This is a genomic window from Thermithiobacillus tepidarius DSM 3134 (assembly GCF_000423825.1).
GTDB classification, from domain to species: Bacteria; Pseudomonadota; Gammaproteobacteria; order Acidithiobacillales; family Thermithiobacillaceae; genus Thermithiobacillus; species Thermithiobacillus tepidarius.
In genome coordinates this window covers 224,581-314,279 of sequence record NZ_KE384096.1, presented here as the reverse complement: position 1 = coordinate 314,279, position 89,699 = coordinate 224,581, and the positions used below count along the sequence as shown (strand labels likewise).

83 protein-coding genes, 1 tRNA gene and 1 other RNA gene (1 of these 85 running past the window's edge) are annotated in these 89,699 nt (G+C 66.2%); 6 read left to right on the top strand and 79 right to left on the bottom strand.

Annotation, left to right across the window (positions count from 1 at the left end; all coding sequences use genetic code 11):
- The 50 genes from G579_RS17920 to flgB form a co-directional block, all read right to left on the bottom strand.
- On the bottom strand, nucleotides 1–1,000 hold a 1,000-nt coding region (locus G579_RS17920), incomplete at its 3' end, for an Hpt domain-containing protein (RefSeq protein ID WP_211218764.1).
- An 11-nt stretch (nucleotides 1,001–1,011) separates the two neighbouring features.
- Entirely contained in the window at nucleotides 1,012–1,740 is a 729-nt protein-coding gene (locus G579_RS0114685) for a protein phosphatase CheZ (protein ID WP_028990779.1), read from the bottom strand.
- 18 nt (nucleotides 1,741–1,758) lie between these two features.
- Nucleotides 1,759–2,151, bottom strand: coding sequence for a chemotaxis response regulator CheY (cheY, locus tag G579_RS0114680; protein ID WP_211218763.1), 393 nt, complete (start codon nucleotides 2,149–2,151; stop codon nucleotides 1,759–1,761).
- Nucleotides 2,152–2,181: 30 nt separating this feature from the next.
- Nucleotides 2,182–3,036: a CheR family methyltransferase gene (locus G579_RS0114675; RefSeq protein WP_028990777.1), complete on the bottom strand. Its 855-nt coding sequence runs from the start codon at nucleotides 3,034–3,036 to the stop codon at nucleotides 2,182–2,184.
- 54 nt (nucleotides 3,037–3,090) lie between these two features.
- Nucleotides 3,091–3,873, bottom strand: coding sequence for an RNA polymerase sigma factor FliA (locus G579_RS17915; protein WP_038020181.1), 783 nt, complete (start codon nucleotides 3,871–3,873; stop codon nucleotides 3,091–3,093).
- On the bottom strand, nucleotides 3,870–4,694 hold the full coding sequence (locus G579_RS17910) for a MinD/ParA family protein (protein WP_330700684.1): 825 nt from the start codon (nucleotides 4,692–4,694) through the stop codon (nucleotides 3,870–3,872). The genes G579_RS17915 and G579_RS17910 overlap by 4 nt, the downstream gene beginning before the upstream one ends.
- An 81-nt stretch (nucleotides 4,695–4,775) precedes the next feature.
- Nucleotides 4,776–6,155 (bottom strand): flagellar biosynthesis protein FlhF, encoded by a 1,380-nt coding sequence (gene flhF, locus G579_RS0114660; protein ID WP_028990776.1) that lies wholly within the window; start codon nucleotides 6,153–6,155, stop codon nucleotides 4,776–4,778.
- Entirely contained in the window at nucleotides 6,152–8,230 is a 2,079-nt protein-coding gene (flhA, locus tag G579_RS0114655) for a flagellar biosynthesis protein FlhA (protein WP_051181753.1), read from the bottom strand. Before flhA ends, flhF begins: the two co-directional genes overlap by 4 nt.
- Complete coding sequence (gene flhB, locus G579_RS0114650; protein WP_028990774.1) at nucleotides 8,227–9,366, bottom strand: flagellar biosynthesis protein FlhB; 1,140 nt, start codon at nucleotides 9,364–9,366, stop codon at nucleotides 8,227–8,229. Before flhB ends, flhA begins: the two co-directional genes overlap by 4 nt.
- A gap of 10 nt (nucleotides 9,367–9,376) precedes the next feature.
- Nucleotides 9,377–10,177 carry a flagellar biosynthetic protein FliR gene (gene fliR, locus G579_RS0114645; protein ID WP_028990773.1) on the bottom strand — a complete coding sequence of 267 codons (801 nt, stop codon included), beginning with the start codon at nucleotides 10,175–10,177 and terminating at the stop codon, nucleotides 9,377–9,379.
- Complete coding sequence (gene fliQ, locus G579_RS0114640) at nucleotides 10,178–10,450, bottom strand: flagellar biosynthesis protein FliQ (protein WP_408033226.1); 273 nt, start codon at nucleotides 10,448–10,450, stop codon at nucleotides 10,178–10,180. It lies immediately after the preceding gene.
- The gene (fliP, locus tag G579_RS0114635) at nucleotides 10,447–11,205 is read right to left on the bottom strand and encodes a flagellar type III secretion system pore protein FliP (RefSeq protein ID WP_028990771.1); all 759 of its coding nucleotides are present in this window, start codon (nucleotides 11,203–11,205) and stop codon (nucleotides 10,447–10,449) included. Before fliP ends, fliQ begins: the two co-directional genes overlap by 4 nt.
- Nucleotides 11,198–11,644, bottom strand: coding sequence for a flagellar biosynthetic protein FliO (fliO, locus tag G579_RS0114630; RefSeq protein WP_211218762.1), 447 nt, complete (start codon nucleotides 11,642–11,644; stop codon nucleotides 11,198–11,200). Before fliO ends, fliP begins: the two co-directional genes overlap by 8 nt.
- A 66-nt stretch (nucleotides 11,645–11,710) precedes the next feature.
- Nucleotides 11,711–12,232, bottom strand: a complete 522-nt coding sequence (gene fliN / locus G579_RS0114625; RefSeq protein WP_408033225.1) for a flagellar motor switch protein FliN — start codon at nucleotides 12,230–12,232, stop codon at nucleotides 11,711–11,713.
- Between the two features lie 2 nt (nucleotides 12,233–12,234).
- Nucleotides 12,235–13,254, bottom strand: coding sequence for a flagellar motor switch protein FliM (fliM, locus tag G579_RS0114620; protein WP_028990768.1), 1,020 nt, complete (start codon nucleotides 13,252–13,254; stop codon nucleotides 12,235–12,237).
- A gap of 8 nt (nucleotides 13,255–13,262) precedes the next feature.
- Nucleotides 13,263–13,775 (bottom strand): flagellar basal body-associated FliL family protein, encoded by a 513-nt coding sequence (locus G579_RS0114615; RefSeq protein WP_028990767.1) that lies wholly within the window; start codon nucleotides 13,773–13,775, stop codon nucleotides 13,263–13,265.
- 238 nt (nucleotides 13,776–14,013) lie between these two features.
- Nucleotides 14,014–15,045 carry a flagellar hook-length control protein FliK gene (locus G579_RS18430; protein ID WP_028990766.1) on the bottom strand — a complete coding sequence of 344 codons (1,032 nt, stop codon included), beginning with the start codon at nucleotides 15,043–15,045 and terminating at the stop codon, nucleotides 14,014–14,016.
- 61 nt (nucleotides 15,046–15,106) lie between these two features.
- A complete protein-coding gene (gene fliJ / locus G579_RS0114605; RefSeq protein WP_028990765.1) occupies nucleotides 15,107–15,556 on the bottom strand; it encodes a flagellar export protein FliJ in 450 nt (149 codons plus the stop codon).
- 10 nt (nucleotides 15,557–15,566) lie between these two features.
- Complete coding sequence (gene fliI, locus G579_RS0114600; RefSeq protein WP_028990764.1) at nucleotides 15,567–16,928, bottom strand: flagellar protein export ATPase FliI; 1,362 nt, start codon at nucleotides 16,926–16,928, stop codon at nucleotides 15,567–15,569.
- Nucleotides 16,925–17,656, bottom strand: coding sequence for a flagellar assembly protein FliH (locus tag G579_RS0114595; RefSeq protein ID WP_028990763.1), 732 nt, complete (start codon nucleotides 17,654–17,656; stop codon nucleotides 16,925–16,927). Before G579_RS0114595 ends, fliI begins: the two co-directional genes overlap by 4 nt.
- A 2-nt stretch (nucleotides 17,657–17,658) precedes the next feature.
- Nucleotides 17,659–18,669, bottom strand: coding sequence for a flagellar motor switch protein FliG (fliG, locus tag G579_RS0114590; protein ID WP_038020176.1), 1,011 nt, complete (start codon nucleotides 18,667–18,669; stop codon nucleotides 17,659–17,661).
- The gene (gene fliF, locus G579_RS0114585) at nucleotides 18,653–20,311 is read right to left on the bottom strand and encodes a flagellar basal-body MS-ring/collar protein FliF (protein ID WP_028990761.1); all 1,659 of its coding nucleotides are present in this window, start codon (nucleotides 20,309–20,311) and stop codon (nucleotides 18,653–18,655) included. Before fliF ends, fliG begins: the two co-directional genes overlap by 17 nt.
- Before the next feature lie 13 nt (nucleotides 20,312–20,324).
- Nucleotides 20,325–20,651, bottom strand: coding sequence for a flagellar hook-basal body complex protein FliE (fliE, locus tag G579_RS0114580; RefSeq protein ID WP_028990760.1), 327 nt, complete (start codon nucleotides 20,649–20,651; stop codon nucleotides 20,325–20,327).
- 138 nt (nucleotides 20,652–20,789) lie between these two features.
- The gene (locus tag G579_RS0114575; RefSeq protein ID WP_028990759.1) at nucleotides 20,790–22,163 is read right to left on the bottom strand and encodes a sigma-54-dependent transcriptional regulator; all 1,374 of its coding nucleotides are present in this window, start codon (nucleotides 22,161–22,163) and stop codon (nucleotides 20,790–20,792) included.
- A complete protein-coding gene (locus tag G579_RS17900) occupies nucleotides 22,156–23,370 on the bottom strand; it encodes a sensor histidine kinase (protein ID WP_051181747.1) in 1,215 nt (404 codons plus the stop codon). The genes G579_RS0114575 and G579_RS17900 overlap by 8 nt, the downstream gene beginning before the upstream one ends.
- A gap of 42 nt (nucleotides 23,371–23,412) precedes the next feature.
- Nucleotides 23,413–24,852, bottom strand: a complete 1,440-nt coding sequence (locus G579_RS17895) for a sigma-54-dependent transcriptional regulator (RefSeq protein WP_028990758.1) — start codon at nucleotides 24,850–24,852, stop codon at nucleotides 23,413–23,415.
- Between the two features lie 177 nt (nucleotides 24,853–25,029).
- On the bottom strand, nucleotides 25,030–25,611 hold the full coding sequence (locus G579_RS0114560) for a PilZ domain-containing protein (RefSeq protein WP_028990757.1): 582 nt from the start codon (nucleotides 25,609–25,611) through the stop codon (nucleotides 25,030–25,032).
- Between the two features lie 37 nt (nucleotides 25,612–25,648).
- Nucleotides 25,649–26,035, bottom strand: a complete 387-nt coding sequence (gene fliS, locus G579_RS0114555) for a flagellar export chaperone FliS (protein ID WP_038020174.1) — start codon at nucleotides 26,033–26,035, stop codon at nucleotides 25,649–25,651.
- 59 nt (nucleotides 26,036–26,094) lie between these two features.
- The gene (fliD, locus tag G579_RS0114550) at nucleotides 26,095–28,035 is read right to left on the bottom strand and encodes a flagellar filament capping protein FliD (RefSeq protein WP_028990755.1); all 1,941 of its coding nucleotides are present in this window, start codon (nucleotides 28,033–28,035) and stop codon (nucleotides 26,095–26,097) included.
- Between the two features lie 27 nt (nucleotides 28,036–28,062).
- Nucleotides 28,063–28,452 (bottom strand): hypothetical protein, encoded by a 390-nt coding sequence (locus tag G579_RS0114545; RefSeq protein ID WP_028990754.1) that lies wholly within the window; start codon nucleotides 28,450–28,452, stop codon nucleotides 28,063–28,065.
- Nucleotides 28,453–28,520: 68 nt separating this feature from the next.
- On the bottom strand, nucleotides 28,521–29,981 hold the full coding sequence (locus G579_RS0114540) for a flagellin N-terminal helical domain-containing protein (RefSeq protein WP_028990753.1): 1,461 nt from the start codon (nucleotides 29,979–29,981) through the stop codon (nucleotides 28,521–28,523).
- Nucleotides 29,982–30,153: 172 nt separating this feature from the next.
- The gene (locus tag G579_RS18815) at nucleotides 30,154–34,941 is read right to left on the bottom strand and encodes a glycosyltransferase (RefSeq protein ID WP_211218761.1); all 4,788 of its coding nucleotides are present in this window, start codon (nucleotides 34,939–34,941) and stop codon (nucleotides 30,154–30,156) included.
- A 1-nt stretch (nucleotide 34,942) separates the two neighbouring features.
- Entirely contained in the window at nucleotides 34,943–36,205 is a 1,263-nt protein-coding gene (locus tag G579_RS0114530; RefSeq protein ID WP_051181745.1) for a class I SAM-dependent methyltransferase, read from the bottom strand.
- A gap of 114 nt (nucleotides 36,206–36,319) precedes the next feature.
- Complete coding sequence (pseI, locus tag G579_RS0114525; protein WP_028990750.1) at nucleotides 36,320–37,375, bottom strand: pseudaminic acid synthase; 1,056 nt, start codon at nucleotides 37,373–37,375, stop codon at nucleotides 36,320–36,322.
- On the bottom strand, nucleotides 37,372–38,892 hold the full coding sequence (gene pseG / locus G579_RS0114520; protein WP_028990749.1) for a UDP-2,4-diacetamido-2,4,6-trideoxy-beta-L-altropyranose hydrolase: 1,521 nt from the start codon (nucleotides 38,890–38,892) through the stop codon (nucleotides 37,372–37,374). Before pseG ends, pseI begins: the two co-directional genes overlap by 4 nt.
- On the bottom strand, nucleotides 38,889–39,593 hold the full coding sequence (gene pseF, locus G579_RS0114515; protein WP_028990748.1) for a pseudaminic acid cytidylyltransferase: 705 nt from the start codon (nucleotides 39,591–39,593) through the stop codon (nucleotides 38,889–38,891). The genes pseG and pseF overlap by 4 nt, the downstream gene beginning before the upstream one ends.
- Entirely contained in the window at nucleotides 39,590–40,753 is a 1,164-nt protein-coding gene (pseC, locus tag G579_RS0114510; protein WP_028990747.1) for a UDP-4-amino-4,6-dideoxy-N-acetyl-beta-L-altrosamine transaminase, read from the bottom strand. Before pseC ends, pseF begins: the two co-directional genes overlap by 4 nt.
- Nucleotides 40,750–41,787, bottom strand: coding sequence for a UDP-N-acetylglucosamine 4,6-dehydratase (inverting) (gene pseB / locus G579_RS17890; RefSeq protein WP_051181742.1), 1,038 nt, complete (start codon nucleotides 41,785–41,787; stop codon nucleotides 40,750–40,752). Before pseB ends, pseC begins: the two co-directional genes overlap by 4 nt.
- A gap of 40 nt (nucleotides 41,788–41,827) precedes the next feature.
- Entirely contained in the window at nucleotides 41,828–43,072 is a 1,245-nt protein-coding gene (gene flgL / locus G579_RS0114500) for a flagellar hook-associated protein FlgL (protein WP_028990746.1), read from the bottom strand.
- A 2-nt stretch (nucleotides 43,073–43,074) separates the two neighbouring features.
- Nucleotides 43,075–45,018: a flagellar hook-associated protein FlgK gene (gene flgK / locus G579_RS0114495; RefSeq protein ID WP_028990745.1), complete on the bottom strand. Its 1,944-nt coding sequence runs from the start codon at nucleotides 45,016–45,018 to the stop codon at nucleotides 43,075–43,077.
- 1 nt (nucleotide 45,019) lies between these two features.
- The gene (flgN, locus tag G579_RS0114490) at nucleotides 45,020–45,418 is read right to left on the bottom strand and encodes a flagellar export chaperone FlgN (protein ID WP_081662830.1); all 399 of its coding nucleotides are present in this window, start codon (nucleotides 45,416–45,418) and stop codon (nucleotides 45,020–45,022) included.
- Between the two features lie 47 nt (nucleotides 45,419–45,465).
- Nucleotides 45,466–46,383 (bottom strand): flagellar assembly peptidoglycan hydrolase FlgJ, encoded by a 918-nt coding sequence (gene flgJ, locus G579_RS0114485; protein WP_028990743.1) that lies wholly within the window; start codon nucleotides 46,381–46,383, stop codon nucleotides 45,466–45,468.
- Nucleotides 46,383–47,483, bottom strand: coding sequence for a flagellar basal body P-ring protein FlgI (locus tag G579_RS0114480; RefSeq protein ID WP_028990742.1), 1,101 nt, complete (start codon nucleotides 47,481–47,483; stop codon nucleotides 46,383–46,385). Before G579_RS0114480 ends, flgJ begins: the two co-directional genes overlap by 1 nt.
- 8 nt (nucleotides 47,484–47,491) lie before the next feature.
- Nucleotides 47,492–48,187: a flagellar basal body L-ring protein FlgH gene (locus G579_RS0114475; protein ID WP_211218760.1), complete on the bottom strand. Its 696-nt coding sequence runs from the start codon at nucleotides 48,185–48,187 to the stop codon at nucleotides 47,492–47,494.
- Nucleotides 48,188–48,195: 8 nt separating this feature from the next.
- On the bottom strand, nucleotides 48,196–48,981 hold the full coding sequence (gene flgG, locus G579_RS0114470) for a flagellar basal-body rod protein FlgG (protein WP_028990740.1): 786 nt from the start codon (nucleotides 48,979–48,981) through the stop codon (nucleotides 48,196–48,198).
- Nucleotides 48,982–48,994: 13 nt separating this feature from the next.
- On the bottom strand, nucleotides 48,995–49,735 hold the full coding sequence (gene flgF, locus G579_RS0114465) for a flagellar basal-body rod protein FlgF (protein ID WP_028990739.1): 741 nt from the start codon (nucleotides 49,733–49,735) through the stop codon (nucleotides 48,995–48,997).
- Between the two features lie 31 nt (nucleotides 49,736–49,766).
- Nucleotides 49,767–51,008, bottom strand: a complete 1,242-nt coding sequence (gene flgE / locus G579_RS0114460; RefSeq protein WP_028990738.1) for a flagellar hook protein FlgE — start codon at nucleotides 51,006–51,008, stop codon at nucleotides 49,767–49,769.
- A 13-nt stretch (nucleotides 51,009–51,021) separates the two neighbouring features.
- Entirely contained in the window at nucleotides 51,022–51,699 is a 678-nt protein-coding gene (locus tag G579_RS0114455) for a flagellar hook assembly protein FlgD (RefSeq protein ID WP_028990737.1), read from the bottom strand.
- Nucleotides 51,700–51,710: 11 nt separating this feature from the next.
- Entirely contained in the window at nucleotides 51,711–52,124 is a 414-nt protein-coding gene (gene flgC / locus G579_RS0114450; RefSeq protein WP_028990736.1) for a flagellar basal body rod protein FlgC, read from the bottom strand.
- A 2-nt stretch (nucleotides 52,125–52,126) separates the two neighbouring features.
- Nucleotides 52,127–52,531, bottom strand: coding sequence for a flagellar basal body rod protein FlgB (gene flgB, locus G579_RS0114445; protein WP_028990735.1), 405 nt, complete (start codon nucleotides 52,529–52,531; stop codon nucleotides 52,127–52,129).
- Nucleotides 52,532–52,940: 409 nt separating this feature from the next.
- Between flgB and flgA the strand changes: the two genes are divergently transcribed.
- The 5 genes from flgA to fliW are packed head-to-tail and all read left to right on the top strand — an operon-like array spanning nucleotide 52,941 to nucleotide 55,263.
- Entirely contained in the window at nucleotides 52,941–53,639 is a 699-nt protein-coding gene (gene flgA / locus G579_RS17885; protein ID WP_051181739.1) for a flagellar basal body P-ring formation chaperone FlgA, read from the top strand.
- A 60-nt stretch (nucleotides 53,640–53,699) separates the two neighbouring features.
- Entirely contained in the window at nucleotides 53,700–53,993 is a 294-nt protein-coding gene (gene flgM, locus G579_RS17880; protein ID WP_051181737.1) for a flagellar biosynthesis anti-sigma factor FlgM, read from the top strand.
- 7 nt (nucleotides 53,994–54,000) lie between these two features.
- The gene (locus G579_RS18425) at nucleotides 54,001–54,531 is read left to right on the top strand and encodes a flagella synthesis protein FlgN (RefSeq protein WP_028990734.1); all 531 of its coding nucleotides are present in this window, start codon (nucleotides 54,001–54,003) and stop codon (nucleotides 54,529–54,531) included.
- 2 nt (nucleotides 54,532–54,533) lie between these two features.
- Entirely contained in the window at nucleotides 54,534–54,773 is a 240-nt protein-coding gene (gene csrA, locus G579_RS0114425) for a carbon storage regulator CsrA (protein ID WP_028990733.1), read from the top strand.
- Nucleotides 54,766–55,263 carry a flagellar assembly protein FliW gene (fliW, locus tag G579_RS17870; protein ID WP_051181736.1) on the top strand — a complete coding sequence of 166 codons (498 nt, stop codon included), beginning with the start codon at nucleotides 54,766–54,768 and terminating at the stop codon, nucleotides 55,261–55,263. Before csrA ends, fliW begins: the two co-directional genes overlap by 8 nt.
- On the opposite strand, the gene G579_RS0114415 is transcribed toward fliW, so the two are convergent.
- From G579_RS0114415 to G579_RS0114295, 26 genes are all read right to left on the bottom strand, one after another.
- Nucleotides 55,258–56,013 (bottom strand): flagellar brake protein, encoded by a 756-nt coding sequence (locus tag G579_RS0114415; RefSeq protein WP_028990732.1) that lies wholly within the window; start codon nucleotides 56,011–56,013, stop codon nucleotides 55,258–55,260. The two genes, fliW and G579_RS0114415, sit on opposite strands and share 6 nt — an antisense overlap.
- Nucleotides 56,014–56,101: 88 nt before the next feature.
- Entirely contained in the window at nucleotides 56,102–57,391 is a 1,290-nt protein-coding gene (locus G579_RS0114410; RefSeq protein ID WP_028990731.1) for an adenylosuccinate synthase, read from the bottom strand.
- A gap of 66 nt (nucleotides 57,392–57,457) precedes the next feature.
- The gene (locus G579_RS0114405; RefSeq protein WP_028990730.1) at nucleotides 57,458–58,651 is read right to left on the bottom strand and encodes an ATP phosphoribosyltransferase regulatory subunit; all 1,194 of its coding nucleotides are present in this window, start codon (nucleotides 58,649–58,651) and stop codon (nucleotides 57,458–57,460) included.
- A gap of 72 nt (nucleotides 58,652–58,723) precedes the next feature.
- On the bottom strand, nucleotides 58,724–58,909 hold the full coding sequence (locus G579_RS0114400; protein ID WP_028990729.1) for a DUF2065 domain-containing protein: 186 nt from the start codon (nucleotides 58,907–58,909) through the stop codon (nucleotides 58,724–58,726).
- Between the two features lie 6 nt (nucleotides 58,910–58,915).
- Nucleotides 58,916–59,779, bottom strand: coding sequence for a protease modulator HflC (hflC, locus tag G579_RS0114395; RefSeq protein ID WP_028990728.1), 864 nt, complete (start codon nucleotides 59,777–59,779; stop codon nucleotides 58,916–58,918).
- 2 nt (nucleotides 59,780–59,781) lie between these two features.
- The gene (gene hflK / locus G579_RS17865) at nucleotides 59,782–61,023 is read right to left on the bottom strand and encodes an FtsH protease activity modulator HflK (protein WP_081662826.1); all 1,242 of its coding nucleotides are present in this window, start codon (nucleotides 61,021–61,023) and stop codon (nucleotides 59,782–59,784) included.
- Between the two features lie 265 nt (nucleotides 61,024–61,288).
- Nucleotides 61,289–62,596 carry a ribosome rescue GTPase HflX gene (gene hflX, locus G579_RS17860; RefSeq protein ID WP_038020169.1) on the bottom strand — a complete coding sequence of 436 codons (1,308 nt, stop codon included), beginning with the start codon at nucleotides 62,594–62,596 and terminating at the stop codon, nucleotides 61,289–61,291.
- Between the two features lie 3 nt (nucleotides 62,597–62,599).
- A complete protein-coding gene (hfq, locus tag G579_RS0114380) occupies nucleotides 62,600–62,857 on the bottom strand; it encodes an RNA chaperone Hfq (RefSeq protein ID WP_028990727.1) in 258 nt (85 codons plus the stop codon).
- 171 nt (nucleotides 62,858–63,028) lie between these two features.
- Complete coding sequence (gene miaA, locus G579_RS0114375) at nucleotides 63,029–63,976, bottom strand: tRNA (adenosine(37)-N6)-dimethylallyltransferase MiaA (protein WP_028990726.1); 948 nt, start codon at nucleotides 63,974–63,976, stop codon at nucleotides 63,029–63,031.
- A gap of 10 nt (nucleotides 63,977–63,986) precedes the next feature.
- The gene (mutL, locus tag G579_RS0114370; RefSeq protein ID WP_028990725.1) at nucleotides 63,987–65,789 is read right to left on the bottom strand and encodes a DNA mismatch repair endonuclease MutL; all 1,803 of its coding nucleotides are present in this window, start codon (nucleotides 65,787–65,789) and stop codon (nucleotides 63,987–63,989) included.
- Between the two features lie 31 nt (nucleotides 65,790–65,820).
- Nucleotides 65,821–67,302 (bottom strand): N-acetylmuramoyl-L-alanine amidase, encoded by a 1,482-nt coding sequence (locus G579_RS0114365; protein ID WP_028990724.1) that lies wholly within the window; start codon nucleotides 67,300–67,302, stop codon nucleotides 65,821–65,823.
- Nucleotides 67,303–67,314: 12 nt separating this feature from the next.
- Nucleotides 67,315–67,755: a tRNA (adenosine(37)-N6)-threonylcarbamoyltransferase complex ATPase subunit type 1 TsaE gene (tsaE, locus tag G579_RS0114360; protein WP_028990723.1), complete on the bottom strand. Its 441-nt coding sequence runs from the start codon at nucleotides 67,753–67,755 to the stop codon at nucleotides 67,315–67,317.
- Nucleotides 67,752–68,216: a CBS domain-containing protein gene (locus G579_RS0114355; RefSeq protein ID WP_028990722.1), complete on the bottom strand. Its 465-nt coding sequence runs from the start codon at nucleotides 68,214–68,216 to the stop codon at nucleotides 67,752–67,754. Before G579_RS0114355 ends, tsaE begins: the two co-directional genes overlap by 4 nt.
- 11 nt (nucleotides 68,217–68,227) lie before the next feature.
- Nucleotides 68,228–69,649, bottom strand: coding sequence for an adenosylmethionine--8-amino-7-oxononanoate transaminase (gene bioA / locus G579_RS0114350; protein ID WP_230973858.1), 1,422 nt, complete (start codon nucleotides 69,647–69,649; stop codon nucleotides 68,228–68,230).
- Nucleotides 69,650–69,651: 2 nt separating this feature from the next.
- Nucleotides 69,652–70,497: an NAD(P)H-hydrate dehydratase gene (locus G579_RS0114345; RefSeq protein ID WP_028990720.1), complete on the bottom strand. Its 846-nt coding sequence runs from the start codon at nucleotides 70,495–70,497 to the stop codon at nucleotides 69,652–69,654.
- Between the two features lie 112 nt (nucleotides 70,498–70,609).
- Nucleotides 70,610–71,830, bottom strand: coding sequence for an ammonium transporter (locus G579_RS0114340; RefSeq protein WP_028990719.1), 1,221 nt, complete (start codon nucleotides 71,828–71,830; stop codon nucleotides 70,610–70,612).
- 58 nt (nucleotides 71,831–71,888) lie between these two features.
- Nucleotides 71,889–72,494 carry a recombination mediator RecR gene (recR, locus tag G579_RS0114335; RefSeq protein WP_028990718.1) on the bottom strand — a complete coding sequence of 202 codons (606 nt, stop codon included), beginning with the start codon at nucleotides 72,492–72,494 and terminating at the stop codon, nucleotides 71,889–71,891.
- Nucleotides 72,495–72,507: 13 nt separating this feature from the next.
- Nucleotides 72,508–72,834, bottom strand: coding sequence for a YbaB/EbfC family nucleoid-associated protein (locus G579_RS0114330; RefSeq protein ID WP_028990717.1), 327 nt, complete (start codon nucleotides 72,832–72,834; stop codon nucleotides 72,508–72,510).
- A 39-nt stretch (nucleotides 72,835–72,873) separates the two neighbouring features.
- Nucleotides 72,874–74,583: a DNA polymerase III subunit gamma/tau gene (gene dnaX, locus G579_RS0114325; RefSeq protein WP_028990716.1), complete on the bottom strand. Its 1,710-nt coding sequence runs from the start codon at nucleotides 74,581–74,583 to the stop codon at nucleotides 72,874–72,876.
- Between the two features lie 29 nt (nucleotides 74,584–74,612).
- An RNA gene (gene ffs / locus G579_RS18810) (signal recognition particle sRNA small type) lies at nucleotides 74,613–74,709 on the bottom strand.
- Between the two features lie 47 nt (nucleotides 74,710–74,756).
- Nucleotides 74,757–74,847 (bottom strand) — tRNA-Ser (locus tag G579_RS0114320).
- A 64-nt stretch (nucleotides 74,848–74,911) separates the two neighbouring features.
- Complete coding sequence (locus G579_RS17855; protein WP_051181734.1) at nucleotides 74,912–77,890, bottom strand: bifunctional diguanylate cyclase/phosphodiesterase; 2,979 nt, start codon at nucleotides 77,888–77,890, stop codon at nucleotides 74,912–74,914.
- Between the two features lie 210 nt (nucleotides 77,891–78,100).
- Nucleotides 78,101–78,379, bottom strand: coding sequence for a cell division protein FtsB (gene ftsB, locus G579_RS0114310; RefSeq protein ID WP_028990715.1), 279 nt, complete (start codon nucleotides 78,377–78,379; stop codon nucleotides 78,101–78,103).
- Between the two features lie 62 nt (nucleotides 78,380–78,441).
- Nucleotides 78,442–79,722, bottom strand: coding sequence for a phosphopyruvate hydratase (gene eno, locus G579_RS0114305; RefSeq protein ID WP_028990714.1), 1,281 nt, complete (start codon nucleotides 79,720–79,722; stop codon nucleotides 78,442–78,444).
- Between the two features lie 64 nt (nucleotides 79,723–79,786).
- The gene (gene kdsA, locus G579_RS0114300; protein ID WP_028990713.1) at nucleotides 79,787–80,629 is read right to left on the bottom strand and encodes a 3-deoxy-8-phosphooctulonate synthase; all 843 of its coding nucleotides are present in this window, start codon (nucleotides 80,627–80,629) and stop codon (nucleotides 79,787–79,789) included.
- Complete coding sequence (locus G579_RS0114295) at nucleotides 80,626–82,266, bottom strand: CTP synthase (protein ID WP_028990712.1); 1,641 nt, start codon at nucleotides 82,264–82,266, stop codon at nucleotides 80,626–80,628. Before G579_RS0114295 ends, kdsA begins: the two co-directional genes overlap by 4 nt.
- A 197-nt stretch (nucleotides 82,267–82,463) precedes the next feature.
- On the opposite strand from G579_RS0114295, the gene G579_RS0114290 reads away from it, so the two are divergent.
- On the top strand, nucleotides 82,464–83,990 hold the full coding sequence (locus G579_RS0114290; RefSeq protein WP_028990711.1) for a glycosyltransferase family 39 protein: 1,527 nt from the start codon (nucleotides 82,464–82,466) through the stop codon (nucleotides 83,988–83,990).
- 152 nt (nucleotides 83,991–84,142) lie between these two features.
- Here G579_RS0114290 and tilS read toward each other — a convergent pair whose 3' ends face one another.
- The 3 genes from tilS to dnaE form a co-directional block, all read right to left on the bottom strand.
- Nucleotides 84,143–85,411 carry a tRNA lysidine(34) synthetase TilS gene (gene tilS, locus G579_RS17850; RefSeq protein WP_051181732.1) on the bottom strand — a complete coding sequence of 423 codons (1,269 nt, stop codon included), beginning with the start codon at nucleotides 85,409–85,411 and terminating at the stop codon, nucleotides 84,143–84,145.
- Nucleotides 85,412–85,492: 81 nt separating this feature from the next.
- Entirely contained in the window at nucleotides 85,493–86,452 is a 960-nt protein-coding gene (locus G579_RS0114275; RefSeq protein WP_028990710.1) for an acetyl-CoA carboxylase carboxyltransferase subunit alpha, read from the bottom strand.
- 36 nt (nucleotides 86,453–86,488) lie between these two features.
- Nucleotides 86,489–89,699, bottom strand: the 3' portion of a protein-coding gene (gene dnaE, locus G579_RS17845) for a DNA polymerase III subunit alpha (protein ID WP_081662825.1). It continues 302 nt past the right edge of the window; the window shows 3,211 of its 3,513 coding nt (coding positions 303–3,513); the start codon falls outside the window, past its right edge — the gene reads right to left on this strand; its stop codon occupies nucleotides 86,489–86,491.

Sequence of the window (89,699 nt, the reverse complement as noted above, 5' to 3'; positions counted from 1 at the left end):
CTTCTTTGTTGCCGAGCGTCGGCTCCGGCGCCTTCATTGCGTCCTTTGCGGGCGATGCCTCGGCGATCGGCGCCGCCGCCGGGCGCGTGCTGGCAGGGCTGGCCACGGCCTGCGGCTCCGCTTGGATGGGTGCAGGCGCCGGCTTGCCTGTCACCGCGCGCGGCGCGCTGTCTGCGGCGAGAGCCTGTCTCGGTGTGTTCACCGGCACTGCAGCAGCCGGAGCGGCCGCCTGTGCGGGCTTGCCGTGCAGGCGATCCAGCAGCGCCTCGAATTCGTCCTCGGTGATCTCGTCGGAGGCAGCACTGCCCGCAGCAGCCGCTGGCACGGACTGACCCGCGACCGCGGCCGAGGCGGAGACGGCTGCCTCGTTCTGCTTGCTCGCATGCAGGGCATCCAGGAGCGCTTCGAATTCCTCGTCGGTGATTTCGTCACCGGACGCAGCGGCGGACGGCTCCGTCTCGGCCGCCTGGGCGTCGGCGATGGCGGCCACTTCGGCAAAGGCCTCCTCGATGGTTTCCAGGGCCTCCTCGATGCTTTCGAGCACTTCTTCTTCCGCGTCCAGGACCAAGTCATCCGCAGTGCTGGACTCCGTTGCCGCCGCTTCGGCCTCCGGTTCGGAAAAGGCATCGAGCTGCGCCAAAAGCTCCGGGGAGGCCTGACCCAGCGCCTGCCCGGCGGCAATGGCGTCGAGCATGCCTTTGACCGTGTCGTAGGAAAACAGGATGACGTCCATCATGGCCGAGGACAAAAGCCGCTGTCCCTGGCGCAGCACGTTGAACACGTTTTCCGCGCGGTGGCAGACCTCGACCAGAGGCTCGAGATTCAGAAAACCGGCGCCGCCCTTGATGGTGTGAAAGCCCCTGAAGATGGCGTTGAGCAGATCGCGGTCCTGAGGCCTGCTTTCCAGGAGCACGAGCTGCTCGTCCAGCTGAATCAGTATTTCGCCGGCTTCGACCAGAAAATCCTGGAGTATGTCCTCCATCCCTTCCATTTCGTACATGGCCTTTCCCCTCAGAAGCCAAGGCTGGAAAGCAGATCGTCCACCTCATCCTGACTGGTAACGACATCCGTCCGACCTTGCGGATTGACTTGCGGGCCCTCCAACTTCCTGTCCGTGGCGACCCTGGCCGCCCCTGCCGGCCCGTGGCCGGCAAAGGCCTGCACCAGTCCCACCATCTGCTCCTCCACCTGCTGCACCAGATCAATGACGCGGCGGATAATCTGGCTGGACAGATCCTGGTATTCCTGCGCCATGAGGATGTCGGTCAGTCGGCCGCGCGTGGCCTCGCCGGCGCCTTTCACCGCTTCCAGAAAATCTTTCATTTCCCGCGCGAAGCCGGCGAACTCCTTGGGCGCCATCTCGCGCCGGTACATGCGCTCCCAGTGCCCCAGCAGCGCCGTTGCCTGCTGCTCGATGGGCTCCTGCAGCGGAATCAGCTCCTCCACTGCTTCCATGGTGCGGTGGGCAGCCTGCTCGGTCATCTCGATCACGTGCTGCAAGCGGGCCTTGGCATCGGGGATCTCGTTCTCAGCCAAATCCCTCAGCGCCGGATCGAAGCTCAGGCTCTGAATGGCCTGATGCAGCTCGCGGGTCAGCCGGCCCAGCTCCTGGAACATTTCGTGATCATGCACCTGCACCAGGTTTTTCAATTCCAGCTCGATCCCGGCGTGATCATCGACTTCCAGAGCGGACAGCAGGGCCTGGGCATGCGCCCGTATTTCACTTTTTCTTTTTTCCATGGCTCTCTTCCCCAGGCGCTAGGCCTGGCCCTGCAAGCGCTCGAAGATCTTGTCCAGCTTGGCCTTGAGCGTGGCGGCGTTGAACGGCTTGACAATGTAGCCGTTCACCCCGGCTTCGGCCGCTTCGACGATGTTTTCCCGCTTGGCCTCGGCCGTCACCATCAGCACGGGGATGCTCTGCAACTCGGGATCCCGGCGGATGGCACGCAGCAGCTCGATCCCGGGCATGTTGGGCATGTTCCAGTCGGTCACCACGAAATCGTAGCTGTGGCTCTTCAGCTTGCTGAGCGCCACGTCGCCGTCCTCGGCCTCGTCCGTGTTGTTGAAGCCGAGCTCCCGGAGCAGGTTCTTGATGATCCGGCGCATCGTGGAAAAGTCGTCCACAATGAGAATTCTTATGTTTTGGTCCAAAACGGGCCCCCTTGCCTCATCTAGCTTGCTTTAACCTACTTTCTGATATACCGCGCTGCTCCCGAAGCGTTTGATCTCCAGCCCGGCGATGCCGTGCTTGGGCGTTTCGGAGAACCCGGTCACGATGAAGCCGCCGGGATTGAGGCTCTGCGCGAGATTCGCCAATATCTTTTCACGGGCCGCCGCATCGAAGTAGATCAGGACGTTGCGGCAAAAAATCAGATCGGCCATGCCCAGGTTGCGCACTTGGCTTGCCTCCATCAGATTTCCCCGCCGGAAGCGCACCCGCTGGCGCAGTGCGGCAATCGGCCGCATGCCCTGGCCCGGGACCTCCTCGAAGTACTTGCCGAGCAGCTCGGCGGGGACGTGCCGCAACGCATAGGGCCCGTAAATCCCCTCTTCCGCCAGTTCGATGGCCTTGGGCGAGATGTCGATGCCGCCCACTTCCCAGCGCATGCCCATGGGCCACATGCCGTACTCCTGCAGCAGAATGGCCAGCGTGAACACTTCATCGCCCGAGGAACAGGCGGCACTCAGGACGCGCAGCACACCCTCGCCACGGCGCTTCTTGTCCTGGATCACCTGGGGCAGCAACTCCTTGCCAAAGAGCGTCAACTGGGCGGGATCGCGGAAGAAATAAGTTTCGCGCGTCGTCACCAGATTCAGCAGGACATCCCACTCGGGATCCGTCCCGCCGCGGGTCTCCAGATGCGAAACGTAGGCTTCGAAGCTCGGCAGCTGGAGTTCCTTGAGGCGCTGGCCCAGGCGGTTTTCCAGGATGTATTTTTTCTCCGCCGGGAAGTGCAGGCCGCTGCGGCGTTCGATCTGCTCGCGCAGCTGGGCAAAGGCCACATCGTTGAGGGCATGGTGTCTCTTGGTCTGCATCATCCTGGCATCGCGCTGTCTGGTGAAGGGATTAACGGCACAAAAGCCGCAAACTTAAGTGGGCAACGCCTTTTTTCTGGGACCACGCCGCCCCCGGGGGGCGACGCTGCCCTCCAGCCAGCCCTGCATGCGGGCGCGCAGGCGCAGCGTGGCCTGGCTCAGCAACTGGCTGGCGCGGGATTCGCTCACTTCCAGCACCTCGCCGATTTCGCGCAGGTTGAGTTCTTCCTGATAGTAGAGGCTGATCACCAGCTGCTCGCGCGCGGGCAGGTTCTCGATGGCCGCCTTGAGGTCCGCCTGGAACTTGACCGCTTCCAGGGTCTCATGGGGATTGGGGCTGTCATCGGTGAGATGACGTCCGAGAAAATCCTCGTCCTCGCTGTCGCTCAGGTCTTCCAGATGCAGCACCTGGGCACCGCGCGCCTCCATCAGCACGTCGTGGTAATCACTCAGGCTCATGCCCAGGGCGCCGGCGATTTCCTCCGACGAGGGCGCCCGCCCCAGGCGCTGCTCCAGCTGCAGCATGGCTTGCTGGACCTGGCGGGCCTTATGGCGGGTGCGCCGCGGCAGCCAGTCGTGCTGACGCAGTTCGTCGAGCATGGCGCCGCGCACCCGCAGCACGGCGTAAGTCTCGAACTGCGCGCCCTGGCCGGACTGGAAGTGCTGCACGGCATCCAGCAAGCCCAGCATGCCCGCCTGGATCAGATCGTCCACCGCGATGCTGGCCGGCAACTTGGCCATCATGTGGTAGGCCAGGCGGCGCACCATGGGCGCGTGCTGGGCGACCAGCGCCTCGGTGTCGCCCCGATGCGGGGCGCTGAAAAGCGGGATGCTCATGTGGGGACCGGATCCAGCAGGGCCTGGCTGCCGGCGATCAGCCGCTCCATGAAGAACTCCAGGCGCCCGCCGCTGCCCACCGGCCTGGGCCAGCGCTCGACGGTGGCGCTGAGCCGGCTGAAGGCCAGACTGGCCGGCGCATTGGGAAAGGCGTCCACCACCGCGCGCTGGAACTGGACCGCGCGCCGCAGCTTGGGATCGAAGGGAATGATGCCCATGAAGTCCAGCGACACGTCCAGATAGCGGTCCGCCACCTGGGCGATCTTGCTGTAGAGGGCGCGGCCTTCCTGGGCGTCGTGGACCATGTTGGCCAGGAGCCGGAAGCGTCGGTGGCCGTAGTCGCGGCTCAGCACCTTGATCAAGGCATAGGCATCGGTGATGGAGGTCGGCTCGTTGGAGATGACGACGATGATCTCCTGGGCCGCCAGGCTGAAGGTCATGACACTGCTCGAAATGCCGGCCGCCGTGTCGATCAGCAGCACATCCAGGGGCATGGTCAGCTCGCTGAAGGACTGGATGAGCGCCGCCTGCGCCCGCAGATCCAGCTCGGCCATGGCCTGAATGCCGCTGGCGGCCGGCACTACCGCAATGCCGTGCGGACCCTCGACCATCACTTCCTGCAGGGTCTTCTCGGCACGCACCACATGCCCCAGATTGAAGCGCGGCGCCAGATCGAGCAGGACATCCAGATTCCCGAGCCCCAGATCCGCGTCGAGCACCATCACCTTCTTGCCGGATTTGGCGAAGGCGATGGCCAGGTTGGCCACCACGTTGGTCTTCCCCACGCCGCCCTTGCCGCTGGCCACGGCAATCACGCGCACGGGATTTCTGCTATGCATCCGCCTCAACCCTTCTGCCTGATCCATAGTTTTTCTTTACCCTGCAGGAGTTAGTGTTACTTCTTAAAATGCGTTGCCGGCCAACCGCAGGCGGTCGCCGTAGCTCAGGGCCTGTTCCCGGACTTCGGCACCGCCTTCCGGCCGCCCCTTGGGCATCGGCTGGAAGAGCAGATCCATGAGGGCGGGCACTTCGGCACGGTGCAGATCCTCTGGCACCCGCTGCCCGTCCGTGTAGAAACTGACCGGAAGGCGCAGCTGCAAAAGCAGATCCAGCACCTCGCCCAGCTTGGGAGTTTCGTCCACCTTGCTGATGATGCAGGCATCCAACCCTTGGCTGCCGTAAGTGTCCAGCACGAACTGCTGATGCGCACGGCCGGCGGCGGCATTGATGACCAGCACCCGCTGCACGCGCTGGCGCATGGCGCTCAAAATGGCCAGCTGCTTTTGGATGCGCTCATCCCGCGGCGAAAAGCCCACCGTATCGATGAGCACCAGCTTCTTGTGCGCCAGCGCGTCGAGGCGCTCTTGCAGGGCCACGCCGTCCGGCACCACCTCCACCGGAATTCCCAGGATGCGGCCATAGACCCGCAAGTGTTCGGTGCCGGCGATCCGGTAGGTGTCGGTCGTCAGCAACGCCACCTGGTCCGCGCCGTACTTGAGGGAGAAGCGCGCCGCCAGTTTGGCGATGGTGGTGGTCTTGCCGACGCCGGTGGGGCCCATGAGAGCGAGCACGCCGCCGCGTTCGACCTTCTCCCCGGGCAGGGGCAGGTGCTCGCCGATGAAGCGGCGCAGGACCTCCTGCAACGCCGCCTCGCGGCTCAGCTCGGTCGGGCTGCTCAGGGTGGCCAGGATCTGCCGCGCGACGCGCGTGGTGAAGCCGAGCTGGATCAGCGGCATCAGGGCATAGCTGCCGCCGCTGCTGCGCGGGGTGGCCGGCGCCGCCTCCTGAGGCGCCGGCTCCGCTTTCGCCAAGCGGCTCTCCACCAAGCGGCGCATCTGCTCCAGCTCCCCTTTCAGGGCCGCCACCGTGGCCCGGGTATCGTCCTCGGCATCGTCACGCAGCGGCGCGGCCCGCTGTGGCGCTTCGGGCGCCTGCGGGGCGGCGGCAGGCGGCTCGCAGGCGCCCGGTTCGGCGCGTCCCTGGGCGAGCGCAGCCTGGAGATGCCGAGCGAAGCCGGCCTCCGGCTGCGCGGGTGCCTCCGCTTGCGGCGTTGCGGGCACGGCGTCGCGCTTGGCCAACGCGGCGTAGGTCGGATCCGGCGCCTCCCAGGTAGCCTCTTCCTGCGCCAGCAGCGCATCTTCATCGAAGTCGATGGCCGTGATGATCTCGACCCCGCCTTCCACCTGCCGGTTGGAAAGGATGATCGCGTCCGGCCCCAGGGCTTCGCGCACCTGGCGCAAGGCCTCCCGGCTGTTTTCCGCGTAAAAGCGCTTGATCTTCATGCCCGCCCTCCCAAGGTCGTCACGACTTTAACCGTCTTGCTCTCCGGTACTTCCGCATAGGAAAGCACGCGCAGCTGGGATGCGGCACGCCGCAGGAAACGCGACAGGATCGTGCGAATCGGGGCCGGAACCACAAGAACAGGCGTCATTCCCATCTTTTCGAAGTACTCCACTGCTTGCGTCGTCTGCGTCAGCATCCGCTCCGCCAAGCCAGGCTCCAGCGCGGAGCCTTCACCGTTGGCCTGCAGACTGTTAAGCAATATGTGTTCCAGATCCGGATCCAAGGCCATGACCTGAAGTTCGGCCATCCCCGAAAAGAGCTGCTGCACGATGGAGCGCCCCAGCGCCACCCGCACGGCGGCGGTCAGCGTGTCGGGATCTTGGCTGCGCGGCGCGTGATCCGCCAAAGTCTCGACAATGCTGCGCAGATCGCGGATGTGGATGCCCTCCTCCAGCAGGTTCTGCAGCACCTTCTGCACCGTGCCGAGGGGCAACAGCTTGGGCACCAGGTCCTCCACCAACTTGGGCGAGCTCTTGGCCAGATGGTCGAGAAGCTGCTGCACCTCTTCGCGGCCGAGCAGCTCATGGGCGTGCTCCTGGATGAGCTGGCTGAGGTGGGTGGCCACCACGGTGGCCGGATCGACCACCGTGTAGCCCAGGGCTTGACCGTTGTTTTTGTTCTCCTGGTTGATCCACAGGGCGGGCAGACCGAAGGCGGGATCGCGGGTGGCGGTGCCCGGCAGCTCGCCGATCACCTGGCCGGGATTGATGGCCAGCAGCAGATCCGGGAACACCTCGCCCTCGGCGATGCCCACGCCCTTCAGGGTGAGCCGATAGCCGCCCGGGCGCAGTTCCAGGTTGTCGCGGATGTGCACCGGCGGCACCAGGAAGCCGAGTTCCTGGGCGAACTTCTTGCGCACTGCCTTGATGCGGTGCAGCAGTTCGCCGTTCTGGCCGCGGTCGACCATGGGAATGAGGCGGTACCCCACCTCCAGGCCAAGGGGATCCACGGGCACGATGTCGTCCCAGCCCACTTCCACGGGTTCCGCCGCGGATGCCGTTTCGGGCGGCGCCTCCGCCACCGCGGCCACCGCCTGCCGCTGACGTTGCGCCATGTACCATGCCGCCGTGCCGCCGGCCAACGCCAGCGTGAGAAAGGCGAAATGCGGCATGCCGGGCACCAAGCCGAGCAGGCCGATGATTCCGGCGGTCAGGGCGATCACCTCGGGCTTGGCGAAGAGTTGCCCGACGATCTGCTGGCTCAGATGCTGCTCGGTGGCGACGCGGCTGACCACGATGCCGGCGGCCGTGGAGATGATGATGGCCGGGATCTGCGCCACCAAGCCGTCGCCGATGGTCAGCAGGGTATAGTTCTGCGCCGCCTCGGCCACCGGCAGGCCGTGCTGCAGCACGCCGATGATGAAGCCGCCGATGACGTTGATGAGCATGATCAGGATGCCGGCGATGGCATCGCCGCGCACGAATTTGCTGGCGCCATCCATGGCGCCGTAGAAGTCGGCTTCCTGGGCCACTTCCGCCCGGCGGCGGCGGGCCTCGTCCTCGCCGATGAGGCCGGCATTGAGATCGGCATCGATGGCCATCTGCTTGCCGGGCATGGCGTCGAGGGTGAAGCGCGCCCCCACTTCGGCAATGCGGCCCGCGCCCTTGGTGATCACCACGAAGTTGATGATGACCAGAATGATGAAGACCACCAGCCCCACGGCGTAATTGCCGCCCACCACGAAACTGCCGAAGGCCTCGATCACGTGGCCGGCAGCATCCGGTCCCGTGTGGCCGTGCAGCAGCACCACCCGGGTGGAAGCCACGTTGAGGGACAGGCGCAGCAGCGTGGCCATGAGCAGGATGGTGGGGAAAGCGGCGAACTCCAGCGCCTTGACCGTATACAGGCTCACCAGCAGGATGACCAGCGACAGGGCGATGCTGAAAGTGAAGAGCAGATCCAGCAGGAATGGCGGCAGCGGCAGGATCATCATGGACAGGATCAGGATGATCAGAACCGGTCCGGCGAACTCCTTGAGATCGACGCGTTTGAGGATGGCGAGCAGATCGTTCACGGTTGTCCACCCTGGGGATCAAGTTCGGCCGGCACGGCCAGGTCGACCGGGACGCGCGGCGCTTCGCCGCCTTCCGTCCGGTAAGTCCGCAGCTGGTAGACGTAGGCGAGCACTTCCGCCACCGCCGTATACAGGGCCGCCGGGATCTCCTGGCCGATCTCGACGTTGTGATAGATGGCGCGCGCCAGCGGCGGCGCCTGCAGCAGGGGCACGCGGTGCTTCATGCCCAGCTCGCGGATGCGCGCCGCCACCAGATCCTTGCCCTTGGCCACCACCTGCGGGGCGCGCATGCCATTCTGGTATTTCAGGGCCACGGCGAAATGCGTCGGATTGGTCACGATCACGTCCGCCTTGGGCACTTCGCTCATCATGCGCTTGCGCGCAGCCTCACGCTGCAGGGCGCGGATGCGGCCCTTGACGTGCGGATCGCCCTCCGACTCCTTGGCCTCCTGGCGCGCCTCCTCCTTGGTCATCTTCAGGTTCTGATTGTGCGACCAGATCTGGAACGGCACATCGATGGCCACCACCACCAGCACGGCCGCCGCCAGCACCAGGAAGGTCCAGGAGATCATGCCGCCGGTGTGCGCCACCGCCGCTTCCAAGGATTGCGCGCTGAGCGACAGCAACGCCAGGCGCTCGTCCCACAGGACCCACAGTGCCACGGCACCAATCGCCAATAGTTTGACGATCGCCTTGGCCAGCTCCACCAAACCGTGCTTGGAAAAGATGCGCCCCAAGCCCTTGGCGGGGCTCAGGCGGCCGAAATCCGGCAGCAGCGCCTGGGTGCTGAAATTCCAGCCGCCCACCAGAAAGGTCGAGAACACGGCCGCCGCCAGCAGCAGCAGCGCCAAGGGTGCCAAGGTGGCCGCCAGGTGCTGCAGCGGCTCGGCGGCAGTGCTCAGCATCACGTGCGGGTCGAAGGCCGCCTCGCGCTCGATCTGCAGCCCATCGCGCAGCAGCGTGGCCATGTCCCGGTAAAGCTGCGGCCCCAAGGCCATCAGCCCGCCGGCGGCGGCGAGCAGCACCGCCCCGCCCGACAGCTCCCACGAGCGAACCACCTGCCCCTTCTCCCGCGCCTCCTGCTGTCGTCGCGGGGAAGGGCTTTCGGTTTTTTCCTGGAAACTTTCCTCGGCCACGGCCTACCTCCTAGGGGCGCCCCGGCAGCGGCAGCGCCCGCAGCACTTGCAGAATCATGCGCAAGCTGTCGTCCATGGCCCGGTCGAGGAGCGGCGCCACGTAGGGCAGCACCAGGACCAATCCCCAGAAGCCCAGCCCCAGCAGCAGGGGAAAGCCAATGACGAAGATGTTCAGCTGCGGCGCGGCCTTGCTGAGCACGGCCAGGGCCACGTTGGCCACCAGCAGCACGCCGATGATGGGCAGAGCAAGGATGATGCCAGTTTTGAAAATGGTGCCGCCCCAGTTCACGAGCAGGCGCCAGGCGTGGACATCGAGTCCCTGCCCGGCGGCGACAGGAAAGTAATGGAAACTCTCCGCCAGGGCGGCGATGAGCATGAGATGCGCGTTGCTCGCCAGAAACACCAAGGTCGCCAGCAGCACCAGGAAATGGCTCAGCACCGGTACCTGGGCGCCGTTTTGCGGATCCATCAGGGTGGCGAAGCCCAGGCCCATCTGCAGGCCGATGACGTGTCCCGCGAACTCCACTGCCGTGAACACCAGGCGCATGGCAAAGCCCATGGCCAAGCCGATGAGGATCTGCTGGCCGATCAGCAGGGCGCCGGCGACCGACAGCGGCTCCACGGCGGGCATGGGCGGCAGGGTCGGCGCGATCACCAGGGCAATGAGAAGCGCCAAGCCGATGCGCAGGCGCAGGGACACCTGCGGCGCGCTGAAGACCGGGGCGCTGGACAGGAGAGCGAGCACGCGGAAGAAGGGCAGGAGCAAGGCGCCCACCCAGGCGCTGAGCTGCGCGCTGGTGATGCTCAGCATCTAGCCGACCAGACTGGGAATGTTCTCGATCAGGCGCCGCGTGTAATCCATCAGCAGGCGCAGCATCCAGGGCCCGGTGATCAGGAGCACCACGGCCATGAAAACGATCTTGGGGATGAAACTTAAAGTCATTTCGTTGATCTGCGTGGCCGCCTGGAAGAGACTGACGATCAGGCCGGCGGCCAGGGCAGTCAGCAGCAGGGGGGCCGAGATCAGCAGGGTCAGCTGCAAAGCCTGCTGGCCGATGGTCATGATGGTTTCGGGCGTCATCATGTGTAGAAACTCTGCGCAAGGGAGCCGATCACCAGGTTCCAGCCGTCCACCAGCACGAAGAGCATCAGCTTGAACGGCAGGGAGATGGTGACCGGCGACAGCATCATCATGCCCATGGACATGAGCACCGCCGCCACCACCATGTCGATGATGAGAAAAGGGATGAAGAGCAGAAAGCCGATCTGGAAAGCGGTCTTCAGCTCCGAGGTCACGTAGGCCGGCACCAGGATCTTCAAGGGCGTGGCCTCCGGCGCGGCAATGGGGCCGCTGCGGGACAGGCGCACGAAGAGCGCCAGATCGTCCTCGCGGGTCTGCCGCAGCATGAAAGTCTTCAGCGGACCCACGCCCTTCTGCATGGCTTCCTGCAGTTGGATCTGCTCCTGCATGAAGGGCTGCAGGGCCACCCGGTTCACTTGATCGAAGACCGGCCCCATGACGAAGAGGGTCAGGAACAGGGCCAGGCCGACCAGCACTTGATTCGGCGGCGTCTGCATGGTGCCCAGGGCTTGGCGCAACAGGGCCAGCACGATGATGATGCGGGTGAAGGAAGTCATCATGAGCAGGACCGCCGGCAGAAAGGTCAAGGCGGTCATGAACATGAGCGTCTGGATGCTCAAAGTGTAGGTTTGCCCGCCGCCGGGCGCCGGCGTGGAAGTGAAGGCGGGCAAGCCCGCGGCGGCCTGCGCCAGCGCAGGGGCCAGCAGAAAGCCGAGTGCCGCGAGCAGCGGCAGGCACCTGCGCAGCATGCTAAACATCTTTACCTCCGCGCCTTTGCAGGGCGTTCTTGAGCCAATCCGGGAAGTTCGGCAGCCCGTCCGCCGGCCGCGCCTCCGTTGCGGCCACCGGCTGCGCCAGCACGTGCAGGCGGCTGATCCGGGTACTCGTCACGCCGAGCAGCACCTGTTCCTCCCCGACCTGCACCAGCAGCACGCGCTCGCGGGCGCCCAAGGGCATGGCGGCGATGATGCGCAGGGGGCCGGCGCCGTTCCAGGCGGCCGGCTGCAGGCGGCGCAGCGCCCAGGCGGCAAAGACCACGGCGGCCAGCACGATGGCCAGCCCCGCCATCACCTGCAACAGGTTCCAGAAGGACACCGGCGAGGCCGGCGCGGGCGCGGCGTTGGCGGCCTGGGCCGGGCCGGCCAGGGCGAGTCCCGCGATGAGGATGGCTTTATGCAACAATGAGGCGTGGGACACCCGAAACTCCAGAATAAGTCAGAGGAAGGCTAATCAGTGAGCCGCTGACTTGCTGCAAGCGACCCGTCAGCGCAGTTTCTTGACCCGTTCCACCGGACTCACGATGTCCGTGAGCCGAATGCCGAACTTGTCGTTGACCACCACCACTTCGCCTTGGGCGACCAGGCAGCCGTTCACCAGCACATCCATCGGCTCGCCGGCCAAGCGGTCCAGTTCCACCACCGAGCCTTGGGCCAGCTGCAGCAGATTGCGGATCTGGATCTTGGTCCGGCCGAGCTCCACGGCCAGGGTGACGGGAATGTCCAGGATCAGATCCAGGTTGGCGGGCCCCGCCGCGCCCGCGCCGTCCGGTTGCAGCGACTGGAAGGCCGCCGGGCTGATCCGCTCCCCGCCGGCCGCCGACGCCGCACCGGACGCCTGTTGTTGCGCTGCGCTGTCGGCTTCCATCTGCTCGGCCAGGGCCTGCTCCCACAGATCCATATCCGATGCGTCGCCGCTGTCGGCGGCTGCAGCCGCCGCTCCGGCCGTGCCGCCGGCGGATTCCAGCTCGGCCATCAATTCTTCCATGGATTTATCTTCTTCTTGCATCGTCAGCCCCCCTCCGCGGCTTGCAGCGCTGCCAGCGCCTTCTCATAGCGTTTAGGCGGCGTCAGCGCCGCCACCTTCAGCGCATATTTTTCGTTGGCAATTCCGTAAGAGCCCCGCAGGACCGGCACACTGTCGACCGTGGCGGTCACCAGCTCCGGCATCTCGATGGGGATCACGTCGCCGGCCTGCAATTCGAGCACCTGCCGCAGGGTGAGATTGACGCTGGCGAAATGGGCGGTCAGCTCGACTTCCGCTTCCTGCATCTCTTCGCGCAGGGCTTCGATCCAGCGCTGATCCACCTCGATGCGGTCGCTGGCCATGCCAGCCACCAGCAGGTCGCGCACCGGCTCGATCATGGAATACGGCATGCAGATGTGAAAATCCCCGCCGCCGCCGTCGAGATCGAGGCTGAAGGTGGTCACCACCACCACTTCGCTGGGCGTGGCGATGCTGGCGAACTGCGGGTTCACTTCCGAGCGGGTGAATTCGAATTCCACCGGCAGCACCGGATGCCAGGAGTCCTTCAAATCCTTCATCACCATGTCCAGCAGGCGCCGGATGATGCGCTGCTCGACGGGGGTAAAGTCGCGCCCCTCGATGCGGGCGTGAAAGCGGCCGTCGCCGCCGAAGAAGTTGTCGACCACCGAAAAGATCAGCTTGGGATCGAAGATGAACAGGGCGGTGCCGCGCAGGGGTTTCATGTGCACCAGGTTCAGATTGCTGGGCACCACCAGGTTGCGCACGAATTCGCCGTATTTCAGCAACTTGACTTGGCTGACGGAGATCTCGGCGGCCCGACGCAGAAAATTGAAGAAGCTGACCCGGATCAGGCGGGCGAAGCGTTCGTTGATCACCTCCAGCGTCGGCATGCGACCACGAACGATGCGATCCTGGCTGGTCAGGTCGTAGGCCCGCACCGGACCTTCGCTGCGCTCTTCCTCTTCCGTGAAGTCCAGGCTGCCGGCGGTCATGCCCTTCAGCAGGGCATCCACCTCGTCCTGGGACAGGATATCGTTGGCCATGAGACACCCTACTGCATGACGAAAGCCGTGAAATACACCCCAACCACGGGCGCGTCGCCCGCCTTTTCATGTCCTTCCTTGTTGCGCTTGAGGATCTTGTTGACCAGCGTCATCACGCTCTGGCGCAGCTTTTCCCGGTCTTCGGGCGCGGTGACGGTGTCGGGATCCTGGCTGGCCAGCAGCGTCAAAATGCCATCACGGATTTCCGGCATGTTCAGCATGATCTGCTCGGCCACCTTGGGATCGAAGGTTTTCAGCTCCATGCTGACCTGCAGATAGTGAGCCTCCAGATCCGAATCGAGGTTGACCACCATGGGCTCGAGCTTCACATAGACCGGCGGCCCCTGCTCGACCTTGGCTTTCGCCTTGCCCTGCGGCGCGGTGGATTGCAGGTAGTAATAGATGCCGCCGCCGGCACCGGCCGAAACCACCAGCAGACCCAGGGCCATGAAGAGCCACAGCTTTTTCTTCTTGGGCTTGCCCCCTTCCTCACTCACGTCGCGCTGTTCTTCTTTTGCCATGTCCGTTCTCTTGCAAACTCAACCGCTTTTGTAAAGCAAATAGCGGGCCATGCCTTCAGTGCCGTTCCTGGCGCTCGGGCGGCGCGGAATCGCGCCCGTCGCCCACACTCGCGAGCCGTGCTCGTCGAATTTTTGACAGGATGCGTCAAGACGGCGCCCCGCAACCGACCCGATGGCGTCCAGAAAAAAGGCCAAGGGAGGTAAGCCCTTGGCCCGTCAAGTTCACGCACCGCCTGAATTATACGAAGAGATTCACCATCCCGTGCCGGGCACCAACCGGACCTTGCAGCGGCTGCTCGGCAGCGGGCAGCAGCGGCGTCACGCCGGCCGGCGCCGGACGACCGGCGCCGTTGGACCATTCACCCGGCATGCGCTGCTGCGAGGCCGATTGGCCATCGGCATTGGCGGCCAGCCAGGAGCCCGCCAGCACCAGGCCCTGCTCCTGGAAGCTGTCGCGCAGGCGCGGCATGGCCGCCTCGATCGCCTCCCGTACGGCCGCATGGGGTGATACGAAGAGCGCCAGGGCTTGGTTGTCCTTCATCTGCAGGTGCACCTCCAAGGGCCCCAGGTGCGGCGGGTTCAGCTGCAGGCTGGCTTGCTGCTCCTGCCGGTTGACCATCCAGGTCACCTTCTGTTCCAGCGCCTGATCCCAGCCCGGCGCTCCGACCCGCACCGGAATGGCAGTCTCTGCGGCCTGTCCAGGGAGCGTCGCACCCGCCGGCGCAGTGTAGGAGGCGCTCACCGTACCAGCGGCCATGGCGGGCTCGGGCTGCGATGCCGAGCTGGCGGCCGGATCGACCACGCCGGCCCCCAGCAGACGCTGCACGTCGAACTTGTCCTCCGGGTCCGCCGCGCCGGCCGGCATGATGGTGGGCTCGGCGGACGGCAGTGCCGCCGGCGCGGGTCGCTGCGCGGCATCCGCATTCCCCAGGCCCGCGACCCGTCTCCCCTCTTCCGTCCCGGCGCGGCCAACCGGCTGCTCGGGCAACAGCGACTGGAGCACTGCGGCCAGGCCAGGCAGCTCCCCCCCGGCGGGCGGCAAGGCGTTGCCGTCCGTTTCCGCGCCAGCCGGCAAGGACCGTCCATCTGGCTTGTCGGCATGCTCGTCGGCGGCGCCCGCCTCGGTGGGCAGGCCGCCGGACTGCAGAGCCAGCAACAGGCTGAATGCGCCAGCCGCGCCTGCATCCTCGCCGCGGCTTTCCGCCTTGCCCTTCCCCGCGGCGTCGCGGAGCGGGCTAGCCTGGGCCGAATGATGGGAAATGCTCGTCATTGCTTCTTTCATGTGGAATACGCCAATATGCAATAGGACTGTCAGGACCGTGCAGCAAATATCAGGCCAAGCCGGACAGCAGGCTGCGCGCACGAGCGGCGAACTCGTCCATTTCCTTCTGCGCGCGCCGCAGTTCGCCCAGATGCGCCGCCGCCTCGCTACGCGCCGCCAGCATTTCGAAGCCCCGCATCTGCCGCCGCACGGCCAGCCAGGCTTGCAGCGCCTCGGCGTGAAAGCGCCGGTGGCGTTCCACTTCCCGGGCCTGCATCTGGACCACCGTTTCCAGCTGCTTGAGGAAGCCTTGATACTCCAGCAGGGTGGCCACCGCCACTCCCGCGGCGCGGCGCTGGTGCAAGCGGGCGCGATACTCCTCGGTGTACTGGCGCAGGAGCGCCAGCTTGTCCTCGGCGCTCCTGCATTGCTGCTGCAACTGCGCCAGTTCGCCGGCAAGCGCGTCCATTTTTTGGCGGGAGAGTTCGGCCAGTTTCAGCAAGGTGCTGGGCTGCGACATGCGGGTCTGCTCAGGTGGCGTTGATGAGTTGCAGCAGGGCCTGGCGGCTGGCCTCGAAGGAGACCGGCGTGTACATGTCCTGCTGCAGGAAATCGCGCATGGCCCCCTGCAGGCTGATGGCCTTGTCGAGCAGCGGGTCGGCGCCGGCCGCGTAGGCGCCGACGTTGATCAGATCCTGGTTGCGCTGATAGCGGCTGTAGAGCTGCTTGAACTGGTGCAGGGCCTGCAGCTGCTCCTTGGGCACGATGTCGGGCATGACCCGGCTGATGGAGGCTTCGATGTCGATGGCCGGATAATGGCCCTGCTCCGCCAGGCTCCGGGACAGCACGATGTGGCCGTCCAGGATGGCGCGGGCGCTGTCGGCAATGGGATCCTGCTGATCGTCCCCCTCGGTCAGCACCGTGTAGAAGGCGGTAATGCCGCCCTGCCCCACGCTGCCGTTGCCGGTCCGCTCCACCAAGGTGGGCAGGCGGGCAAAGACCGAGGGCGGATAGCCCTTGGTCGCCGGCGGCTCGCCCACCGCCAGGGCAATTTCACGCTGGGCCATGGCGTAGCGGGTCAGCGAGTCCATGAGCAGCAGCACCTGCCTGCCTTGGTCGCGGAAGTATTCGGCAATGGCTGTCGCCAAGGCGGCGCCGCGCAGGCGCAACAGGGCGGGCGCATCCGCCGGGGCCGCCACCACCACCGCCCGCGCCCGTCCCTCGGGGCCCAGGATCTGGTCGATGAACTCCTTGACTTCGCGCCCGCGCTCGCCGATGAGGCCGACCACGATCACGTCGGCCGAGGTGTAGCGGGCCATCATGCCCAGGAGCACGCTCTTGCCGACGCCGCTGCCGGCGAAAAGCCCCATGCGCTGCCCCTGGCCCACGCTGAACAGGGCGTTGATGCAGCGCACGCCCACGTCCAGGGGCGTGCGGATCGGCGCCCGCTCCATGGGATTGATCGGCCGGCCGGCCAAAGGCACGTGCTGGGTCTCGGCGCGAATCGGACCGAGCCCGTCCAGGGGGCGGCCGGTGGCATCGATCACGCGGCCCAGGAGCGCCGGTCCGACGGCGGCCTCGGTGGCGCGGCCGGTGGGCGTCACCCGGGCACCCGGCGCCAGGCCTTGGATGTCGCTGGCGGCCATCAAAAGCAGCCGGTTGCTGCTGAAGCCCACCACCTCGGCGTCATAGAGTCGCCCCTCCGGCCCCTCGATGGCGCAACGCTGGCCGATGCTGGCCTGAAAGCCCACGGCTTCCAGCACCAGCCCCACCATGCGCACCACGCTGCCGCTGGCCTTGAGGGGAGCCGGGGCCATGCCGAGGCGCTGACGATGCTCCAGCAGGCTTTGCGCCCAGCGCTCGCCGTGCTGCGGCCAGGGCGCCGGCGTCATGTGATCAGTTCCTCGCCCAGCAGTGCTACTACCACGTCGCGCCAGCGGCTTTCGACGCGGGCATCCACCTCCGATTCGCCGCGGCTGGCGTGGCGGGCCTGCCAGCGCCGCTCGGGCATGGCCGCTTCCGGGCCATCGGCCAGCACCCGGCAGCCGCCGGGAGCCTGGCCGGCGTCCTCCACGAGCTGCACGCCCTGCGACTCCAGCTCCGGCATCAGTTCCCGCAGGGTGGCCGCATCCCGCGGATGCAGCACGATGCGCGGCTGACTGGCGTTCACGGGCAACGCGCCCATGGCCTCGCGCACCACCGGCACGAGGCGCGCCGGATCCCGGTCCAGCTCATGGCGGATCACTTGCCGCGCAATCTCCAGCGCCAAGGCCAGCAATTCCTGCTCGACGCGGGCGTCCACCCGGGCTAGCGGCTCGCGCAGGCCCGCCAGCAGGTTGTCCAGGAGCTGCATGCGGTTGGCGGCCTCGCTCGTCCCGGCCGCCAATCCCTGCTGGAAGCCAGCCGCATAGCCTTCGGCATGGCCGGCCTGGCGCCCGGTCTCCAGGCCCTCGGCGTGGGCCCGCTGAAACAGCGCCTCGATTTCCTGGGCGGTGGGCAGCACCTTGTCGGCGGCCACCTCCTCCACCGGTCCCGACCAGGCGCCCTGTTCGAGCATGGCCGGCAGCTCCCAACGCTGGTAGGCGGTGAGCTGTTCCTTGGGAATGACCTTCTTGCTCATGCCTAAATGTACGCCTCGCCGCTGCTACCGCCCAGAGAGAGTTGCCCGGCGGACTCCAGGCGCATGGCGATGGCCAGGATCTCCTTCTGGGCGCTCTCCACCTCGCTGACCCGCACCGGACCGCGGGCTTCCAGATCGTCGCGCATCATTTCCGCCGCGCGCTTGGACATGTTCTTGAAGAATTTTTCGCGCAAATCGGGACTGGCCCCCTTGAGGGCGAAGATGAGGGTTTCCGAAGGCACGTCGCGCAGCAGCGCCTGGATGCCGCGGTCGTCGACGCCCACCAGATCGTCGAAGACGAACATCTGGTCCTGGATCTTCTGGGCCAGATCGTCGTCCTGCTCCTTGATCTTGGCCATGATGTTGGTGGCCAGGCTGCCTTCCAGGTTGTTCATGATTTCGGCGGCCGACTTGACGCCGCCCAGGGTCGCCACGTTCACCCGGTTGGCGCTGCCGGACAGTTGCTGCTCGAAGACCTCGTTCAGCTCGCGCAGGGCGTTGGGTTGCACGCTTTCCAGGGTGGCCACGCGCAGCAGCGCCTCGTAGCGCAGGCGTTCGGGCAGATAATGCACGATCTCGGCGGCCTGGTCCGGCTCCATGTAGGCCAGCACCATGGCCACCACCTGCGGGTGCTCGAGCTTGATGAGCTCGGCCACGGCGCGGGCGTCCATCCACTTCAGGTTTTCGAGACCGGTGGCTTCGCCGCCCTGGAGAATGCGCTCGATGATGCTGTTGGCCTTGTCCGGGCCCAGCGCCTTGACCAGCATGTTGCGGATGTACTGGTCGGTGCCCACGCCCAACGCCGTCTGCCGTTCCAGGCGCTGGCGGAAATCGCGCAGCACCGCCTCCGCCTCGTCCCGCGACACGCGCTGCAGGGAGGCCATGCTGACGCCGAGCTTCTGCACTTCCTTGGGCGTCAGGTAGCGCATCACCTCCGCCGCCTCGTCCTCGCCGAGGCTGAGCAGGAGAATGGCGCTCCGCTCGACGCCCTCCAACTTAGCCTTTTCCGTCATCACTCAACCACTCCTTGATCACCTGCGCGGCTTTCTTGGGGTCGTGGGCCACCAGCTGCTTCACCGTCTGCATGTCCGCCTCGTAGCCGGACAGCGGCGGCACGATCTCCGCCTGCAGCACCGCCTGCCCCGGCTCCGCTGCGGGGACGGCCTGCACAGGTGCCGGCTCGGTCTCGGGCAGGGCGAGCGGCCGTTCCGCTGCCGGTTCACGGGCGGGTTTGCCGAGATTCTTGATGATGGGACGGAGCACGCCGAAGAAGAAGAGCAGGCCCAGGATCAGGAATACGCCGTACTTGGCCAGTTCCACGACCCACGGCTGTTGCCACCAGGGGAGCGCCGGCGCGGCATCCAGCGCATCCACGCCGTTGAAGGCCATATTCACCACGTTGACGCTGTCGTTGCGATTCGGATTGAAGCCGATGGCATCGCGCACCAGATTGTTGATCTGGGTCAGCTCGGCGGGCTGCAGGGGACGGTACTCGATGCGGCCCTCCTTGGTGGTCACCGGACGGTTGTTGACCACCACCGCCACCGACAGGCGCTTGATCACGCCCACCTGCTGCTTGGTGTGGCTGATCGTCTTATCCAGTTCGTAGTTTACCGTGGATTCGCTGTGGCTGGTGAGCGGCGCCACCGCCGGCGAGGCCGCCGAGGCGGCGGTGGCGGTAAAGGGCGCATTGGCTGCGCCCGGCGGCTGGTTGGACAGCGCGCCCGGAATGCCGATCGGACCGGTAGTGCCCACGGTCTGGTCCGTCACCCGCTGCTCGCTGCGGATCATGGAAACGTTGGGATTGTAGCTCTCGGAGGTCTGCTCGGTTTGCGAGAAATCGATGTCGGCTGACACTTCGGCGCGCACGCCGTTGGCCCCGAGAATGGGCGCCAGGATGTCCTCGATGCGCTTGGCGTACTGCTTTTCCACCTTCTGCACGTATTCGAGCTGGCTGGGATTCAGGCCGACCTGGCCCTGGCCGCCATCGGGCCGGGTCAGCAGCTTGCCGCTCTGATCCACGATCTTGACCTGGTCCGGGGAGAGATTGGGCACGCTGCTCGCCACCAGGTGCACGATGCCCGCCACTTGGCTGTCCTCCAGGAAGCGGCCCGGATAGAGGGTCAGCACCACCGAGGCGCTGGGCTTTTCCTGGTCGCGCACGAACACCGACTGGCGCGGCAGGGCCAAGTGCACGCGCGCCGCCGACACCGCCGCCAGCGAAGCGATGGACTGCGCCAGCTCTCCTTCCAGACCCCGCTGATAGTTCACCTGCTCCACGAACTGGCTGGTGCCCAGCTTTTCGTTGTCGAGCAGCTCGAAGCCGACGCCGCTGCCCTTGGGCAGGCCCTGCGCCCCGAGCTTCAGCCGGGTCTCGTGCACGCGATCGGCCGGCACCATGATCGCGCCGCCGCCGTCCGCCATCTTGTACGGCACGTTCATCTTCTGCAGCGCTTCGATCACCAGGCCGCCGTCGCGGTCGCTCAGATTGCTGAACAGCACCTTGTACTCGGGCGAGCCCGACCACAGGAAGCTGCCGACGAGCACCGCCACCAGTGCCGCCACGCCGACCATGGCCATCACCTTCTGCATGGGATTCAGCCGGCCGAGCAGGTTGCCGGGAGCCGAGAGCAGGTCGCGCGCCGCCATTGCCATGTGCCGGCTTTACTTAGAGCTGGGTGTTCATGATGTCCTGGTAGGCGCTGACCAGCTTGTTGCGCACCTGCACCATGGACTGAAAGGAGATGTTGGCCTTCTGCAGGGCGCTCATCACTTCATGCAAATTCACATTGGAATCGCCGGCGGCGAAGGCTTGCGCCATCTTTTCGGCGTTCACCTGCTGTGTGCTGACCTGCCCCATCAGGGATTGCAGCGCCTGGGCGAAGTCGCCGTTGCCGGCCTCGGGTGCCGCAGCCTTGCCGGCACCGCTTCCTTTCGCCAATTCCGCGGTGGCACGCAGCTGTGCCAGGAGTTGATCCACACCTTTGCTATCCATGCAATTCCCCGATTTATTATTGGCGTGAGACAATTAGCAATTTCCATGCCCAGCCGCTTTTCAAGCAGCGTGCCATCTATCGCCGGCAAGTACTTATGCGCAGGGTGTTTGTGCTCCGCGGCGTCCTGTTCGGCGCCGTCAGTCGCTCAGCAAAGGGTCACCGGCTTCCCGGTAGCGCTGCAGCTTGTGGCGCAAGGTGCGCGGACTGATGCCCAGACGCTCCGCGGCCTCCTTGCGCGAGCCGTTGCTCTCGCGCAGCGCCGCCAAAATCATGGCGCGCTCCTGCTGGCGCATGGCGTCGTCCAGGGCATCCGCGCCCGGCTCCGGCACGTCCCCGCCGCCCGGCACGCCTTCGGTTGCCGCCGCCATTGCCATGGCCTGGGGCTGCGGCACGGGCAGCAGCAGCGCATCCGCCTCCACCAGCACGCCCGCGCTCAGGATGAGTGCGCGCTGGACGACGTTTTCCAGCTCGCGCACGTTGCCGGGCCAGGCGTACTGCCGCAGGCGCACCTGGGCCTCGGGCGAGAAGCCGCTGGGGCCTGCGCCGCGGGCCGCAGCCCACTTGTGCAGACAGCGTTGCGCCAGCGGCAGGATGTCCGCGGGGCGCGCCCGCAGGGGCGGAATCTGCAGGGGAAAAACGTTCAGCCGGTAGTACAGGTCCTCGCGAAAGGCCCCCGCCTGCACGGCGGCGGCCAAATCGCGGTTGGAGGTTGCCAAAATTCTGACGTCCAGGCTGATGGGCTTGCGCCCGCCCAGTCGCTCCACCTCCCGCTCCTGCAGGACGCGCAGCAGCTTGGCCTGCAGCGCCAGCGGCATCTCGGTGACCTCGTCGAGCAGCAGGGTGCCGCCCTGGGCCTGCTCGAATTTGCCGGGCATGGCGGCATTGGCGCCGGTAAAGGCACCCTTCTCGTAGCCAAAGAGGGTAGCCTCCAGCAGGTTGTCCGGAATGGCGGCGCAGTTGATGGCGACGAAAGGCCGTTCCCGGCGCGGAGAGTTCTGATGGATGAAGCGGGCCAGGACCTCCTTGCCCGTGCCGGACTCGCCGCTGATCATGACTGACGCCTCGGTGGCGGCCACCCGGGCAGCCAGGGCCAGCAGGGCCTTGCTCTGCGCATCCACGGCCACCGTGTCCTCGCCCGCATTCCAGCGCAGCGCGAAGCGCGCCACCTTGTCCAGCAGCAGGGGCGCGTCGAAGGGCTTGACGAGATAATCGGCGGCCCCGTGCTGCAAGGCGTCCACCGCTTCCTGAATGGTGCCGTAGGCGGTCATCAGCAGCACCGGCAGGTTGGGATGGCGCAGCTTGACCTCGCGCAGAAAGGCGTAGCCGTTCATGGGCTGCATCTTCACGTCCGACAGCACGAGCTGGACATCCGCCTGCGTCAGCAGATCGAGCGCCGCCCGGCCGTCGCTGCTTTCCAGCACCCGGTAGCCGCCCAGGCGCAGAGTATCGTGCAGGGCTTCGCGCAGATCCGCGTCATCCTCCACCACCAAAACGGTCATTGCCTCATGCATCGTTCACCTCTCCCGCTTTGCCGGCGCTCGCCAGGGCCGCCAAACGCCCGGCCCGCGGCAGGCGCACGCCGAATACCGCGCCGGCGCCCGGCCGTGACTTCACCCAGACCTCTCCGCCCAGTTGGGTGACCGCTTCACGCACGATGGCCAACCCCAGGCCATTGCCCTCGGCGCGCGTGGTGAAAAAAGGCTCGAAGAGCCGCTCCTGCACCGCCGCGGCGATGCCGGGGCCCTGATCGGCGACGCGGAACTCCACCATGGCGCCCGTCGGCTGCGCGGACAGGGTGACCGTCCCGCCCGTCGGCGAAAAGTGCAGCGCATTGTGGAGCACGTTGCCGAGCACGCCGGCCAGCGCCTCCTGAGCGCCCACGACGCGCTCCTCCCCTGCTCCATTCTCGATCCGCAGCATCACCTGCTTTTCCGCAAACCAGTGTTCCATCAACTGCCGCAAATCCTGCAGCAAGGCACTCACGGCAACGCTTTGTCCCGTGTCCGTCTCGCCTTTGACGAAGCGGAGCATATCGTTGATGAGAGCCTCCAAGTGCCGCAGGCGGGTCAGTACCCGACCGGCAAAGCGTTGCCGCAGGGCGGCGTCCAGGTCGCCGGCCTGCAGCTGGGAGGTGTACAGGAGGGCGGCGGCCAGCGGCGTGCGCAACTGGTGGGCCAGGTTGGCCAGCATTTCACCCATGGCGGACAGGCGCTGCTGCCGCTGCATGGCTTCTCTCAGCGCTTGGGCTTCGGTGACGTCCTGCACCAGCAGGATCTGTCCGCCCTGTTCGGGCAGCCGGTTATGAGAAATGACAAGGCGCCGCTCCGGCTCGTCCGGCGCCGCTTGCAAAACCCACTCACCCTGCCCGCGCGACCGCAGCTGCTGGCCCAGGATGCCGCGCCAGGAGGTTCCCTTGCCGATACTGTCGCCAAAAATGCGGCGCGCCTCCTGGTTCAAATCCTGCACCACCTCCGCGCCGTCCAGAACCAGCACGGCGCCGGGCAGCAGGTTCAGGAGCAGATCCAGGCGCCGGCTGAGCTTTTCCTTCTCCTCCAGCTGCTCGCGCAGGCGCAGGTTGGCCTCGGTCAGCTCGTCGTTCAAGCGCGCAACCTGGGCCTGCAGATGCTGGTACGCTTGAGTGAGCTGATCCGACACTTCGGTGAAGAGCTGAAAGGCCTCCACCAGCGCCTGCGAATCCGATCCGTGTGCCATGGCCATGCATTTATCCCTGCAAGTTAAAGTAAAACTTTAATGCAAGCCTCAAGCCACGCTCTGTTCACTCACCCGCAGGCCGAATTTCTTGATCTTCTCCACCAGCGTGGTCCGGCGCAGATTCAGGCGCGCGGCCGCCCGCGCCACCACTCCGTCGCAGGCGGCCAGTGCCTGCTGGATCAACTCCCGTTCCATGTCGTCCAGGTACTGCTTCAGATCGAAAGGACCCTCCGGCAGGCAGGGACCGTGATCCAGCCGGAAATCCGCCGCCGAAGGCTCCGCCGCCGTCCGCAGGATGTGCTCGATCTCGTCATCGTCCTGCTGCAGCAGCTTGGGCGGCAGATCCGCCACGTCCACCCGTTCGCCCGGATAAAGGATGACCAGCCGCTCGATGATGTTCTGCAGCTCACGCACGTTGCCAGGCCAGGCGTACTGCATCATCACCTCCATGGCGGCATCGGTGAGCTCGATCCGCTCCCGGCCCTCGGCATCCAGGCGTTCCAAGGCATGCTGCACCAGCAGCGGCACGTCATCGAGGCGTTCACGCAGCGGCGGCAGCACTACCGGGAATACATTCAACCGATAATAGAGGTCTTCGCGGAAGCGCCCATCACGGATGGCGGCCTCCAGATTCCGGTGGGTGGCGGCGATGATGCGCGCGTCCGCCGGCAAGGACTTGATGCCGCCGACCCGTTCGAAGGTCCGCTCCTGCAGTACGCGCAGCAGCTTGACCTGCATTTGCGGACTCATTTCGCCGATCTCGTCCAGCAAGAGGGAGCCGCGGGCCGCGAGCTCGAAACGCCCCTTGCGGCTGGTGATGGCGCCGGTGAAAGCGCCCTTTTCGTGGCCGAAGAGCTCGGATTCCAAGAGCTCCGCCGGCACCGCGCCACAATTCAGGGCCACGAAGGGATAGCTGGAGCGCCGGGAATGGTGATGAATGACCCGCGCCACCATTTCCTTGCCCGTACCCGATTCACCGAGCACCAGCACCGTGGCATCGGTCTCGGCCACCCGGCGGATCAGGTCGTGGACGCGCCGCATGGCGCGGCTGTCGCCCACCAGGCCGGCCAAGCTGTGGCGCTCGGGCCCGACGGCGCCCCCCGGCCCGACGTAGGGCGAGGCACCGGGCAGCAGGGCGTTTTTCATAGCCGTGCGCAGGACTTCGGGGTCGAGGGGTTTGCGCAGGAACTCGCTGGCCCCCGCCTTCATGGCGGCTACCGCCTGCACCCAGTCGTCGCGATCCGACAAAACGATGACGGGCGACTTGGGATAGCGGCGGCGCAGCACGCCGATGCGCTCCAGCCCCTCCCGGTCGTCCTCCAGATCACAGAGGATCAGGTCGGGAACGAGTTCGCCGGGCAGGCGGGCCAGACCGCCGCTTTCGGCGTCGGCGCGGTGCAACTGACAGCCGACCTCGGCCAGCAGGGAAAAATAAGCGCTTTGGATTTGTTGGTTTTTTGCAACAAGCAAGACGGACGAACCGTTCATTTCCTACCCTTTGTGTTTACAGCTTGGTATTGTTTGTAGATGCTTTATACTTATTAGATAGTCGGTTTTATGGCGGTGTCAATTACTTGACCGCATTTTCACCGTCGCTGGCGAGGAAGTCAAAGGGGCTGAGGCAGGAAATCGCAGGGTCCGGATTTTGTTGCATTTTTGCAATAGTCAGGTCTTTGGCGGGGTGCCGCCGCCCTCCTCCGGCTGGCGGCGTTGCCGGCGGATCTCGCGGCGGTGATGGCGGAAGATCAGCCGGTCCAGCTCGCTTTGCACGGCTTCGCCCAAACTGTCGAAGCGCACTTCCAGGTGCACGCCTTCCGCCGTGCGCTGGTGTTCGGCGACGAAGCCGAAGAACACCAGCGGGGAAGGGATTTGCGGGTTCAGGTACAATTCGATCTGGACGTAGGCGCCCAGCCCTGGGCCATCCGTCGCCGTCCAGCCGAGCCGGTCGCCGTGCAGGACGGCATGAACGCTGCCGGGCAGCGGGCGATAGTGGGTCAGGAGCTGGGACACGTAGGCCAGCATCAAGTTGAGCTTGGCTTCCATGCGCCCCAGGGCGTCCACGGCCTGATGATCGAGCTCTTCACCGTAGGTCCTGCGGCTTTCGTCGAGAGTGCTGAGCACCCTGAGCAGGCTCTCGTTGGCCGCCATGGTCTGTTCCCGGGTGCGCAGGTCGCCGCGTTCGGCCAGCGTCCAGCTGAGCGGCAACCAGCCTTTGATCGTCAACACCTCATCGTTTTGCGTATCCATAAGTGCCCCGACCCCACTGGAGCCTTGCGGCCCCGCTTCATCCGCCCTGGTTGGCAAGGACCGCCCAGGCATCCCGCAGGTTCTGCACCACCGGCTTGCACGCCTTCAGCGCCTCGGGATCATCGAAGATATTGGCCTTGCCCAAAAAGATGAGCAGAAAGTTGTACAGCGATTCGAGATTGGCGGCAATCTCGCCGCCGCGTTCACGGTCAAGGCTGCCCAGCAGATGCTCGACCAATTGGCTGGCCCCCAGGATGGCCTGGGCCTTGGCGGCCAAGTCCCCGGCGGCGAAGGCCCGTTCCGCCCGCGCCATGTATTCAAGAATACCGTCAAAAGCCATGAGCACCAACCGGTTGGGAGATGCGGATTGCGCACCTACCTGCTTGTAGGCGTTCAGGGCCGAACGTGCCGCAGCGCTTTGCATAAGACTCTCCTTGTTTCCATCGCGGACCGGGCCCCGCCCGGACCCGTCATTCCGCACGCTTACTTCTTGCCGCTCGCAGCCGAGTTGTACGAGCTGAAAAATGCCGTGATGTAATTGCTTGTCTGGTTCAGTTGCGCCAGGGTGGCCTGCATGGCCTGAAACTGCTGCTGTAACAGGACCGTCTGGCTGTCCGCCGACTCCTGCAGGACCTTGATGCGCTGGTCGATGTCGTCCAGGGTGGCATTCAGGCTGTCGGTCGCCGCCGTGATGGTGCCGGTGTCGCCGTCCAGCGCGTCATTCAGGATCGCATTCATGTTCTTGAACAATCCTTCGCTGACGCTGACCGTGCCCAGGGGGCCGGTGGCCACGCCGACGATCTGCAGCTTCAGGTCCCGGGCCGGACCGCTGCCGGTCACCGTCAGAGTCTGGCCGCTGCCGGTAGCGGTCTGGCCGTTCACCGTGCCGGCCACATCCACGCCGGTGCTCGACTGCAAGACCGTGCCGATGCCCGTCTGCGTGCCATCGACGGCGGCCTGGTCCGATACCACGGAGAAGGTCTCGGCGCTGCCGTAATTGCCGGTGTTCAGGCGCAGCCTGCCGTTGTCGTTCAGCGCGCTCAAGCCGGTGATGCCCTGCGCCTGCAAGGCGCCATTGATGCTGGTGACCACCATATCGATGGTGCTGCCCGCCGCCAGGGCCACGTTGACGGATTTGCCCTGGTAATTGATGGTGAGATTCTCGGCTAGCGCGATCCCGCCGGCCTGGATGGCAGCGGCGCCGGCAACACTGGCCTGCGCGGCCGCGGTGGTGATCTCGACCGCATAGGTGCCGGCTGCGGTATTGTTGCTGGCGCTGAGATACTTCACATTGGCATTGGTGGGATTGCCCACTTGCGCAAACAGGCCCGCCACCGTGGCGAAATCCGACTTCAAGGCGTTGGACAGCTTGGCGGAATCCAAGGCGATGGTCCCATCCTCCTGCAAGTCGAGCCCCACGGCGGCCAGCGAGTCGTAGGGACTGTCGGCGGCCACGCCTTGCGCCTGCGCGGTGATGAGATTCAGCAGCTGGGTGCGGATGCTGGTGACTGCCGGATCGCCCAGCAGCGGCCCGGCCTCGCGCGTGATGGCATCGTATTTGGTCAGGTCGTTCAGCGTCTTGATGGCATCGTTGAAACCCTTGACAAAGGTATCCACGGACTTGAGCACGGCCGAGCTGTCCTGCCCCACTGTCACGGTCGTGGCGGCCCCGCCCTCTTTCAACAGCGTCAGGTTGACGCCGGGTACGGTGGAGCTCAGCGTGTTGCTGCTGCTGCTGATGTTGAGTCCATTGACCGTCAGGCTCGCATCCGCGGCGGCGCGATTCTGGGTCATGTTGTTGGTCACGCCGTCATAGTTGAGGTCCATCAGGCTGCCGGTGGCGCCACTGACGGTAATCTTGAAGGCGTTCTTCACGCCGGTGTCGTTGCCGGTCAGGGTCAGCCGGTAGCCGGTGCCGTCATAGATGACCGCCGCACTGATGCCGGCCTTGGCGTTGTTGATGGCGCTGGCGATGCCGTTCAGGGTGTTGTTGGTGTTGTCGATGGTTAGCGTGGTCGGAGTACCGCCGCCGGCCTGGATGACCAAGGTACCGGTGCCGATCTGCACGTTGTCGGCGCTGCTGTAGCTGCCCGCGGTGGAGAGGATCTGGGACTTGGCCAGCGCGTTCACCGTCACATTGTAAGTCCCCTGCGGCGCGTCTTTGCCGGCGCTCGCCGTCAGCACGCTGCTGTCGCCCACACTGGCGCTGCGGTTGTTCGCCACCGGAATGGCACCCAGGTCGGTCAGCGAACCTTGCAGCGAACTCAGCGCCCCTTTCAGGTTGCCCCAAGCGGTCAAGGTCGTGCCGTAGGATGCCGCCTCGGATTGCAGCAGATTGATGGGCCGCTGATAGGTCTGGCTGATCGTGTCCACCAGTTTCTGGGTGTCGATGCCGTTGACGAGTCCGGTGAGTGAGACAGACATGGCGCCTCCTTGCTGCGGGCCGGCAAGCTAAGTCCGGGTGGCGATGAGCGTTCCTGATTTCAGCGGAGCGCCCGGCTCGGAGGCGTCCAATAGTCGTGCCAGATTCTCCGGCGGCACCCGGTAGTACACCTGCTTCGTCTTGGTATCCACCAGCTCGACCACCATGCCTTCCTTGCCGCTCGGGTCCAGCCCCGCATTGAGCTTGACGCCCAGCTCGGCCGGGATCTTCTGCTGCAGCCTGCTGGCCAGCGCGGCGGCGTCGCCGGGCTTAGGCAGCGGCTGGGCAGGTGCCGCCCCTTCGGGTTGGCCGGCCTTATCGCCTTTGTCCGACTGGGTTGCCGCCGTGGGAGCCTGACGCTCCAGGCCCGCTTCCGGCACCATCCGGGATTGGGGAGAAAGATCATTCACATTCAGCATTGTGACCTCCTCAACGGGCTAAGGGGGGGCGGACACAGTCCGCACCCCCGCCCAGCTCATGGTCCTGGTTAGGGCAGCAGCTTGAGGAAGGCCTGCTGCAGTTGGTTGGCCTGCGCCAAGGTCGAGATGCCCGCCTGCTGCAGGATCTGGTTCTTGGTCAGTTCCGAGGTCTCCTCGGCCAGGTTCGCGTCCTGCACCGCCGAGCGTCCCGCCGTCAGGTTGAGGCTGGCGGTCTGCAAGGTGGCCAGGGTGGCCTTGATCCGCTCCTGCTGAGCACCCAGACGTCCGCCTTCGGCATTGAGGAACTTGAGGGCGAAGTCGGCGATCTGCAGGGCCTTGTTCGCGCCGTCGACCGTGCTCACGTCGATGTCGGACACGGAGGACAGTGCGGAGGAGAAGACACCGCTGGCAAAGCTGGTGCCGGCAGTGGTGGCCATGACCTGGGCATCGCCGCTGGTGCTGAAGCCGGCATCCGACTGCAGGGACACCTGACCCTGGATAATGCCCGCGCTATTGCCCGTGCCGCTGAACACGACCGCGTTGTCCGCGGACATCACGGCTGCGCCAGCCACGCCGCTGAACACGATGTTCTCGCCGTCGGCCTGGGTCAGGGTGATCTTGTTGGCGTTGGAAGTCGCGGTGATGCCGGTCTTCGCGGTCTGCGCGTTGATGGCGGTCACCAGCGCGGTCAGGTCATTGGTGTCGGAGATGTTGGCGGAGATGTTGACGCTGTTGCTCAGCCCGCCGAAATCGCCGTTGGCCAGCGTGAAGCTGATGGCGCCACCGGATGCGACCGTGAACTCCTGGCTCGTGCGCGCCGCGGCGCTCACGTTGGTGTTCTGGGTCTTCAGGTTGATGGCGGCCGCCACTTCCTTGGCGCTGTCGGAATTGGTCACCGAAATGCGCGCGGCGCCAGCGCTGCCCGAGATGTCCAGGTTGCCGGTCGTGAAGGCGTAGTTACCGCCGGTGACGAAGACGGAGTCACTGGCCTTAAACTTATTCACTTCCTGGACGCCGATCTTGTTGCCGCTGGCGTTGCCGACGCTGACGTTGATGATCTGGAAGGCGTTGGCGCCGACCTGGAACTGCTCGCCGGAGAAGGTGCCGTCCAGCAGGCTCTTGCCGTTGAACTGGGTCTGCTTGGCGATGGTGGAGATCTGATCCTTCAGCTGCGCCACCACGTTCTGCAGCGCCGCGCGATCGCTGTCACTGTTGGAGCCGTTGGCCGCCTGCACCGCGATCTTGCGGATCTGCTGCAGCAGGTCGGTCGACTTCTGGATGCCGCCGGTGGCCGACTGCACCAGGGCGGTCGCCTGCTGGGCGTTGGAGATCGCCTGATTGGTGCCGTTGATCTGGGTGGTGAAGCGCTGGGCCACCGCATAGCCGGCCGGGTCATCGCCGGGGCTGTTGATCTTGAGGCCGGTGGAGAGCCGCTGCAGCGCCTGGTTGAGCGCGCTGGAGGTGCCGTTCAGGGCGTTTTGGGTGAAAAGGGAGTTGGCGTTGGTATTGATGATGCCGGACATTGCCATGGTTTTGCTCCTGTTCTTAAGCGGTAGCCAGCTTCCATGCTGAGGTTCATCGGGGAGCATTCCCCGATGAACCCATTAACGGCACGTTCCGGAAAAAACTTTAGGGTACTGCCCGGCGTTTTGCATTCGCCGCCGCCCCTTGCCCGCCGGCGCCGGGCCGTTCCGCTGAATCTCAGGGCAGCCAGCCACGCAGCCAGGCATCAAGGTTGTCCTCCAGCACCCAGTGCCGGTTGACGTGCTCGCGCAGGGCACTGCCCGCCACCGCGCTGGCTTCGGGATCATTCAAGTGATCGCGAATGGCGTCGAGCCAATCCTTGTAGCGGTTGCGCACGCGCGTCACCGGAAAACCATTTCGGTAAGGGAAGATGTCCGTGCACACCACCGGATAGCCCAGCATGCCATATTCCAGGAGGCGCAGGTGGCTCTTGGCCTCGTTGAAGGGGATCTCCTCCAGCGGCGCCAGCGCTAGATCCAGATTCAGGCTCGCCAGCTTGGCCGGGTAGTCGTCGATGGGCACCGGCTCGTGGATCTCGCGCACGTAGGGCCGCAGGGCTTCCGGACACAGGCCGAAGAACACCCAATCCACCTCCCGGCTCAAGGTTCTGACCACGTCGGCGATGAGCTCCAGGTCGCCGGTGTGACCGGAGCCGCCCGCCCAGCCGACCCGCGGCTTGCTCCCCTGGCCCCGTTGCGGCCGCAAGTGCCCCCATTTGGCCCTTTCGATGTAGTTGTGCACCACCCGCACGTCGGGGCTGAAGGTCTTGAAGGCTTCAGCCAGGGGCTCCGTGGCCACCACCAGGCGATCGCACAGGCCCACGCCCTTGCGGAACCGCTTGGCAATGTCCTTGTAGATGGCGGCCTTGTGCACGCTCTTGACCGGCAGATTGGTGATGAGGTCGTCGATCTCGTAGACGCGGAAGGCACGGCTGAAGCGCTTGTGCTGGGCGATGGCATCGATCTGCCCCCATTCCAGCTGACGCTGCATGACGATGCAGTCGGGATCCATGCGCGCCATTTCCGGCGGGGTGAAGATCCGTTGCGTTTCCCAGCCCTGCACCCGGCCGGCCTCGTTCAGGGCGCGCATGGGCGCGATGATGCGGTACTCGCCGCAGCCGAAGCGGTCGGCCGGATGCACCAGGATGCGCGGTCGCGGACGCCAATCCGGGCTCCAGGTCACGGCAGCCTCGGCTTCGATCTCGAAGCTGCGGCTCAGCAGATTCAGGTTGCGGTTGTAAGCCGGATCGAAGGCCAGTTGCGGCAGCCACTTGTCATACATGCGCTCCTGCTCCGCCGCGAAGCGTGCCTGCTTGGCCGCATCAGGCGCCTGCTCCACCTGCCCTTTCTGGCTCACGGAGCCTTCGTGCAGCAGGGTGGCAAAGGGCGTCCAGGTGACGAGATAGCCGCGCTCGCGTACCTTCAGGCACAGGTCGATGTCGTTGTAGGACACCTGAAAGCGTGCCTCGTCCAGGCCGCCCACCTCCTCATACACGCTTTTGCGGATGAGCAGGCAGGCGCCGGTCACCGCCGAGTAGTTCTGCTCAAGCCGCAGGCGGCCGAAGTAACCCCGCTCGTCGGGCGGATAGCCGATGAAGGGATGCTCGGCAGGCGAGCCGCCCAGGCCGAGGATGACGCCGGCATGCTGGACCTTGCCGTTCGGATAGAGCAGGCGCGGGCCGACGATGCCCACCTCGGGGCGCTGGGCATGGCTCATGAGCACATCCAGCCAATCCGCCTGCACCACGGCGGTGTCGTTGTTCAAGAGCAGGAGATACTCGCCCTTCGCCACGCCGGCAGCCAGGTTGTTCATGGCCGAAAAATTGAAGGCGTGCGGATAGCTGAGCACGCGCAGGCGCTCCTCGTCCACGCCGCGCAGCCCTTCCAGGTACGCGCGGGCTTCGGGCGTCCGGCTGTCGTTGTCCACCACGAGAATCTCGTAGTGCGGATAACGGGTGTGCTCGATGATGGACTCGATGCAGCGCTGCAGATAGGGGAGCTGGTCCCGGGTGGGGATGATGATGGAGACGATGGGCTGACGCTCGTGGGCATAGCGCACCCGGTAGCTCGGCGGAAAAGCGCCGTGCTCCACCTGGGCGAGGATGGCCAGGCGCTCCAAGTGCGCCGCCACCGCCTGCCTTCCCTGCTCCAGCACCTGCTGCACGGGACACTGGCTGTGCCCACCCCCGCTGTAGCGATGGTAAAGCACATCGGCGACATGGCCGATGTGCCGGCTTTCCAGGCGCTCGACCGCGCGCAGCACCAGGTCGTAGTCCTCGGCGCCGTCCATGCCGGGATCAAAGCCGCCGATGGCCGCGAACAGCTCCCGCCGCAGGAGCAGCAAGCCGCCCATGTAGGGCATGGAACGCAGCAGGTCGAGGTTGAACTCGGGCTTGAAGTGCGGATTGGAGCGCTGGCCGTTCGCGTCCAGACTATCCTCGTCGCTGTAGACGAGCTGCCAGTCGGGATGCGCGTTGACGGCGTCGGCGAAAGCAAAGAAGGCATGGGGCGCGATCTGATCGCCCGCCTCGAACACGCCGACCCAGTCGGCCTCGGTTTCGGCCAACACCCGGTTGAGCGCCGCCAGCGGGCTGTCCTGGACCTGGACCCAGTTCAGCACTGCCAAGTCCTGCACGCCCTCGGGCGCGGGGCTGAAGGCCACGATGGTGAGGCGCCAGTCGGGATAGAACTGGGCGGCCAAGGCGTCGATGTTGCGCGCCAGCCATTCCTCCCGCTCCGGCAGCACGATCACCGCCAAGTGAAAGCGCGGGTGCTGCGTCCAGCTGGCCATGCGCTCCGCCATCCACTGGGCGTCGCGCTCCCGATAGGCATGGGCGGCCTGCCAACGGCCGTAGGGATCGCTGGCAGGCGCGGGTGGCGCTGCCGGCAGCGACACGGCGGGAGCGGCCTGCGCGACCTGCCGCTGCGGCCGGGGGCGGGCCAACACCAGGAACTGCAGCGTCTTCAGCTCCTGCAGCTCCGCTTCGTCGACGTTGCGCAGGGTCAGCTTGTCGGTGTTGAGGTTGAAGCGCTGCTGGCCTTGGGCGGACATGCCGGCCAAGCGGCCGTCCAGGGTGTGCCCGACCGCCTGGATGTCGTAGCCCGTTTCCTGGAACAGCTTTTCGATTTCCTGACGGGTAAAGAAGCGCAGGTGGGTCACGTCCAACAACCCTTCCTGAGCATAGCTCCAACGGCCGTTGATCAGCTCGTTGATGAGCCAGAGATTGCGGGCGTTGGGAATGCTGGCCAGGACCTGGGCATCGTCGCTCAGGTAAGGGCGCAACTGCAGCAGGGTGCCCCAGGGATCGTAGAGGTGCTCCAGGACGTCGGCGACGATCACGGTATCGATGCTGCCGCGGGCGATCCCATAGCGCTCCAGCTCCAGGTTCTCCAGCTTGTCGTTCAGCACCACGTCGATGCGCTGGGCGGCAATGCGGGCGGCCGCTCGGTTCAGCTCGATGCCGGTCACGTGCGCCTGCGGCCAGCGCGACTTGATCACTTGGCCGGTGGCGCCCGTGGCGCAACCGATGTCCAGCACCCGCCGCGGCGCATGGGCGAACATTTCCACCAGCTCGGTGCGCGGATGGTCGTGGTACTCCCCTTTCAGATCCGCCTCGCGCGGGCTGGACAGTTCCTCCCACACGTAGCCCGCGCCCGGCCGCTCCATCGGCTGGGTGCCAGCCAAAGGCAAAGCGAGCCCGGCCATCAGCTCGGCCACGCGCTGCGCGGCTTTGCCGTCGTGGCCGGCGTTGAAATCCGCCACGCGGGATTGCAGGCTGCTCAACAGCGCCTCGCGCAGGGCGGGGGCATCCAGCAGTTGCGCCAAGATATCCGCCAGGCGATCCGGGTGGACCTGCAGCACGCCGTCCTCGGCGGCAAAGAAGGGTCCCAGCAGCCAGCCCGTGGCGTCCCAGAGATTGAGGGCCGGCGTGCCGGCCAGCATCGCCTCGATGGACAGGTTGGAGTCCACCGAGATCAGGAGATCGGCCGCGAGCGTCAGCGCCTCCATGTCCTCCACGGTGTAAAGGTAATCATCGGGCTCCAGCCCTTCGCTCCGAGCGATGGCGCCGACCCGTTCCCGCCCAAAGCCCAGGTTGCTGGCGCGATCCTTGATGACGCAGTGGACACGTCGGCCGGATTGCCGCAATTGCCGGCAGCTGCGCAGAAAAGCGCGCACGGTGCGGTCATAGATGTCCGGATCGGCAAAGGCGGTCAGCTTGGCCGCCCAGGTGGTGCCGAAAACCAGCAGCGGCGCGTCCGCCTGCAGCTGATATTTGTCGAAGACCCAGTGGCGGACCTCCGCGCGGCGTGGCGCCAGATCCGCGTAGGCATCCCAGGCGGGATTGCCGGTCGCCGGCATCCGGTCCGGGGCAATGCCCATGTCCAGGTATCCGGCCTGTCCGCGGCTGCCGAACACGGCCATGCAGTCGGCATTGAACTGGTGGTGGACGGTGTAGGGCTGCCCCAGGATGGCGCTGTGGGACAGGTGCAGGCTGGGAATTTGGGCGTTGCGGGCCCACAACACGGCCGTCTTGGCGGCCTGCATCAGGTCCTCGTTCACCACCAGCAACTCGACCGCATGGCGCTCGCGTGCCGCGTCCAGCGCCTCGATGAGCAGCATGGATTCGAAGAGGCGCGCCGGCAGATCCTGCGTAAGGACCGAGCGCAAACGCTTGGCGGAGCAGCCTCCGGCGACACAGAAAGTGGACCAGTCGGCATCTTCGACCACGCGTGCGGTGCTCTGCGCCTTCTCCGCCGCTTCGGCACGCAGCGCGTTGATGCGGGCCTCGGGCAGGAGCTGCTCCAGAATGCCGACGCGGCTGCCGCTCTGGGCCACCATTTCCTGCAGCGCGGGGTTGGCATAGGCGGCCAGCGTATAGACCGTCCGCGGCCGCTGGGCCAGATACGGGCGCAGCAGATGCTGGTTCTTGGGCCACAGCAGGGAAATCAGGGCGGCTTCGTTCATGTCAGCGTACCGAAAAGAGATTGAAGGCTTGTTCCAGCACATCGCGCATCAACTGGTATTCCAGCCCGGGGCCGAGGGGCACGCCGCGATGCATGAGCGTGGAGGCGCACTGGGGTTCCTGATGCCAGGAGGATACGAGCGCGTAGGCGGCGCGGTCGATGCGGGCGCTGGTCGCCCACCGCTCGATTTCGTCGCACTGCGCGGGCGTCAGCAAATCGCGCAGCGCCAGCCAATGCGGAGCATCCATGCAGGCGGAGTAGAGATGGAAAAGCAGGACCAGATTGGGCCGGTAATCCAGCATGGCCTGGAGGCGCTGGCGCCAGCGTTCCAGATCGTCGGGCAGAAAGGCGGCCAGGGCTTGCGCCGTCAGCTCGCCGCCGAGCATGCGATTGATGGCTTCGTTCCGGGCCAGCCACGCGGCGTTGTGTTCCGGCTGCGGAGTCTTCTCCAGCACCACCATGAAGCGGCCGGTGACGATGCTGCTGAGGTGGGCGAAGAGCGACTCCTCCAAAAAGAGTGCGAAATCGAACAGCTGCTCGTCCACCGCCGTCCAGGACAACAAACGCTCCCAGGCGCGGCCGTCCGCCCTGCTCCCCTTCAGCCAGAAATTGACATTGCCCGCGCCAAACACGCCGGCGTAAGGGACGATGGCCCGCACCGACAGGCCGAGGCGCCCGGCCTCGGCCACGAGTTCATTCACGCGCAGGCGCTGCAGGAATTGGGAGGGACCGCCGGAGAGCTCGCCCTCCAGCAGCCGGTCCACGGGTACGCCGCGCACCCGGGATACCTGCTCGACGTGATCCAGCGAATGGACATCGAAGATGATACGCCCGCCCGGCCTTAGCACCCGGCTCCACTCGGCCAGGATCTGCTGCCAATGGGGGAAGTGCACCATGACGTTCAGGGACAACAGGGTGTCGAAGCGGGCATCATCGAAAGGTAATTTGGCGAGATCCCCCTGCCGGAGGTCGATCGCATGCGGAGCCGCCAGCTGGCGGCACATGTCGAGCATGGCCTGGGAACTGTCGATGCCAGTGACCCGATAGCCTTCCCGCAGCAGCGGCAGGCTGCCGCGGCCGGTGCCGATGCCGACGTCGAGCAGTTCGCTGCCTACGGCATAGCGCTGGCACAGATTGGTTTCCACCGTGTTCTTCAGGCGGTTGGTGCCTTTGTCGTCGATCATGCGCTGGTGATACCAGGACACCATGTTCGGGTTTTTCCAGGCATCGGTTTTCCAGGAAATGAGATCGGTTTCAACAGCCATGAACGGCTCCCTTGGCGTAGCGGTTTTCAGATCGGCACTGCGAGCCTGATGCATGCCGCGCTCGCGATGCTGCTTCTTCTGAGAAATCAGTTAGGTGATCGAGCACGATTTGCCTCAGGCCAGCAGCTCCCAGGCCATGGGCGTGCCGGCCCTGACGTCGGTCTTCACCGACTTGCCCAGCAACACGTCATAGTATTTGGGCGGCAGGCCAAAGCCGGGACGCAGTGCCTTGAGATTGTCCACGGTCAGCGCCTCGCCCGCACGCATGTCCCTGGCCACGTACAGCGAGCGCCGGAAACGCAATGATGACTGCTCCGGCAAGGTAGGACCGTAGCGGACCTCGCCCAGGGCCTGCCAGGCGCGCTCGGTTTCCACTACCAGCGCGCGCATCTCCTCGGGTTCCAGGGAAAAGGCCGCGTCCACGCCGCCATCCGCCCGCGCCAACGTGAAGTGCTTCTCGATGACCGTCGCCCCCAGGGCCACGCTCGCCACCGCCACCCCCACGCCCAAAGTGTGATCGGACAGGCCCACCTGGCACCGGAACAGCTCGCGCATGTGCGGAATGGTGAGAATGTTGGTGTGCTCCGGGGTCGCCGGATAGGTGCTGGTGCACTTGAGCAGGATCAGGTCCCTGCAACCGGCCTCGCGGGCGGCCCGCACGGTTTCATCCAGTTCGGCCACGGTCGCCATGCCGGTGGAGATGATCATCGGCTTGCCGGTTGCCGCGACTTTGCGGATCAGGGGAATGTCCGTGTTCTCGAAAGAGGCGATTTTGTAGGCCGGAACATCGAGTTGTTCCAAAAAATCTAGCGCTGTTGCATCGAAAGGCGTGCTGAAGGCGATCAACCCCAGTTCCCGACAACGTTCGAAAATGGGCTGATGCCACTCCCATGGCGTATAGGCTTCTTGGTAAAGCCTATGCAGGAATTTGCCTTGCCAGAGGCTGTTGGGCTCCGAAATGTAGAATTCACCCTCGGCAAGGTTCAGAGTCATGGTATCAGCTGTGTAAGTCTGGATTTTGAGCGCGTGGGCACCAGCCTGGGCCGCGGCCTCGACGATTGCGAACGCTCGCTCCAAGGATTGATTATGGTTACCGGACATTTCGGCAATGATGAAAGGGCGATGTCCCGGTCCGACGCGATGTTGCCCAATCTGTACTGCAGTGTTCATTTATCCAACCTTTTGCGATAGACGGTCTGTACCGGATCATAGCCTGCGCGCGTGAACAAACGCGTAGAAGCGTGATTGTCTGGCATGATGGCGGCGCTCAGCACTTTCACTTCCGGATGCCAAAGCCGTAACCATGCCTCCCCCTGCGAGAGGACGGCCGTTCCCAAGCCACGCCCGGCCAAACCCGGCACCAGGTAAATGGAAAGCTCGGCTTGCTTGTGCTGGAGATCAAAACGCAAGACTCCGACCGGCTCTCCAGCCGAGGTTTCTGCAATGAGCAGGATCGAGTTCGGGGCAACCAGCACGCTTTCGCACCAGCGCTGATGCGTATCCGCTGCGATAGGCTCAGGATCGAGGGCATGGCGTCGCGTATCAGGATGATTGCGCCACGCCAGTAAGCGCGCACAATCCTGTGCCATAGCTCGACGCATGAACAATCGGGGTGGGCACAACGCCATGGCAACACGATTGACGCCTGAGCCATCCACCAAATGCGCAGCATTGCGCGAAAGCACGCGACAAAGCGCAGAGTTGCCCAATAGTGCAAATAAGTGCTGGGCAAGCCCTTGAGAGGTAGCCACGGAAGCGCGCTCAGGCAGGTAACAAGCGCCCTCCGCCGCCAAAGCCTCCAGCACCGGGCTTTGGTTGTGCGCGACGGGGTACGCCAATGCCGGCAGGCCGAGCGCGCAACGCTCCCAGCTGGTGCCCCCCCCTGCGCCGATGGCCAGATCGGCTTTGGCCATCAATGCGGCCATGCCATCCACTTGCCGGTGAAAGGCCACGCCCGGCATAGCTTCGCATCGTGCCCGGATGCTCGCCTGCTTGGGGTTGCTGGCCCCCACCACCACATCTACGGTCAAGTCCGGACGCTGCAGCATCGCGATGGCATCCAGCGCCTTCATCGTCTCATTGGTGGGATCCGTCCCCCCAAAGGACACCAGGATGCGCCGCACCGTGCCATCGCGGGAGCGCAGATGCCGTCGTGCTTCGGCAAACTCGGGGCGCAGCAGCGCATAATGCGGTCCCAGCAGCTTGCGGCAGTGCGCTGGCACCAGCTGGTCGTAGCGCCGCTCAGGATTTGCGTGCAGATTCTGATCCAGGAGCAGGTCGCAGTCGTGCCGCCGGTCGGCAAGATCATCGATGACCATGATGCGCTGCACATAGGGCCGCAGGCTTTGCTCCCAGCGCGCATCGAGCGCGTAATGGTCGACGACCAGCCAATCGGTGTGCGCCAGCAGAACCCGCGTTTCAGCGGCGTCCCGTTGCCAAGGCACGCCAAGCCAGTGGGCATGTTCGACCCCGTCCTCCTCCCAGCCTTCTGTCGCGTCGGGCGCGGGCAAAATTTCCAGACCAAAGCCCTGGCTGCGGACCAACGTAAAGAGATTGCCCGGCAGATCCCGGCAGACAAAACTGACGTCCGCCCCATGCCCGCGCAATTCGTCCGCCAGCGTGAGGCAGCGCATGACGTGGCCGCTGCCGATCTGGACAGAGGCATCCGTCCGGAATACCACTCTCACGCCCCGGCACCCCCGCTCATCTGCCATGCCTGGAACAGCAGTTCGGCACGGCGCCAGTCTTCTGGTGTGTCGATGTCTTGCACGAGATGTCTCGGCAAGATGACCGGCACCGAGGCCGGCGAAAAGGTCAGCTCGTCGTTCAAGAAGGCCGCAGCCCGCCCCCAGTAGAACTGCCCGGCATCGTGATAGGTCTCTTCGAGATCCTGCGAGCGGGTGAAGATATGCTCGGGGAAAATGGCGCCGACGCCGCCGTCAGGGGTGACGCGCAGGGCCCGCTGGATCGGGAAAGAAAAGCTCGTGACGGAAAAGGCGAAAGACCGGCCCGAGCTCAGCAGTTTGTCGTAGCCTTCCCGCAGATGTTCCGCTTGCAGCAGGGGCGCCGTGGCATAGATGCAGCAGGCGTAATTCACTGCCTGCCCGTGCTGCGCCAACCATTGGATGGCATGTTTCACGACAGCGTTGGTGCCGGTGAAGTCATCGGCGAGCGCCGGCGGGCGCAGGAACGGTATCTCGGCACCGAATGCCTGAGCCACCTGTGCGATTTCCTGGTCGTCGGTCGAGACGATGATCCGGTCGAACAACGCCGAGCGCAGGGCGGCATCGATGGAATGAGCGATGATCGGCTTGCCGGCAAAAGGCTTGATGTTCTTGCGCGGAATGCGCTTGCTGCCGCCGCGCGCCGGGATGATCGCCACCTTCATGCCACGGCCTCGCACAAGGCGGAACACACCCTGTCCTGCTCTTCCGCCCTGAGTTGCGGATAGAGGGGCAGCGTGATCGCGGCGGCGTAATATTTCTCAGCCTGCGGAAAGGCGCCGGGCATGAATCCCAGCTGCCGGTAGTACGGCTGGGTATGAATGGGGATGTAATGGACGTTGACGCCGATGCCGGCCTCCCGCAGGGCCGCGAATACTTCGCGCCGGGTGCGACTGATGGTGTCGAGCCGCAGGCGGATGACGTAGAGATGAAAGGCGGAGTGGGCATCCGGATGCCGCCACGGCGCGATGACCGGCAATCCCGCCAGCAGCACATCGTAGCGCCGGGCAAGCTCATGCCGCCTTTCGACGAAGCCGTCCAGGCGCTGGAGCTGGCTCAACCCCAGTGCGGCCTGGATGTCGGTCAGGCGGTAGTTGAAGCCAAGCTCGATCTGCTCGTAGTACCAGAGCCCCTCCGGCGCTTGGCGCATGGCCTCGGGTTCCCGGCTGATCCCATGGGAACGCAAGCGATGGAGCCGGCGCGCCAGCCCGGAGTCGTTGGTCAGCGCCATGCCGCCTTCACCGGTGGTGATGAGCTTGACTGGATGAAAACTGAAGACCGTGATATCCGCATAGCGGCCGCTGCCGACCCGCTCACCGCGGTAACTGCCGCCAATCGCATGCGAAGCATCTTCGATGATGCGAAAGCCGTAGCGCTCGGCCAGCGCGCGAATGGCGCGCATATCGCAGGCCTGGCCGGCAAAATGCACGGGCACGACGATCTTGGGCAGCCGCCCCTGCTTCTCCGCCAGCGCCAGCTTGTCTTCCAGCGCCTCGACGCTCATGTTGTAGGTGCGCGGATCGATGTCCACGAAGTCCACCGCCGCGCCGCAGTACAGGGCGCAGTTGGCGGAAGCGACAAAGCTGTTCGGCGAGGTCCACAGCATGTCCCCTGGGCCGAGCTCCAGAGCCCGGCAGGCCAAGTGCAGCGCGGCGGTGGCATTGCAGGTGGCCACCGCGAAACCGGCACCGCAGTAGTCCGCCACCGCCTGCTCAAAGCGCTCCACGGCCGGCCCTTGGGTGAGCCAGTCGGAACGCAGCACCTCGATGACGGCCTGGATATCCGTTTCGTTGACGTCCTGGCGGCCGTAGGGAATGGATTTCATGCGGGGCTCAGCTCCCGGGCCGCGCCTGCCCTCGCGGCGGATGCCTTTTCCCGGTCCAGCTCCCGCAACTGCTCCACCGTGAGGAAATGCGGGTTCGTCCCGGAGTTGTATTCGAAGCCCTCGGCCACGGGCACGCCCCGCTCACCCAAGGCATTGAGTTCATAATCTACCTTGTAGGTGAAGGTGATGGTGGGCCGGATGACGTAGTGGTCGTGAAATTCCAGGGTGAGATGGGAGTCGTCCCGCGGGCACATGATTTCATGCAGCTTTTCCCCGGGCCGGATGCCGACGATGCGGGTCGGCAGGCCGGGCGCCAGGGATTCGGCCAAGTCAGTGATGCGCGCGGAAGGAATCTTGGGCACGAAAAGCTCGCCGCCCCACATGCGCTCGAAGTTCTTCAGCACGAAATCGACGCCCTGCTGCAGCGTGATCCAGAAGCGCGTCATGCGCGGATCGGTGATAGGCAGCTCGGCGGCGCCTTCGGCCAGCAGCTTCTTGAAAAACGGCACCACCGAGCCGCGCGATCCCACCACGTTGCCATAGCGGACCACCGCAAAGCGCGTCTTGGACCCGCCGGTGATGTTGTTGGCCGCCACGAAGAGCTTGTCGGAGGCGAGCTTGGTGGCGCCATACAGGTTGACCGGATTGGCCGCCTTGTCCGTGGACAGGGCGATCACCTTCTCGACCTCGCATTCCAGCGCGGCATTGATGACGTTTTCCGCCCCGTGCACATTGGTCTTGATGCATTCCATGGGGTTGTATTCGGCCGCCGGCACCTGCTTGAGCGCGGCGGCATGGATCACGTAGTCGATGCCTTTCATGGCCTGCTTCAGCCGCGGCCCGTCCCGCACATCGCCGATGAAGTAGCGCATTACCGGCGAGTTGAACTCCTGCTGCATTTCGAACTGCTTCAGCTCGTCGCGGGAATACACCACCACGCGCCGGGGACGGTAACGCTCCAGAAGAGTCTGCACGTACAGCCTGCCGAAGGAGCCGGTACCGCCCGTAATCAAAATCGCCTTGTCGTTGAACACCCCTGCCTCCCGAAACCTGCCCGGCCTGTTTCGGCCGCTGTCATTTGATGTAGTTGAACAGGGTCAATCCCTGGATCTGCACGAAGGTTTTCTGCGCCGCCTCCAGCGCCACCTTGCTCTGGTTGAACTGGGTGATGACCTCTGCGTAGTTGACGTCCTGCACGCCTGACAGGGTGGTCTGATACTGGACTTTCAAGGTGTTGTTCGCGCTTTGCGCCGCCCGGGCTTCGGTGAGGCGGACGCCGATGGCGGACTGGGCACTGAGAATGTTGGTCTGCGCCTGATCCAGGTTGCCGATCACCTGGTTCAGCTGCTGGGTGAATCGGGCCTTTTGGGCCGGATCGCTGGTGGGCTGGGACAGGATGTCCCGCAGCTGCGCCAGGGTGGTGAAGACATCCTGGTTCTTCGCCGGAGAGATGGTGAAGCTGTCGCCGTTGGCCGGCTCGCCCTGCAGCTCCACGGCGATGCCCGCCTCCTGGATCTCTACGGACATGCCCGGCGTGTAGGTGCCGCTGGCGACCACGCCCGAGGTGGCGCCGCTGCCGCTGGTGACCATGAAGGTGGTATCCGGGATGCCGCTGGCGAAGGTGATGGTGTAGCTCGTCAGCCCGCTGGTGAGCCTGCTGGTCGCCTTGGCCGGATCGAGGACGCTGCCCATGCCGATGAGGCCCGTGCCGGTATTGCCGCTGGCGGCCACGCTGCTGAAGGTGCCGTTGCCATCCCGGATGCCCATGAACAAAGCCTGGCCGGAATCGGAAACGGGGATGCTGCGGGAGCCGTGGATCTGCACCTCCCGCTGGCCGCTGTCGCCGCTGTAGCTGACCGCCGGCGTGCCGCCGGTCAGGGCAAAGGGCTGGGTGTTGCTCTTGCTGCCGGCGAACAGGTAGTTGCCGTTGCCGTCGCGGGCGTTGGCCAGCTGCAGCAGTTGCGAGAGCTGATTGGTGACCGCGGCGGCGGCATTGCGCCGGGTGTCGTCGTTCTGGGTGCCGTTGCCCATTTGCAGGGCCAGGTTGCGCACCTGCCGCAGGAGATCGCTGACATTCTGCAGCGTGGTGCTTTCCTGGGTGAGCGTGTCGACGGCGCTGGCGGCGTTGCCGGCGTACTTGTCGGCCACGGCGATGCTCTGGGACAGGGCCACCACCCGGGCGCTGCCGGAGGGATCGTCGGCGGGATTCACGATGCGGCGCCCGGTGGCCATCTGCTGGCTCAGCCTATTGAGCTGCTCCTGCTGATTCAGGATGCCGTCCAGGCTGTTGGCGTAAAACTGCGAGGTGCTGATGCGCATGGCTACGCTCCCTTGATGGCCAGGATGCTCTGGAACAGCGTGTCGGCCACCTGAATGACCTTGGCGGAGGCCTGGTAAGCCTGCTGGAAGCGGACCAGGTTGGCGGCCTCCTCATCCAGATTGACGCCGGCCACCGCCTGCTGCGCCTGCTTGACCTGCTGCAACTGGTTGGCCAAGGCCTTGTCGCCGACCTGGGCCTGCTGCCCGTCGGTGCCGATCTGGGTGACCAGTTGCCCGTAGGCGCCGCCGAAGGTGGTGCTGCCGCCCAACAGCGTATTGCGGGTCTGCAGGTTGGCCAGCGCCAGGGCGTTGTGATTCTCGTCGACGCCGGCGCGGGTCAGGGAGAAACTGTCGCCCGAAACCGCCGGCGCGCCGCTGAGCTGCACTTGCCAGTAGGCGTTGCCCGCACCGGCGGGATAAGCCACGCTGATGCTCGTGCCGCCGGGCACGTAAGCACCGGAGGCGATCACGGCGGCCGGGCTGCCGGAGCTGATCTGGAAAGTCGAGCTGCTGGTAAAGGTGACGGTCAGATCCTGGCCGAAGGCGCTGGCCGGCACATTGACATCGCCGCTGGCGGCGACCACGGCCCCGGTGGAGATGCTCACCAGGCCGGTATTGTTGCCCGGATTGGACACATAAGGCGCTGCGGCGGCGATCTTGGCCGGGTCCGTGCTCAGGACGCTGATGGCGCTGGCGGCCCCATGCGTGGGCTGGATCAGGAACTTGTCGCCGTTGTTGGCCGTGCCGGACACGGTGACGGTCAAGCCGTCGAAGCTGAGCGGCCCGCCGCCGCTGGTGAGCACCGTTTGTCCGTCGCTGCTGCGGGTGACCTGCCAGACGCCGCCGCTGTACTCCACCTGGTAATCGGAGGCGCTCAGCTGGCTGACGTCGCTCACCAGTGCGCTCAGGCTGGCGCCGGGATTGCCGTTGTTGCGGTTGGCGTGCACCAGCGGCGTGGGCTCGCTGAACAGGGGGCCACCCAAGGCGCCGTTCAGGTCCAGGCCCAGCCGCTGCTGCGCATTGGTATGGACGGCCACGCCCTCGGCAATGCGTCCCAGGGCGTTGCGCGCGACGTCCAGGCTCTCACTGCGAAAGCGCAGCAGTCCGCCCAGGGCGCCGCCGCTGATGCCGTTGGAGATGACGGCGCCGGTCGATCGGTAGCCGATTTCCAGGCGGGTCGGATCATAGGCATTCGGCACGGCGGCCAGCTCGTAGGCCTTGCTGCCGGCCACCAGCACCTGCCCATTGCCGGTGAACAGGTTCAGGCGTCCATCCGTCTGGCGCACGACGGATATCCCGATCTCTTCGTTGAGCCTGGCGATCAACTGGTCGCGCTGATCCAGGAGATCGTTCGGCACCTGCCCGCTGGCATCGCCCTGCAGCTCGAAAATGCGCTGATTGACCGTGGCGATCTGCTGGCTCAGCGTATTGACGCTCGCCAAGCGCTCCTGGAGCTGGGTATTGACCTCCTGCTCCATCTGGTTCATGCGCCCGTCCAGGGTTTGGAAGCGCGCGGCCAGCACCTGGGCATTGCTGATCAGGGCCTGGCGCTCGGGAATGCCGCTCGGATTGTTGGCCACCGACTGGGCGGCGGTGAAAAAATCGTTCAGCGCCGGGCTCAGGCCCGCCTTGGGATCGGACAGCAGGTTGTTGAGCTGGCTCAATTGGCCGTTCAGGGTGCTGAGGGCGCTGCTGTTGGCCGTGCCCTGCCAGATCTGGTTTTGCAGATAGCTGTCGTAGCTGCGCACGATGCCGTCCGCCTGCACCCCGGTGCCGATGAAGCCGGCCCCGGTGTACTGGGGCAAGCGGGCGCTTTGTTGGACGCTTTGGCGGCTGTAGCCCGGCGTATTGACGTTGCCGATGTTGTGCCCGGTGGTTTGCAGCGCCGTGGTGGCCACGTTCAGGCCGCCCAGGGCGCTGTTGATCATCGCGCCGATGCCCGCCATGTCAGCCGGCTCCGAAGGACTGGCCCGGGCGGCGGCCCGGCGTGCCGTAAGTCGGCTGCTGCGGCTGCTGCTGGGCCAGCGCGCCTTCCAACCCGCGCAGGTGCAGGAGCACCATGTGCTGGTTGCGCTGGTTCATTTCCTGGATGCGCAGGATCAGGTCGGCAAGCCGGGCCATCGCTTGGTTGGCTGCGGCATCCATGGGCGCCGTGGCGATCAGGGCAATCCGCTGACGGCCCAACTGATTGAGCTGTTGCAGGAGTTCCGCGCGGCAAGCCAGGAAGGGCGAGGCAGCGCCCGCCTCACTGCGGGGCAGCCAATGATTTTCCTCCTCCAGCACCTTCAAGAGGGTCGCCGCCGTGGCGGTTTCCGCACTGATGACTTCCATTAATTGTGCTTGCATGCCTTGCCTCCGCACCGCGTCTCGTTCTTCGTAGGCCGCACCGTCGTTCAGAGCGACAGCCCCAGGCTCGCCAGGGTGTCCCGCATCTTCCTGCCGGCGGCGGTGGCCGCCAGCTTGCCCGCGTAGTCGGGGTCGGTCGCGTAGCCGGCCCGCTGAAGCGCCCGGGCGAAGCCGGCGATGTCGTCGCCATGCCCCATGACGCCCTGGTAGCGCTTGTTGCCAAGCAAAAAGCGTGCATAGTCCTGCACGCTCTCTGTCACGCTGCGATAAGCGCGGAAAGCGGCCTGCTCCGCGCGCGCCAAGCCGTTCACGAATTCGGTGGTGCGCGCCTGCACCCGCTCTCCATCCCAGCCCGCGGCCTTGATGCCGAAGAGGTTGAAGCTCGGCCGGCCGTTGCCGTCCAGCGGCATGTTCTTGCCCCAGCCGGTTTCCAGGGCGGCATGGGCCAACACCGCCACCGGGTTGACGCCCAGGGCCCGCGCCGCCTCCTTGGCGGCGGGCAGGATGGCGCGAATGAAGGCTTCGGACCGCGCTTCGCCGGCCGCCGGCGCGACGCTGGAACTGCCAGCAGCGGCCGGCGCCCGGCGCAGCTCGTCCGGCCGCGCTTCGGCAACCGGCTGGGCGGCGGCTCCCGCCGATTGCCGGCTCAGATGGCGCACCAGCATGTCTGCCAGCCCGAAGCCGCGGCCCTGGGCCAGGTTCTGGGCCAGTTGCTGGTCGAGCATGTCGCGATAGAGCTGTCCCTCCTCGCTGCCGGTCAAGCTGTCGCCGGGCGTGGTCTGGCGCATGCTCTTCAGCATCTGCTGGGTAAAGAGCGCCTCGAACTGTTGCGCGGCCTTGCGCAGGGCTTGCGGATCATTGCGCTGGGCGCTGGCCTGAAGCTGCTTGAGCCCTTGGAAGTCCAACGCCGAACGGGCCTCCTGGGCTTTCAGCCCGGCGCTGCCCGTCAGCAGGCGGTCCGCCATCACACCACCTCCAGTTCGGCCTGCAGTGCGCCGGCCAGCTTCATGGCCTGCAGGATGGCGACGAGATCGGTGGGCGTGGCGCCGACCGCGTTGAGGGCGCGTACCACCGTTTCCAGGGTCACGCCCGCCGGGAACAGCATGAGCCGGCCCTTTTCCTCCTTGGTGGCGATGGAGGTGCCCGGCGTCACCACCGTCTGGCCGCGGCCGAAGGGGTTGGGCTGGCTCACCTGCGGCCGCTCGCTGATGGTGACCGACAGATTGCCGTGGGCCACGGCGGCGGGGCGCAGGCGCACGTTTTGGCCGAGCACGACGGTGCCGCTGCGCGCGTCGATGATGACCTTGGCCACCGGCTCGCCGGTCGTGAGGGTGAGGTTTTCCAGGGCGGCGATGAAGTTGACGCGCTCGCCGGGCGCCAGCGGCGCCCGCACCTGGATCTGGCCGGCATTGAGCGCCTGGGCCGTGTCCGGCCCGAAATGCGCGTTGATGGCCTGGGACACGCGATTGGCGGTGGTGAAATCCGGGCTGTTCAGGTCAAGGTTGAGCATGTCGCCCTGGCCCAGTTGGGTGGGCACGGCCTGCTCCACGGTCGCGCCGTTGGGAATGCGCGCCACGCGCGTGCTGTTGACCTGCACGCTGGCGCCGGCGCCAGCGGCGCCATAGCCGCCCACGATCAGGGAGCCCTGGGCCATGGCGTAGACCTGGCCGTTGGCGCCCTTGAGCGGGGTCAGCAGCAGCGTGCCGCCGCGCAGGCTGTTGGCGTTGCCCATGGACGACACGGTGACGTCGATGGTCTGGCCGGGCCGCGCGAAGGGCGGCAGGTTGGCGGTCACGGTGACCGCCGCCACGTTCTTGAGCTGCAGGGTGGTGCCCGCCGGCAGATTGACGCCGAGCTGGGTCAGCATGTTCTTCAGGCTCTGCACGGTGAAGGGCGTCTGCGTGGTCTGGTCGCCGGTGCCGTCCAGGCCGACCACCAGGCCGTAGCCGATGAGCTGGTTGCTGCGCACGCCCTGCAGGGTGGCGATGTCCTTGATGCGCTCCGCCTGCGCGGGCAGCGGCAGCATGCCCAGGAGGACGGCGGCAAAGATCCAGGCCTTTCGCATGTTTACTCCTAGAAGGGCCAGACGTTCATGAAGAAGCGCTGCAGCCAGCCCATGCGCTGGGCCTCGTCGATGCTGCCGCTGCCCCGGTATTCGATGCGTGCATTGGCCACCTGGGTGGACAGCACCGAGTTGTCCGCCGCGATGCTCTCCGGTCGCACCACGCCCGCCAGGCGGATGTACTCCTCGCCCTGGTTGATGCGCACCCGCTTCTCGCCGCTGACCACCAGATTGCCGTTGGCCTGCACCTGCACCACCGTGGCCGTGATCGTGCCGATGAAGCTGTTGCTCTGCGCGCTGCTGCCCTTGCCCTCGAACTTGTTGCTGCTGGAGGCGGACAGGTCGGCGTTGAGGCTGCGGCCGGCCAGCGGCAGCACGGGGGTGGTCAGCGGCAAGCCGAATAGCGCCGAGATCTTGTCGTCCACGCTGCTGCCGCGGCCGACGCTGGTGGAGGCCTGCTTGTTGGCGGCGGCCTTTTCCACGATGTTGATGGTGATCACGTCGCCCACCCGCCGCGCGCGCCGGTCCTCGAAGAGCGCCAGGCTGTTGTCGGCCTGGTAGATGGCGCCGTTGGCGGGCGCCGCTGCCGGCGCCGCCGGCAGCGCCGGAAAGGCGAGCGGCTCCACTGCGCCCTTGGGTGCGCTGGCGCAGGCCCCGAGACCGGCCAGGCAGGTCAGCGCCAGGCCGCGGACAAGGAGGGGGCGCATGGCGGTCATCACAGGTTGTTGTTCACGTACTGCAGCATCTGGTCCGCCGTGTGCACCGCCTTGGAGTTGATCTCGTAGGCGCGCTGGGTGGTGATCATGTTGACCATTTCCTCCACCACGTTCACGTTGCTGGTTTCCAGATAGCCCTGGTTGATGACGCCGGTGCCGTTGGTGCCCGGCTGGTTGGTGGCGGGCGCCCCGGAGGCGCCGGTCTCCTGATACAGGTTGTCGCCGATGCTCTGCAGGCCCGCCGGATTGACGAAGGTTGCCAGTTGCAGGCTGCCCACCTGCACCGGCGCGGCGGTGCCGGGCTGGGTCACCGATACCGTGCCGTCCGTGCCCACCGACACGCTCAGCACATTGGCCGGCAGGGTGATGGCCGGCTGCACCGGATAGCCGCTGGCGGTCACCAGCTGGCCCTGGCTGTCGATCTGGAAGCTGCCGTCGCGGGAATAGGCCAAGGTGCCGTCGGGCATGAGCACCTGGAAGAAACCGTTGCCGTTGATGGCGAGATCCAGGCTGTTGCCGGTCTGGGTCAGATTGCCCTGGGTGTGGATCTTCTCCGTGGCCACCGTGCGCACGCCGGTGCCCATCTGCAGGCCTGACGGCAACATCGTCTGCTGGCTGCTCTGGGAGCCGGCCTGGCGCACGTTCTGGTAGAGCAGATCCTCGAACACCGCGCGCGCCCGCTTGAAGCCGGTGGTGTTCACGTTGGCCAGGTTGTTGGAAATGACGTCCATCTGATGCTGCTGGGCGTCGAGGCCGGTCTTGGCAATCCACAGGGAACGAATCATGCTGCCCTCTCCTTTACGCCGACAGGTTCAGGATCTGCGCCGCCTGGCGGGAATCCTGCTGCGCCGTCTGAATGATCTTGATCTGCGTTTCGAACTGGCGCGCCATGCTGATCATATCCACCATGGCCTGCACCGGATTGACGTTGCTGGCCTCCAGCGAGCCGATCGCCAGGCTGACCCTGGCATCCGCCGGCGCAGGCCCGTTGTTGCCGCGGAACAGGCCGTCACCGCCTTTTTGCAAGGATTGTTCCGGCGGATTCACGAGCTTGATGCGGTCGAAGACCACCCGCGCCGTGGCCGGCTGGCCCTGGGGCACGCCCGAGACCGTGCCGTCGGCGCCGATGCTGACCGACTGCAGGGGCGGCAGATTGATGAGCCCGTTGTTGCCCAGCACGGGATGGCCGTCCGCCGTCTGCAGCACGCCGGTCGGACTGATGAACAGATTGCCGTTGCGGGTGTAGGCCTCCTGGCCGTCCTGCGCCTGCACCGCGAGCCAGCCCGGGCCCTTGACCGCCACGTCCAGCTCCCGCCCGGTGCTCTGCAGCGGTCCCTGCGAGAAGTCGGCGGTGACGCCCTCGGTCACCGCGTAGGCCCGGGTGGGCTGGTTGAGATTGAAGACCGGCAAGGCCCGGGTGACCGCCTGATCGGCGCGAAAGCCGGTGGTGTTGACGTTCGCCAGGTTGTTGGCGCCAATCGCCTGACGCTGCATCAATTCCTTGGCGCCGGTCATGGCTACGTATATGAGTCGATCCATGCTGCCTCCCTAACCGCTTCCAGCCGGACCGTCAGCGCAGCGTCAGCAGCGTCTGCAGCAGCTGGTCTTCGGTCTTGATGGTCTGGGCGTTGGCCTGATAAGTGCGCTGGGCGGTGATCATGTTGACCAGTTCCTCGGTGAGGTCCACGTTGGAAGCCTCCACGGCGCCCGATTGCAGGAGGCCCAGGCTGGAACTGCCCGGCGCGCCGGTCAGGGGATCACCCGACTGGTAGGTCGCCGCCCACAGATTGTGGCCGATGGCCTGCAGGCCGTTGGGATTGCTGAAGTTGGTCAGCGCCACCTGTCCCATCACCCGCGACTGGCCGTTGCTGTAGCGCCCGAAGATGCTGCCGTCGGCACCGATATTCAGGCCCGTCAGGCGGCCGCTGGCATTGCCGTCGGCCGTCAGGGTATTGACGCTGAAAGGCGCGTCATACAGAGAGCTGCTACTGAAGTCGAAGGACAGGGTGCCGGGCGTTGCCCCGCTGTTCCAGGCGGTGATGTTCAGCGTGCCGGAAGCGGCCCCGCTGATGGTGCCGGCGCTGGTGAAGTTCAGCGTGGTCAAGGCGCCGGAGCTGGGCGTGGTCGCGCTGTTGCCGTCATCCATCTGATACATCACCTGCCAGGCCGGCGGCGTGGTCGCGCTGGTGCTGTCCTTGATGAAATACATGGTCACCAGATGGGATACGCCCAGACTGTCGTAGGCGGTGACCGAGGTGGCATGATTGTAGGTGCTCGGATCATTGGCATTGAATGCCGCCGGGTTGAGCGCGGGCGCCGCGGCCGGCAGATTCAGGCCGGCCACCAGATTGGCGGTGCTGGTGGGCGCAATGTCCGCGGTGTCGATGCGCAGATCGCCCAAGGCGCCGGTCACGGCTCCGTTCGCCACCTGATAGCCGGTCAGCCTGGCGTTGCCGTCGTTGACGATGTAGCCGTCCTTGTCCACGCTGAACTGGCCGTTGCGGCTGTAGACCACGGTGCCGTTGTCGTTCATGCGGAAGAAGCCGCCGCCGTTGATGGCCACGTCCAGCGGGTTGTTGGTGACGTCGATGTTGCCCTGGGTGAACTCCGCCGCGATGCGGGACACTTGGGTGCCGATGCCGACCTGGCCCTTGGTGGGCGCCGTGTTGGCGATCGCCGCCGCATAGGCGTCGGCGAAGTGGGCGTTGGACTTCTTGAAACCGACCGTGTTGGCATTGGAAACGTTGTTGCCGATCACGTTCAGATCCGTTGCTGCCGCGTTCAGGCCGCTCAAGCCGGTGCGCAAAGACATATGCTGTTCCCCCCTACATGATTCGTTGGATTTGGCCCAGGGCCACGTTGCCGAGATTGCCTCCCAGCTCCAGTTGCACGCCCTGCTGGGTCATCAACACGCTCTGCACCTTGCCCACGCTGAGCGCCTCCGCGTCGACCGGCTTGCCGCCGCGCAGGGCCTGCACGGCAAAGGTGTAGTCGCCCGGCGGCACCGTGCCGCCCCGGTCGGCGCTGCCGTCCCAGTCGAAGCTGTGCGTGCCCGCCGCCTGCGCGTTCAGGTTCAGGGTCTTGACCACCTGCCCGCTCTGATCCTTGACGGACACCACGACCACCTCCGCCGGCTCCGCCAGGATGAAGCCCGCGCTCGCCGCGCCGGTCCCGTCCAGATTGATCTGATTGCCCGGAATCACCACCCGGTGTCCCATCAACCCGGCCGCCTGCAGATTCTGGCCCGCGCTCAAGGCCTCGCCCAGGCGAGCCATCTCGGCCTGCATCTGCTGCACGCCGGTGGCGGTGCTGAACTGCGCCATCTGGGCGATGAATTCGCCGTTGTCCATGGGATTCAGCGGATTCTGATTGCTCAGCTGGGTGGTCAGCAGCTTGAAGAACTCGTCCTGGCCGAGCGTCTGGGCCTTGGGACTGCCCGCGCCGGCGCCATTGGCCAAGCCCGAGAAAGCATTTGCATTGTTGTTGACGCCGGCGGTGCTCATGGCGGCCTCCCTCACTGTCCGATGGTCAAAGTCTTCAGCAGCATCAGCTTGGCCGCGTTCATCACGTCCGCGTTGGCCTGGTAGGAGCGCGAAGCGGAAATCATGTTGACCATCTCCTCGACCGGATTCACGTTCGGATAGGTCACGTAGCCCTGCGCGTCGGCCACCGGATTGCCGGGATCGTAGACCCGGCGCAGCGGTGCCTGATCCTCCACCACGCCGGCCACGCTCACGCCGGCCACGCCGGCCGGTGCGCCGCCCTGCAGCGGCTGCGCGGCAAAGACCACCTCGCGGGCACGATAAGTCTGGCCGGTGGAGCTGGTCGCGCTGTCGGCATTGGCCAGGTTGCTGGATACCACGTTCAGACGATGGGTCTGGGCCGTCATGCCGGTGCCCGCCACATCGAAGACCTTGAACAGGGACATGCTTATTCTCCTCGAATGGCCGTGAGCAGGGACTTGATCTTCCCGCTCAGGAAGGTGATGCCCGCCTGATACTGGATGGCGTTTTCGGCAAACTTGCTCTGCTCCTCATCCAGATTGACGCTGTTGCCGTCGATGCCCACCTGACTGTCGCGCCGGAACATGGCCTGCGTCCCCAGCGGGTTGAAATGGGCGGCCTGCAGGTGTCGCGGGTGATCCACCGTCAAATTTACGTTGCCGCCCTGCCCTGCCTGGGCCGCGCGCAGGGCCCGGGCGAAGTCCAGGTCCACCGCCTTGTAATTGGGCGTGTCCGCATTGGTGATATTGGCGGCCAGCAGTTGCTGCCGGTAAGTGCGCAGACTGAGAGCCGTATCGTAAAAGCGCAACGCGTCATCCAAACCGTTCTTCATGAGCCGAACCTCGAAGCTGTCTACCCGCCATCCCCAATGCAGGGATCGTGCCACTCGCGCGCCAACAGCAAGTAGCTGAATCTGAAAACACATTCAAAACACCGACAGGACGGCGGCAGCACACGGCGGCAACGCCTTGCCGCTGCGGCAGGGTTGCCGCGGATTCCGGCGGCGGCTGCGGCACGCGCCGTGACAGCCCGCGAACGCCAGCCTGGCGAGTGCCCGGATGCGGCTGCCATGCTCGCCTGCAAACTGCGTCGCCATGGCGACGTTGTCATTTTTTTGACTCCGCGACGACAAGCTCCCAGGGGAAGCGCCGCACCGCACGCGATGCTTGAGCAACCTGCGCGCCAGCAGGCAAAGGGCATGTGTTTTGCATCCGCAAATGGATCGAGAGGAGGGATACAGTATGCATACCCGGAGTCTGGCGCTGCTGATCGGGATGCTATGGGCGGCGAGCCCGGCGGCCGGCGCGGCGACCTGGCACAGCCACGCGGATTTGCTGCAGCGCGTCGAGGATTACGTGCGCAGCCAGAGCACGGCCGCGCCCGGGCGGCTGCGCATCCAGGCCGCGCCGCTCGACTCCCGGCTGCGCCTGCCCCAATGCCGGGACCTGCACCTCGCCACCCTGGGCAGCGGCACTGCCCGCACGGCCCAAACCGTCACCGTCCAATGCCGCGCCCCAAGCCAGTGGACCGTATACGTTCCCGTCAGGCTGCAGCTGCTGGCCCCGGTGCTGGTGGCGAGCCGGCCCTTGGCGGCGGGACAGCGCCTCACGCCGGGGGATCTCGTCGTCGCGGAAAGGGATGTGAGCGCCGCGCCCGCCGGCACCCTGGCCAGCGAGGAGCAGGCAATCGGACAGGAATTGAATACCAGCGTGGCGGCGGGCGTCGCGCTGCGCCGGGACATGCTCAAGCTGCAGGATGCGATCCACCAGGGCCAGGCCGTGGCCCTGGTGGCGGAGAGCAAGGGGCTGCGCCTGACCGCGGAGGGCGTCGCGCTGCAAAACGGCAAGGCCGGACAGTACATCGCCGCCCGCAACAGCAGATCCGGCGTCGTCGTGCGCGGTCTGGTGCAGGAGAACGGCGAGTTGCGGATTCCCTTTTAAAAAGAATATTCTAAAGTTTCAGCGAAACGTGCCGTAAACCATACGAAAAGGAGCGGGCACATGAAAGTCGACAACAACAATCTCCATCCGCTGCAAAGCGGCACCCAAGCCCTCGGCGAGAACCGAAACAGCGCTGCCGGCCAAGCGGCGGCCAAGCTTGCCGCCAGCCAGCGGGAAGACCAGGTGCAACTGTCCGCCGCCGCGCGCGCCTTGCAGGCGCAGACCCAGGCGCCGGTCGATCAGCAACGGGTAAGCGAGATCAAGGCCGCCCTCGCCAGCGGCCAGTACCAAGTGGATGCCGGCGCCGTTGCCCAGAAGATCCTGGCCTACACCCGCATCGCCCAGGCAGACTGACCCGCTCATGTCCGCTCCGACCGCCCACGACACTGCCGCGGCGCACGGTACCGAAAACCACGCCCAGGCCACCGTGCTGGTGCAGGCGCTCGAGCGCGAGACGGAACTGCTGGGCGCCCTGGCCGCCCTCCTGCAACAGGAGCGCGAAGTCCTGCAGGCCGGCAACAGCGATGCCCTGCCCTCCCTGTCCACACAGAAAGCCGAGCTGCTGCGAGCCGTGGCGCACGCGGAAGACGAGCGCCGGCAGCTGATCCGCAGGCTGACCGGCACAAGCTCCACCGAGGATGTGCAGGCCGTCCTCGATCATTTTCCCGCCGAGCAGCAGCTGCTGCGTTCGCGCTGGGAAGCGTTGCTCGACCATGCCCGCCGGGTCCGCGCCCTCAACCAGGAAAACGGCTACATGGTCGAACTCGCGCTCCAGCACGTCCGCGGCGCCCTGGACGTGCTGTGCGGCGATGGCATGAGCAAGACCCGCCTCTACGATCCCCATGGGCAAAGCGCGCCCGTCAGCGCCCACCGGTCCCTGGGCAAAGTCTGACCGTGCTGATCCTGACGCGCAAACGGGGTGAAGCAATCCGCATCGGCGACCAGATTCGCATCGTCATCACCCGGATCGACAGCAACCAGGTCCGCATCGGCATCGAGAGCCCCACCGAACTGCCCATCCTGCGTGAAGAAATCTACGATGCGGTCCGGCGCGACAACCGCGCTGCCCAGAGCGTCGACCTGGGCCAATTGGCCGCCATGCTGAAACGGGATGCCAAGACGCCGCATGAATAACAGCACCACGATCACTACCCGCTTCGGTCCGCTCCACCCGGATGCCTCGAAACAGCTGCAGTGCCTGTCCCCCATTCTGGGCTTCGAGGATCTGCGTCAGTTCATCCTGCTGGACGTGCCGGACTATCGTCCTTTTCTCTGGCTGCAATCGCTGGAAGAACCGGGTTTGGCTTTCGTGCTGACCGAACCGCGTTACTTCGGCCTGCACTATGATTTGGCCGAGTGCGCCCGCCAGCAGAAACTGGCGGTGGAGCAACTGCGCCTGCTGGTGATGGTCATTCTGCCGGAAAATGCGAGCGAATCCATCCGCGCCCACAAGCTCGGTCCGCTCTGGTTCGATGCGGCCCAGCGCAGTTTCGGCCAGTGGGTGATCGATGCCGGCCAGGTCAGGGATGGCGTGCTGGCGGCCGCTGGGGAGCTGGATCAGGAGAGTGGCGGCACGGCGGAACTGCCGTGCATGGTGCTGGCGCCGGCTGGCGGCGCGTCATAGCTTGTCCAGGCGGGACTGGCGCAGGATCTCGCGGTCGCGTTGGATGACGTAGCGCTGGATGGCTGCGCGTGCGGCCGGGGCAGGTTTGAGAAAGCGGCAGCCGATGCGCAGCAGGCTGGCGTCGTTGCGCGTGCGCACGTTGAGCAGCGAGCAGATTTCCACCTCCACCTCGATAGGCGGCTCCTCGGGCAGGGTGAACTGGCAGCGCAAGTTGTCGCCGCGCGCCAGCACTCCCGTTGCCTCCCCTTTCAGCAGCAGGCCCAGACCACCGAGACTGATGTCGAAGAGCTCACCCGCCAGCAGCCGGCCGGAAACCGGCAGCAAGCGCACGGGCACCGGCTCGTGCGCGCTGGGCGGCACCCGAAAGTGCTCGCGGCGCTGCATCTGGTAGAGCTTGCCCGGAAACGGGATCTTGTACACCTCGCCGTAGCGGTCACGGACGAGCGCTTCGACTTGCGCGTCGAAGGCGGTGGCAATGCCCTTGGCCCGCCCGAGGATGCGCAGGCGCTTGCTGGCGCGAAGCTGCTGGTTGCCGGCAGCGGGCACCAGCTCGTCCATGAGAAAGAACTTGCCCGCCGGGTTGACCTCCACGATGGAGGAATTGAAGCCGGCCCCGCCGAGCGGCGCGACCTGCACGCTCAGAACCGCCCGCTCTGCGGCCATGTCCTGCAGGATGGCCCGGATTTGCGCGCCATCCCTGACCAGGTGGTCTTCCGTGAAGAAGCTCTCGCCAAAGCTCGTCTGAGTCACTGTGAACGCCTAAAGCCCGCCGATTCGATGCCTTCCTGTGAGCAATTTGCGTGCCGTTGGTGGATGCAGCCGAGGCCTGCAGCCTGCCTTAGAACAGCGGCCGCAACACGATGGTCTCGTCGCGGTCGGGCCCGGTGGAGATCATGGCGATGGGGAAGCCGGTCAGCTCCTCGATGCGCCGCAGATAGGCGCGGGCGTTGTCCGGCAGCTCGTCCCAGGAGCGCACCCCTTGGGTGCTTTCGCTCCAGCCCGGCATCTCCTCGTAGATGGGCTCGCATACGGAGACTGCCTCGGCGCCGACCGGCAGCTCCTGCTTCTCCACCCCGTCGCAACGGTAGCCGACCCCCAGACGGATGCTGGCCAAACCGTCGAGCACGTCCAGCTTGGTGATGCACAAGCCGGACACGCCGTTCAGCTGGCATGCGGCCCGCAGGGCGACGGCGTCGAACCAGCCGCAGCGCCGCGCCCGACCCGTGGTGGAGCCGAACTCGGCGCCGCGCTCGGCCAGGTAGGCGCCGGTGTCATCGAAGAGCTCGGTGGGAAACGGTCCCGAGCCCACGCGCGTGGTATAGGCCTTGGTGATGCCCAGCACGTAGCGCAGCTGCCCCGGCCCCACCCCGCTGCCGGTGCAGGCGGCGCCGGCGATGGTATTGGAAGAGGTCACGAAGGGATAGGTGCCGTGATCGACATCCAGCAAAGTGCCTTGCGCGCCCTCGAAGAGGATGGTGGCGCCCTGCTGGGACAACTGGTGCAGGCGGGCGGGCACATTGGTCACCATCGGCGCCAGGCGCTCGCTCAGGGCCAGGGTCTGGTCGAAGATCTGCTGAAAGTCCAGGCGCGGCGCCTTGAAGTAGTGCTCCAGGACGAAATTGTGATAATCGAGGACCTCGGCCAGCTTGGCGGCGAAGCGCTCCCGGAAGAAGATGTCGCTCACGCGGATGGCACGGCGAGCCACCTTGTCCTCGTAGGCCGGCCCGATGCCGCGTCCGGTGGTGCCGATTTTGGCCTCGCCCTTGGCGCGCTCGCGGGCAAGATCCAGTTCACGGTGATAGGGCAGGATGAGCGGACAGGCGTCGGAAATGCGCAGCCGCGCCTCGGCGTCCACACCCGCCGCCTTGAGCATGTCCAGTTCCTTGATGAGCGCCTGCGGATCCAATACCACGCCATTGCCGATGACGCACTCGACGCCGGGACGCAGGATGCCGGACGGGATCAGGTGCAGCACGGTCTTCTTGCCCTCGATGACCAGGGTGTGCCCCGCATTGTGACCGCCTTGGAAGCGCACCACCGCATCGCAACGCTCCGTCAGCCAGTCGACGATCTTGCCCTTGCCCTCGTCGCCCCACTGGGTCCCGATTACCACCACGTTTTTGCTCATAAGTTCCTGACCTGAAACGATGTAAAGTATTGCTCCGTAAGGCGCGCCAGCGCTGTCGCCGCTGCCTTACGGCAGCGCCACCACCTGCCAGCGCCCGTCCTGCGGCGCCAGCATGTGTTGGCAGGCGAGCGCCCGGGCCTCCGCCACATCGTCCGTCGTCGAAGCGTTGACCGACTGGATGACGACCCGGCCGGCCCGGCGCAGATCCGCAATGGCCGTTGCGAGGGCCGGATCGCTGCCGCCGGGCGCCCAGATGCGCTCGAGCAGCGAACTTTGCTGCGGCGCGATGAGCTGCTTGAGATCCAGGCTGAAGCCGGTCGCCGGGCGCCCGCGGCCGAAGGCGGCGCCGATGTCGTTGTAGCGGCCGCCGCTGGCCAGCGCCGTGCCGCTGCCGGGCGTGTAAGCGGAGAAGATCGGCCCGGTATGATACCGGTATCCGCGCAGCTCAGCCAGATCGATCTGGATGCGCAGCCCGGCAAAGCGGGCCGCCAACTGGTCGTGGATGTAGCCCAGGCGCTGCAGGCCTTCCTGCACGGGCGCGGGGGCGTCCGGCAACAGGCGCCGGGCCTCGTCAAGCGCCGACCGTTCGCCGCTGAGCTGGAGCAGGGCCACTATCTGCTCCTGCACGGCGCCGGGTGCCGCCAGTGCCTGCAACGCCTCGCGCACGTCTCCCACCGCCCTGCGCTGCATGGCGCGGTAGAGCAGCGTCTCGCCGGCCGGGCTCAGGGGGACATCCCCCAGCAAGGCACGAAACACGCCCACGTGGCCCAGATCCAAGACCAGGTCGCGGACGCCTGCCCGCCGCAGGCTCTCGATCATGAGCGTAGCCACCTCCGCATCGGCGCTGGCGCTGTCCACGCCGAAGAGCTCCGCGCCGACTTGGAACGGGGCACGGCTGCCGCCATAGTGATCCGCCGTGGCGCGCAGCACCGTGCCCGCATAGCAGAGGCGGTTGGGCACGTCGGCATGGAAGCGGTGAGCGTCGATGCGCGCCACCTGCGGCGTCAGATCCGAACGCAGGCCCAGCATGCGCCCCGTTTCCTGGTCCACCAGCTTGAGCGTCTGCAGCTCCAGCTCCTGCCCCACCCCGGTCAGCAGGGTCTCCAGGTGCTCCACCAGCGGCGGGATGACCTGTTGGTAGCCCCAGCAGCGGTAGAGATCGAGCAGCTCGCGCCGCAACGCCTCCAGACGCTCGGCACGGGCCGGCAGGATGTCTTCAAAACCGCTGGGCAGGAGCCAGGGTCGGGGATTCTGGGACATAGGCAACCCTTCAGAATGGAGAAAATGTGATCACGGCGAGCGGCGCCGGGCCGCGATCGCCTACCTGCCCCCTCAGCCCAGGAGGTGGAGCAGCACCACCCCGAGCAGCATGCTTGTCAGGCCGAGCAGGCGCAACTGGCGGTCCGAGGTCTGCTCGGCCAGCAGCAGCAAGGCTTGGCGCATGCCGGCAGGATGGAGAAAATAGGGTGCGCCCTCCAGCACCAGCATCAGAGCCAGCGCCTTGATCAGCAGCTCCACTGCGTCCTACTTGCCGGCACCGCGCAGGAAATTCCTGAAAAACTCGTCGTTGGGATCGAGCACCAGGGTATCATCCTTGCCGATGCTTTGGCGGTAGGCCTGCAGGCGCCGATACAACGAGAAGAACTGCGGGTCGCGGCCGAAGGCCTCGGCGTAGATGCGCGCCGCCTGGGCGTCGCCCTGCCCCTTGATCTCTTCCGCCTTGCGGTAGGCCTCGGCCAGCAGCACCGTGCGCTGGCGATCGGCGTCCGAACGGATCTGCTCGGAAATCTCCGCGCCGCGGGAACGATACTCCTTGGCTTCGCGCGAGCGCTCCGCCTCCATGCGCCGGTACACCGCCTGGCTGACTTCCGCCGGCAGATCCACCCGCATGACGCGCACGTCGATGACGTTGATGCCGAATTCGCGGGCACGCCGGTCGACGGTCCTGATGAGGCTGTCCATCAGGACGCGCCGGTCGCCGCTGACGACCTGCTCGATGGTGCGCCGCCCGAACTCGGCCCGCAACCCCGAGCGGATCAGATCCGCCAGCCGGGCATTGGCATTGTCCACGTTGCGCACCGTCGTGTAAAAGCGCAACGGATCAATGATGCGCCACTCGGCAAAGGAGTCCACCACCACCGATTTCTTCTCGATGGTCAGGTAGGATTCGGGCTGGGCATTGTAGTTCAGCAGGCGGTCATCAAAGTAGAGCACGTTCTGCACGAAGGGGGTTTTGACGTGCAAGCCGGGGCTCTTGATGGTCTCCACCGGACGGCCGAACTGCAGCACCAGGGCCTGCTGGGTCTCGCGCACGGCGAAGAGCGCGGAACTCAGCACCAGCCCGACGAGAGCGAGCGCGATCAAAATGAAGCCGAGTCGGGTATTCATGACTATCTCTCCCCCTGCCTGGCGGCGCCGAAGGCGGGTGTCTGCCCGCCCGCTCCGGATGCAGCCCCCTGCCCCTCGATGCTGTTCAGGGCCCGGTTGGCGGACGTGCCCTGCGGCGCGCTCTCGCTGCGCGGCGCCGGTTCCGCCTTCTGTCCGGCGGTGGCGCGCTCCTGCTCCCGGCTCAGCTTGTCCAGGGGCAGGTAGAACACGTTGTTGCCCCGCTTGCTGTCCACAATGACCTTGTTGGCGTTGCGCAGGATTTCTTCCATGCTCTCCAGGTACAACCGCTCGCGGGTGACGCCGGGCGCCTGCCGGTACTCGCTCAGGATCTGCTTGAAGCGGGAGGCATCGCCCAAGGCTTGGTCGATGGTGCGCTGCCGATAGCCCTCGGCCTCTTCGACCAGGCGTGCCGCCTGGCCGCGCGCCCGCGGAATCACGTCATTGGCGTAGGCTTCGGCCTCGTTGCGGGCCCGCTCCAAATCTTCGCGGGCGCTCACCACGTCGAGGAAGGCCGGCAGGACGGGCTCCGGCGGATGGACTTCCTGCAGGCGCACTGCGTCCACCATCAGACCCAGCTTGTACTGATCGAGAATGCGTTGCATCAGGGCCTGCACCCGCTGTTCGATCACCGCACGGCCCTCGGTCAGCACGTCGTCGATCTTGCTGCGCCCGACCACCTCGCGGATCGATGATTCCGCCACCTGGCGCACCACCGACTCGGGATTGCGGGCATTGAAGAGATACTGGGCCGGGTCGCTGATGCGATACTGGACGGCGAAGCTGATGTCCACGATGTTCTCATCCTGGGTCAGCATCAGCCCCTCGGTCGGCATCTTGCGCCGGGTCTGTCCCATGCTGCGGTAGCCGATTTCGATGCGGCGCACCTCGGTGACCTTGGGCGTGTACACCTCTTCGATGGGGTACGGAAAATGATAGTGCAGGCCAGGCGGCTCGGTCGCGACATGGGCGCCGAAGCGCAGAACCACGCCCTGCTCGTCGGGGCCCACCACGTAGATGCCGGAGGCAAGCCAGAGGACGACCAGGATGCCCCCCAGATAAGGCAGGCCGCTGCTCAGCCTGGGACCTTCCCCGCCACCTCCGCCCCCACCCCGCTTGCCAAAGAGGCCGGAGATCTGGCGGCGCAGCTTTTCGAGCAGCGCATTCAGATCCGTACTGGGTTTGGGCGGGGTACGCCGTCCCCAAGGATTGGGTTCGTTACCCTTATCCGGGTCGCTCCAAGGCATTAAAAGCTCCTTTTCTGGCTCCTCGCGAGTGCTCGAAGGCGAAACCATGCATTTTATGTTGCCGAGCCTGGCCTGGCAATCATCGCGTCATGCGCCCGCCGGGCGGGGCAAAGCAGTTTTCTGGTAAAGCAAAGGCTGTGGGGGCGACGCTGCGGCGGCCCGGGATTGTGCGCACGTCAAAATTTCGGCGCAGCAAGCCCGTCGCAAGCGCCGCTTCTGTGTCATCGTTTTTATGAATTGCCGCCCTGTCGCGGGCAACAGGGCACTAAGTGCGGCTGGAGATAAATTCCCCTTCCCTCTCCAAGCGCTGGGCGCGCAGGCCCTGTTGCCGAAAGCGCCCCCAAGTGGCCGGATCCAGCTCCACCGCCATGGACCAGCCCCCCTGCTCATCCGGATCCTCCTGCAGGACTTGACCGTGCTCGTGCAGGCGGGCACGCCAGCGGCCCTCTCCCGGCGTCAGGTGGACCCGCAAACGGACGCGTTCGGCGCCCAGCTGCCGATCCAGCGCTTCCAGCAGCATAGGAATGCCGTCACCGGTATGCGCGGACAGCCAGACCCGCTCCGGCAGGCCGTCGGCATTGTGCAACACGGCCGGCCCGCGGTCCAGGCAATCGATCTTGTTGAAGACGGTGATGCACGGAATCTCGTCGGCGCCGATTTCCCGCAGCACCGCCGCCACCTGCTCCATTTGCGCCGCGTGCTCGGGATTGGCGGCATCCACCACGTGCACCAGCAGATCCGCCGCCGCCACCTCTTCCAAGGTGGCGCGGAAGGCGGCCACCAGCTGGTGGGGCAAATGGCGCACGAAGCCCACCGTGTCCGTCAGCACGACGTGCATGCCGCTGGGCAGGCTCAGGCGCCGCATGGTGGGATCAAGCGTGGCGAAGAGTTGATCTGCCGCCAGGACTTGCGCCTGGGTGAGGCGATTGAACAGGGTGGACTTGCCGGCATTGGTGTAGCCCACCAGGGAGACCGTGGTGATGGGCGCCCGCTGCCGGGCCCGGCGGCGCAACGCCCGCCCGGCCCGCACCTTTTCCAGGCGCTGCTTGAGGGTGCGAATGCGCTGCCCCAGCATGCGGCGATCCAGTTCGAGCTGGGTTTCACCCGGACCGCGCAGGCCGATGCCGCCGCGCTGGCGCTCCAGATGGGTCCAGCCGCGCACCAGACGCGTGCGCAGGTGCTCGAGCTGCGCCAGCTCCACCTGCAGCTGGCCCTCGTGGGTATGGGCGCGGCTGGCGAAAATGTCGAGAATCAGCCCCACGCGATCCAGGACCCGGCACGACAACTCGCGCTCCAGATTGCGTTCCTGCACCGGGCTGAGGGCGTGATTGAAGATCACCAAGTCCGCCTGCTGTTCCTGCACCAGCGCGCGGATTTCCGCGACCTTGCCCGAACCGATGAACAGGCCCGGATCCGGGTGGCTGCGACTGCCGGTCACCTCGCCCACGATCTCCGCCCCGGCGCTGAGGCTCAGCTGGCGCAGCTCCTCGACATCCTCCTGCTCTTCGCGCTGGCTGCTCAGGGCAATGTGGACGAGTACGGCACGGTTGCCGGCCTGGGGCCTGTCAAACAATCCTTACTCCTCGCTGCCGCTCGACCGCTCCCCTTCGCTGGGCATGGGCAGCCGCACGTCGCGACTCGGGACCACCGTGGAAATGGCGTGTTTGTAGACCATCTGGCTCACGGAATTGCGCAGCAGCACCACGAACTGATCGAAGGATTCGATGTAGCCTTGCAGTTTGATTCCGTTGACCAGGTAAATGGATACCGCAACATGTTCTCGACGAAGTAGGTTCAGAAAAGGATCCTGCAGGACCTGTCCTTTAGTAGCCATTTGTAGGTCATCTCCTCGTTTATATTATTTGGCTAATTGCCGCTGCCAAGCCGACGCTCTGATGCAAGCCTACGTTGTCCGACCTAGTGCATGGTTCTAGCAGTATGAAAGTCTAGCAGATTTTAATTTTTTTCCCTATTCCACTAAAAGGCCTATGGCTGCGCCGGCGGACTAGTGCTTGCGTTGCCAGCAAGCTTCGATCAGGGACAAGGCCGCAGCCAGCGGCTGGCCACCCTCGGCGACCGGCAAGAGGTGGCTTGCCGTTTCGCCCCGCAGCCAGGTCAGCTGCCGCTTGGCCAGCTGGCGGGTTGCCTGCACGGCCGCCGCGCTGGCCAGCTCGAGGGTCGTTTCCCCGCTCACGTAGGGCAACAACTGCCGGTATCCGACCGCGCGCATGGCGGGAAGTTCAGGACCGTAACCCTGGTGCCGCAAGGCAGCCACTTCATCCACGAAACCCGCCCGCAGCATGGCCGCGAAGCGCTCGGCAATGCGCTGGTACAGCAGCTCGCGGGGCGGCGCCAGCACCAGCTTCAGAAAGCGGTATTCCTGCGCTTGGCGGCCTTGCAGGGCCTGCCACTGGCTCAGGGTGCGTCCCGTCGACCGGAAGACCGCCAGCGCCCGCTGGATGCGCTGGCTGTCGTTGGGATGAATGCGCGCTGCGGCCAGCGGGTCGATCGCACTGAGCTGCCGGTGCAGCGCCGGCCAGCCCAGATGCCGACCTTCGGCGTCGAGCACCGCCCGCAGCGCTGGATCGACCTCGGGGATCTCGGCCAGCCCCTGTTCCAGCGCGCGGAAGTAGAGCCCGGTGCCGCCCACCAACACCGGCAGGCGACCCCGCGCGCGGCTCGCGGCCAGGCAGTCCAGCGCATCGCGGCGGAAATCGCCGGCGCAGTAGCTTTGATCCGGATCGCGAATGTCGATCAGGGCATGGGGATACTGCGCCAGGAGCTCGGGAGCGGGCTTGGCGGTGCCGATGTCCATCCGGCGATACACCAGAGCGGAATCCACGCTGATGAGATCCACCGGCAGGCGGGCCGCCAGGGCGACGGCCAGGTCGGTTTTGCCGCTGGCGGTCGGTCCCATCAGGAAAACGGCGGGGTAAGCGCTTTGCTCGGCCATCACATGGCCCTCAGCGGCCGCGCAGAAAGAGGCGATCCAGCTCCTCCAGGCTGAGCTGCACGTAAGTGGGCCGGCCGTGATTGCACTGGCCGGCGCGCGGCGTGCTTTCGATCTGGCGCAGGAGCGCGTCCATTTCCGCCAGCGTCAGGCGATGATTGGTCTTGACGGCCGCGCGGCAGGCGATGTTGGCCACCAGGCCGTTGAGCAGATCCTGGGCCTGGCGGCTGTCGCCGAACTCGCGCAGGTCCGCCAGCATCTCTTCGAAGAGGGCGCCCAGATCACGCCCCTGCAGCAGGCGCGGGACGCTGCGCACGGCGAGGCTGGTCGGACCCAGCGGCGTGCAGTCGAAGCCGGCCTCGGCAAAGAGCGCCTGGTGTGCCTCCCATAGGGCCATCTGCTCGGGCGTCAGCTGCACCCGCACGGGAATCAGCAGGTGCTGACTGGCCTGCCCGGTGCCCAAGGCCGCCTTGAGCTCTTCGTAAATGACCCGTTCGTGCGCCGCATGCTGATCCACCAGCACCACCCCAGCGGCATTCTGCGCCAGGATGAAGCGCTCATGCAGCTGGGCCACGGCGTGGCCCAAAGGATGGACCGGCGCATCTGGCGCGGGTGCGGTCGCCGCGGCCGGAATTTCCTGCATCGCCGGCGCCACCATGGTGGTCCAATAGCTGCTGCTGTCCTCCTGCAGCGCCAAGCTGCTCTGGACAGAGGCCGGCGCCCGGACCGGGACGGAGCCGCTGGAAACCGTGGATGCGGCGGCAACCGGCGGGGGCGCCACCGCCGCGGCGGCGCCCTGCGCCGGGACGGGACGGTAGTCCCCCAGCGCGTCGTGCAGCGTGCGGAACAGAAAATCATGCACCAGGCGGGCATCGCGGAAGCGCACCTCGTGCTTGGTGGGATGCACGTTGACGTCCACCGCCGCCGGGTCCAGTTCCAGGCAAAGGACGAAGGCAGGGTGGCGGCCCTTGAACAGCACGTCGGCAAAGGCTTGGCGCACGGCGTGGCCGACCACCTTGTCGCGCACCGGACGGCCGTTGACGAAGAAGTACTGGGCACCGCTGTTGGCCCGGTTGAAGGTTGGCAAACCGACCCAGCCGTGGAGGCGCAAGCCGAGATCCGCGTGCTCCAGATACAGGGATTCCTCCAGGAAGCCGGCGCCCAGGATCTCGGCCACGCGCCGGTGACGTGCTGCCTCGTCGGTGGCCGCGGCGAATTTGAGCTGGACGCGCTCGCCGTGCTGCAGGCGGAAAGCCACGTCAAAGCGGCTCAGGGCGGCGCTGCGCACCACTTCCTGCAGATGGAAGAACTCGGTGCGCTCGCCTTTGAGGAACTTGCGGCGCGCGGGAGTGTTGAAGAACAGATCGGCCACCTCGATGGTGGTCCCCACGGGATGGGCCGCGGGCGCCGCCGGCGCGATGTCGCCGCCCTGAGCCGTGATCTGCCGCCCTTCCAGGCTGGCCTCGCTGCGGGTGGCAAGCCGCAGGCGGGACACCGAAGCGATGGCCGGCAGCGCCTCGCCGCGAAAGCCGTAGCTGCTGATGCGCTCCAGGTCGTCGGCCTGGCGGATCTTGCTGGTGGCATGGCGGGCCAGGCACAGGGGCACGTCCTCAGGGTCGATGCCGTGGCCGTTGTCGCGCACGCGAATCAGGCGCAGCCCGCCCTCCTCGGCCCAGATCTCCACCTGATCGGCACCGGCATCCAGGCTGTTTTCCAACAACTCCTTCAGCACGGACGCGGGGCGTTCCACCACCTCGCCGGCGGCGATCTGGTTGATCAGCTGCGAGGGTAGCAGATGGATGCGGGAAGCGGACATGGGTGCAGGCGCGGCGGTTAGCCGACTCGGCTCAAGGGACAAGCAATTTTTGACCAGCCATCACCTGATCGGTTCGCAGGGCATTCACTTCCTGCAGCTTGGCGATGCTCACCGAGTACAGGCGGGCGATGCTGGACAGGGTCTCACCCACCCGCACCCGGTGCGTCCGGACATCCCGCTCACTCGGGCCGGCCGCCTGCAGGCGCGGCCCCTCGGCCTTGGCCAGGCGGCTCGCCGCCGGCAGCGGCAGGGCCCGGCCGTGGCGCGCCATGTATTGGCCGATGCCGAGGAAGATGGCTTCGGCGATCTGCTCCTGATAAGCCGGGTTGGTCAGCAGCTGCTCCTCGTCCGGGTTGGTGATGAAGCCGGTCTCCACCAGGACGGAAGGCACGTCCGGCGACTTCAACACCACAAAGCCGGCTTCGCCGAAGCGGCTCCGGTGCAGATGGGAGATCTGTCCCAACTGCCCCAGCACGCTGGTGGCCAGGCCCTGACTGTCGTTGATGGTGGCGGTCTGCGACAAATCCAGCAGCACCGAGGCCAGGACGTTGTCCTTGTCGGCGATCTTGACGCCGCCCACCAGGTCGGCCTGGTTTTCCTTGTTGGCCAGCATGGCGGCGGCCTGATCGCTGGCACCCTTGCGTGACAGTGTATAGACGCTGGCGCCGCGGGCAGAGGCGTTGACGGCGGCGTCCGCGTGGATGGAGATGAAGAGATCCGCGCCGACGCGGCGCGCCTTTTTGGTGCGGTCCCAGAGGGTCACGAAATAATCGCCGTCCCGGGTCAGGAAGGGGCGCATGCCGGGTGTTTGGGCGATACGCCGCGCCAATGCCCGGGCAATGGCCAGGGTCACGTTTTTTTCATAGGCGCCGTTGGGGCCGATGGCGCCCGGGTCCTCGCCGCCATGGCCGGCATCGATGGCGATCAGCCAGGGGCGGCCGGCATTGATAGTGGAGTAGGACGGTGCCGGCTTGTCCTGCTCCAAGTCTCCCAGCAAGGCCTTGATGGCGGCTTCGCGCGCCTTCTGGTCGCTGCTCATGTCCACCCCGGTCTTCTCGGAACCGGCCGGCACCTCGCCTTCGGTCTTGCCGGCCGGCGCCGCACTGGGTGCCGTTTCGCGCGGCTTCAGATCCAGCACCAGGCGATGACCGTAGGGCCCGGTCGGGCGCAGCAGAAAGGCGGAGCCGTCCAGGGGCACCAGGGTATCAATGGCGACGCTAACCACATCGCCGGGGCCGGGCAGGCGGCGCAGGGCACGCACGTACTTGTTGCCCGCGCCGATGAGCGGCAGATCTGCCGCGAAAGTCGCATCTTTGACGGTGAGGATCACCTGATCGTCGCTCTCCTGCACGGAAAAGCGCACGGCATCGGCCAGATCGAAGACTAGCCGCGCCTTGTCCGGGGCCTCCCAGAAGCGGGCGCGCTGCATGTCGACCGCAGCCACCGCATCCTGTGCCGTCATGGCGAAGGTGAACAAAAGCAGAAGAAAAAGGAGGTATAGTTGCTGTTTCATCCGTTTTCCTCCCTAGAGCCAGCCGGCCCCCCTGGCGCTGGCGTGCAGCAGGGACACGCGATGGGCATCCGCGCGCGCATCCAATTGCAAATGCAGATCCGGCGCGGGCAGCGCGCCGGCGGCCCGTTCCGGCCATTCGATCAGGCACAAAGCCCGGGCGTTAAGATAGTCACGGAAGCCCAGCATGTCCAGTTCCTCCGGATCGCTCAGGCGATACAGATCGAAGTGGTATACCGGCCCCCGCGCCGTCTCGTAGGGCTCGACCAACGTGTAGGTCGGGCTCTTGCTGCGCCCCGTGAAACCATGACCCGTCAGGATGCCACCGGCGAGGGTGGTCTTGCCCGCCCCCAGGTCGCCGCTCAGGTAGATCAGGCCGCCATCGACGATGCGCCGCCCCAGCGCTTCGCCCCAGCGGCGCATGTCCTCGGCCGTGGCAATCTCCCAGCTTCTCAAGGCTTCGTTTTGCCCAGCAGGGCCCGCAGGACGTCGGAACGGGTGATGATGCCGAGCAGGCGCTTGTCGTGGTCCACCACGGGCAAGGCATGCACGTGGCTTTGGGACAGCTTCTCCGCCACCGAATCCACGTCCTCGTCCGCTTCGGCATACACCAGGTTGACGCTGGCGAGCTGCTGCGCCGTGGTGGCGGTGGATTTGCGCAGGTCATCGGCAAACTCCTTGTAGCCACCCAGCGGAATGAAGCTGTCGAGGATGGTGATCACCGTCGGCAGATGCACCTTGCGCGTGGCATCGATGAGATCCTCCTGGCTGATCATGCCCTGCACCCTGCCGGCGCCGTCGACGACCGGCACGCTGTGATGCCCAACGCGCAACAGCACCTCGGCAACGGCATCGACGCTGTCGTCCGTCTTTACGCTGACTACCTGGGCGGTCATGATGTCGCGGGCTACTGCCATAATTGTCTCCTTCAAGTGCGGGGCGCCGAGGTCACTGCGTCCAGGGCCTCGGCCAGAGTGGCCAGAATGCGGTCGATTTCCTCGGCGGTGATGCTCAAAGGCGGCATGAGCACGAGAGTGTCCCCCAAAGGACGAGTATAGACGCCGCGCTCGATGGCGGCACGGCTGATGGCATACTCCACCCGCTCGCCATAGGGGTAGGCGCTCCCCGTCGACTTGTCCGCCACCACCTCGATGCCGACCATGAGACCGAACTGGCGCACCGCGCCGACGTGGGGGTGCTGCCAGAACGCTGCCAAGCCATCATGCAGATGCCGGATCCTGCCCGCCAGCCGCTCGAGGATCTGTTCGTCCTCGAAAATCTGCAGATTCTCCAATGCCACTGCGCAGGCCAGCGGGTTGCCGGTGAAGGTATGGCCGTGATAGAACTGCCGCGTCTCGCCGAATTCGCCGAGGAAGGCGTCGTAGATCCGCTGCGTCGTCAGGGTGGCGGCCAGCGGCAGATAGCCGCCGGACAGGCCCTTGCCCAGCGCCATCAGATCCGGGCGGACCGCTTCGTGCTCGCAGGCGAAGAGACGTCCGGTACGGCCGAAGCCGGTGGCCACTTCGTCAAGAATGAGCAGTACGTCATGGCGATCGCACAGCGCCCGCGCGCCCGCCAGGATGCCCTTGGGAAAGGGCAGCAGGCCGGCCGCGCCCTGAATGCCGCTTTCCATGACCAGGGCGGCGATCTCCCCGCCGCGCTCGCGCAACATCTCTTCCAGGCGCTGCAGCCAGGCCGCCGTGGCCGCCGGCTGGTCCCAGTCGCGCGCGCCGAACAGGGCGCGGGCCAGGCCATAGGGGCTGGGCAGGCGGTCGGCATGGAAGAGCAGATCCTGATAGACGTTGTGGAAAAGATCCATGCCGCCCACCGACACCGCGCCCACCGTGTCGCCGTGATAGGCGTTGTCCAGGGTCAGGAAGCGCCGCTTCTCCGGCCTGCCGCTGTTGCGCCAGAAGTGGAAGGCCATCTTGACGGCGATTTCCACCGCCTCGGCACCGTCTTCCGAATAGAACACCCGCTCCAGTCCCGCCGGGGCGAGTTCTGCCAGACGTTTGGCGAGCAGGATGGCCGGCGGGTTGCTGGCACCCAGGGTGGTGCTGTGCGCCACCCGCCCCATTTGCGCCTGCAGGGCGGCATCCAAGCGCGGATGACGGTGGCCGTGCACATTGCACCAGAGGCTGGATATGGCATCCAGATAGGCCTTGCCGTCCAGGTCGTAAAGGTAGTTGCCCGCGCCGCGCGCGAAGATCACGTTGTCCTCGCGGGCATAGACCTGCATCTGGGTGAAGGGATGCCAGAAGTAGCGCTTGTCCCAGGCGGCCAGTTGCTCTTTGTCCCAGGACGCGTCCGCCGGCTGCATTGCCGAAGCGGGTTGATGTTCTTGTGTCACGCTCATTGTTCCTTTAGCAAACCGGCCAGACTATCGATCAGATCGCGGGCCAGCAGGCTGGTCTGACCGCAGTGCGCGGCCGCCACATCGCCAGCCCGGGCATGCAGGCAGACGCCGAAGCAGGCGGCGGCCCACGGGTCCATGCGCTGGCCCAGCAGAGCCGACAGTATGCCGGTCAGCGCATCGCCCATGCCGCCGCTGGCCATGCCGGGATTGCCCAGCTCGCAACGGGCCAGCCGCTCGCCATCGCTGAGCAGGGTCTGGTGGCCCTTGAGCACGCAGATGCACCGGTAGCGCCGGGCGATCCGGCGCACGGCGGCGGCGCGATCCGCCTGCACGGCGATGGTGTCGCAGCCCAGCAGGCGGGCGGCCTCGCCGGGGTGCGGCGTCAGCAGGCGCACGGGGCCCGCCGGCAAAAGCGCGGGCCCGCGGATGGCCAGCAGATTGAGGGCATCGGCATCCCACACCTGCGGCGCGTCCAGGCCGGCCGCCTCCTCCACCAGCGTGTGGGAGCCGAGCCCGGTCCCCAGGCCGGGACCGACGGCCAGCACCACGCCGGGACGGTTCCACTGCCGCAAGGTCCCCGGCCAGTCCCGGGCCATGGCTTCGGGCACCCAGGCGGCCAAATGAGCACGGCTGTCCGGGTGGCAGGCCACCGTCACCAGGCCGGCGCCGCAACGGTAGGCCGCCAGGGCCGCCAGAGCCGCCGCGCCGCCCATGCCGCTGGCGCCGCCCAGCACCAATACGTGGCCATAATCGCCCTTGTGGCTGTCGGCACGGCGCGGGGGCAGGCCTGTCAGCGCCGGCCAACGCAGGGTCTCGGATGTGGAAGTGAACGGCTCGGGCATGGTTCCTCCGGCAACACGCTCGCACGCAGGCCGGCAGCTGGGCTTTGCTTCATTAGAAACGGTCGGCAAAACCCCTGTCAACGGGGCGACTCCATCGGATCAGATGCAGCACTCAGCGCGGCCGGGTAATGTCTTCCTCGGGATAGGCGCCGATCTTGTGCATGCTCAGGTCGGCGCCGTCGTATTCCTGTTCCTGGCTCAAACGGATGCCCACCAGGCGCTTGATCGCCCCGTAGACCACGAAGCCCGCCGCCACGGCGATCAGCACGCCCAATCCGGTGCCCAGCAGCTGGGAGAGCAGACTCACGCCGCCGCGACCGCCCAGGAAGGTCTGGCCGAAGATGCCGGCGGCGAGCCCGCCCCACAGGCCGGCCACACCGTGCAGCGGCCAGACGCCGAGCACGTCGTCGATGCGCCAGCGGTACTGCTGCAATACGAAGACCTTCACGAAGACCGCGCCCGCCACCGCGCCGATGAACAGGGCGGCAATCGGGTGGACCACGTCGGAGCCGGCGCAAATGGCCACCAGGCCGGCCAAGGCGCCGTTGTGGGCGAAGCCGGGATCGTTGCGGCCGAGCAGCAGGGCCGTGAGCAGGCCGCCCACCATGGCCATGAGCGAGTTCAAGGCCACCAGGCCCAGCGCCGCCGCCACATGCTGGGCGCTCATGACGTTGAAGCCGAACCAGCCGACCACCAGGATCCAGGAGCCCAGCGCCAGGAAAGGGATGTTGGAGGGTGGAATGGCATGCACCTCGCCATTCCTGCCGTAGCGGCCGCGGCGCGCACCCAGGTGCAGCACCGCCATCAGCGCGATCCAGCCGCCCATGGCGTGCACCACCACGGAACCGGCAAAGTCGTGAAAAGCGGCGCCGAAGTGGTGGGCGAGCCAGTCCTGCAGGCCGAAGTGGCCGTTCCAGGCCAGCCCCTCGAAGAAGGGATAGACCAGCCCCACCAGGATGGCGGTGGCCAGCAGCTGCGGATAGAAGCGCGCGCGCTCGGCGATGCCGCCGGAAATGATGGCGGGAATGGCCGCGGCGAAGGTCAGCAGAAAGAAAAACTTGACCAGTTCAAAGCCATGATCATGGGCCAGCAGCGCATTGGCATTGGCGAAAAAGGTGACGCCGTAGGCTACCCAGTAGCCCACGAAAAAGTAGGCGATGGTGGACATGCCGAAATCGGCGATGATCTTGACCAGGGCATTGACCTGGTTCTTGCGCCGCACCGTGCCGACTTCGAGGAAGGCGAAGCCCGCATGCATGGCGAGCACCATGACCGCGCCCATCAAGACGAAAAAGACATCGCCGCCCTGCAGGGCGGCCTGGAAATCCGGCATGGGATCACCCGACTCAGGAAGTACTCGGAATTTATATGTTCTTGTAATCTCGACCCGGTCAGGGCTCGATTGCGCGCCGTCCGCTCAGAGCGCTGCTCAAAGTGCCGCGATCGACGAATTCCAGCTCGCCGCCCACCGGCACGCCGTGGGCGATGCGGGTGGCGCGCAACCCGTGGCGCTGCACCAGATCGGCCAGGAAATGGGCGGTCGCCTCGCCTTCCACGGTGGGATTGGTGGCGAGAATCACTTCTTCGAAGCCGCCCTCGTCCAGCAGGCGCTCGAAGCGGTCCAGATGCAGCGCCTCCGGGCCGATGCCGTCCAGGGGCGAGAGGTGACCCATCAGCACGAAATAATAGCCATCGAAGGCGCCGGTGGCCTCGATGGCCGACACGTCCGCCGGGGTCTCCACCACGCACAGGAGCTTGGGATTGCGGCGCGCCGACTGGCAGATGCCGCACAGCGGCGCATCGCTCAAGTTGTTGCAGCGCTCGCAGTGGCGCACCACCTGGTCGGCATGGGCCAGCGCCGATGCCAGCTCGCCCATGACCGGTCGCTTGCGCTCCAGCAGGGCGTAGGCCATCCGCCGCGCCGAGCGCGGCCCTACGCCGGGCAGCTGCCGCAGCGCCTGCACGAGCGCTTCGATGACGGGGACGGTATAGGCCAAGGGCAACGCCTCCTCAGAAGGGCAGGTTCATCCCGGGAATGTTCAGGCCGCCGGTCAGGGAAGCCATCTTGTCCGCCGCAGTCTTTTCCGCTTGGCGTACCGCATCGTTGAAGGCCGCGGCCACCAGGTCCTCCAGCATCTCCTGATCCCCCTCCTGCAGCAGGCTGGGATCGATGCTGACACGGCGCACGTCGTTGCGGCAGGTCATGACCACCTTGACCATGCCGCCGCCGGCTTGGCCGGTGACCTCCATCTGCGCCAGCTCTTCCTGGGCGCGCTTCATGTTTTCCTGGATCTTCTGGGCCTGCTTCATGATATTGCCCAAGCCGCCTTTCATCATGGCACTCCTCCATTCATCTCACAATTCAGGTGCAGCGCGCTATTCCTTGGGTTCGACTTTAACAAGGTCGCCGCCGAAAGTCTCCAGGATGGCCTGCACCGTGGGATCCTGCCGAACGGCAGCCTCCGCCGCCTGCTGCCGCCGCTCGCGCTCCGCTGCCTGTTGCTGGGCCGGAGTCGCCGCCGGCGCCGATCCGCTGCCCAGCCGGGTAAAGCGCAGCCGGGGCAGCACACCGAAATACTCCTTGAGGGCGCGCTCCATGGCCGGCTTGAACTTGCCGCCCTCCAGCATGGCGCTGTGACTGGGGGCCAGCGCAATGGTCACCGCCTCCGACGTGAACTCCTGGGCGACCGAATGATCCAACACCGCCCGCCACAGGGGACTCAGGTTCAGGGATTGGATCACGCGCGCCCAGCCGAGCTCGCCGGCTGCCGCGGCGGGAGCCCGGGGCGTGGCGTCCGCAGCGGGCTGTCCGGCATCGCCTTGCGCTCCGCGCGCCGGGGCTGACACCCCCTGCCCTGCCGGCGTCGGTGCCGGCGAGGGCGCCTGCCGCTGGGCCGCAGGAGATGGTTCGCGGGCGGCGCCATTGCTGCGGGGGTAGGCGGCAGCGCCTGGCTCACGCACGGGCACCGCGCCTGCCGCTGCCGGGGCGCTGTCGTCGCCGTGCGGATGAAAGGCCAGCATCCGCAAAAATGCCATTTCCAGCCCCAGGCGGGCATCCGGTGAAAGGTGCAGATCGCGGCGCGCCAGCAGGGCGATCTGATAGTAAAGCTGCAGGTCCGCCGGCGCCACGGCCGCCGCCAGCCGGTCCAGGCGCTCCGCTTCCAGCGGGTCGTCCCCGGCGCCGTGGCGCACGACTTGGCGCATGGCCGCGGCATGCAGCGCCTGCAGCAGCTCGTCCAGCAGAGCCACCGGGTCGCGTCCCAGATTGATCAGCTGGTCGAGGGCGGCGAAGAGCGGCTGGGGGTCGCGAGCGGCCAAGGCATCCAGCAGGTCGAAGATCATGCCGCGGTCCGCTTGCCCAAGCATGTCCACCACCGCCTCGCGCCGCACTTCGCCGCCGCCGTGCACGATGGCTTGGTCCAGCAGGCTGAGCGCGTCGCGCAGGCTGCCGTCGGCCGCCCGTGCCAGCAGCGCCAGCGCGGCGGCGTCGAAGGGCACCTGCTCCGCCTGCAGAATGTGGGCCATGCGCTCGCGGATCAGCGCGGGATCCAATCGACGCAGGCTGAAGTGCAGGCAGCGGGACAGCACCGTCACCGGCAGCTTTTGCGGGTCGGTGGTGGCGAGCAGGAACTTGACGTGCGGCGGGGGTTCCTCCAGGGTTTTCAGGAGGGCGTTGAAGCTGTGGCTGGACAGCATGTGCACCTCATCGATGAGGTACACCTTGTAGCGGCCCACGGTGGGCGCGTACTGGACGTTTTCGAGCAGTTCGCGGGTGTCGTCCACCTTGGTGCGGCTGGCGGCGTCCACTTCGATCAGATCGACGAAGCGCCCCTCCTCGATCTCCATGCAGGCGCTGCACACGCCGCAGGGCGTGCTGCTCACGCCCTGCTCGCAATTGAGGCACTTGGCCAGCAGGCGGGCCACGGTGGTCTTGCCGACGCCGCGGGTGCCGGTGAACAGGAAGGCATGGTGCAGGCGCCCGGACTCCAGGGCGTGGGACACGGCCCGCACCACGTGCTCCTGGCCCACGTAGTCCGCGAACTGCTGCGGCCGCCACTTGCGGGCTAGGGCGAGGTAGTGCTGCATCAGGAATGGACCATCAAGGGAGTGGCGGCTCGGACCAGCCGCACCCCGGCACATGGATCAGCTGCTGCCGCTGCTCCCTTCCGGGCCTGACGGGGTTCACAACCTACCATTGCGAGGGGACCGGTCTTCGCCGCCATTGATCGGTTAAGCCTGCAGTGAAACAAACGGAAATTTGGCGGAGAGGGTGGGATTCGAACCCACGGTACCCTTTTGGAGTACACAGCATTTCCAGTGCTGCACCTTCGGCCGCTCGGTCACCTCTCCAGATGTGGAGCTATAGAAGCTTACTCCATACAGGCCCGGCGGGCAATCCCCAATCCGGCCCGCCCTAGGGCGCAGGCACGCAAGGCCAGTCGCTCCGCTGGCACATGAGTGCGGCGAAATCGGCCGCGGGCAGCGGCTGGCTGAAGAAAAAACCCTGGTAGGCATCGCATCCATATTCTTGCAGCCAATGCAGCTGCGCTTCCGTTTCCACGCCTTCGGCCAGGATTTTCCGCCCCAGGCTGTGGCCCAGGTCGATGATGGCCCTGACGATGCCGGCGTCGCTGGCATCGGTGCCGAGATTGCGCACGAAGGCGGGGTCGATCTTGAGAACGTCGACGGGAAAATGCTTCAAGCAGCTCAGAGAGGCCTGGCCGGAGCCGAAATCATCAAGGGAGATGCGCACCCCTCTTTGCCGCAGCGCGCGCAGGGCGGCAAGAATCTCATCGCCGCTGCAGGCGAGCAAATCCTCCGTCAGCTCCAGCTCCAGCCACTCCGGATCGGCGCCCGTGGCCTTCAGGGTTTCTTCGACCAGGGCCACCAGATTGCCCCGCTTGAACTGGTGGGCCGACAAATTGACCGCCATGCGCAGAGCCGGCAACCCGACTGCCCGCCAATCCTGCATCTGCGCGCAGGCGTTGTGCAGCACCCACTCGCCGATGGGCACGATCAGGCCGCTTTCTTCGGCCACTGCCATGAATTGCGCCGGCGCCAGCAAGCCGAACTCCGGATGCTGCCAGCGCAGCAGCGCCTCCACGCCCGTAATGCGGCCACTTTCCAGCTCCACCTGCGGCTGGTAGAACAGCAGGAACTCCCGGCGCTCCAGTGCGTGGCGCAGCCCGTTTTCCAGGCTCAGGCGCTGCAGCGTCTGGGCATTCATGTCCGGCGTGTAGAACTGATAGTTGTTCCGCCCCCGCTCCTTGGCGCGGTACATGGCGGTGTCGGCATGCTTCAGCAGATCGTCCGTGGATTGGCCATCCTCGGGGTAAAAGGTGATCCCTACGCTGCTGGTGACGAAGACCTTGCGCTCGCCCAGCTGAAACGGCCTGGACAGGGCTTCCAGGATTTTTCTGGCCACCAGCGCCGCGTCCCGGACCTGGCTCATGTCCGGCAGAATCACGGTGAACTCGTCGCCGCCCAGGCGCGCCACCGTGTCGCCCTCACGCACGCAGGAGCGCAGCCGTTCCGCGACCGCCTGCAGCAGCAGGTCGCCGACATGGTGGCCGAGAGTATCGTTGATCAGCTTGAAATGATCCAGGTCGAGAAACAGCAGCGCCAGCATCTGCTCGCTGCGCTTGGCGCGAGCGATGCCCTGCTGCAGCCGGTCCTGGAACAGGAGGCGGTTGGGCAGCCCGGTAAGTCCGTCATGATGGGCCAGATGGCGGATGTGGGCCTCGGCCTGCTTGCGGGCGCTGATGTCTTCCTGAATGGCAACAAAGTGCGTGACCTTGCCCTGCTCGTCCAGCAGTGGCGTGATGATCTCGTTGACGGTGTACCGCTCGCCGTCCTTGCGACGCTCCGTCACCTCGCCCTGCCACACCTGACCGGCCAGAATAGTCTCCCAGAATGCCCGGTAAAAGGCCGAGTCCTGTTGCCCGGACTTGAGCAGGCGTGGCGTCTGGCCCACGGCTTCAGCGGCCGTGTAGCCGCTCAGGCGGGTGAAGGCTTGGTTCACCCACTGGATGCGTCCCTCGCGATCGGTAATGAAGATGGCATTCGCCGCCGAAACCATGGCGGCCCTTTGCAGCCGCAGCTGCTGTTGATCCTGGGCGATGCGCAGCGCCACGCTGATGCGCGAGGCCAAGTCCTCCAGCTGATGAACCGTCGCCGCGTCGAAAGCGCCAGGATGAGGGGAATACAGATTGAGCGCGCCAAGCACCTGGCGCTTGATGCGCAGGGGCACGGCGATGGACGAGCGGAAACCATACCGGTCGGCGCGTCCCTGCCACAACCGGTAAGCCGGCTTGCGCGCATCCATGTGCTGGGTTTTGCCGCTGCGGATGGCGCATCCCGTCGGACCCTGCCCGGCCGGCGTATCGTCCCAGCGCACCTCGAGGCCGTCAACGTACTCGCTGGCCTCCCCGGCATGGGCACGGATGTGCACCGCGCCATCCGCGTCCTTCATCCCGATCCAGGCCAGCGGATAGGCGAAAAGCTCCGCCAGGCGGGCGCAGGCGAAAACCAGGAGCTGTTCCTCCGTCTGGCCATCCAGCACCCTCTGGTCGATTTCGTGCAGCAAGGCGTCGGTGGCCTCGCGCCGCTGGCGCGCGGTAATGTCCCGACCGATGGCGAGCAGCCCCTTGCGGCTGCCGTCCTCGTTGAAAAGGGGCACCTTGATGACGTCGAAGACGCGGGCCGGGGCCTCAGGATGCGGCAGGACCTGCTCGCCACGCCAGGGCTCAGCAACGCTGGCAGTCTGCCAAGCCTCCTCGTCGGAAGCCGCGTAAGCGGCCAGGGCATCACGGTAGAACGGCAGCAGACCTCCGATTTCCTGGTCCGTCAGCCCCTGGTACTGCATTTCCTCCAAGCCAAACAAAGCCAAGCCGGCGCGATTGACCAGCTGCCAGCGCCCGGCGCCGTCCTTGAAAAAAATGCTGTCCGGCGAGGTATCCACGAAAGTACGCAGGCGCGCTTCGCTCTCCTGCAACGCCCGGCGGGCCCGCTTGCGCTCGCTGATGTCGTGAAAGGAAATGATGGTGGCCACCACCTGCCCATCCTCGACGAGCGGAGTGGCCGTGTAGCTGACCGGCATGAAGCTGCCGTCCTTGCGCACGTAGATGTCGTCATGGTTTTGCCGGGGGGCCCCGGCCGCCATGGCTTGGTGCGCGGGACAGTTTGCCGCGGGTGCGGGGCTGCCGTCGGGCTTGCGGTGATGAATGGATTGATGGAGGTCGCAGCCGATCAGTTCGTGCGGCGCCCAGCCCAGGAGCTGGCTGGCCTGGCGATTCATGAACCGTAGGCGGCCCTGCAGATCCATGATGAGCACGCCTTCGCCCAAGGCCATCATGCCTTCGATGAGCCTGCTGGCGGGGATTTCAGAATTCATGCCATTGTTTCATGCGGGAAACGATGCGGATTGCGCGGTCAAGGAGGCCCGCCGGCAAGGGCCCATGCAATATATATTGGTTATTAATGTAGACGAGTTCCGGCACTTGCACAAACGCCAAAGGGCATGCGCCATGGCCGGAGTATTGGCAAAAGAGACAGGCTGCGACGGTTGCCCCAGGCACCCCGGGGCGTTCAGCGCGTTGCGGCGTTACTTGACCACCTGCACGAAGATCTCGCCGCGTTTGATCATGCCGAGCTCCATGCGCGCCCGTTCCTCGATGGCGCCGACGCCGCTGCGCAGGTCCTGCACTTCGGCGGCCAGACGGGCGTTGCGTTCATTCAGGCGGACATTTTCCACCTGCTGCCACTTCAGCTCCTGACGCAGCTGGAAAACGGTCCACCAGCTGCCTTCCGCAAACCAGAGGGGATACTGCAGCACCACCAGGATGGCGAGCAGGGTCAGGTTGACTACATTGAGCAGGCGCATGGCGTGCCTCGAAGCAAAAGGCGCTCCCGCGCGAAGCGGGAGCGTTCGGGTCTTCCTATAATCTAGCCCAAATTATAGAAAGTGCTACGGCCCGGATAGACGGCATTGCGGCCAAGCTGCTCCTCGATGCGCAGCAGCTGGTTGTACTTGGCCAGACGATCGGTGCGCGACAGGGAGCCGGTCTTGATCTGGCCACAGCCGGTAGCCACCGCCACATCGGCAATGGTGGCATCCTCGCTCTCGCCGGAGCGGTGCGACACCACCGCCGTGTAGCGGTGCTGCTTGGCCAGCTCGATGGCCGCCAGGGTCTCGCTCAGGGTGCCGATCTGGTTGAGCTTGATCAGGATGGAATTGGCAATGCCCTGCTCGATGCCGCGGCGCAGGATCTCGGTGTTGGTGACGAAGAGGTCATCGCCCACCAGCTGCACGCGCTGGCCCAGGCGCTCGGTCAGGAGCTTCCAGCCGGCCCAGTCGTTCTGGTCCATGCCGTCCTCGATGGTCACCAGCGGATAGCGGTCCACCCAAGAAGCCAAGTAGTCCACGAACTCCGCGGCGCTCAGGGCGCGCTTTTCGCTGGCCAGCTGGTACTTGCCGTCCTGGTAGAACTCGCTGGAGGCCACGTCCACGCCGAGGAGCACGTCCTGGCCCGGCTGGTAGCCGGCGGCGGCGATGCCTTCCATGATGAGCTCCAGAGCCGCCTCGTTGGAGGGCAGATCGGGGGCGAAGCCGCCCTCGTCGCCCACGGTGGTGGCCAGGCCGCGCTTGTGCAGCACCTTCTTCAGGGCATGGAAGACCTCGGCGCCCATGCGCAGGGCCTCGGAGAAGCTGGGCGCACCGACCGGCAGGATCATGAACTCCTGCATGTCCACGGCGTTGTCGGCGTGGGCGCCGCCGTTGATGATATTCATCATGGGCACGGGCAGGGTCAGCGGCCCCAGGCCGCCCAGGTAGCGGTACAAGGGCTGGCCGAGTTCGGCGGCGGCGGCATGGGCAACAGCCAGGGATACGGCCAGGATGGCGTTGGCGCCCAGGCGCGACTTGGTGGGCGTGCCGTCCAGCTCGATCAAGGTGCGGTCGATGTCGGCCTGCTCGAAAACTTCCAGGCCCAGCAGAGCTTCGGCAATCTCGCCGTTGACGTTGGCCACCGCCTTGCGCACGCCCTTGCCGCCGTAGCGGGCGTCGCCGTCGCGCAGCTCCACCGCCTCGCGCTCGCCGGTCGAGGCGCCGCTTGGCACGATGGCGCGGCCCATGGCGCCGCTTTCCAGGAAGATTTCCGCCTCCACGGTGGGGTTGCCGCGCGAATCCAGCACTTCACGGGCATGAACGTCGATGATTGCAGCCATGTTGTCTCCGGTTTCCCTTTGTTTTTCCAGTTAAGCGGTCGTTCTTGTGTTTATCGGGACACCCTCAGCCGGCGGCAAGCGCGTTTTCCGCCAGCGGGCGCGCCTTGACCGCCCGATCGATGACCTGCAAGGTTTCCAGCAGGTCGGCCATCATCCCGAGGGGCCAGGCGTTGGGCCCGTCGGACAGGGCGCAGGCCGGGTCGGGATGGGTTTCCATGAAGAGCCCTGCGACCCCGGCGGCCACTGCCGCGCGCGCCAGCACCGGCACGAATTCCCGCTGCCCGCCCGACTTGTCGCCCTGGCCGCCGGGCAGCTGCACGGAATGGGTGGCGTCGAAGACCACCGGGCAGCCGGTGTCGCGCATCACCGCCAGCGAACGCATGTCCGACACCAGATTGTTGTAGCCGAAGGACACGCCGCGCTCGCAGACCATGATCTGCTGATTGCCGGTAGTGCGCGCCTTTTCCACCACGTTCTTCATGTCCCAGGGCGCCAGGAACTGGCCCTTCTTGATGTTGACCGGCTTGCCGGCCGCCGCCACCGCATGGATGAAATTGGTCTGGCGGCACAGGAAGGCGGGCGTCTGCAGCACGTCCACCACGGCGGCGGTCGGCGCGATCTCGTCAATCTCGTGCACATCGGTGAGCACCGGCACGCCGATCTCGCGGCGCACCTTATCCAGGATCTTGAGCCCGGCATCCAGGCCCGGCCCGCGGAAGGAGCGCTCGGAGGAGCGGTTGGCCTTGTCGAAGGAGCTTTTGTAGATGAAGGGAATGCCCAGGCGCGCGGTGATTTCCTTGAGCTGCCCGGCGGTGTCCAGGGCCAGGGCCTCCGACTCGATGACGCAGGGGCCGGCAATCAGGAAAAAGGGCTGCGCCAGGCCGACCTCGAAACCACACAAGTTCATGATGCGCCTCGCTGCGCCCGTTGGGCCATGGCGGCCCGGATGAAGGCCTCGAAGAGGGGGTGGCCGTGACGGGGCGTACTGGTGAATTCGGGATGGAACTGGCAGGCCAGGAACCAGGGGTGATCGGGTAGCTCGACCATTTCCACCAGCTGGCCGTCCTCGGAGGTGCCGGATATGCGCAGGCCGGCCTGGGTCAGGGCGTCGCGGAAACGGTTGTTGAATTCGAAGCGATGCCGATGGCGCTCCAGCACGCGCTCGCCGCCGTAGACCCGGGCCGCCAGGCTGCCGGCCTCCAGCTTGCAGGCCTGCTCGCCCAGGCGCATGCTGCCGCCCAGGTTGCCGCCGGCCTCCCGGTAGGCGATTTTGCCCTCGGGCGTGTTCCACTCGGTCATCAGGGTGATCACCGGTGCCGGCGTTTCGGGCTGGAACTCGGCACTGGCGGCATCGCTCAGGCCCGCCACGTGGCGGGCGAACTCCACCACTGCCATCTGCATCCCCAAGCAGATGCCGAGATAGGGCACCCGCCGTTCGCGGGCATAGCGGATGGCCGCAATCTTGCCTTCGATGCCGCGGCTGCCGAAGCCGCCGGGCACCAGAATGGCATCCGCTTCACCGAGCAAAGCCTCGGCACCTTCGCTTTCGATCTGCTCGGCATCCACGTACAGCAGCCGGGCCTTGACCCGGTTGCGGAAGCTGGCGTGATTCAGCGCTTCGGACAGGGACTTGTAGGATTCGGTCAGGCCGACGTACTTGCCGACCAAGGCGATGCGCACCTCGCCCTCGGGGTGCTCCATGGCGTCGATGATGCCTTCCCAGACCGACAGATCCGGCGCCGGCGCCTGCAGGCCGAGGCGCTCCACGACGATGTCGTCCAGTCCCTGCTCGTGCAGCAGCAAAGGAATGCGGTAGATGGTGTCCGTGTCCACCGCCGAGATCACCGCCCGCTCCGGCACGTTGCAGAAAAGCGCGATCTTGGCGCGATGATCCGCGGGCACCGGCCGGTCGCCGCGGCACAGCAGCACGTCCGGTTGGATGCCGATCTCGCGCAGGTCGCGCACCGAGTGCTGGGTCGGCTTGGTCTTGATCTCGCCGGCGGAGGCGATGTAGGGCACCAGGGTCAGGTGCACGAAAAGGGTGTTCTCGCGCCCCTCCTCCACCGCCATTTGGCGAATCGCCTCCAGGAAGGGCTGCGACTCGATATCGCCCACCGTGCCGCCCACCTCGATCAGCGCCACGTCCGCGCCTTCGGAGCCGGCCTTGATGCGCCGCTTGATTTCGTCGGTGATGTGCGGGATCACCTGCACGGTGCCGCCCAAGTAGTCGCCGCGCCGCTCCTTCTCGATCACGCTCTGGTACACGAGCCCGGTGGTGAAATTGTTGCGCTTGGACATGCGCGCCGAGATGAAGCGCTCGTAATGCCCGAGATCCAGGTCCGTTTCCGCGCCGTCGTAGGTTACGAAGACCTCGCCGTGCTGGAACGGGCTCATGGTGCCGGGATCGACGTTGATGTAGGGGTCCAGCTTCATCATGGTGACATTCAGGCCCCGCGCCTCGAGAATGGCCGCCAGGGAAGCGCTGGCGATGCCCTTGCCGAGGGAAGACACTACACCACCGGTGACGAAGATATATTTGGTCATGAGTTGGCTGCGCGTTTCAGGCGGAGGGATGGAAGCAGCCGGGGAAAATACCAGAAACGCACTGAAGTCTCAATGGCGGCAAACCGGACCCGAGTCTCTTGACGAGCGCCCGCAGCCAGCCCGGCCGGCAAGATATACAGCGCTGGCGGCTTTTCTTACAATGCCTCCAGCCATTCCGTTCCATAGAGATCATCATATTGGTCAACCGTTCCTTAAACACTGCTGCACCCGCCGCCCGCCTTAGGTCGTCTGCCCTGCCCACTTGGCTGCTGGTCACGCTGGCGGCGCTGGCCCTGTTCCGCTACGCCTACATCATCTGGGGGCCGCTCGATCTGGCGCCCGACGAGGCGCACTACTGGGAGTGGTCGCGACACCTGGACCTCGGCTATTACAGCAAGGGCCCGATGATCGCGTGGCTGATCGCGGTCGGCACCGGCATCGCCGGCCATACGGAACTGGGCATGCGCCTGTTGGCGCCGCTTCTGTCCCTGCTGGTGGCACTGCTGGCCTATGCCTTTACCGTGCAGGTGTGGCAATCCAGAAGCGCCGGCGCCATCGCCGCCCTGCTCTTCACCCTGAGCCCGGTCTTTTTCATCGGCGGCCTGGTGATGACCACCGACGTGCCGATGGTGCTCTTCTGGCTCTCGACGCTCTGGTTCGTCTGGCTCGCCGCGATCCGGCAGCAGGCTTGGGCTTGGCATGCGGCCGGCCTGGCCACGGGGCTTGGGCTGCTGACCAAGCTCAGCATGGGCCTGCTGCCCGCCGCCGTCTTCGTTTACCTGCTGGCCCAGCCACGCCTGCGGCACTGGCTGCGGCGGCCGGAGCCTTATCTCGCGGCGCTCATCGCCGCGCTGTGTACGCTGCCCATGCTGTGGTGGAACGTCGAGCACGGCTGGGGCACTTTCATGCACGCCGGACAGCACGTGCGCGAAGGTGACACCAGCCTGGGACACTGGCTCGCCTTTCTAGGCGGCCAGATCGGCATCATCTCCCCGATCCTCTACGCGCTGGCGGCGCTGGGCGTCTGGCGGGCCATGCGCCTGGACGAACCGGAGCCGGGCCGCTACGGCATCGTCCTGTGGCCGAGCCTGCTCACCCTGACCTTCTACTACGGCAAGGCAGCCGTCGGCACGGTCAACGCCAACTGGCCGGTGGCCGCCTACGTCGGGTTGTTCATCATTGCCGCTGGCCCGCTGGCCCGCCTGACGCGGCGCGCCTGGCTGACGGGGGGCTTTGCGCTGGCAGCCGCGAGCCTTGCCATCGTGCTCAGCACCGACTTGCTGCGCGACAGCGGCATCCCCATCCCGCGGCGGCTGGACGCTTCCCACCAGATGCGCGGCTGGAGCAGCATGGCGCAGTGGGTCGAGCAGATACGCGGACAAAGCGGACCGGCCTTCATCGTCAGCGACACCTACCAGACCGCCTCTAGCCTCGCCTTCTACCTGCCGGATCACCCGCAGGTCTACAACGTCAACTTCGGCGGCCGGCGTTTCAACCAGTATGATTTCTGGCCGGACTTCGAGAACCGGCGCGGGCAGAACGCCATTCTGGTGATGGAGGGCCGGCACCCGGCAGCGCCGCCCCAGTGGCAGCAGCGCTTCGATGCTTGCGCGCCGGCGCAGCACTTCGACGCCACCACCCAGGGCGTCACCTGGCGCGAGTACACATTGGTGTTCTGCCGGAATTATCAGGGCGGGGACTGGCCGCGGCCGGAGCGGTACTAGGGCAAGGACAGGCGCCGGATCAGATCCGCCAGGGCGGCCAGCCGCAGCCCGGCCGCGCAGTTACGGGCCGGCCGGCGATCTGGCGGCTGCCGGTGCGGCGCATCGCGCAACGGCTGAAGCCGCCACCGCGCGACGCCCACCCGCGCCATGCTTCAGCGCTCGATGCTCCTCGTCATCCGCATCACCCTCTCCTCCCCCGGCCGCGGCAGGCCCGGGCCGCAGGTGAAAAGACCGAGCACGGCCAGCAATCGCCCTTCCGCATCGTAGAGCAGAGGCAGCCGCGCGCGCGCGCGCGGCGGAACGCCGAGCTCCTGCAGGACCTTTTTGAGGGAGCGGCGATGGCCTTGGCCAGTGAGGTAGTGCTCGCCGCCCCGGCGATAAGCCACCCGCAGCTCCTGCCCGAAGAGGTCGGCGCGCAGATCGTGGTAGGGAGCGGACGGCGGCGGGCTGCCGGCGGGCAACAGCATCGCTTGCCACGCCGCCAGCGGCCCTGCGGCCGGGCGCCAGCGACTTTCCGCCGGGACTGGAGCCGGTGCCTCGTCGGCAGGCAGGAATTGGCCGTGCTCGCCGTGCAACCAAAGTACGCCGCCGGCCCATTCCAGGGTCTTGCCCGTGTCCGGGCCGACGAGCCGCAAGCGCAGGCGTTCCAGGGCGTCGCGCCCGGGCATGGGCAGATGGCGGGCCTGGATCCCGTGGCGCAGGGCGTAGCGCTGGCGCGCCGGGCTGAGCCGGCGCAGGGCATCGCGCCGGACGCGCCCCTGGGCATCGCTACAGGCGGCCCAGTCCGCCGCGGCGGCTTCCGCGACGACCGCTTTGGCATCCGCCAGATTGGCGGCGCTGCGGGCCACGGTCTCCACCGCCGCCGGCCAGCCCAACTGCTGCAGGAAAGGAATCAACTGCCGGCGCACGCGGTTGCGGCGGAAATCGGCGGACGTGTTGGCGGGGTCCTCGATCCAGGCGACTCCCTGGATCTCGACGAAGGCCTGCATGGCTGCCCGCTCGCAATCGAGCAAGGGGCGGGCCAAGAAGCCGGCGGCAAAGGGCTGGCGCGGCGGCATGCCGGCCAAGCCATCCAGGCCGGCACCGCGCAGGAGTTGCAGCAGCAGGGTTTCGGCCTGGTCCTGGCGATGGTGGGCGGTCAGCAGCCATTCGCCGGGGCGCAGGATCTCGCCCAGGGCCTGATAGCGGGCCAGGCGAGCCTGCTCTTCCTGGCTCTCGCCGGGCCGCTTGGCACAGGAGACGTGCAGGATTTCCAGCGGCACTTGCAGTCGCTCGCACAATTGCCGGCAGTGCTCGGCCCAGGCGTCGGCATCCGGATGCAGGCCGTGATGCACGTGAGCGGCGCGCAGGCTGCCCGCTGGCGACAGGTCGTGCAGGCCCAGCAGCAGAGCGGTGGAATCCAGACCGCCGCTCAGAGCCACCAGTTTCCCGGCTGCCGCCGGGATGGCCAGGCTTTGCAGGGCCCGGGCCAGACAGGAGGGGAAACCGGCGCCGGCGATGGCCTAGGCTCCCCCGTAGACGCCGTAGGACATGAGCTTCTGATAACGCTGCTGCAGCAGCGTTTCGCTCGGCAGGGCCTGCAAGGCGTCGAGCTGACGCAGCAGGGCCGCCTGCAGGTCGCGGGCGATCTGGTCGAAGTCGCGGTGAGCGCCGCCCAGGGGTTCCGGGATGACCTCGTCGATGAGCCCCAGCGCCTTGAGCCGATCGGCGGTGATGCCCATGGCCTCGGCCGCTTCGGCGGCCTTGTCGCTGTTCTTCCACAGAATGGAGGCGCAGCCCTCGGGGGAGATCACCGAATAGGTGCTGTACTGCAGCATCATGATGCGGTCGCCGACGCCGATGGCCAGCGCGCCGCCCGAGCCGCCCTCGCCGATCACCGTGCAGACGATGGGTGTGGCCAGATCCGACATGACTGCCAGATTGCGGGCGATGGCCTCGCTCTGCCCGCGCTCCTCGGCGCCGATGCCGGGATAGGCGCCGGGCGTGTCGATGAAGGTCAGCACCGGTATGCGGAAGCGCTCGGCCAGGCGCATCAGGCGCAGCGCCTTGCGGTAGCCCTCGGGCCGCGGCATGCCGAAGTTGCGGCGGATCTTTTCCTTGGTGTCGCGGCCCTTCTGATGGCCGATCCAGACCACCGGCCGCCCCTGCAGCCGGCCGATGCCGCCGACGATGGCGGGATCGTCGGCGAAGGCGCGGTCGCCCGCCAGCTCGTACCAGTCGGTCAGGATGCGCTCCACGTAGTCCAGCGTATAGGGACGCTGGGGATGGCGGGCCACTTGGGAAACCTGCCAGGGGCCGAGATCGCTGTAGATCTTCCGGGTCAGCTTGTTGGCTTTCTCCTCCAGCTGGCTGATCTCGTCCTCCAAGCTGACCTGACCCTCCTCGCCCAGCTGGCGCAGATCCTCGATTTTCGTTTCCAGCTCGGCGATGGCCTGCTCAAAGTCAAGATAGCTTCGCTTCATCTGCAATGTTCCCGATTCCTCGATAATGGTTTTGCTTCATGCTCTCAATGCCGCGCGCTGCGGGCGCCCGTTGTTGCGGGCGTTGGCGGCGTAGGCTTCCAGCAGCCGGGAAACGGGATGATACTTGATCGAGCACCCCGCCTCTCCCAGCAGCGCTTGCAGCGCCTTCAGCAAGGCGTCGCTCGCAAGCACGCCCAAGCCGCTCTCCGTCCCGCCCAGGCGCAGCTCGGCCCGGGCCTGGGTATTTTCATAATGCACATGTACGCGGCATTGGCCGGGACTCTGGCGCAGCAGTTCGGCCAATGGCTGCAGCAGCGCCTGACTGTCCGCCGACAAGTGTAAATAGAGCTGGTCCGCCAGGGCAATGCGCGCCGCCTCGATGCTCAGCAGCTTCAGGGCAGTCATGCGGATGCCGCCGGAGTAGCTGTCCTCGCTCACCTCGCCCAGCACCAGGATGACCTCATCGGCGCCCAGGTCGGTCTCGGCTTGCTGCAGGGCTTCGGCAAAGACCACCACCTCCAGGCGCGCGCTTTTGTCGTCCAGGGTGAGGAAGGTCATGCGGTCGCCGCGCCGGGTGCGGATGCTGCGCCGGTCCACCACCAGGCCGCCGGCCAGCACGGTGGTCTGCGGCCGCAGCTCCGCCAGCGGCGTCACGCCAAGGGCGGCCAGTTCTGCCTGGCAACTGTCCACCGGATGGCCGCTCAGATAGAGACCGAGGGTCTCCCGTTCCAGCGCCAGGCGCTCCTGGTCGGACCAGGGCGCCACGTCGATGAGCTGCTGCACCGGGGCCAGCGGCCCGGCCGCGTCGCCGAAAAGGCTGTTCTGGCCGGTGTCCAGCGCCGCCTGCCATTGGGTGGCGGCATCGATGGCCAGGGACAGGGAGGCCAGCAGGGCCGCCCGGTGCCCGCCCAGGGAGTCCAGGGCGCCGGCCTTGATCAGGGCCTCGCAGGCGCGGCGGTTCACCCGACGCAGATCCACCCGGCGGATGAAATCGAAGAGGTCTGGGAAAGCGCCGGCGGCGCGCGCCTCCAGAATGGCCTCCACGGCGCCCTCTCCCAGGCCCTTGATGGCGCCGAGGCCGAAGCGGATGCTGCGGCCGCGCGGCGTGAAGACGAGATCGCTGGCGTTGACGTCCGGCGGCAGGATCTCGATGCCCATGCGCGCGCACTCGGCCAGGAAGGTCACCACCTTGTCGGTGTTGTCCATGTCGGCGGACAGCACGGCGGCCATGAAGGCTTCCGGGTAGTGGGCCTTGAGATAGGCGGTCTGGTAGGAGACCAGGGCATAGGCCGCCGAATGGGACTTGTTGAAGCCGTATTCGGCGAACTTCTCCATCAAATCGAAGATGGCGTTGGCCTGCTCGGCCTGGATGCCGTTCCTGGCCGCGCCCTCCAGGAAGATGGCGCGCTGCTGGGCCATCTCCTCGGGCTTTTTCTTGCCCATGGCGCGACGCAGCAGGTCGGCGCCGCCCAGGGTATAGCCCGCCAGCACCTGGGCGGCCTGCATCACCTGCTCCTGGTAGACGATGACGCCGTAGGTCTCCTTGAGGATCGGCTCCAGGGCGGGATGGGGATAGCTCACCTTGGCGCGGCCGTGCTTGCGGTTGATGAAGTCCTCCACCATGCCCGACTGCAGCGGTCCCGGACGGAACAGGGCGACGAGCGCGATGATGTCCTCGAAGGTATCCGGCTGCAGGCGCCGGATCAGGTCCTTCATGCCCGAAGATTCCAGCTGGAACACGGCCGTGGTCTCGCAGGCCTTGAGCAGCTTGAAGGTGGCCGCGTCGTCGGTGGGAATGCGGGCCAGGTCGAGTGGCTCCTGTCCCTGGCGGCCGCGCTCGGCGTTGATGAGCTTGACCGCGTTGTCGAGGATGGTCAAAGTGCGCAGGCCCAGGAAGTCGAACTTCACGAGCCCCACCTTCTCCACGTCATCCTTGTCGAACTGGGTGACGTTGCCGGAGCCGCTGTCGTCGCTGAACAGCGGCACGAAATCGGTCAGCGGCCCGGGCGCGATGACCACGCCGCCGGCGTGGGTGGAGGCATGGCGCGCCAGGCCCTCCAGGCGCATGGCGATGTCCAGCAGCTCGCGCACGTCCTCCTCCTGCTCGTAGCGGGTGCGCAGCTCTTCGGATTCGGCCAGGGCCTTCTGCAGGGTCATGCCCAGATCCGGCGGCACCAGCTTGGCCAGCCGGTCCACCTCGCCATAGGACTTGTCCAGGGCCCGACCGACGTCGCGCACCACGGCGCGCGCCTTCATGGTGCCGTAGGTGATGATCTGCGACACCTGGTCGGCGCCGTATTTGCACGCCACGTAGTCGATCACCCGGTCGCGCCCCACCATGCAGAAATCCACGTCGAAGTCGGGCATGGACACGCGCTCGGGGTTGAGAAAGCGCTCGAAGAGCAACCCGTAGCGGATCGGATCGATGTCGGTGATCAGCAGCGCATAGGCCACCAGCGAGCCGGCACCGGAGCCGCGCCCCGGGCCCACCGGCACGCCGTTGTGCTTGGCCCACTGGATGAAGTCCGCCACGATGAGGAAGTAGCCGGGAAAGCCCATCTGCTGGATCACGCCGATCTCGCGCTCCAGGCGCTCCCGGTAGGTGCGGGCGGCCTCGCCGTCGAGGCCCAGCTCCACCAGCCGGCGCGCCAGGCCGTCGCGGGCGGCCTGGGCGAAGTAGTCGTCCAAGGGCATGCCGTCGGGGGTGGGAAACTCCGGCAGGAAGTACTTGCCCATTTGCAGGGTGACGTTGCAGCGGGCGGCGATGTGCAGGGTATTTTCCAGCGCTTCGGGGATGTCGGCGAAGAGTTCGGCCATGGCCGCCGGCGACTTCAGATGATGCTCGGGGGTGAAGCGGCGCGGGCGCTTGGGGTCGCTCAGGGTCCAGCCGCCGGAGATGCAGGCGCGCACATCGAAAGCGGGAAAATCGGTGCTGTCGAGGAAATGGGCGTTGTTGCTGGCCACCACCGGCAGGTCCAGGCGCGCCGCCAGCTCCAGGCTGGCGTCGATGAGCAGCTCCTGCTCCGCCTCGCCGTTGCGCTGCAGCTCCAGGTAGAAGCGCTCCGGAAAGCACTCGGCATACCAGCGCGCCGCCGCCTCGGCATGGGCGTCCTGCCCCTTCAGCAGCGCCTGCCCCACCTCGCCGCGCCCGGCCGCCGACAGAGCGATCAGGCCGTCATTGTGCCGGGCCAGCTCATCGCGCTCCAGCTGCGGCCGGCCGTCGCGCAGGCCAGTCAGGTAGGCGATG

What these genes read in the sequence shown, in the direction of transcription:
- fliG (WP_038020176.1), bottom strand. Translation starts at nt 18,669, where the DNA reads ATGACGGAAAAGGCTAAGTTGGAGGGCGTCGAGCGGAGCGCCATTCTC.
- G579_RS0114275 (WP_028990710.1), bottom strand. Translation starts at nt 86,452, where the DNA reads ATGAAGCGAAGCTATCTTGACTTTGAGCAGGCCATCGCCGAGCTGGAA.
- flhF (WP_028990776.1), bottom strand. Translation starts at nt 6,155, where the DNA reads ATGAAGATCAAGCGCTTTTACGCGGAAAACAGCCGGGAGGCCTTGCGC.
- flgJ (WP_028990743.1), bottom strand. Translation starts at nt 46,383, where the DNA reads ATGGCGGACCGCCTGCTGACGGGCAGCGCCGGGCTGAAAGCCCAGGAG.
- G579_RS17900 (WP_051181747.1), bottom strand. Translation starts at nt 23,370, where the DNA reads ATGGCCATGGCACACGGATCGGATTCGCAGGCGCTGGTGGAGGCCTTT.
- flgL (WP_028990746.1), bottom strand. Translation starts at nt 43,072, where the DNA reads ATGCGCATCAGCACCTCGCAGTTTTACGCCAACAGCCTGGACGGCATC.
- fliJ (WP_028990765.1), bottom strand. Translation starts at nt 15,556, where the DNA reads ATGTCGCAGCCCAGCACCTTGCTGAAACTGGCCGAACTCTCCCGCCAA.
- flgK (WP_028990745.1), bottom strand. Translation starts at nt 45,018, where the DNA reads ATGGCGGGCATCGGCGCGATGATCAACAGCGCCCTGGGCGGCCTGAAC.
- flgB (WP_028990735.1), bottom strand. Translation starts at nt 52,531, where the DNA reads ATGAAGAACGGTTTGGATGACGCGTTGCGCTTTTACGATACGGCTCTC.
- flgC (WP_028990736.1), bottom strand. Translation starts at nt 52,124, where the DNA reads ATGTCCCTGTTCAAGGTCTTCGATGTGGCGGGCACCGGCATGACGGCC.
- fliQ (WP_408033226.1), bottom strand. Translation starts at nt 10,450, where the DNA reads ATGATGACGCCCGAAACCATCATGACCATCGGCCAGCAGGCTTTGCAG.
- G579_RS0114545 (WP_028990754.1), bottom strand. Translation starts at nt 28,452, where the DNA reads ATGCTGAATGTGAATGATCTTTCTCCCCAATCCCGGATGGTGCCGGAA.
- G579_RS0114530 (WP_051181745.1), bottom strand. Translation starts at nt 36,205, where the DNA reads ATGGCTGTTGAAACCGATCTCATTTCCTGGAAAACCGATGCCTGGAAA.
- G579_RS0114330 (WP_028990717.1), bottom strand. Translation starts at nt 72,834, where the DNA reads ATGATGAAAGGCGGCTTGGGCAATATCATGAAGCAGGCCCAGAAGATC.
- G579_RS0114410 (WP_028990731.1), bottom strand. Translation starts at nt 57,391, where the DNA reads ATGAGCAAAAACGTGGTGGTAATCGGGACCCAGTGGGGCGACGAGGGC.
- mutL (WP_028990725.1), bottom strand. Translation starts at nt 65,789, where the DNA reads ATGTCCGCTTCCCGCATCCATCTGCTACCCTCGCAGCTGATCAACCAG.
- G579_RS0114480 (WP_028990742.1), bottom strand. Translation starts at nt 47,483, where the DNA reads ATGCGAAAGGCCTGGATCTTTGCCGCCGTCCTCCTGGGCATGCTGCCG.
- fliP (WP_028990771.1), bottom strand. Translation starts at nt 11,205, where the DNA reads ATGTTTAGCATGCTGCGCAGGTGCCTGCCGCTGCTCGCGGCACTCGGC.
- G579_RS18425 (WP_028990734.1), top strand. Translation starts at nt 54,001, where the DNA reads ATGTCCGCTCCGACCGCCCACGACACTGCCGCGGCGCACGGTACCGAA.
- G579_RS17895 (WP_028990758.1), bottom strand. Translation starts at nt 24,852, where the DNA reads ATGAACGGTTCGTCCGTCTTGCTTGTTGCAAAAAACCAACAAATCCAA.
- G579_RS0114455 (WP_028990737.1), bottom strand. Translation starts at nt 51,699, where the DNA reads ATGAGCACCGCCGGCGTCAACAACAATGCAAATGCTTTCTCGGGCTTG.
- G579_RS0114365 (WP_028990724.1), bottom strand. Translation starts at nt 67,302, where the DNA reads ATGAAACAGCAACTATACCTCCTTTTTCTTCTGCTTTTGTTCACCTTC.
- hfq (WP_028990727.1), bottom strand. Translation starts at nt 62,857, where the DNA reads ATGGCTACTAAAGGACAGGTCCTGCAGGATCCTTTTCTGAACCTACTT.
- G579_RS17855 (WP_051181734.1), bottom strand. Translation starts at nt 77,890, where the DNA reads ATGAATTCTGAAATCCCCGCCAGCAGGCTCATCGAAGGCATGATGGCC.
- pseC (WP_028990747.1), bottom strand. Translation starts at nt 40,753, where the DNA reads ATGAAATCCATTCCCTACGGCCGCCAGGACGTCAACGAAACGGATATC.
- fliF (WP_028990761.1), bottom strand. Translation starts at nt 20,311, where the DNA reads ATGGCAATGGCGGCGCGCGACCTGCTCTCGGCTCCCGGCAACCTGCTC.
- fliW (WP_051181736.1), top strand. Translation starts at nt 54,766, where the DNA reads ATGAATAACAGCACCACGATCACTACCCGCTTCGGTCCGCTCCACCCG.
- fliS (WP_038020174.1), bottom strand. Translation starts at nt 26,035, where the DNA reads ATGCAAAGCGCTGCGGCACGTTCGGCCCTGAACGCCTACAAGCAGGTA.
- flgF (WP_028990739.1), bottom strand. Translation starts at nt 49,735, where the DNA reads ATGGATCGACTCATATACGTAGCCATGACCGGCGCCAAGGAATTGATG.
- flgA (WP_051181739.1), top strand. Translation starts at nt 52,941, where the DNA reads ATGCATACCCGGAGTCTGGCGCTGCTGATCGGGATGCTATGGGCGGCG.
- G579_RS0114540 (WP_028990753.1), bottom strand. Translation starts at nt 29,981, where the DNA reads ATGGCAATGTCCGGCATCATCAATACCAACGCCAACTCCCTTTTCACC.
- flgN (WP_081662830.1), bottom strand. Translation starts at nt 45,418, where the DNA reads ATGCAAGCACAATTAATGGAAGTCATCAGTGCGGAAACCGCCACGGCG.
- eno (WP_028990714.1), bottom strand. Translation starts at nt 79,722, where the DNA reads ATGGCTGCAATCATCGACGTTCATGCCCGTGAAGTGCTGGATTCGCGC.
- fliD (WP_028990755.1), bottom strand. Translation starts at nt 28,035, where the DNA reads ATGTCTGTCTCACTCACCGGACTCGTCAACGGCATCGACACCCAGAAA.
- G579_RS18815 (WP_211218761.1), bottom strand. Translation starts at nt 34,941, where the DNA reads ATGAACGAAGCCGCCCTGATTTCCCTGCTGTGGCCCAAGAACCAGCAT.
- G579_RS18430 (WP_028990766.1), bottom strand. Translation starts at nt 15,045, where the DNA reads ATGACGAGCATTTCCCATCATTCGGCCCAGGCTAGCCCGCTCCGCGAC.
- G579_RS0114560 (WP_028990757.1), bottom strand. Translation starts at nt 25,611, where the DNA reads ATGGATACGCAAAACGATGAGGTGTTGACGATCAAAGGCTGGTTGCCG.
- G579_RS0114595 (WP_028990763.1), bottom strand. Translation starts at nt 17,656, where the DNA reads ATGAGCAAGAAGGTCATTCCCAAGGAACAGCTCACCGCCTACCAGCGT.
- flgE (WP_028990738.1), bottom strand. Translation starts at nt 51,008, where the DNA reads ATGTCTTTGCGCACCGGCTTGAGCGGCCTGAACGCGGCAGCAACGGAT.
- G579_RS17915 (WP_038020181.1), bottom strand. Translation starts at nt 3,873, where the DNA reads ATGAGCATCCCGCTTTTCAGCGCCCCGCATCGGGGCGACACCGAGGCG.
- fliI (WP_028990764.1), bottom strand. Translation starts at nt 16,928, where the DNA reads ATGACGCCGGCGCCCTGGCCGCAGCACGGCGAGCGCTGGGCGCAAAGC.
- fliN (WP_408033225.1), bottom strand. Translation starts at nt 12,232, where the DNA reads ATGCAAGAAGAAGATAAATCCATGGAAGAATTGATGGCCGAGCTGGAA.
- G579_RS0114405 (WP_028990730.1), bottom strand. Translation starts at nt 58,651, where the DNA reads ATGTCCCAGAATCCCCGACCCTGGCTCCTGCCCAGCGGTTTTGAAGAC.
- G579_RS0114355 (WP_028990722.1), bottom strand. Translation starts at nt 68,216, where the DNA reads ATGGCAGTAGCCCGCGACATCATGACCGCCCAGGTAGTCAGCGTAAAG.
- G579_RS0114345 (WP_028990720.1), bottom strand. Translation starts at nt 70,497, where the DNA reads ATGCCCGAGCCGTTCACTTCCACATCCGAGACCCTGCGTTGGCCGGCG.
- G579_RS0114295 (WP_028990712.1), bottom strand. Translation starts at nt 82,266, where the DNA reads ATGACCAAATATATCTTCGTCACCGGTGGTGTAGTGTCTTCCCTCGGC.
- G579_RS0114675 (WP_028990777.1), bottom strand. Translation starts at nt 3,036, where the DNA reads ATGCAGACCAAGAGACACCATGCCCTCAACGATGTGGCCTTTGCCCAG.
- hflC (WP_028990728.1), bottom strand. Translation starts at nt 59,779, where the DNA reads ATGAATACCCGACTCGGCTTCATTTTGATCGCGCTCGCTCTCGTCGGG.
- G579_RS0114685 (WP_028990779.1), bottom strand. Translation starts at nt 1,740, where the DNA reads ATGGAAAAAAGAAAAAGTGAAATACGGGCGCATGCCCAGGCCCTGCTG.
- pseF (WP_028990748.1), bottom strand. Translation starts at nt 39,593, where the DNA reads ATGAAGGTGGCGATCATCCCGGCGCGCGGCGGCAGCAAGCGCATTCCG.
- ftsB (WP_028990715.1), bottom strand. Translation starts at nt 78,379, where the DNA reads ATGCGCCTGCTCAATGTAGTCAACCTGACCCTGCTCGCCATCCTGGTG.
- pseI (WP_028990750.1), bottom strand. Translation starts at nt 37,375, where the DNA reads ATGAACACTGCAGTACAGATTGGGCAACATCGCGTCGGACCGGGACAT.
- hflK (WP_081662826.1), bottom strand. Translation starts at nt 61,023, where the DNA reads ATGCCTTGGAGCGACCCGGATAAGGGTAACGAACCCAATCCTTGGGGA.
- miaA (WP_028990726.1), bottom strand. Translation starts at nt 63,976, where the DNA reads ATGGCCGAGCAAAGCGCTTACCCCGCCGTTTTCCTGATGGGACCGACC.
- dnaX (WP_028990716.1), bottom strand. Translation starts at nt 74,583, where the DNA reads ATGCAGCACTACCTCGCCCTAGCCCGCAAGTGGCGGCCGCAGCAGTTC.
- kdsA (WP_028990713.1), bottom strand. Translation starts at nt 80,629, where the DNA reads ATGAACTTGTGTGGTTTCGAGGTCGGCCTGGCGCAGCCCTTTTTCCTG.
- G579_RS0114340 (WP_028990719.1), bottom strand. Translation starts at nt 71,830, where the DNA reads ATGCCGGATTTCCAGGCCGCCCTGCAGGGCGGCGATGTCTTTTTCGTC.
- fliE (WP_028990760.1), bottom strand. Translation starts at nt 20,651, where the DNA reads ATGGATAGCAAAGGTGTGGATCAACTCCTGGCACAGCTGCGTGCCACC.
- flgM (WP_051181737.1), top strand. Translation starts at nt 53,700, where the DNA reads ATGAAAGTCGACAACAACAATCTCCATCCGCTGCAAAGCGGCACCCAA.
- G579_RS0114615 (WP_028990767.1), bottom strand. Translation starts at nt 13,775, where the DNA reads ATGGCAAAAGAAGAACAGCGCGACGTGAGTGAGGAAGGGGGCAAGCCC.
- G579_RS0114475 (WP_211218760.1), bottom strand. Translation starts at nt 48,187, where the DNA reads ATGCGCCCCCTCCTTGTCCGCGGCCTGGCGCTGACCTGCCTGGCCGGT.
- flgG (WP_028990740.1), bottom strand. Translation starts at nt 48,981, where the DNA reads ATGATTCGTTCCCTGTGGATTGCCAAGACCGGCCTCGACGCCCAGCAG.
- fliM (WP_028990768.1), bottom strand. Translation starts at nt 13,254, where the DNA reads ATGGCCAACGATATCCTGTCCCAGGACGAGGTGGATGCCCTGCTGAAG.
- fliR (WP_028990773.1), bottom strand. Translation starts at nt 10,177, where the DNA reads ATGCTGAGCATCACCAGCGCGCAGCTCAGCGCCTGGGTGGGCGCCTTG.
- G579_RS0114575 (WP_028990759.1), bottom strand. Translation starts at nt 22,163, where the DNA reads ATGCATGAGGCAATGACCGTTTTGGTGGTGGAGGATGACGCGGATCTG.